Annotated in this window: 111 protein-coding genes (2 of these 111 only partly in view); 57 read left to right on the plus strand and 54 right to left on the minus strand. The window is 62.3% G+C overall.

The features are described 5' to 3' along the window. The 4 genes from J2045_RS01640 to J2045_RS01655 all read right to left on the minus strand — a co-directional run. Nucleotides 1-1,143, minus strand: the 5' portion of a protein-coding gene (locus J2045_RS01640; RefSeq protein ID WP_307369229.1) for a sensor histidine kinase. Its footprint begins 630 nt before the window's first position; the window shows 1,143 of its 1,773 coding nt (coding positions 1-1,143); it begins with the start codon at nt 1,141-1,143; its stop codon lies off the left edge, out of view. A gap of 190 nt (nt 1,144-1,333) precedes the next feature. Beyond that, nucleotides 1,334-3,874 carry a methyl-accepting chemotaxis protein gene (locus J2045_RS01645; RefSeq protein WP_307368557.1) on the minus strand — a complete coding sequence of 847 codons (2,541 nt, stop codon included), beginning with the start codon at nt 3,872-3,874 and terminating at the stop codon, nt 1,334-1,336. Between the two features lie 266 nt (nt 3,875-4,140). Further along, nucleotides 4,141-4,983, minus strand: a complete 843-nt coding sequence (gene kduI, locus J2045_RS01650) for a 5-dehydro-4-deoxy-D-glucuronate isomerase (protein WP_307368560.1) — start codon at nt 4,981-4,983, stop codon at nt 4,141-4,143. A 132-nt stretch (nt 4,984-5,115) separates the two neighbouring features. Next, nucleotides 5,116-6,027 carry an AraC family transcriptional regulator gene (locus J2045_RS01655; RefSeq protein ID WP_370872966.1) on the minus strand — a complete coding sequence of 304 codons (912 nt, stop codon included), beginning with the start codon at nt 6,025-6,027 and terminating at the stop codon, nt 5,116-5,118. Nucleotides 6,028-6,193: 166 nt separating this feature from the next. Between J2045_RS01655 and J2045_RS01660 the strand changes: the two genes are divergently transcribed. The 7 genes from J2045_RS01660 to J2045_RS01690 are packed head-to-tail and all read left to right on the plus strand — an operon-like array spanning nt 6,194 to nt 14,465. Continuing rightward, entirely contained in the window at nt 6,194-7,600 is a 1,407-nt protein-coding gene (locus J2045_RS01660; RefSeq protein ID WP_307368565.1) for a family 4 glycosyl hydrolase, read from the plus strand. Then, a complete protein-coding gene (locus J2045_RS01665) occupies nt 7,597-8,481 on the plus strand; it encodes a carbohydrate ABC transporter permease (protein ID WP_166598860.1) in 885 nt (294 codons plus the stop codon). The genes J2045_RS01660 and J2045_RS01665 overlap by 4 nt, the downstream gene beginning before the upstream one ends. Nucleotides 8,482-8,483: 2 nt before the next feature. Beyond that, nucleotides 8,484-9,392: a carbohydrate ABC transporter permease gene (locus tag J2045_RS01670; protein ID WP_307368570.1), complete on the plus strand. Its 909-nt coding sequence runs from the start codon at nt 8,484-8,486 to the stop codon at nt 9,390-9,392. A gap of 4 nt (nt 9,393-9,396) precedes the next feature. Then, the gene (locus tag J2045_RS01675; RefSeq protein ID WP_307368573.1) at nt 9,397-10,509 is read left to right on the plus strand and encodes an ABC transporter ATP-binding protein; all 1,113 of its coding nucleotides are present in this window, start codon (nt 9,397-9,399) and stop codon (nt 10,507-10,509) included. Between the two features lie 33 nt (nt 10,510-10,542). Next, nucleotides 10,543-11,799 carry an ABC transporter substrate-binding protein gene (locus tag J2045_RS01680; RefSeq protein ID WP_307368576.1) on the plus strand — a complete coding sequence of 419 codons (1,257 nt, stop codon included), beginning with the start codon at nt 10,543-10,545 and terminating at the stop codon, nt 11,797-11,799. An 11-nt stretch (nt 11,800-11,810) separates the two neighbouring features. Further along, nucleotides 11,811-13,322 carry a polygalacturonase PglA gene (gene pglA, locus J2045_RS01685; protein WP_307368579.1) on the plus strand — a complete coding sequence of 504 codons (1,512 nt, stop codon included), beginning with the start codon at nt 11,811-11,813 and terminating at the stop codon, nt 13,320-13,322. Between the two features lie 6 nt (nt 13,323-13,328). Further along, nucleotides 13,329-14,465, plus strand: a complete 1,137-nt coding sequence (locus J2045_RS01690; protein WP_307368582.1) for a glycoside hydrolase family 88/105 protein — start codon at nt 13,329-13,331, stop codon at nt 14,463-14,465. Nucleotides 14,466-14,515: 50 nt separating this feature from the next. Here the strand turns inward: J2045_RS01690 and J2045_RS01695 are convergent, their stop codons facing one another. Continuing rightward, nucleotides 14,516-16,930, minus strand: coding sequence for a YbcC family protein (locus J2045_RS01695; RefSeq protein ID WP_307368586.1), 2,415 nt, complete (start codon nt 16,928-16,930; stop codon nt 14,516-14,518). A gap of 4 nt (nt 16,931-16,934) precedes the next feature. Next, nucleotides 16,935-18,509: a proton-conducting transporter transmembrane domain-containing protein gene (locus J2045_RS01700; protein ID WP_307369231.1), complete on the minus strand. Its 1,575-nt coding sequence runs from the start codon at nt 18,507-18,509 to the stop codon at nt 16,935-16,937. Nucleotides 18,510-18,642: 133 nt separating this feature from the next. On the opposite strand from J2045_RS01700, the gene J2045_RS01705 reads away from it, so the two are divergent. The 5 genes from J2045_RS01705 to J2045_RS01725 all read left to right on the plus strand — a co-directional run bounded on the left by J2045_RS01705 (nt 18,643) and on the right by J2045_RS01725 (nt 21,944). Beyond that, a complete protein-coding gene (locus J2045_RS01705; RefSeq protein WP_307368589.1) occupies nt 18,643-19,539 on the plus strand; it encodes a LysR family transcriptional regulator in 897 nt (298 codons plus the stop codon). A 45-nt stretch (nt 19,540-19,584) separates the two neighbouring features. Next, on the plus strand, nt 19,585-20,574 hold the full coding sequence (locus J2045_RS01710; RefSeq protein ID WP_307368592.1) for an NAD(P)/FAD-dependent oxidoreductase: 990 nt from the start codon (nt 19,585-19,587) through the stop codon (nt 20,572-20,574). A 4-nt stretch (nt 20,575-20,578) separates the two neighbouring features. Beyond that, entirely contained in the window at nt 20,579-21,010 is a 432-nt protein-coding gene (locus tag J2045_RS01715) for a DUF3429 domain-containing protein (protein ID WP_307368595.1), read from the plus strand. Nucleotides 21,011-21,117: 107 nt separating this feature from the next. Beyond that, nucleotides 21,118-21,753: a sigma-70 family RNA polymerase sigma factor gene (locus J2045_RS01720; RefSeq protein WP_307368598.1), complete on the plus strand. Its 636-nt coding sequence runs from the start codon at nt 21,118-21,120 to the stop codon at nt 21,751-21,753. Then, nucleotides 21,750-21,944 (plus strand): zf-HC2 domain-containing protein, encoded by a 195-nt coding sequence (locus J2045_RS01725; protein ID WP_307368602.1) that lies wholly within the window; start codon nt 21,750-21,752, stop codon nt 21,942-21,944. The genes J2045_RS01720 and J2045_RS01725 overlap by 4 nt, the downstream gene beginning before the upstream one ends. On the opposite strand, the gene J2045_RS01730 is transcribed toward J2045_RS01725, so the two are convergent. From J2045_RS01730 to pcaD, 5 genes are read right to left on the minus strand one after another with little or no spacing between them, the layout of a single operon-like run. Then, nucleotides 21,945-22,994 carry a 3-carboxy-cis,cis-muconate cycloisomerase gene (locus J2045_RS01730; RefSeq protein WP_307368605.1) on the minus strand — a complete coding sequence of 350 codons (1,050 nt, stop codon included), beginning with the start codon at nt 22,992-22,994 and terminating at the stop codon, nt 21,945-21,947. Nucleotides 22,995-23,013: 19 nt separating this feature from the next. After that, nucleotides 23,014-23,628 (minus strand): protocatechuate 3,4-dioxygenase subunit alpha, encoded by a 615-nt coding sequence (gene pcaG / locus J2045_RS01735; RefSeq protein WP_307368608.1) that lies wholly within the window; start codon nt 23,626-23,628, stop codon nt 23,014-23,016. Further along, nucleotides 23,628-24,377: a protocatechuate 3,4-dioxygenase subunit beta gene (gene pcaH / locus J2045_RS01740; RefSeq protein WP_307368611.1), complete on the minus strand. Its 750-nt coding sequence runs from the start codon at nt 24,375-24,377 to the stop codon at nt 23,628-23,630. Before pcaH ends, pcaG begins: the two co-directional genes overlap by 1 nt. Continuing rightward, entirely contained in the window at nt 24,370-24,789 is a 420-nt protein-coding gene (gene pcaC, locus J2045_RS01745) for a 4-carboxymuconolactone decarboxylase (protein ID WP_307368613.1), read from the minus strand. The genes pcaH and pcaC overlap by 8 nt, the downstream gene beginning before the upstream one ends. Continuing rightward, entirely contained in the window at nt 24,782-25,594 is an 813-nt protein-coding gene (gene pcaD / locus J2045_RS01750; RefSeq protein WP_307368616.1) for a 3-oxoadipate enol-lactonase, read from the minus strand. The genes pcaC and pcaD overlap by 8 nt, the downstream gene beginning before the upstream one ends. A 95-nt stretch (nt 25,595-25,689) precedes the next feature. On the opposite strand from pcaD, the gene pcaQ reads away from it, so the two are divergent. After that, nucleotides 25,690-26,613, plus strand: coding sequence for a pca operon transcription factor PcaQ (gene pcaQ, locus J2045_RS01755; RefSeq protein ID WP_166598878.1), 924 nt, complete (start codon nt 25,690-25,692; stop codon nt 26,611-26,613). A gap of 3 nt (nt 26,614-26,616) precedes the next feature. Here pcaQ and J2045_RS01760 read toward each other — a convergent pair whose 3' ends face one another. Continuing rightward, nucleotides 26,617-27,378, minus strand: a complete 762-nt coding sequence (locus J2045_RS01760; protein WP_307368620.1) for an IclR family transcriptional regulator — start codon at nt 27,376-27,378, stop codon at nt 26,617-26,619. Nucleotides 27,379-27,510: 132 nt separating this feature from the next. On the opposite strand from J2045_RS01760, the gene J2045_RS01765 reads away from it, so the two are divergent. Genes J2045_RS01765 through pcaF form a run of 3 tightly spaced genes read left to right on the plus strand, consistent with a single transcriptional unit; the run spans nt 27,511 to nt 30,132 of the window. Further along, nucleotides 27,511-28,218 carry a 3-oxoacid CoA-transferase subunit A gene (locus J2045_RS01765; protein WP_307368623.1) on the plus strand — a complete coding sequence of 236 codons (708 nt, stop codon included), beginning with the start codon at nt 27,511-27,513 and terminating at the stop codon, nt 28,216-28,218. Then, nucleotides 28,215-28,916: a 3-oxoacid CoA-transferase subunit B gene (locus tag J2045_RS01770; RefSeq protein WP_307368626.1), complete on the plus strand. Its 702-nt coding sequence runs from the start codon at nt 28,215-28,217 to the stop codon at nt 28,914-28,916. Before J2045_RS01765 ends, J2045_RS01770 begins: the two co-directional genes overlap by 4 nt. Before the next feature lie 10 nt (nt 28,917-28,926). Further along, on the plus strand, nt 28,927-30,132 hold the full coding sequence (gene pcaF, locus J2045_RS01775; RefSeq protein WP_307368629.1) for a 3-oxoadipyl-CoA thiolase: 1,206 nt from the start codon (nt 28,927-28,929) through the stop codon (nt 30,130-30,132). Nucleotides 30,133-30,171: 39 nt separating this feature from the next. Here the strand turns inward: pcaF and J2045_RS01780 are convergent, their stop codons facing one another. Continuing rightward, nucleotides 30,172-30,768 carry a DUF922 domain-containing Zn-dependent protease gene (locus J2045_RS01780; RefSeq protein ID WP_370872953.1) on the minus strand — a complete coding sequence of 199 codons (597 nt, stop codon included), beginning with the start codon at nt 30,766-30,768 and terminating at the stop codon, nt 30,172-30,174. A 179-nt stretch (nt 30,769-30,947) separates the two neighbouring features. Between J2045_RS01780 and J2045_RS01785 the strand changes: the two genes are divergently transcribed. Then, the gene (locus J2045_RS01785) at nt 30,948-32,960 is read left to right on the plus strand and encodes a putative bifunctional diguanylate cyclase/phosphodiesterase (RefSeq protein WP_307368632.1); all 2,013 of its coding nucleotides are present in this window, start codon (nt 30,948-30,950) and stop codon (nt 32,958-32,960) included. 3 nt (nt 32,961-32,963) lie between these two features. On the opposite strand, the gene J2045_RS01790 is transcribed toward J2045_RS01785, so the two are convergent. The 7 genes from J2045_RS01790 to J2045_RS01820 are packed head-to-tail and all read right to left on the minus strand — an operon-like array spanning nt 32,964 to nt 40,482. Then, a complete protein-coding gene (locus tag J2045_RS01790; protein ID WP_307368636.1) occupies nt 32,964-33,713 on the minus strand; it encodes a copper homeostasis protein CutC in 750 nt (249 codons plus the stop codon). A gap of 10 nt (nt 33,714-33,723) precedes the next feature. Beyond that, complete coding sequence (locus J2045_RS01795; protein ID WP_307369234.1) at nt 33,724-34,935, minus strand: MFS transporter; 1,212 nt, start codon at nt 34,933-34,935, stop codon at nt 33,724-33,726. A 59-nt stretch (nt 34,936-34,994) separates the two neighbouring features. Continuing rightward, entirely contained in the window at nt 34,995-36,434 is a 1,440-nt protein-coding gene (locus tag J2045_RS01800; RefSeq protein WP_307368639.1) for a M81 family metallopeptidase, read from the minus strand. Between the two features lie 13 nt (nt 36,435-36,447). Continuing rightward, nucleotides 36,448-38,379, minus strand: coding sequence for a beta-N-acetylhexosaminidase (locus J2045_RS01805; RefSeq protein ID WP_307368643.1), 1,932 nt, complete (start codon nt 38,377-38,379; stop codon nt 36,448-36,450). A 25-nt stretch (nt 38,380-38,404) separates the two neighbouring features. Then, nucleotides 38,405-39,181 (minus strand): SDR family oxidoreductase, encoded by a 777-nt coding sequence (locus tag J2045_RS01810; protein ID WP_307368646.1) that lies wholly within the window; start codon nt 39,179-39,181, stop codon nt 38,405-38,407. Nucleotides 39,182-39,212: 31 nt separating this feature from the next. Next, the gene (locus J2045_RS01815) at nt 39,213-40,079 is read right to left on the minus strand and encodes a MurR/RpiR family transcriptional regulator (protein WP_307368649.1); all 867 of its coding nucleotides are present in this window, start codon (nt 40,077-40,079) and stop codon (nt 39,213-39,215) included. A gap of 16 nt (nt 40,080-40,095) precedes the next feature. After that, nucleotides 40,096-40,482, minus strand: a complete 387-nt coding sequence (locus J2045_RS01820; RefSeq protein WP_102018623.1) for a RidA family protein — start codon at nt 40,480-40,482, stop codon at nt 40,096-40,098. A gap of 112 nt (nt 40,483-40,594) precedes the next feature. Between J2045_RS01820 and J2045_RS01825 the strand changes: the two genes are divergently transcribed. From J2045_RS01825 to J2045_RS01850, 6 genes are all read left to right on the plus strand, one after another. Next, nucleotides 40,595-41,086 carry a hypothetical protein gene (locus J2045_RS01825; RefSeq protein WP_307368655.1) on the plus strand — a complete coding sequence of 164 codons (492 nt, stop codon included), beginning with the start codon at nt 40,595-40,597 and terminating at the stop codon, nt 41,084-41,086. 36 nt (nt 41,087-41,122) lie between these two features. Next, a complete protein-coding gene (locus J2045_RS01830) occupies nt 41,123-42,604 on the plus strand; it encodes a M81 family metallopeptidase (protein WP_307368658.1) in 1,482 nt (493 codons plus the stop codon). Further along, entirely contained in the window at nt 42,601-43,692 is a 1,092-nt protein-coding gene (locus J2045_RS01835) for a D-TA family PLP-dependent enzyme (protein WP_307368661.1), read from the plus strand. Before J2045_RS01830 ends, J2045_RS01835 begins: the two co-directional genes overlap by 4 nt. Before the next feature lie 165 nt (nt 43,693-43,857). Then, nucleotides 43,858-44,106: a type II toxin-antitoxin system VapB family antitoxin gene (locus tag J2045_RS01840; protein ID WP_298463443.1), complete on the plus strand. Its 249-nt coding sequence runs from the start codon at nt 43,858-43,860 to the stop codon at nt 44,104-44,106. After that, nucleotides 44,103-44,492 (plus strand): type II toxin-antitoxin system VapC family toxin, encoded by a 390-nt coding sequence (locus J2045_RS01845; RefSeq protein ID WP_307368664.1) that lies wholly within the window; start codon nt 44,103-44,105, stop codon nt 44,490-44,492. Before J2045_RS01840 ends, J2045_RS01845 begins: the two co-directional genes overlap by 4 nt. 44 nt (nt 44,493-44,536) lie before the next feature. Next, complete coding sequence (locus J2045_RS01850) at nt 44,537-44,971, plus strand: GFA family protein (RefSeq protein ID WP_307368667.1); 435 nt, start codon at nt 44,537-44,539, stop codon at nt 44,969-44,971. Nucleotides 44,972-45,054: 83 nt separating this feature from the next. Here the strand turns inward: J2045_RS01850 and J2045_RS01855 are convergent, their stop codons facing one another. From J2045_RS01855 to J2045_RS01875, 5 genes are all read right to left on the minus strand, one after another. Further along, the gene (locus tag J2045_RS01855) at nt 45,055-46,185 is read right to left on the minus strand and encodes an ABC transporter ATP-binding protein (RefSeq protein ID WP_307368670.1); all 1,131 of its coding nucleotides are present in this window, start codon (nt 46,183-46,185) and stop codon (nt 45,055-45,057) included. Nucleotides 46,186-46,284: 99 nt separating this feature from the next. Next, nucleotides 46,285-47,505 carry an extracellular solute-binding protein gene (locus J2045_RS01860; protein WP_307368672.1) on the minus strand — a complete coding sequence of 407 codons (1,221 nt, stop codon included), beginning with the start codon at nt 47,503-47,505 and terminating at the stop codon, nt 46,285-46,287. Between the two features lie 65 nt (nt 47,506-47,570). Then, nucleotides 47,571-48,431 (minus strand): carbohydrate ABC transporter permease, encoded by an 861-nt coding sequence (locus tag J2045_RS01865; protein ID WP_307368675.1) that lies wholly within the window; start codon nt 48,429-48,431, stop codon nt 47,571-47,573. After that, entirely contained in the window at nt 48,428-49,312 is an 885-nt protein-coding gene (locus tag J2045_RS01870) for a carbohydrate ABC transporter permease (RefSeq protein WP_307368678.1), read from the minus strand. Before J2045_RS01870 ends, J2045_RS01865 begins: the two co-directional genes overlap by 4 nt. Before the next feature lie 12 nt (nt 49,313-49,324). Continuing rightward, complete coding sequence (locus J2045_RS01875) at nt 49,325-50,509, minus strand: Gfo/Idh/MocA family protein (RefSeq protein WP_307368682.1); 1,185 nt, start codon at nt 50,507-50,509, stop codon at nt 49,325-49,327. A 483-nt stretch (nt 50,510-50,992) separates the two neighbouring features. On the opposite strand from J2045_RS01875, the gene J2045_RS01880 reads away from it, so the two are divergent. Genes J2045_RS01880 through J2045_RS01900 form a run of 5 tightly spaced genes read left to right on the plus strand, consistent with a single transcriptional unit; the run spans nt 50,993 to nt 55,406 of the window. Further along, nucleotides 50,993-51,760 carry a GntR family transcriptional regulator gene (locus J2045_RS01880; protein ID WP_307368684.1) on the plus strand — a complete coding sequence of 256 codons (768 nt, stop codon included), beginning with the start codon at nt 50,993-50,995 and terminating at the stop codon, nt 51,758-51,760. 11 nt (nt 51,761-51,771) lie between these two features. After that, nucleotides 51,772-52,794, plus strand: a complete 1,023-nt coding sequence (locus J2045_RS01885) for an SIS domain-containing protein (protein ID WP_307369236.1) — start codon at nt 51,772-51,774, stop codon at nt 52,792-52,794. Further along, the gene (gene nagA / locus J2045_RS01890) at nt 52,791-53,975 is read left to right on the plus strand and encodes an N-acetylglucosamine-6-phosphate deacetylase (protein WP_307368687.1); all 1,185 of its coding nucleotides are present in this window, start codon (nt 52,791-52,793) and stop codon (nt 53,973-53,975) included. The genes J2045_RS01885 and nagA overlap by 4 nt, the downstream gene beginning before the upstream one ends. Beyond that, nucleotides 53,972-54,904 (plus strand): ROK family protein, encoded by a 933-nt coding sequence (locus J2045_RS01895; RefSeq protein WP_307368690.1) that lies wholly within the window; start codon nt 53,972-53,974, stop codon nt 54,902-54,904. Before nagA ends, J2045_RS01895 begins: the two co-directional genes overlap by 4 nt. A gap of 1 nt (nt 54,905) precedes the next feature. Beyond that, complete coding sequence (locus J2045_RS01900) at nt 54,906-55,406, plus strand: GNAT family N-acetyltransferase (RefSeq protein WP_307368693.1); 501 nt, start codon at nt 54,906-54,908, stop codon at nt 55,404-55,406. Nucleotides 55,407-55,412: 6 nt separating this feature from the next. Here J2045_RS01900 and J2045_RS01905 read toward each other — a convergent pair whose 3' ends face one another. The 6 genes from J2045_RS01905 to J2045_RS01930 all read right to left on the minus strand — a co-directional run bounded on the left by J2045_RS01905 (nt 55,413) and on the right by J2045_RS01930 (nt 61,369). Continuing rightward, nucleotides 55,413-56,264, minus strand: coding sequence for a GNAT family N-acetyltransferase (locus J2045_RS01905; protein ID WP_307368696.1), 852 nt, complete (start codon nt 56,262-56,264; stop codon nt 55,413-55,415). Then, entirely contained in the window at nt 56,261-57,004 is a 744-nt protein-coding gene (locus J2045_RS01910; RefSeq protein ID WP_307368699.1) for an aspartate/glutamate racemase family protein, read from the minus strand. The genes J2045_RS01905 and J2045_RS01910 overlap by 4 nt, the downstream gene beginning before the upstream one ends. Nucleotides 57,005-57,008: 4 nt before the next feature. After that, the gene (locus tag J2045_RS01915) at nt 57,009-57,827 is read right to left on the minus strand and encodes an ABC transporter permease (RefSeq protein ID WP_102018640.1); all 819 of its coding nucleotides are present in this window, start codon (nt 57,825-57,827) and stop codon (nt 57,009-57,011) included. Nucleotides 57,828-57,829: 2 nt separating this feature from the next. Further along, entirely contained in the window at nt 57,830-58,735 is a 906-nt protein-coding gene (locus tag J2045_RS01920) for an ABC transporter permease (RefSeq protein WP_307368702.1), read from the minus strand. Between the two features lie 223 nt (nt 58,736-58,958). Continuing rightward, complete coding sequence (locus J2045_RS01925) at nt 58,959-60,248, minus strand: ABC transporter substrate-binding protein (protein WP_307368705.1); 1,290 nt, start codon at nt 60,246-60,248, stop codon at nt 58,959-58,961. A gap of 32 nt (nt 60,249-60,280) precedes the next feature. After that, complete coding sequence (locus tag J2045_RS01930) at nt 60,281-61,369, minus strand: ABC transporter ATP-binding protein (protein WP_307368708.1); 1,089 nt, start codon at nt 61,367-61,369, stop codon at nt 60,281-60,283. Between the two features lie 261 nt (nt 61,370-61,630). Here J2045_RS01930 and J2045_RS01935 point away from each other — a divergent pair, with 261 nt between their 5' ends. Continuing rightward, nucleotides 61,631-62,344, plus strand: coding sequence for a GntR family transcriptional regulator (locus J2045_RS01935; protein ID WP_307368710.1), 714 nt, complete (start codon nt 61,631-61,633; stop codon nt 62,342-62,344). Nucleotides 62,345-62,390: 46 nt separating this feature from the next. On the opposite strand, the gene J2045_RS01940 is transcribed toward J2045_RS01935, so the two are convergent. The 5 genes from J2045_RS01940 to ytfQ all read right to left on the minus strand — a co-directional run bounded on the left by J2045_RS01940 (nt 62,391) and on the right by ytfQ (nt 67,734). Continuing rightward, nucleotides 62,391-63,128, minus strand: a complete 738-nt coding sequence (locus J2045_RS01940; protein WP_307368713.1) for a FadR/GntR family transcriptional regulator — start codon at nt 63,126-63,128, stop codon at nt 62,391-62,393. Then, nucleotides 63,125-64,105 carry a galactofuranose ABC transporter, permease protein YjfF gene (gene yjfF, locus J2045_RS01945; RefSeq protein ID WP_307368716.1) on the minus strand — a complete coding sequence of 327 codons (981 nt, stop codon included), beginning with the start codon at nt 64,103-64,105 and terminating at the stop codon, nt 63,125-63,127. The genes J2045_RS01940 and yjfF overlap by 4 nt, the downstream gene beginning before the upstream one ends. Continuing rightward, on the minus strand, nt 64,102-65,145 hold the full coding sequence (locus J2045_RS01950; protein ID WP_307368719.1) for an ABC transporter permease: 1,044 nt from the start codon (nt 65,143-65,145) through the stop codon (nt 64,102-64,104). Before J2045_RS01950 ends, yjfF begins: the two co-directional genes overlap by 4 nt. Continuing rightward, nucleotides 65,142-66,665: a sugar ABC transporter ATP-binding protein gene (locus J2045_RS01955; protein WP_307368722.1), complete on the minus strand. Its 1,524-nt coding sequence runs from the start codon at nt 66,663-66,665 to the stop codon at nt 65,142-65,144. The genes J2045_RS01950 and J2045_RS01955 overlap by 4 nt, the downstream gene beginning before the upstream one ends. A 106-nt stretch (nt 66,666-66,771) precedes the next feature. Then, nucleotides 66,772-67,734, minus strand: coding sequence for a galactofuranose ABC transporter, galactofuranose-binding protein YtfQ (ytfQ, locus tag J2045_RS01960; RefSeq protein ID WP_307368724.1), 963 nt, complete (start codon nt 67,732-67,734; stop codon nt 66,772-66,774). Nucleotides 67,735-68,094: 360 nt separating this feature from the next. Between ytfQ and J2045_RS01965 the strand changes: the two genes are divergently transcribed. Continuing rightward, nucleotides 68,095-68,820, plus strand: coding sequence for an AAA family ATPase (locus tag J2045_RS01965; RefSeq protein ID WP_166598915.1), 726 nt, complete (start codon nt 68,095-68,097; stop codon nt 68,818-68,820). 1,213 nt (nt 68,821-70,033) lie between these two features. Beyond that, nucleotides 70,034-70,774 carry a hypothetical protein gene (locus J2045_RS01970; RefSeq protein WP_307368729.1) on the plus strand — a complete coding sequence of 247 codons (741 nt, stop codon included), beginning with the start codon at nt 70,034-70,036 and terminating at the stop codon, nt 70,772-70,774. Between the two features lie 70 nt (nt 70,775-70,844). Here the strand turns inward: J2045_RS01970 and J2045_RS01975 are convergent, their stop codons facing one another. The 6 genes from J2045_RS01975 to J2045_RS02000 form a co-directional block, all read right to left on the minus strand. Then, nucleotides 70,845-70,970 (minus strand): hypothetical protein, encoded by a 126-nt coding sequence (locus J2045_RS01975; protein ID WP_307368733.1) that lies wholly within the window; start codon nt 70,968-70,970, stop codon nt 70,845-70,847. A gap of 121 nt (nt 70,971-71,091) precedes the next feature. Then, nucleotides 71,092-71,562 (minus strand): chemotaxis protein CheW, encoded by a 471-nt coding sequence (locus J2045_RS01980; protein WP_113378604.1) that lies wholly within the window; start codon nt 71,560-71,562, stop codon nt 71,092-71,094. A gap of 401 nt (nt 71,563-71,963) precedes the next feature. Next, nucleotides 71,964-72,944, minus strand: coding sequence for a PDR/VanB family oxidoreductase (locus J2045_RS01985; RefSeq protein ID WP_307368740.1), 981 nt, complete (start codon nt 72,942-72,944; stop codon nt 71,964-71,966). Nucleotides 72,945-72,987: 43 nt separating this feature from the next. Next, nucleotides 72,988-73,731 (minus strand): GntR family transcriptional regulator, encoded by a 744-nt coding sequence (locus J2045_RS01990; RefSeq protein WP_166598917.1) that lies wholly within the window; start codon nt 73,729-73,731, stop codon nt 72,988-72,990. Between the two features lie 2 nt (nt 73,732-73,733). Continuing rightward, nucleotides 73,734-74,795 carry an aromatic ring-hydroxylating dioxygenase subunit alpha gene (locus J2045_RS01995; RefSeq protein ID WP_307368744.1) on the minus strand — a complete coding sequence of 354 codons (1,062 nt, stop codon included), beginning with the start codon at nt 74,793-74,795 and terminating at the stop codon, nt 73,734-73,736. A 120-nt stretch (nt 74,796-74,915) separates the two neighbouring features. Then, nucleotides 74,916-76,721, minus strand: coding sequence for a sigma-54-dependent Fis family transcriptional regulator (locus J2045_RS02000; protein WP_307368747.1), 1,806 nt, complete (start codon nt 76,719-76,721; stop codon nt 74,916-74,918). 314 nt (nt 76,722-77,035) lie between these two features. Between J2045_RS02000 and J2045_RS02005 the strand changes: the two genes are divergently transcribed. From J2045_RS02005 to J2045_RS02020, 4 genes are all read left to right on the plus strand, one after another. Further along, complete coding sequence (locus tag J2045_RS02005) at nt 77,036-78,508, plus strand: benzaldehyde dehydrogenase (RefSeq protein ID WP_307368750.1); 1,473 nt, start codon at nt 77,036-77,038, stop codon at nt 78,506-78,508. Nucleotides 78,509-78,584: 76 nt separating this feature from the next. Next, on the plus strand, nt 78,585-79,352 hold the full coding sequence (locus tag J2045_RS02010; protein ID WP_166598921.1) for a coniferyl-alcohol dehydrogenase: 768 nt from the start codon (nt 78,585-78,587) through the stop codon (nt 79,350-79,352). 74 nt (nt 79,353-79,426) lie between these two features. Beyond that, entirely contained in the window at nt 79,427-80,299 is an 873-nt protein-coding gene (locus tag J2045_RS02015) for an alpha/beta fold hydrolase (protein ID WP_166598922.1), read from the plus strand. A gap of 147 nt (nt 80,300-80,446) precedes the next feature. After that, entirely contained in the window at nt 80,447-81,340 is an 894-nt protein-coding gene (locus J2045_RS02020; RefSeq protein WP_307368755.1) for a SphA family protein, read from the plus strand. A gap of 48 nt (nt 81,341-81,388) precedes the next feature. On the opposite strand, the gene J2045_RS02025 is transcribed toward J2045_RS02020, so the two are convergent. Then, nucleotides 81,389-81,721, minus strand: a complete 333-nt coding sequence (locus tag J2045_RS02025; RefSeq protein WP_307368758.1) for a protein tyrosine phosphatase family protein — start codon at nt 81,719-81,721, stop codon at nt 81,389-81,391. Between the two features lie 139 nt (nt 81,722-81,860). On the opposite strand from J2045_RS02025, the gene J2045_RS02030 reads away from it, so the two are divergent. The 10 genes from J2045_RS02030 (at nt 81,861) to J2045_RS02075 (ending at nt 93,517) form a co-directional block, all read left to right on the plus strand. After that, the gene (locus J2045_RS02030) at nt 81,861-82,178 is read left to right on the plus strand and encodes an ArsR/SmtB family transcription factor (protein ID WP_205910934.1); all 318 of its coding nucleotides are present in this window, start codon (nt 81,861-81,863) and stop codon (nt 82,176-82,178) included. 108 nt (nt 82,179-82,286) lie between these two features. After that, on the plus strand, nt 82,287-82,487 hold the full coding sequence (locus tag J2045_RS02035; RefSeq protein ID WP_166598925.1) for a YgaP family membrane protein: 201 nt from the start codon (nt 82,287-82,289) through the stop codon (nt 82,485-82,487). Between the two features lie 8 nt (nt 82,488-82,495). Beyond that, nucleotides 82,496-83,482: an efflux RND transporter periplasmic adaptor subunit gene (locus J2045_RS02040; RefSeq protein ID WP_307368765.1), complete on the plus strand. Its 987-nt coding sequence runs from the start codon at nt 82,496-82,498 to the stop codon at nt 83,480-83,482. Nucleotides 83,483-83,535: 53 nt separating this feature from the next. After that, nucleotides 83,536-86,724: an efflux RND transporter permease subunit gene (locus tag J2045_RS02045; protein WP_307369238.1), complete on the plus strand. Its 3,189-nt coding sequence runs from the start codon at nt 83,536-83,538 to the stop codon at nt 86,722-86,724. 140 nt (nt 86,725-86,864) lie between these two features. Next, on the plus strand, nt 86,865-87,902 hold the full coding sequence (bchI, locus tag J2045_RS02050) for a magnesium chelatase ATPase subunit I (RefSeq protein ID WP_307368768.1): 1,038 nt from the start codon (nt 86,865-86,867) through the stop codon (nt 87,900-87,902). Continuing rightward, nucleotides 87,895-89,727 (plus strand): VWA domain-containing protein, encoded by a 1,833-nt coding sequence (locus tag J2045_RS02055; protein WP_307368771.1) that lies wholly within the window; start codon nt 87,895-87,897, stop codon nt 89,725-89,727. Before bchI ends, J2045_RS02055 begins: the two co-directional genes overlap by 8 nt. Next, nucleotides 89,724-90,632, plus strand: a complete 909-nt coding sequence (bchO, locus tag J2045_RS02060) for an alpha/beta fold hydrolase BchO (protein WP_307368774.1) — start codon at nt 89,724-89,726, stop codon at nt 90,630-90,632. Before J2045_RS02055 ends, bchO begins: the two co-directional genes overlap by 4 nt. After that, the gene (locus tag J2045_RS02065) at nt 90,629-92,200 is read left to right on the plus strand and encodes a phytoene desaturase (protein WP_307368777.1); all 1,572 of its coding nucleotides are present in this window, start codon (nt 90,629-90,631) and stop codon (nt 92,198-92,200) included. Before bchO ends, J2045_RS02065 begins: the two co-directional genes overlap by 4 nt. Beyond that, on the plus strand, nt 92,197-93,366 hold the full coding sequence (locus tag J2045_RS02070) for a phytoene/squalene synthase family protein (protein WP_307368781.1): 1,170 nt from the start codon (nt 92,197-92,199) through the stop codon (nt 93,364-93,366). Before J2045_RS02065 ends, J2045_RS02070 begins: the two co-directional genes overlap by 4 nt. Next, nucleotides 93,359-93,517, plus strand: a complete 159-nt coding sequence (locus tag J2045_RS02075; RefSeq protein WP_307368782.1) for a hypothetical protein — start codon at nt 93,359-93,361, stop codon at nt 93,515-93,517. Before J2045_RS02070 ends, J2045_RS02075 begins: the two co-directional genes overlap by 8 nt. Nucleotides 93,518-93,537: 20 nt before the next feature. On the opposite strand, the gene J2045_RS02080 is transcribed toward J2045_RS02075, so the two are convergent. Together J2045_RS02080 and crtD are read right to left on the minus strand one after the other, a co-directional pair. Further along, nucleotides 93,538-94,377, minus strand: coding sequence for a carotenoid 1,2-hydratase family protein (locus tag J2045_RS02080; RefSeq protein WP_307368784.1), 840 nt, complete (start codon nt 94,375-94,377; stop codon nt 93,538-93,540). An 8-nt stretch (nt 94,378-94,385) separates the two neighbouring features. Next, nucleotides 94,386-95,966, minus strand: a complete 1,581-nt coding sequence (gene crtD / locus J2045_RS02085) for a 1-hydroxycarotenoid 3,4-desaturase CrtD (RefSeq protein WP_307368787.1) — start codon at nt 95,964-95,966, stop codon at nt 94,386-94,388. A gap of 106 nt (nt 95,967-96,072) precedes the next feature. Here crtD and J2045_RS02090 point away from each other — a divergent pair, with 106 nt between their 5' ends. The 12 genes from J2045_RS02090 to pufC all read left to right on the plus strand — a co-directional run bounded on the left by J2045_RS02090 (nt 96,073) and on the right by pufC (nt 107,178). Next, nucleotides 96,073-96,945, plus strand: coding sequence for a polyprenyl synthetase family protein (locus tag J2045_RS02090; protein WP_307368789.1), 873 nt, complete (start codon nt 96,073-96,075; stop codon nt 96,943-96,945). A gap of 3 nt (nt 96,946-96,948) precedes the next feature. After that, entirely contained in the window at nt 96,949-98,145 is a 1,197-nt protein-coding gene (locus tag J2045_RS02095) for a methyltransferase (protein ID WP_307368792.1), read from the plus strand. Between the two features lie 112 nt (nt 98,146-98,257). After that, entirely contained in the window at nt 98,258-99,196 is a 939-nt protein-coding gene (bchC, locus tag J2045_RS02100; RefSeq protein WP_307368794.1) for a chlorophyll synthesis pathway protein BchC, read from the plus strand. Further along, the gene (locus tag J2045_RS02105) at nt 99,193-100,200 is read left to right on the plus strand and encodes a chlorophyllide a reductase iron protein subunit X (protein WP_307368797.1); all 1,008 of its coding nucleotides are present in this window, start codon (nt 99,193-99,195) and stop codon (nt 100,198-100,200) included. The genes bchC and J2045_RS02105 overlap by 4 nt, the downstream gene beginning before the upstream one ends. Nucleotides 100,201-100,215: 15 nt before the next feature. Further along, entirely contained in the window at nt 100,216-101,799 is a 1,584-nt protein-coding gene (bchY, locus tag J2045_RS02110) for a chlorophyllide a reductase subunit Y (RefSeq protein ID WP_307368799.1), read from the plus strand. After that, nucleotides 101,793-103,244, plus strand: a complete 1,452-nt coding sequence (bchZ, locus tag J2045_RS02115; RefSeq protein WP_307368801.1) for a chlorophyllide a reductase subunit Z — start codon at nt 101,793-101,795, stop codon at nt 103,242-103,244. Before bchY ends, bchZ begins: the two co-directional genes overlap by 7 nt. Nucleotides 103,245-103,288: 44 nt before the next feature. Next, complete coding sequence (locus J2045_RS02120) at nt 103,289-103,522, plus strand: hypothetical protein (protein ID WP_102018681.1); 234 nt, start codon at nt 103,289-103,291, stop codon at nt 103,520-103,522. Between the two features lie 115 nt (nt 103,523-103,637). Next, nucleotides 103,638-103,859 (plus strand): light-harvesting antenna LH1, beta subunit, encoded by a 222-nt coding sequence (pufB, locus tag J2045_RS02125; protein WP_136537885.1) that lies wholly within the window; start codon nt 103,638-103,640, stop codon nt 103,857-103,859. A 12-nt stretch (nt 103,860-103,871) separates the two neighbouring features. Further along, complete coding sequence (gene pufA / locus J2045_RS02130) at nt 103,872-104,069, plus strand: light-harvesting antenna LH1, alpha subunit (protein ID WP_307368807.1); 198 nt, start codon at nt 103,872-103,874, stop codon at nt 104,067-104,069. Between the two features lie 103 nt (nt 104,070-104,172). Further along, on the plus strand, nt 104,173-105,018 hold the full coding sequence (gene pufL / locus J2045_RS02135) for a photosynthetic reaction center subunit L (RefSeq protein ID WP_307368811.1): 846 nt from the start codon (nt 104,173-104,175) through the stop codon (nt 105,016-105,018). A gap of 13 nt (nt 105,019-105,031) precedes the next feature. Continuing rightward, a complete protein-coding gene (gene pufM / locus J2045_RS02140; RefSeq protein ID WP_307368815.1) occupies nt 105,032-105,997 on the plus strand; it encodes a photosynthetic reaction center subunit M in 966 nt (321 codons plus the stop codon). 11 nt (nt 105,998-106,008) lie between these two features. Next, nucleotides 106,009-107,178 (plus strand): photosynthetic reaction center cytochrome PufC, encoded by a 1,170-nt coding sequence (gene pufC, locus J2045_RS02145; protein WP_307368818.1) that lies wholly within the window; start codon nt 106,009-106,011, stop codon nt 107,176-107,178. 194 nt (nt 107,179-107,372) lie between these two features. Here pufC and J2045_RS02150 read toward each other — a convergent pair whose 3' ends face one another. The 9 genes in view from J2045_RS02150 to J2045_RS02190 are tightly spaced (at most 56 nt apart) and all read right to left on the minus strand, a layout consistent with a single transcriptional unit that may run on beyond the window. After that, nucleotides 107,373-107,906, minus strand: a complete 534-nt coding sequence (locus J2045_RS02150; protein WP_307368820.1) for an isopentenyl-diphosphate Delta-isomerase — start codon at nt 107,904-107,906, stop codon at nt 107,373-107,375. Between the two features lie 54 nt (nt 107,907-107,960). After that, entirely contained in the window at nt 107,961-109,178 is a 1,218-nt protein-coding gene (gene hemA / locus J2045_RS02155; protein WP_307368822.1) for a 5-aminolevulinate synthase, read from the minus strand. Further along, on the minus strand, nt 109,178-110,077 hold the full coding sequence (gene puhE / locus J2045_RS02160) for a putative photosynthetic complex assembly protein PuhE (protein ID WP_307368826.1): 900 nt from the start codon (nt 110,075-110,077) through the stop codon (nt 109,178-109,180). The genes hemA and puhE overlap by 1 nt, the downstream gene beginning before the upstream one ends. 10 nt (nt 110,078-110,087) lie before the next feature. Further along, a complete protein-coding gene (gene acsF, locus J2045_RS02165) occupies nt 110,088-111,137 on the minus strand; it encodes a magnesium-protoporphyrin IX monomethyl ester (oxidative) cyclase (RefSeq protein ID WP_307369240.1) in 1,050 nt (349 codons plus the stop codon). 56 nt (nt 111,138-111,193) lie between these two features. Beyond that, on the minus strand, nt 111,194-111,499 hold the full coding sequence (locus J2045_RS02170) for an O2-dependent cyclase accessory protein (protein ID WP_102018689.1): 306 nt from the start codon (nt 111,497-111,499) through the stop codon (nt 111,194-111,196). Continuing rightward, nucleotides 111,496-111,990: a photosynthetic complex assembly protein PuhC gene (gene puhC, locus J2045_RS02175; protein WP_307368830.1), complete on the minus strand. Its 495-nt coding sequence runs from the start codon at nt 111,988-111,990 to the stop codon at nt 111,496-111,498. Before puhC ends, J2045_RS02170 begins: the two co-directional genes overlap by 4 nt. 9 nt (nt 111,991-111,999) lie before the next feature. Continuing rightward, complete coding sequence (gene puhB, locus J2045_RS02180; RefSeq protein ID WP_307368832.1) at nt 112,000-112,674, minus strand: photosynthetic complex putative assembly protein PuhB; 675 nt, start codon at nt 112,672-112,674, stop codon at nt 112,000-112,002. After that, the gene (gene puhA, locus J2045_RS02185) at nt 112,671-113,450 is read right to left on the minus strand and encodes a photosynthetic reaction center subunit H (RefSeq protein ID WP_307368835.1); all 780 of its coding nucleotides are present in this window, start codon (nt 113,448-113,450) and stop codon (nt 112,671-112,673) included. Before puhA ends, puhB begins: the two co-directional genes overlap by 4 nt. A 37-nt stretch (nt 113,451-113,487) precedes the next feature. Continuing rightward, on the minus strand, nt 113,488-114,581 hold the 3' portion of the coding sequence (locus J2045_RS02190; RefSeq protein ID WP_307368837.1) for a BCD family MFS transporter. 346 nt of this gene lie beyond the right edge of the window; only the last 1,094 of its 1,440 coding nucleotides appear in the window; the start codon falls outside the window, past its right edge; the stop codon is at nt 113,488-113,490.

Raw genomic sequence — 114,581 nt, forward strand, 5'->3', positions numbered from 1 at the left:
AGCGGCCAGCGGCTGGTTGAACTCGTGCGAGAGGGCGGCAGACATCTGTCCCAGCCCGGCGAGCTTGCCGGCTTGGATGAGATCGGCCTGCGTCTGGCGGAGCTGCAGGTTGACACGCGCGAGATCCGCCGTGCGCTCCTCGACCCGCCGTTCCAGCTCGGCCTGGGCCTCGATCTGCATATGCATGCGCTCCTGCAACCGGGCGCGACGCTGGATGACGACCGCAAGCCCCAGTCCGAACAGGCAAAGGAACAGCAGGATGGCAACCAGCATGGTCCGCGCCTGGGCGTGGATGGTGCCGGTATCGAAGAGCACCTTCACCGTCCAGTCAGCGTCGGGCATGTATTGTTCGAGCACGAGATATTCCCGAGATCCCGGCCCCTGGTTGACGGTCATCAGCACGTGATCATTGAGTGCGCTGCGCTTGATGGGAAGCTCCCGCAACACCGCATCCGAGTAACGCCGCGAGGTCGTGGTTCGCTCAAGCCGCTCGGGCGTCAGCGGCAGCACCGAGGCATAAAGCCATTCGGGGTTCCCGGTCATGAAGATGATACCTTCGGGATCATGCACAAGGATCTTGTATTCACCGCCGCGCCAGGAGGTTTCGATCCCCTCGATATCGACCTTGAAGGCGATGACGCCCATGACGGTGCCATCGACCTCGATGGGCGAAGAGAAATAGTAGCCGCGCTTGGCCGATGTCGTGCCAAGCGCGTAGAAGCGCGCCTGCTTGCCCGCAGCTGCCTCGTAGAAATAGGGACGATAGCTGAAATTCTCGCCGACGAAGCTCGCCTCACCGTCGAAATTGCTGGCCGCGATCGTGTTGCCGTCCATGGTCATCACATAGATGTCCGAGGATTCCAGCAGCGTATTGATTTCCTTCAGATAGACATTGGCCGCCTGTCGAAGCGCGGGATTGTCAGGTTGAAGTATGAGTTCCTTCATGTCGTCGTGGTCGGCGATCAGCGCCGGAAGCGTCTCGTAGCGGCTGAGATGGCCTGATAGTGCCGAGGTCGCCAGGCGCAGCGCGCTGTTTGCCTGCAGCGAGGCTTCTTCCATGACGTTGCGGGTGAGGAGCCTGTTGCCAAGCGTCAGCAAAGCGAGGCTCGCCACAACGAGTGTGATGACAAGCGCGATGATCATGCGCCGTGCCACAGCCAGTCTTCGTGCGGGTTGTATGGTTGCTGTGATCACGGCCTATCTCCTCACCGCGAGGATAGCGGCCTGTCCGCCGCTTTCCAAGCCGGCTTGCGCAGAGGACAATCGGCCAAAGGAAAAGCCGCCAGGCTTGAAAGGGCCCGGCGGCTCGAAACATGGCAGGGCTCTGCGGCAATCAGGCCGCGCGGCTGTGGGAATGCTGAGCCGGACGACGACCTTCCGGCGCGAGCTTGAACTGGTTGACAAGCTGCATCAGCGCATCCGCCTCGTCCGCCAGCTGACGGGTCGCGGCATTGGTCTCCTCGACCATGGCAGCGTTGCGCTGGGTCATCTGATCCATCTCGTTGACGGAGGAATTGACCTCTGCCAGGGCATTCGACTGGTCACGGCTCGCCATGGCGATAACCGAGACGCGGTCGGCGACCGTGATGATATTGGCTGAGATCTCGGCAAGCACCGAGCCTGTCTGCTGCACGAGCTTGGATCCGGCAGAGACTTCTGTGCTCGACTTGTGGATGAGCTCCTTGATCTGCTGGGCAGCACCGGCCGAACGCTGGGCGAGCTCACGGACTTCCTGGGCAACGACGGCGAAGCCCTTGCCGGCTTCGCCAGCACGTGCCGCCTCAATGCCGGCATTGAGTGCCAGAAGGTTCGTCTGGAAGGCGATCTCGTCGATGACGTCGATGATCTGAACGATCTGGCCCGACGCATCTTCGATCCGGCCCATCGCATCAATGGCGTTTCCAACAACCGTCGACGAGGTGTCGGCGCGGCCCTTGGTGTCGGCAACGATGGTGTTCACGTCCTCGGCCTGCTCGGCTGACGACTTGACGGTCACGGTGATCTCATCGACGGCAGCAGCCGTTTCCTCAAGCGACGCCGCCTGCTGTTCGGTGCGCTTGGCGAGTTGGTCGGCTGCACTGCTCATCTCGGCCGCATTGCGCTGGATCATGTAGGTGTTCGAGCGGATCTGCGTCATCGTATCCTGCAGATGTTCCAGCGACTGGTTGAAGTCGTTGCGCAACTGCTCCAGACGACCGTGGAACGGCGTATTGATGGTCTCTGAAATGTCGCCCTTGGCGAGACGTCCGAGGCCGGACGCAAGCGCCGTGACCGCAAAGTCGATCTGCCGGTCGATCTCCTGCTTTTCAAGATCGTTGCGACGACGTTCTTCTTCAGCTTCGGCACGCTCGGCCTCGCTGCGGCTTTCGATCTCGATCTTGGAGAGCGCGTTTTGCTTGAAGACGCCCAGCGCGCGCGCCATTTCGCCGATTTCGTCGACGCGGGCTTCGCCGTTGATCTTGGTGTCGAGCACCCCTTCCGCGAGGCGGCGCATGGCGCCGGTGATCTGGCCGATCGGACCCTTGAAGGTGAGCACGAGGCCAATGCCGGCGAAGATGGAGATCAGAATGCCGAGGCCGGTCGCACCGATCGAGATGGAGTTCGCGTCCTGGCGCTCCTGGCCCGCCGAGACCTTCTGCATTTCGGCAAACGTGGTCAGCTGTTTCCAGATGACATTCAGGTCAGCACCTGCCTCGTCGAAGCTCGATTTGCGCTCCTGGCTGACCTTCACCAGTTCCGCGCTTGCACCGATCATGGAATCCACGGCCGGGCCGAGTTCCTTCTTCACCTGCATCAGGATCGGCTGGTCGGCAGCGGTCTTGTCGAGGGCGCCAAGGAACTTCTTCACGGCATTGAACTGCTGCTCAAGCAGCATGCGGTTCTGTTCGGTAGGCTCAAGCAGGAAGCGCGCCATCATGATCTGCAGCGCGTAACCGGCGGCCATGACCTGGCGGCCGTCGGCGATGACGGCCTGGGCCTTGGCCACGGGCGCATCGAGCTCGCCGAACTTGATCGTCGCTTCCTTCATCTTCTGCTGGGCAGCAAGCCCGAGATAGGCATTGAGCTGGGTGAAATTGCGCAGCTTGCCGGCGAGATCGGTGATGACGACCTCGGACTTGTCGTTGGCAGCAACGGCAGCCTTCAGTTCGCCGCCGATCTTCTCAAGCGTCTTGGCAGCTGACTGGTTTGCCTTGGGCAAAACAGCGGCCAGAACCTGCTGGCGCGCGATGATTTCATCGACGCGGGCAGTAATGACGGCAAACTTCTCGTCCGGCGTCTTGGCCTTGGTGAAAGCGGAATTGGTTTCGGTCAGGAATGTCCCGGTGCTGCGGATACTCTCGGCGTCTCGCAACATGGTCTTGGCGGCGGCATCGTCACCCTGCACCGCGCGCTCCATCGTTGCCATGGCGGCCGTCACGCGGCCCTGGGCGACAACAATCTGCTTGGTGCCCTGCTGCAGCGTCGCAACGAGATTCGACTCGGAAGCATGCAGTGTCCAGAGATCATTGATGTGCACGAAGACCTGGTCGATCAGCTTTCCCGCCTCTTCCAGCTCAACCCGGCCATCGGCATCGGGCGCGAGCTGCGCAAGCGTGCTTTCGAGATCGCGCTTCTGCTGTTCGAGGCGACCGGTCAGGTCTGCCCTGGTTTCGTCCGTGGTATTGGCCAGGAAGGATGTCATCGATGCCGACACGTCGCGGAACCCACTCAGCGACTGCAACACGCTGTTGGAGATCTCGATACGACCCTGAAGAAGACCGGACGCATAAAGGCCGGTGAAACCGACGGCCGAGATGCTGATCACGAAGGGAAGTATGAAAATCAAGACCTTCGTCTGAATGTTGAAGCGCGACAATATACGGTCGATGAACACGGTTGTGGTCTCCTCCGACGTCGCTGGCGGGAAGAAACCACGGCCACCGACATCTCTGCCTGAATCCCCTGGAGCATGGGCAAGGAAGACTAACATGAGCTTAATGGAGACAGTCGAATAGCCTGCGGACGCGATGTCCGAGGACAACAGAAGCCCGGGTACGCGCAGCAACCCAGGGTAAGCTTAAATTGACGAGAGAAGGCATGCGAGATGGATGATCTCGCATGCTCAAGCGGCAACGACTGTCTGAACCGCATCCGGGAGGCTTAACGCATGTCCTCGATCGCGACCGGATCGACGTCGGTATAGTCGACATTGTCGCCGGCCATAGCCCAGATGAACGAGTAATTCGCCGTGCCCGCACCCGAATGGATCGACCAGCCGGGCGACAAGACCGCCTCTTCGCTCTTCATGATGATGTGCCGGCTTTCGTCAGGCTCTCCGAGAAGATGGAAGACGCGCGTCTTCTCCGCCATGTCGAAATAGAGATAGACCTCCATGCGCCGGTCATGGATGTGGCACGGCATGGTGTTCCAGACGGAACCCTTGGCGAGGCTGGTCATGCCGACAACGAGCTGGCAGGTCTTGACACCTTCGGGGTGTACGAACTGGAAGATCGAACGCTCGTTGCTGGTTTCCTGGGCGCCGAGATCCAGCCGCTTTGCATCGCTGATGCCGATATGGCGTGCCGGGTGGCGGGTGTGAGCGGGCGCGCTGAGGAGGTAGAACTTGGCCGGCTGGTCTGCGGAGACCGAGGCGAAACGGACGGCCGAGCCCATGCCAGCATAGACCATGTCGCGGGTCCCTGCCTCGAAGCGTTCGCCATCAACCGTCACCACGCCTGCGCCACCGATATTGACCGCGATCAGTTCGCGTCGCGCAAGAAGCTCCGGCGTGCCCGCAGGCTTGATCGTCTCCAGCGTCAGCTCCGACGACACCGGCACCGCGCCGCCGACGATCATGCGGTCGTAATTGGTATAATGCAGCTGGATACGGCCTGGCACGAAGAGCGGTGGCAGCAGGAAATTCGCCCGCAATTCATCTGTGCCGAAGCCGGCGGCCGTCATCGGATCGATCGCGAAGCGATTGGTGAAATCAGTGTGCGACATCATTCCTCCCATACATGTTAGTTGAACTTATCATACATGTTGACCCGAGAGCGGCAAGCGTAAAATTCTTTTCATTTTGGAGAGGACAGCCTCGAATCCCGATTCAAGGTCACGGACTCATAAGACAGGTCGTCAGCTACGAGGCAACGGATAGACCACCTGTCCATCCTCCTCGCCGCGCGGAAACGCCCCTTCCCGGTTGCGCCGCTCCGCCTCACGGTAGCCCTGCGGGCTGATCCCGATATAGCGCTTGAACATCCGGGAGAAGTAATAGGCGTCAGCATAGCCGGAGAGTGCGGCCGCCCGCTTCACCGTGCAGCCCCCGGCAAGCAACCCCATGGCGCGCTCCATCCGCTTGAACTCCTGGAACTTGTCCAAAGTCCAGCCGACGCGTTTGCGGAATTCCCGCTTGAAATAATCGGGATTGTAGGGTGCCGCCGCGAGCACCTGCTGGGTGATCGCTTCGTTGAGCGGATCGGCTGCGATCTGGCTGGCGGCGACCATCACCGCGAGTGAGAGCTGATCCGGATTGGCGACGGTGCCGACCGACTGCTCCCGCCAACCGATGAAAGCCTGCTCGATGAACTCGATCAGCAGGAACATGAAGACGTGGTGTTGTTGCAGGGTCGTCGAATAGGGTGGCGCAGTCTCGCGAAAATGCCGCACCACTTTCTCCAGCATGTCCCAGCGGGCAAGCTTGACGGACAGCGCGAGATCCATCTGCGCAATCAGGTCGAGGCGACCAAAGAGGTCGAGCGTGAAGTGCTGGGCAATGCCGGTATAGGCCTCGACCGAAGCCGATTGCCCGACGAACCGCGTGCCCGCAGGCAGCAACATCGCCGAACCCGGTTCGATCTCCACCGTCCGCCCCTCGACTTCGTAGATGCCGCGCCCGCTCAGGCAGATCACAAGGTCATGCACCCGGTTCGACTTGTCGATCGACCAGGTCTGCGAATGCTGCATGCGGATGGTCGAGCGGGTGAGGTTGAGCGCCAGCGCCTGCATCGGGATGCCGGTCAACACGCTACCTTCAGTTTCGTCCATCATTTTTCCCCTCTTTGTCGATTTCCGCTTGATGCAACTGGCGGGATATTAGGCACAGGACCGGTCGTCTTGGGAAGGCCGGGGAGGATATCAGGAGGAGAAGGAACGACACGTGACAGGTCAAGCGATTGACCCGTCACGACGGGGTCGAACCTTGGATATTGCGATGCAGAAAACGGAATACACGCGCCCGGTCACCATCGCCTATGTCGGCGGCGGTTCGCTCAACTGGGCGACGAAACTGATGGGTGACCTCGCCCAGGACGGCACGGTCCCGGCGACCGTCCGACTCTACGATCTCGATCATGCGTCAGCCCAGCGCAATGCCCGGATTGGTGCCCGCTATGCCGCACGCAACGCGACTGGCGCGCCGGTCACCTACACGGCGGAAAAGACGCTCGATGCCGCCCTGACCGGCGCCGACATCGTCATCATCTCGATCCTGCCGGGCTCCTTCGAGGATATGGCGAACGACATTGCGATCCCGGAGCGCTACGGCATCCGCCAATCGGTCGGCGACACCGTCGGACCAGGCGGCTTTGTCCGCGCCATGCGGGCCATCCCGATGATCGCCGAGATCGGCCGCGCGATCGCGCGCCACTGCCCGGAGGCCTATGTCTGCAACCTGACCAACCCGATGTCGGTGCTGACGGGTACGCTCTACGCCGTCTTCCCGGAGATCAGGGCATGGGGCTCCTGCCACGAGGTCATCAAGACCCGCAAGATCATGGCCTATCTGGCCAACCGCCAGGCCGGCGAAGTGCTTTACGGCTATCGCGATGCCAAAGTGAATGTGCTCGGCATCAACCACTTCACCTTTGTTGACCGCGCCACCGTCGCCGGCCTCGACATGATGCCGGCCTATCTCGCTTTCGCCCGCGCGCAGCATGCGACAGGCTGGCGGGAATCCCCGCTGGATCCCGCCAATGAACATGACCGCTATTTCACCGACAGCTTCCGGGTGAAGTTCGACCTCTCGCTCCGCTTCGGCATCGCCGCTGCCGCCGGCGACCGCCATCTCGTCGAGTTCCTGCCTCAGAGCTGGTATCTCGATGACCATGCTGCCTGGAAATTCGGCCTCACTCCAGTCGAATTCCGTATGCGCGAGCGCAAGGAAAAGGTCGACTATGCTGACGCCCTCGACCAGGGCGCCGAGCTTCCGCCGGCAAGGGCATCTGACGAAGCGATCGTCGAGCAGATCAAAGCGCTCCTGGGTGGCCCCGAACATGTGAGCAACGTCAATCTGCCGAACCATGGCCAGCTTGCCGGGTTCTCGACCGGCACGATCGTCGAGACGAACGCCCGCTTCAGTGCACTCGGCATCCAGCCTGTCGTCGCTGGGCGCCTGCCGCGGGCCGTCGAACTGATCACCCGCCCCCATGCAGACCGGCAGGACGCCCTTGTGGCCGCCATCCTTTCTGATGATGTCGACGCACTGCTTCCGCTCTTCGTATCGGATCCGCTGGTCGCCGCACTGCCGCAGGAAAAGGCGGCCCGCCTCTTCCGGGACATGGTCTCCGCGACCCGGCATCGCCTGCCGGAAACGCTGATACGTGCGGGAGATGCCGCATGAGCGGGGACAGCCGTTTTCTCGGGCTCCTGTATCTGGCGCCATATATCGTCGGACTTCTGGTCTTCACGGCACTGCCATTCGTCGTGTCTCTCTATCTGAGTTTCACCGACTACAATCTGATGAGTGCGCCGATCTTCACCGGCTTCGACAACTATATCAGGCTGTTCACCTCGGACAGGACTTTCATACGGTCACTGAGCGTCACCCTGCTCTATGTCTTTGTCACGGTGCCGCTGGAACTGTGCTTCGCCCTCTTCATCGCCGTCATCCTGAATTACAAGCTGAAGTTCATCAATCTCTACCGCACGGCCTTCTACGTCCCCTCGATCCTGGGCGGCTCCATCGCGATTGCCGTGTTGTGGCGCTACATGTTCGCCGATGTCGGCCTGGTCAACATGGGCCTCGCGATGATCGGCCTCGAACCGGTCAACTGGTTCGGCGACCCGACCAATGCGATGTTCACGATCACGCTGCTGCGTGTCTGGCAGTTCGGTTCGGCCATGGTGATCTTCCTCGCGGCACTCCAGAGCATCGACAAGAGCCTTTACGAGGCCGCTTCGATCGACGGAGCGGGCAAGTGGAAGAGCTTCGTGCACATCACCCTGCCGCTGATCACACCGGTGATTTTCTTCAACCTGATCATGCAGATGGTCCAGGCCTTCCAGGAGTTCAACGGTCCCTACATCATCACGCAGGGCGGCCCGCTGAAGGCCACCTATTTCCTGCCGATTTACATCTATGACGAGGCCTTCCTGCGCTTCGACATGGGCTATGCCTCGGCCATCGCCTGGGTGCTGTTCCTCATCATCATGGCCCTCACCCTCATCGCCTTCTGGTCTTCGCGCCACTGGGTCTACTACGCCGGCGACAAGCGGAGCTGATCATGACAGACCACGCCCTCACCCCTTTCGCCGCTGGCCTCGACGAGGTCGACAAGGCCCATCGTCGCGACCGTCGCCGACAGAAGATGACGATCGTGTTCCGCTATGCGCTTCTCACGCTCGTCGGGCTCATCATGCTCTATCCGCTGATCTGGCTGATCGGCGCGTCGTTCAAGACCAATTCCGAGATCTTCGCCAATCCGGGCTTCTGGCCGGAAAACCCGACAGCCGACGGCTATATCCGCGGCTGGCAGACCTCGACGCCCTACACCTTCGGAACCTTCTTCCTGAACACGCTGTGGATCGTGCTGCCGAAGATCATCGGCACCGCGATCTCCTGCACGGCGGTCGCCTACGGCTTCGCCCGCTTCGACTTCCCGTTCAAGAAGCTGCTTTTCGCCACCCTGATCGCGACACTGCTGCTGCCCAACGTCGTGACCCGAATCCCGCAATACCTGCTGTTCCGCGATCTCGGCTGGCTCGACACCTATCTTCCGCTCTGGGTCCCCTCGGCATTCGCCGGCGACGCCTTCTTCGTCTTCATGCTGGTGCAGTTCCTGCGCGCCATTCCGCGCGACATGGAAGAGGCCGCCCGTGTGGATGGCGCCAATACCTGGCAGGTCCTGATCTTCATTGTCGTGCCCCTCCTGATGCCGGCCCTGATCTCCGTCTGCCTGTTCCAGTTCATGTGGACGATGAACGACTTCCTCGGGCCGCTGATCTACCTCTCCTCGGTCGACAAGTTCCCCGTCTCGCTGGCGCTGAAGCTGTCGATCGACACGACGGAGGCCTTCGAATGGAACCGGGTGCTCGCCATGTCGGTGCTAACACTCCTGCCGGCCCTGACGGTCTTCTTCCTCGCCCAGAAATACTTCATCGACGGCATCTCCGCCGGCGGCATCAAGGGATAAAACAATGGCCCGGTTGCAACTCAAAAACCTCGAAAAAGACTATGGCTCCTTCCGCGCCGTGCATGGCATCAATCTCGACGTCGAGGACGGGGAGTTCATGGTCCTGGTCGGCCCCTCCGGCTGCGCCAAGTCGACAACGCTGCGCATGATCGCAGGCCTGGAAAGGATCACCGGCGGCGAGATCCGCATCGGCGGGGAGCTGGTCAACGACCGAGCCCCAGGGGATCGCGGCATCTCCATGGTTTTCCAGAATTACGCACTCTATCCGCACATGAAGGTGAAGAAGAACCTCTCCTTCTCGATGCGCCTCAAGCGCCGCCCGCAGGCCGAGATCGACGAGGCGACCGACAAAGTGGCAGGCACGCTGGAGATCGGCGCCCTGCTCGACCGGCTGCCAAAGCAACTCTCCGGTGGCCAGGCCCAGCGCGTCGCCGTTGGCCGCGCCTTGATCAAGAAGCCGCAGGTCTTCCTCTTCGACGAGCCGCTCTCCAACCTTGACGCCAAGCTGCGTGCCTCGATGCGCGTGCGCATCACCGACCTACACAAGCAGTTGAAGGCCGACGGCATGGCCGCGACCGTCATCTATGTCACCCACGACCAGACGGAAGCCATGACCATGGGCGACCGGATCTGCGTCATGAAGGACGGGCACATCATGCAGGTGGCCGATCCGGTTACACTCTATAACCGCCCGGCCAATGCCTTCGTGGCCGGCTTCATCGGTAGTCCGGAAATGAACCTGATTGCGGCAGAGCTCACCGGAAACGGGGAACTCGTCACTGCCGGCCAGACGCTCTCGATCATGGATGGCCTCGCCCACCGGCTGCATCGCGATGCCGCGCGTGACGTCACAATCGGCATACGCCCGCAGCATCTGAAGATCGCGCCGCCCGAAACGCCGGGCACACTGTCGGGGCGCATCAGCCATGTCGAGTTCATGGGTCACGAAGTCTATCTCTATGTGGATATCGGCGGCGAGCGTCTCATCGCCGTCGTGCCGTCCAGCCAGTACGACCGGTCCGCGATCCGCGACAACCGCGTCTGGCTGAGCCCGGACATCCGGTCCACGCACATCTTCAACCGCATGACGGGCGAGAACATCTCGCTCGCCGACTGAAGCCGTCATCGTTCTAACTTGGGAGGAGCCAGAATGAGAACCTTGATCATGACCGCCGCACTTCTTGCGGCCACCAGCCTGAGCACTGCCTATGCCGCTGACCTTCGCATGTCCTGGTGGGGCAGCGACGACCGCCATATCGCCACGCAGGAAGCCTTGAAGCTCTGCGGTGGCAAGTTCGGCCATACTGTTTCGCCTGAGTTTACCGGCTGGACCGGTCATCAGGAAAAGATCACCACGCAGCTTGCCGGCCGCACCGAAGCCGACATCATGCAGATCAACTGGCCCTGGCTGCCGATCTTCTCCAAGAACGGCGACGGCTTCGTCGATCTCAACGAGTTCAAGGACGTGATCGACCTCAGCCAGTGGTCGGAGACGGACCTGAAGGGTGGCAGCGTCGAAGGCAAGCTGAACGGCCTGCCCGTGTCGACCACCGGTCGCGTCTTCATGTTCAACAAGACCACCTATGACAAGGCGGGCCTCGCAATCCCGACCACCTGGGACGAACTGCTCGCCGCAGCCCCGGTGATGAAGGAAAAGCTTGGCCAGGATTACTATCCCTTTGAAGGCACAGCTCTCGACGCCCGCCTCGTCGTGATCCTGCGCACCACGCAGAAGACCGGCAAGGACCTGATCGATCCGGCGACCAACCAGGTTGCCTGGACCGTAGAAGAACTGGCCGATGGCCTGAAGTTCTACCAGACCATGGTCGACAATGGCGTCATCAAGTCCTGGAAGGACGTTGCCGCCGGCGGCAATGCGCCGCTGCACGAAAACCCGGCCTGGGCCAGCGGCAAGATCGCCGGCACCTATCAGTGGGACAGCACCTACGGCAAGATCGCCGGTCCGATGGAAAAGGGCCAGGAACTCGTGCCCGTCAAGCTGCTGCAGGTCGACGCCGCCAAGACCGAAGGCGTCTACCGCAAGCCTTCGATGCTGTTTGCCATCTCGAAGAACAGCAAGGAGCCGAAGGCGGCAGCCGAAATCGTCAACTGCCTGCTGAACGATCCGGAAGCGATCAAGATCCTCGGCGCCACCCGTGGGGTGCCCTCCAGCAAGATCGCCCTCGACGAACTGACCAAGGCCGGATCGATCAAGCCGGTGCAGGTCGCCGCCAACAAGATCGTGCTTGATGGTGCGGGGGTCGGCGTCTCGCCGCTCAACGAGCATCCGCGCGTGACGGATGTCTTCGACAGCACGTTCGAAGCCTTCGCCTATGGCCAGGCTTCGGCAGAAGACGCTGCCGCCGAGATCATCGACGGCATCAACAGCGCGCTGACTGGCATCTGAGGAGGACGATCTTGACCGACGGCCCCATCCAGCTGCTGCACCTGTCATCAAGGACGGCAACACTGACGATCGAGGCGGACGCGCATCTGTTCGCCCTCGACCGGGCGTTGCCCTGGGTGCTGCAGCTGGGGGACGGCACGAAGGTCAAGACGGGCAGTGTGACCTCGGTCGTGCTGTCTCTCGACGGTCTTGAACCGGACAACGAGTACCGCTTCTCGACCGCGATCGGTGGCATCACCTTTCGTACAGCCGACGAAACGGCCCTGGTCGATATCCGCGACCACGGGGCGCGACCAGACAGCAAGGACAACACCACGGCGATCCAGTCTGCGATCGCCGCGGTGCCGGCGGGTGGAACACTCCGGCTGCCCGCCGGCTCCTGGTCTTCAGGCCCGCTTTTCCTGAAGAGTGACATGACGCTGCTGATCGAAGACGGCGCAGTTCTGCAGGACATCGGCACCCGCGAGGGGCGCCGGATTCTATCCGCCCGCCATCCGGACGGACGCGTGCTCGGCACCTGGGAAGGGGTCGCGGAAGCCTGCTTCGAAAGCCTGCTCAATGCGATCGATTGCGACAACCTGACGATCTGCGGCAAGGGTATCGTTGATGGCGGCGGCGACCGGGGCGATTGGTGGACCTGGCCAAAAGAAACCCGCGATGGCGCGCGGCGTCCACGCACGATCTTCCTGTCCGGCTGCCGCGATCTGACCATGGCCGGCATCACGGTGCAGAATTCCCCCTCCTGGACCATCCATCCCGTGCTTTGCGAGGACGTTCTCGCCGCTGACCTGACGATCCGCAACCACCCTGATACCCCCAACACCGACGGGTTGAACCCCGAATCCAGCCAGAACATTCGCCTGATCGGCCTCGATATTTCGGTCGGCGACGACTGCGTGGCGATCAAGGCCGGCAAGCGCGATCCGCGCGGCGGCCCGGATCGACCGACCCGAAATGTCGAGATCCGCAACTGCCTGATGCAGCGCGGCCATGGCGCCGTGGTCATGGGCAGCGAAATGAGCCAGGGGATCAGCGACGTCACCATCAGTCGCTGCCATTTCATCGGCACGGACCGGGGCCTGCGCATCAAGACCCGGCGCGGCCGTGGCGGTAGTGTCTCCAATATCAGCGTCCATGACTGCCGCATGGAGGATGTCGCGACCCCGATCGCCGTCAACGCCTTCTACTTCTGCGATGCTGATGGACGCTCCGATTATGTCCAGTCCCGCGCCGCCATGCCCGTCTCAGCCACCACGCCGAAGATTGCGAGGATCGACATTCGCAATCTCGAGATTTCAGGCGCCGAAACGGCGGCAGCCGTCTTCTACGGACTGCCGGAATCCGCAATCGATTCCGTCTCGATCGATGGCATGAGCATTGCCTATAGCGCCGATGCAAAACCCGCCGTGCCCGAGATGGCGTGCCACCTGCCGGAACTGCGCCATGCCGGCATCATCGCTGAAAACACGACATTCAGTCGTCTCACGCGCCTCTCACCCACTTCCATTCACCCGGACCCATGAAGACCGATGCTGATCTCCTATTTCGACGACTACGCTCGCGACTACGAACCCTACAAGGCAGGCGCCTGGTGTTATGAGGACGGCTGCCTGTATCGCGGCCTGATCACGCTGCATGAGGCGACAGGGGATCCGCGCTGGCTCGACCATCTGACCCGTCTGGTCGACGCCCAGCTGGATGCCGACGGCGGTCTCGCCGACTACCGGATCACCGAATTCAACATCGACAACATTCAGCCGGGACATGCGCTGCTTTATCTCCACCGTCTGACCAGCCAGGCCCGCTATCTGGATGCAGCACGACAACTCGGTCTCCAGTTGACCCACCACCCCCGTATCGGCACTGGTCCCTATTGGCACAAGCTGCGCTATCCCCATCAGGTATGGCTCGATGGCCTCTACATGGCCATGCCGTTCAAGATCGCACTCGGACTGAAGCTCGATGATCAGGCTCTGGTAGAGGAAGCCATCAGACAGTTGACGACGGCCCTCGACCTGACCTTTGACAAGGCATCCGGCCTCTACCGCCATGGTTACGACGAGTCGCGCCTGCAGGACTGGGCCGATCCGGATACGGGTCTCTCGCCAGCCCATTGGGCACGATCGATCGGCTGGCTGGCCATGGCCTTCGTCGACGTGATCGAGCATCTGCCGGAGGGTGAAAGCCGCCGCGATCTGTCGAAACGCCTGGCCTCTCTGAACGACCGGCTTGCCGCCCTTGTCACAAGCGACCATCGCTGGCTGCAGGTGATCGATGCGCCTGATGTGAAGGGTAACTATCCCGAAAGTTCGGCCACCGCGATGTTCGCCTACGCGCTGCAGAAATCGGAGCGGCTGGGTATCGACCGCCACGGCGATCTCGGGCGGTCGGCGCTCAAGGCTCTGACCGATCTCGAACTCCGGCCCGTCGAGGGAAGACGACCGCAGTTGCAGAATGTCTGTTGCGTCGCAGGCCTTGGCCCCTTCCAGGGCATCTATCGCGATGGCAGCATTGCCTACTACCTCACCGAAGCCATCCGCCCCGACGACATAAAGGGCGTTGCTCCACTGATGATGGCCGAGGCCGAACGTCTACTGGCAGAGGGCACCGCCCTCAACCGACAAGACGAAACCCGGAGACTGCTGCAGCCGGTGAACGCGGTCTGATGCGCAGCGGATGGACCGCCGGCGGGGAGCCGACGGTCCAGCCCTAAAGCTCAGCCCGCGGCCTTCTGCTCAACGTCAGATACCGCACCCTGGCGAACATCCGTCCAGCCGAGATTGCCGGCATAACGCCAGGCCATCTGCCCCTGGTCGTCGAGTGCAAAGAGGCTGAGCCAGCCATTGTCGAACAGCGCCCGCACCTGCGCATGCCGTTTCAGGATGTCGGCAATAGCCTCCTTCGGAGCCTCGACGGCAACCGTCAACCTGAGCGGTTCATGGACGAAATCTTCGCCATCATGGACGGACTGCCAGGGAAGACCAGCACGCAGATTACCGCCATTGCCCTCGACGACCCCGATGCCGCCGACGACATTGTGCAACAGTTTGTTGCCGGCACCGAACAGAGACGGTGCAACCGACGAGCCGAAATACTGCAGGCTGATCCAGCTCGCGACGACGACGGGGGCCGTCAGGATGAGTTCGAGGATCTTGTAGCCCTCATCCTTCTTCCAGACATAGTCGTGCAGGAAGGCCTGGCCTTCCAGTGAGCGACCAGCCGTCCGTGAGCGCGGTGCCGCGATGAAAGCACGGCAGCCCGCAAGCCCGAGCTCGGGCCGCACCTCCGACCAGTCACGGCTGCGCTCGATGACGCTCTCTGCCGTCGCCCGAGGCAACCGCCGCGCCCGCTCTGCCCGCGTCAGGCTGCCGGCCTGGGCAAGCCACTGGCGGATGCGAACGATGTCTTGAGGCAGAATGTCGTTCTCCAGATCGTCTTCGAACAGCGTGACCGTATCGGTCGTCGTATCGTGCAGGGCACCGAGGAAGACGGTATCCGCCGGAACATTGATCCCGTTGGCGACAAGCTTCTCCCGCACCGCGCGATCATTCAAGAGATCGGCCAGCAGGCGCGCATTCACATCCCCCGCATAGCCACCGCAGGCGCCGCAGTGGAGCGCGCTGGCATAGGGATTGTTGACCACATTGGCGCCATGGCCAGAGACCAGGATGAAACGCCCGAAGCCTTCGGTCAGCGACATGGCCTTGAGTACCGTTTCCGCCACCACCGCCCGCGTGTCGAGATCGAGGCTCGGCACAAAGCGCGGCTTGGCCGCATCCGGCCCCTTGCCCTTGCCGAAGCCGAGACCATCGCGCATCAGCTTGCCGGCATAGACGGGGCCCATCGCCTCGACGAAGGCGAAAGAGGAAACGGCAGCAAGCTTGAAGCGACCCCAGGCGCGGGTGGCACGGGCGCTGAACCGCGCCTGCTGATCGGCATCCTCATCGTGATCCACAGAGCTGCAGCTGAAGACAGAGGGCTTCAGGAGAACCGGCAGACGATGTTCGGAAACATCAGAGGCAAAGCCCTTGTGGCTGGCGCCGAGACCGAAGAAGCCGGCGAAGCCAAGCGTCCGGATAGACGGATCAATGCTCTCGAGCGAGCGGCGGAAGACCTCCGAGCGCACGTCGATGCAGAAGGCCGCCTGCAGGACTGGCCGCAACTCGGCAACCTTGATCGGCGAGGGTGCAGCAAGCGTGGCAGTGAGCTTCCGCTGCGCTGCGCGTTCAGCAGCGACCTGCAGCAAGCCGTCGATGACGGTATCGAAGTCAGGGCTGACCGGCTCGACATGGCTCCGCCGCACCTGCTGCCACTCACTCTCGATGGCGGTCTTGTGCCGGGCGTAAAGGGCCTCTTCGAAGACCAGCCGGATCGCCAGCAGCTCGAGCGCCGTCGTGTCCGTGCGTCCCTCGACCTCGGCCTTGAACTGGATGTGGCGCGCGAATTGCGCCCAGCCGCCGACGGTCAACAGGAGCTGATGGAAATAGGTGCCGGGCTCCGCACCAAGGCCGAGGGAGACAGCCGCCCGTTCGATCGCCGCATAGGGTGTCTCCGGCGTTTCGTCGACATGGATGCTGAAGCCCTTCAGCCCCAAGATTTCCGGCGTCAAATCATGGGTCGCAAAGGCACGCCAGGCGGCGTAGAGCCCGTTCCGCCGGGAAGCGGCCCAAAGGGCCTGCCCCTGATCGAAGAAACCGGCTGCAAAGGTGCCGATGCGTTCGGAGACCAGCCCCGGCCAGTCCTTGCCCGTGGCCCGTGCGGCAAGCTCCGCGATGGTCGGGAGTGCGGCAGCCGGCTGCGGCTCCTCGCCAACGGCAGCCTTCAGCGCCGGAAGATCGATGCGGTTGAAGAGCGCGCTCGACTGGAGCGCTGCGATCAGGTCTTCATCTGTGATCTCTCCCTTGGCGATCTTGTCGGCATAATGCTTGCGCGGCAATGCCAGCCGGACGCCGCCGATCCGGGCGAGCCGGGTCGCAGTCTGATCGAGCGTCTCGGTGATCTGGCCGAGGAAGGGATTGACGGCGACGGTCGCTGTCAGCGGCCAGGCCGGCGGGATCGCCCGCACGGCCTGATCCGCCGCCAGCGCGAGTGCTTCACCATGCAGGGTGTCGATCGTGTTCATCTCGGTCATCGGTTCACTCCTTGATGGAAGCAGGCGTTGCGGAAGCGGAGCGGGAAAGGTTCCAGCCACCGAGCAGTCGATCGAAGAGGGCATTGACGTAGAGACCGTTGGCGAGATGGACCCTTAGGCCCGCCGCTGCCGGATGATAGGCCCAGAGCGGGAAGAGCGACTGGGCAACCGCGACCACGCCGAAGGTGACGACGGCGAGCAGCATCAGCGTCCATTCGAGCGGCCCGGGCTGTGGGGTTGCGGGTAGCGTGCCGAGCATAAGCTTGTCGGAGATGCGCTGCAGGGCGAAATAGGCCGTGGCCGCCGAGATCGAGTAGAGCGAGGTCCGCCAGGTCAGCGCCCGGGGAGCCGCATCCGCCAACCCTTGAGCGATCAAGTAAGCGACGCCGAAGATCAGGATCGCCCCAAGCGCGAGCGCCTGCGGCGGCTTGTCGGCAAAGCCGAAGAGCAGACCGATCACGGCATAGATCGTCAACGCCAGCAGGAAGGCGCGGCCAACGGCCTTGGCATTGGGGATCGCGACCGGACCGGGGCGCCGCGTCGAGGCGACCGTCTCGATGGCCGAACCGGAGGCGAGGAAGGCATGCGCCTTGTAGAGCGAATGGGCGACGATGTGCAGCAGCGCGATCGGGAAGAGCGCCAGACCACATTGCAGGATCATGAAGCCCATCTGCGCGACAGTGGACCAGGCGAGCGAGGTCTTCACCGCCGACTGGGTGAGCATCACGAGACTGCCGAACAGCGCCGTGAAGCCGCCGACCATGACCAGCACCGCAAGCACCACCGGCGCCTGCAGCATGACATCGGCAAAGCGGATCAGCAGGAAACCACCGGCATTGACGACGCCGGCATGCAGCAGAGCCGAAACCGGGGTCGGCGTTTCCATCACTTCGGTCAGCCAGCCATGGGTCGGGAACTGCGCAGACTTCAGAAGCGCAGCAAGGGCGAACAGGGCGGCGGATGCGATCGTCAGCGGCAGCCCCTCGCCCTCGCGGGCCGCAGCGAGAATGGTCGCGATGTCACCGGTGCCGAACGAGATGGCGAGCAGGATGACGGCACCGATCAGGGCGGCATCACCGATGCGCGAGACGATGAACTTCTTGCGCGCCGCGCGCTGGGCGACGATCCGCTCGGGATAGAAGAGGAGCAGCTGATGCAGCAGCAGGCTGGTGGCGACCCAGCCGACGACGAGCTGCAGCAGAGTGCCGGACTGGACAAGCAGCAGGACGGCGCCAAGTGTTGCCGTCATCCAGCCGGTGAACGGTCCCTGCCGCTCTTCCCCGTCGAGGAAGGTGCCAGCATAACGCAGCACCACCCAGCCGATAAAGGACACGAGCAGCAGCATGACAAGGCTGACAAGGTCAAGCCGCGAGGCGAGCGCGAAGTAACCATAGCCGATCGCCGGGCTGGTTCCCGGCCCCTGGAGCACCAGAACGACAGCGGAAAGGATGGCGACGAGGATGGAGCCGAGCGCGGCGAATTCGGCAACGCGGATCGCCTGACGCGGGCGAAGGCCGGGCGCCTGGAAGGCATAAAGCGAGGCACCGGCAAGCAGGAGCGGTGCGAGAAGCGGCAACATATGGATCACTTGATGTCTCCGGTCTGGGCCGCTGCTTGGGAGGAGGCCGCGGCGATCTCACGGACCTGTTATCAGTCACGTGATCACAAGAAAAATTCATTGTTTCTCTAAATTCGTTCTATAAAATAGAAGAATGTCCGAGCTGAACTATCATCACCTCCGCTATTTTCGCGCCGTCGCCCATGACGGGAACCTGACGCGCACGGCCGAGCGGCTGAACCTGTCGCAATCGGCACTCTCCATCCAGATCAAGCAGCTTGAGGAGCGGCTGGGCCACGCACTCTTCGAGCGCCGGGGTCGGCAGCTTTATCTCACCGAAGCGGGCCGGATCGCGCTCGACCATGCCGACACGATCTTTTCGGCCGGCGAGGAACTGGTCGAGACGCTGAAGGAAACCGGAAGAACCCGCCGCGCCATCCGTATCGGCGCGCTCGCCACGCTGTCTCGCAACTTCCAGATGGAGTTCCTGCGTCCGATCCTCGGGCGCACGGATGTCGACATGATCCTGCGCTCGGGCAGCACCAGCGAATTGCTCGGTGCGCTCGAAGCGCTGAACCTAGACATTGTCCTCCTGAACCAGGCGCCGATGGCCGATGCGGTCACGCCCTTCATCGCCCAGCACGTCTATCAGCAGCGCGTCAGCCTCATCGGCAGGCCGTCTTATGGCAAACCGGGCGCGACGCTCGCCGACCTGCTGGGTGAGCATCCCGTCATCCTTCCCACGCTCGAAAGCGGCGTGCGCTCGCAGTTCGAAGCACTCGTCGCGCGGATTGGCATAACGCCGCAGATCGCGGCTGAAGTCGACGACATGGCGATGATGCGTCTTCTGGCCCGAGAGGGCGCCGGTCTCGCCGTTCTGCCACCGATCGTCGTCAAGGGCGAGCTCGAGGCCGGCACACTTGTGGAGTTCGATGCGCTCCCCGGCATGATCGAATCCTTCTTTGCCGTCACCGTGAAGCGGCGTTTTCCGAACCCGCTCATACGCCCGCTGCTCGAAGCAAGCGAAGACGGCAAATCCACCACGGGCTGATCCGCGTAGCGCATAGGCGCGCCAAGCGCTTGAGAGAGGAACAGCGTGAAGACATCCATTGCCATCATCGGAGCAGGGATCGCCGGCATCACGATTGCGCGTGAACTCGCGCCCGTGGCCGACGTTACCGTCTTCGAGAAGCGCAGAGGGCTCGGCGGTCGCATGGCGAACCGACGCCGCGAAGGTTTTTCCTTCGATCACGGGGCTCAATACTTCACGACGCGTGGGCCGGCGTTCCGATCGGTCGCGGACGAGGCCGTGAAATCAGGCCATGCCGCGAACTGGCCCAACGGCGTTCACACACTGTCTTCGAACGGGCTGGCGCCGGACAACCGCCCACCGGAACCGCGATTTATCGGCGTGCCAGGCATGAATGGCCTCGCAAACGGGCTGGCCGAAGGGCTGACCATTCACAGGCAAGCGACCGTTGCATCCCTCGTCCGTGCCGCCAAAGGCTGGTCGCTCATCGACAGTGAGGGCGCTGATCTCGGTCGCTTCGACATGGTCATGTCCACCGCACCGGCACCGCAAACGATCCGCCTGATGCCGGAGGATTTCTCCGGACGAGAGGCACTCACAAACGTTCGCATGAGCGGTTGCTTCACCTTGATGCTCGGGTTTGCCGAGCCGCTGGACCTCGGCTTCGACGCTGCCCGGATCGAGGATGACATCCTGAGCTGGATCGCAACCGAGAAGAGCAAACCCGGCCGCACGGACAAATCCGCGCTCACCATCCACAGCCGCAACGACTGGGCAGAGTCCAACCTCGAACGCGACCGTGGCGAAGTACAGACCGCAATGCTCGCAGCCCTGCAGCGATTGATCGGCAAAGATTTCTCCAAAGCTCCCTGGATCGACCTGCATCGCTGGCGCTATGCCAATGTCGACAAAGCTGCGGGTCAACCCTTCCTCTTCGACACGGCGCTTGGCCTCGGCGCCTGTGGCGACTGGTGTCTCGGCAATCGTGTCGAGGCCGCCGTCGAAAGTGCAGCTGCCCTATCGACAATGCTGATGTCCCGCCTGCAAGGAGACTGAATAGATGTATCGCGCCCCTTCGCTGTCGAAACTGCTCACCTATGCGGGAGCCCTGCCCTTCTGGCTACTGGCACTGGCCATCCTCGCCGGCCATCTTCCGGCTCTGGCTGCCCAGGCCTTTATCGCTTACGGCACCGGAATTGCCTGCTTCATGGCCGGCACGGTCTGGAGCCAGGCGCAAGCCCGCACCCAGGACCCGAGGCCAATGCTTGTCCTGAGCAATGTCGCAGCACTCGTCAGCATTGGTGCTCTTCTACTCTATCCCCATGCGCCAGGTATCGCTCTGGCCTTGCACATTGCTGTTTACCTGATCCTTCTCGCCGCCGATCTGCGCCTTCATAGCAGCGGCAGCCAGCCGGCCTGGTACATGACGCTCAGACGCAACGTGACCCTGCTGGTAATCACCGCCTATGCCCTTGTTCTGATCCTGACATGAGATTTTTTTGTTCCGTCCTGTAAGATGGCTACGAAATCTTCGACTAAGCAGGTGCGAGCTGTGTGGCACGCGCGGTCTTGGCAAAGACGGACGATGTCCGGGGGATCATGATGAGGAATGCGGGTGAGCAGGAAACAACCGGCGGAAACGGTGCAGCAGCTCCGTTCCTCGCCGACGCGATGTACATGTCCGAACTGCGGGAGCGGATGCTGAAATTCGCCCGCCTTCAGCTTGCCGATCCCGGCCTTGCCGAAGATGCCGTACAGGAAGCCCTGGCGGGAGCGTTGCGCAATGCTAAGGCTTTCGCCGGCAGAGCAGCATTTCGCACCTGGGTTTTCGCCATTCTGCGCAACAAGATCGCCGACCAGATTCGTCACAAGCGCCGGCAGTCGCAATTGATCGCGATGCCACTCGGCAATTTTCCCGATGAAGACGAGCAACGTTACTTCGACGCCAGGGGGCATTGGGCGCCAGAAAACCGACCAAGCGACTGGGGCAACCCGGAAGTCGAACTCCTCGGCAAGGACTTCTGGCGGGTCTTCGAGGCCTGCCTCGACCATCTGCCCCCGGACCAGGGACGCGTCTTCATGATGCGCGAATTCGTCGAGATGGAGACGGCAGAAATCTGCTCCGAGATCGGCATCACCACCACCAACATGCATGTCCTGATGCACCGCGCCCGCCTTCGCCTGCGCACCTGCCTCGAAGGGCACTGGTTTGCACCGAAGGAGAGCCTGTCATGATGTGTGAAAACGCCACAAAGCTGGCCTCTGACGAACTGGACAGGCGCCTCTCGCTCGGCGAGAACGTCGGGCTGCGCCTGCATCTCCTGAAGTGTGGCGCCTGCTCGGGCTTTGTTCGCCAGATCGGAATGATGCGAAAGGTGACACGCCGCTACGTCGCGACCGATGCATCCGATCCGGGTGAGAGATGATCAGCGGTCCCCGAGATCCTCGATCGCCTGAAGGACTTCCGTTGCAAGCCGCGTGGCAGCCCCCGTGGCGATCGCCATCTGCGGCAGGATCATCCATTCGAGGGTCCAGGCGGCACCCGAGCGCTCCTGCTCATGCACCAGGGACTGATACAGGCCCGAGATCTGCACGGCATTGTACCGCGCCAAGGTGACAAGGACTTCCGCCTTCACCGGATTGCGCTTATGCGGCATGGCGGATGAGGCACCGCCGCCGCCAATGTCAGCCGTGCCATTGTCCGCCATAAGTGCGAGGTCCTGACCGATCTTGCCGAGGCTGCCGGTGATCTGGGAGAAGAGACCGCCGATTTCGGCGATCACCGCCCGCTGGCTGTGCCATTGCGGCCGATCGGACAGCTGAAGGAATTCGGCGAGACGGGCACGCACGGCGCCCCCCTTGTCGCCCAGCTTCTCAAGTGTGCCGGCAGCACCGCCGAATTGCAGCGGAAGACGGAGCCTGAGCATGTGCTGGACTGCGGCCTGATGGACGATGATCGGCGCCTTCCACGCCGCGACACGATCGGCAACCGTGATCGGGATCGCCGCCTGCATGCGCGTGCGCCCCATCAAAGGCTTGGCGCCGAAGCCTGCTTCGAGACCATCAAGGGCTGCCTGGACGGTCGCGAGCCGCTGATCAAAGATTGACAGTACGCTCGCAAGCCGCAGCATGAGGCCGGTATCGATGGCATCCTGGCTGGTCGCACCGACATGCAGATGTTTGCCGTGTTCGCCGAGGGTCGCCCGCCATTGGCGAACAAGATCCGGGATCACCACGCCGTCACGCCCGATCGACCGCCTGAGTGCGTCGACATCGGCGACGAACAGTTCCTGCAGAGCCGCAATAGCCTCAGCGGCTTCGCCAGGTATCAGGCCTTCCGCGGCTTCCGCCCCGGCAAGCCCCACCTCAAAGCGCTGCATGGCCGAAAGCTCGGCTGCCGCCGAGAAATGGGCGCCAATTTCCTCGTCACCCAGAAGGCCAGACAGGATCGGATGGTCGAAGACGGATGCGGTCATGCTGATCTCAAGGCCCTTCTCAGATGTCGAAGAAGACCGTCTCCTTCTCCCCCTGCAGGTGAATGTCGAAGTGATAGGTCGAACCGTCACGCTGCGCAATCAGCGTCGGCACACGCACGCGATGCTCGATGCGCGCGAGGATAGGATCCTCGGCATTGGCCGCCTCTTCGTCAGCGAAATACAGACGCGTGTTGAGGCCGAGATTGATGCCACGCGCGACGATCCAGAAGGAGATATGCGGCGCCATTAGACGACCATCCCGGAAGGGCACCCGGCCCGGCTTGATAGTCTCGAACCGATATTCGCCCGTCGTGAGATCGCAAGGGCAACGTCCCCAGCCGGTGAAGTTGGGATCGGCGCTGCCACGCGTCTCGGACGGACTGTTGTAAATCCCGTCGGCATCCGCCTGCCAGATTTCGATCAGCGCATCCCTGAGCGGCGTGCCCGAGCCATCGATGACCCGGCCGGTCACGGTGATGCGCTCGCCGCGCGTCTTGTCGTTGACCATAACAGTGCCGAGATCGACAGGATAGACGCCCTTGATTTCGGCGAAGTTCGGCGTGAGGCCGATGTGGACGTAAGGGCCCGCCGTCTGCGAGGCGCTTTCCTTGAGGTAACCGAGATCCTGGACCATCAATTTCCCTCCATCCGGTTTTCAAACAGGGTGGAACGCCGTCCACGCAAGACGATGTCGAACTTGTAGGCGCGGGCATCCATCGGGATGGTTGCCGACCAGTCGAGAGCTGCCACAAGCTGCTCAATAGCCTGGCGATCCGGAATGGTCAGCACGATGGGACACTTCCAGATCATCGGATCGCCCTCGAAATACATCTGGGTGATCAGCCGCTGCGAGAAGCCATGGCCGAAGATCGAGAAATGGATATGCGCCGGCCGCCAGTCGTTGACGCCGTTCGGCCAGGGATAAGGACCCGGCTTGATCGTGCGGAAGGCATAATAGCCGTTCTCGTCGGTGATCGTGCGCCCGCAGCCGCCGAAATTAGGGTCGAGCGGTGCGAGATAGGCTTCCTTCTTGTGGCGATAGCGACCGCCGGCGTTGGCCTGCCAGAACTCGATGAGCGCACCCGGCACCGGTCGACCGCGCTCGTCGAGCACGCGCCCATGCACGATGATGCGCTCGCCGATCGCGCTCTCGCCGGGCCGGGCAAAGTTGTGGATCAGGTCGTTGTCCAGCTCGCCGAGCATCGAGTGGCCGAAGACCGGGCCGGTGATTTCCGACTTGGTGCCATCGAGAGACAACAGTGCTTTCTGCGGCGAGCGCAGGACCGAGGTTTTGTAGGGCGGCGTGTAGGCCGGCGGATGCCAGCTGCGGTCGCGAGCGAAGAAAGCTCCGGTCTCCGGTTTCTTGTTCGAAAGGTCAGTCATGGCTCCCTCCACCGGTGTCTCCGGCGTCCATCTGTTCAAACACCTGCTTGGCAATCTTGAAAGCCCTGTTGGCGGCGGGCACGCCGGCATAGATGGCGACATGCATGAGCGCCTCGCAGACGTCCTCGCGGCTGGCGCCGGTATTGGCCGTCGCACGCACATGCATCGCCACCTCCTCGTCGTGCCCCAGTGCTGCCAGCAACGCAATGGTGATCATCGAGCGCTCGCGCTTGCTGATGCCGGAGCGCGACCAGACTGTTCCCCAGGCCCCCTCTGTGATCATCTCCTGGAAGGGCTGATCGAAAGGCGTTGACGCTGCCGAGGCACGATCGACATGGGCATCGCCCAGCACCTTTCGCCGGGTGGACATGCCCTGTCGATAACGGTCTGAAGGACTGCGGGCATCAGCCATGGGATGCGTCTCCTGAAATGACGGGCGCGAGAAAGGCCTCGATAACGGCGGTGAGCGCTTCCGGCTGCTCCACGCATGGAATATGTCCGGCGCCGCTGATCACCTCGTAGCGCGAAGACGGAACAAGCCTGGCTAGCGACAGGACGAGATCCGGCGGCGTCGCCCCGTCCTGGTCTCCGACGACGCACAGCGTGGGCACGGCGATCCTGGCGGCAGCTGCGGTATAATCGGCATCGCGAATGGCAGCGCATGTGCCGGTGTAGCCCTCGACAGGCTGTCGCAGCATCATGTTGCGATAACCCGGATAGGCCGGATTGTCAGCGCTGCGGAAAGCGGGCGTGAACCAGCGCTCCATCACGGCATCGGCAATGCTTTCGATACCGGTCGCCTCGATCGCCGCAATCCGGGCTGCCCACATCTCGGCCGTTCCGATCTTGTGAGCCGTATCGCAAAGGATCAGCGCCTTTACCAGATCCGGACGCCGGGCATAAAGTCCCTGTGCGATCAGTCCGCCAACGGAGAGGCCGCAGATGACGGCATCGCTGACCTTGAGATACTCCAGCAGCCCAATCAGATCGTCGACATGATCATCGATCGAGTAAGGCGCCTGCCCAACATCAGAGAGCCCATGGCCGCGCTTGTCATAGGCGAGGAGCGGATAGTCCCCGGCAAGGCGCACGAGAACGTCGCGCCAGATGCGGAAATCGGTACCGAGTGAATTGATAAAGACGATGACGGGGCGATTTGCCGGCCCACCGATGATCTGGTGATGCAGGCTCACGCCGTTGACCTGAACGAACTGCACGGCTTCCTCCTCCGTTGAGGCCATATTGCTCATACGTTTTGGTTAGGTAAAATGATGTTTTAGACGGCATACCTAACCATAGGGTTATGATTCATATGATCGACAACCGCGTCAAGTTCCGCCATCTGCAGACATTCGTCGAAGTCGCGCGACAGAAGAGCGTGATGAAGGCAGCGGAGCTCCTGCATGTGAGCCAGCCGGCGGTGACCAAGACGATCCGGGAACTCGAAGAGGTGCTGGGGGTAGCCGTATTCGAGAAGGATGGTCGCGGCATTCGCATCACCCGCTATGGCGAGGCCTTCCTGAAGCATGCAGGCGCCGCTCTGACGGCGCTGCGCCAGGGCTTCGATTCGGTCTCTCATGCCCTGCACGCCGATGCCCCGCCGATCCGGGTGGGGGCACTGCCGACCGTTTCCACCCGCATCATGCCGCAGGCGATGACGCTCTTCCTGCAAGAGGACATCCCAGCCCGGATCAAGATCGTCACCGGCGAGAACGCCGTTCTGCTCGAACAGCTGCGCGTCGGCGATCTCGACCTCGTCGTCGGACGTCTTGCCGCCCCGGAACAGATGACCGGCTTTTCCTTCGAGCATCTCTATTCCGAGCAGGTGATCTTCTGCGTACGCGCAGGCCATCCGCTGCTGAAACAGGGAGCGGGATTATTCGGCGAGCTGGAAAGGTATCCGGTGCTGATGCCGACGCGCGCCTCGATCATTCGTCCCTTTGTTGAGCGCTACCTGATTGCCAACGGCATATCCGGTCTGCCAACCCAGATCGAAACTGTCTCGGACAGTTTCGGTCGGGCCTTCGTGCGCCAGACGGACGCGGTCTGGATCATTTCGGCCGGAGTCGTGGCAACCGATCTCGCCGACGGCACCCTTTGCGCTCTGCCGATCGACACCAGTGAGACGAAAGGCCCCGTTGGTCTGACGGTCAGGGCAGACTCGGTTCCTTCCATGCCGCTCGCTCTTCTGATGCGAACCATCCGGGAAGCAGCGCTCGACATCACCACGGCCTGAGGCTCAGGGCAGCAGCGGCTTCAGCCTCGCCTGCATCTCCAGCATGGCCGGAAGGCAATGTCCCGGCAGTCCGGACGCCGGCAGAATGGCGGCCGGCGCACCCACATTGATCGCCGCCACCACTCGTCCGCGATCATTGCGAACAGGGACGGCGATCGAACACAGCCCGATTTCAAGTTCCTGGTCGATGACGGCATAGCCTTGCTCCCGCACACGGCCGATTTCGGCCTTGAGCGCGGGCACATCGGTCAGCGTATGGGGCGTATGTGCCTTCAATCGGGACCCAAGAAGGATCGCATCAACCTCGGCTTCGGGAAGTGCGGCAAGCAAGACGCGCCCCATCGAAGCGCTGTAGGCCGGCAGGCGAGATCCCGGCATCAGGTTGATCGACATCACCCGCTTCTGCGCGGCGCGGGCAATATAGACGATCTCGGTATTGTCGAGGATGGAGGCCGAGGCGCTGTGGCCGACGCGCTCCGACAACTGATCGAGATGTGGCTGCAGCAACACCGGCAGCGGCGTGGCCGAGAGCCAGGAATGGCCAATCCTCAGGATCTTCGGCGTCAGCGAAAAGAACTTCCCGTCATAATCGGCATAGCCCAGTTCAGCGAGCGTGAGCAGACAGCGTCGGGCGGTCGCCCGATCGAGCCCGCTGAGCTCGGCCGCATCGGTGATGCTCAGCCGCTGGTGCTCTGGTCCAAAGGCTTCGAGCACCTTCAGCCCCTTGGCGAAACCACCCATCAGATCGCGCTCACCGACTGCCATGCTCCACTCCACTTTTGTGCGAATATCGAACAAATATCAATTATCGCACAAACCACTTGCTGTCGACAGGTTTACGGACCTATTTGTTCCGCGAGGAAGCGGGCATCCGCTCTGAAGGAAACGGGAGTTCCCATGGACAAGAGAATTGCAAGCCTGGCGGATGCCGTGGCCGAGATCGGCGATGGCGCAACCGTCATGATCGGAGGCTTCGGTGGCTCCGGCGCACCGATCGAGCTCATTCACGCGCTCATCGACAAGGGCCCGAAGAACCTGACGGTCATCAACAACAATGCCGGCAATGGTCGCATCGGCATTGCCGCGATGATCGACGCCGGCATGGTCAAGAAGATGATCTGCTCCTTCCCGCGCTCCTCCGACCCCCGCGCCTTCACCGACCGCTACCTCGCCGGTGAGATCGAGCTGGAACTTGTGCCGCAGGGCACGCTCGCCGAGCGCATCCGTGCCGGCGGCGCCGGCATCCCGGCCTTCTACACGCCCACCAGCTTCGGCACGGAACTGGCGAACGGCAAGGTGATTGCCGAGTTCGATGGCCGCAAATATGTGCAGGAGCGCTGGCTGAAGGCCGACTTCGCCATGGTCAAGGCGCATCTCGGCGACACCATGGGCAACCTGACCTACCGAATGGCCGGGCGTAATTTCAATCCCCTGATGTGCATGGCCGCCGCCAAGACCATCGCCCAGGTCTCGAAGATCGTCGCCCCCGGCGAGATCGATCCCGAGCAGGTGATCACCCCCGGCATCTTTGTCGATGGCGTCGTTGAAGTCGCCAACCCGCAACAGGAAGAAGAGCTCATCCGAGCCGGAGTGGCCTACGCATGACCGACGCAGCTGCAATCGACACCCGCGAAGACATCAAGCTCTCCAACGCCCAGATCGCCTGGCGCGCGGCTCAGGACATCGCTGACGGCGCCTATGTGAACCTCGGCATTGGCTTCCCGGAAATGGTGGCAAAGTTCCAGCCTGAGGGACGCGAAGCGATCTTCCATACCGAGAATGGCGTGCTGAACTTCGGTGAAGCCCCAGCTGCCGGCGAGGAAGACTGGGACCTGATCAATGCCGGCAAGAAGGCGGTGACGCTGAAGCCGGGTGCGGCCTTCTTCCATCACGCCGACAGCTTCGCCATGGTCCGTGGCGGCCATCTCGACGTCGCAATCCTCGGCGCCTATCAGGTGGCGGAAAACGGCGACCTCGCCAACTGGCGCGTTGGCTCCAAGGGCGTTCCGGCCGTCGGCGGTGCCATGGATCTGGTACACGGCGCCAAGCAGGTCGTCGTCATCACCGAGCACGTCACCAAGGACGGCAAGCCGAAGCTCGTCGAGCGCTGCTCCTTCCCGCTGACCGGCGTCGGCTGCATCACCCGCGTCTATACGAGCCATGCCGTGATCGACATTGTCGACGGCAAGTTCGTCGTGCGCGAGAAGCTCGCCGCCATGACCATGGACGAGCTGCAGGCCATGACCGGCGCCAAGCTGCATACCGACGGCCCGGTTGCCGACCTCGTTGTTCCGGCTCTGTGAGGATATCGATATGACCGAAGCCTTTATCTGCGATTACATCCGCACGCCCATCGGCCGTTTCGGCGGATCGCTCTCCTCCGTCCGCGCCGATGATATCGGTGCCGTGCCGCTGAAGGCGCTGATGGAGCGCCATGCAGGCGTCGACTGGGAGGCCGTCGAGGACGTGATCTTCGGCTGCGCCAACCAGGCCGGCGAAGACAACCGCAATGTCGCGCGCATGTCGCTTCTGCTCGCGGGCCTGCCCGTCTCCGTCACCGGTACTACGATCAACCGCCTCTGCGGCTCCGGCATGGATGCCGTGATCACGGCCGCTCGTGCTATCAAGTCGGGCGAGGCCGAGCTGATGATCGCAGGCGGCGTCGAAAGCATGAGCCGGGCCCCCTTCGTTATGCCGAAAGCTGACACGGCTTTTTCGCGCAATGCCGAGATCTATGACACCACCATCGGCTGGCGTTTCGTCAATCCGCTGATGAAGAAGCAATACGGCGTCGATTCCATGCCGGAGACCGGGGACAACGTGGCGATAGACTTCAAGGTCTCCCGCGAGGACCAGGATGCCTTTGCCGTGCGCAGCCAGGCCAAGGCGGCGGAAGCGCAAGCCAATGGCCGGCTGGCGAAGGAAATCACCGCCGTCACCGTACCCCAGCGCAAGGGCGACCCCGTGATCGTCGACCGTGACGAGCATCCGCGCGCGACCTCGGTCGAGGCACTCGCCAAGCTGAAGCCGGTCAACAAGATGGACGGGGCTACCGTCACCGCGGGCAATGCGTCCGGCGTCAATGACGGGGCCGCTGCCCTGATCATCGCTTCGGAAGCCGCTGTGAAGAAGTATGGCCTCACCCCCATCGCTCGTATTTTGGGTGGTGCGACGGCAGGCGTTCCGCCGCGCATCATGGGCTTCGGCCCGGCCCCGGCCTCGAAGAAGCTGCTCGCCCGTCTCGGCCTGACGCAACAGCAGATCGACGTCATCGAACTGAATGAGGCCTTTGCAAGCCAAGGCATCGCCACGCTCCGCGACCTCGGCATCGCGGACGACGACCCGCGCGTCAACCGCAATGGCGGCGCGATCGCGCTCGGCCACCCGCTCGGCATGTCGGGCGCCCGCATCGCGGGCACGGCAGCGCTGGAACTGAAGGAAACGGGCGGGCGCTACGCGCTCTCCACCATGTGCATCGGCGTCGGCCAAGGCATCGCGATTGCCCTGGAACGGGTCTGATAGAGAATTGAAGGCGCTCCATGTGGGCGCCTTTTCATTTCAAGGGTTGAGGAAGCTCAGGATCAGCTGATGCACAGCACCTCCCGGTGACATCTCCACCTGGTCGTATTCACTGTGGCGCGCCACATGCGCATCCGAAATCGGCTTCAACTGCGCCTGCAGCGCCGCGCGGACCTTCTTGCAACCCGGATCGTTTTCATCGCGCAGGCCGATCGACACATCCTGGATCGCCTGCGTGAGGTCCTTCATGAACTGCCCGTGCAGCTTTTCGTGGGTGACGATACCGTCGTAAAAGGCCTGCCACTTCGCCGCCACCTCAGGTGCAAGCTTCTGCGCAGGCTTCGGCAATGTGTAGGTGATGATCAGCTTCGGCTTGGCCGTCGCCAGCACGCAGGCGGCCCCCTGCTGCTGATAGTCGCGCTGCCAGGTGAGCTTGAAGGTCGTATGGGCGATGACGCGCCCGAGGCTGAGCTTCGGGCCCCGTTCGCCGATCGACTTGTAGAGTTCCATCGGTGAACTGCCGCTGACATTGTAGTGCTCGACCCGCTCGGTGGCCTGCCAATCCGCTGCGGCCGCCTCGGCAACAGGCATGAGAAGCACAACGCTGGTGAGAAGGCGGGGGATGAGGAATTTCACGCGGGTCTCGACTCCAGATGGCGACCGCTCTCATTAGCCTTGGGAACGCGGTCGTTCAATGACGGATTCGCGTCCCTCGACACACGCTGACCGGGAATTAGCAACAGTGATTTTGCTCAATTTTAACGGTTTCTGAAATACCATTGCCCTTCGATCCATGATTTCGAAGGCGTAGAGTTTTGACAAATTCAGCTGAAAAAAGCGGTTCTGCGGCATGGATCCGGAAGGCCGTCACCCTGTTGCAGGTCCCGGCCGACAATCCCGCATTGACGGCCGCGCAGTTCGAGGCCTTTTCGAAGCAGGTTCCACTGCTCTATTTCATCCTGGCAACCAACATGGTTTCTCTGTCGGTGACCCATCAAGGGGCCGCTCCTGACTATCTGGTTGTTTACCTTCCGGCCGTTCTGACCTTTCTGTTTGCCTTGCGCTCGTTGATCTGGCTGCGCGGTCGCAACCGGCCTCGGACACCGGCCCAGGCCTTCCGGCAATTGCGCGCCACCAATATCCTGTCGTTCCCGATTGCCGTCGTCTGCACCGCCTGGTCCGTATCGCTGCTGCCCTATGGCGACGCCTATCAGAACGCCCATGTCGCCTTCTTCATGGCGATCACCGTCATCGGCTGCATTTTCTGCCTGATGCATCTGCGCTCAGCGGCCATGATCGTCACGGTGACGGTCAACCTGCCTTTCTTCGTGGTCATGTGCCTGTCGGGCGAGCCGACCTTCATTGCCACGGGCGTGAACGTCATCCTGGTGACGATCGCGATGATCATGATCCTCCTCTCCCACTACCGCGACTTTCGCCAGCTGCATGAATCCCGCAACGTGCTGATGCTTCAGCAGCAGGCCCTGCAGGAACAGAACAAGGCGATGCAGGTACTCTCAGACGAAAACCTGCGCCTCGCCAATCTCGACAGCCTGACGCTTCTCGCCAACCGCCGCAGCTTCTTCCAGATGCTGGAGACCACCTTCGCCAGAACCCGCGAAGGTGGCGGCATGCTCGCAGTCGGCGTCATCGACCTCGATGGCTTCAAGCCGGTCAACGACCTCTACGGACATTCCGCCGGCGACAAGGTGCTGATCGAGATCGGGGCGAGGCTCTCGGCAATCACGGACGCTGGCCTGTCGGTCTACCGGCTGGGCGGCGACGAATTCGGACTGCTGCTTGACGGAAACTGTGCCGAGAGCGACGTGATGGCGCTGGGCCAGAAGGTTTGCGAACTGATCGCCGAACGCATCAACATCGGCAGCGGCATGGTCCAGGTAACCGGCTCCGTCGGCTTTGCCATCTACCCCGATGTCGGCGTGACAGGGCAGGAGATCTACGAACTCGCCGACTACGCGCTCTACACTGCCAAGCGCCATCATCGAGCCGGCACGGTCATCTTCAATGCCGTGCAGGCCAACGAACTCAATCGCCAGAAGGTGGTCGAGGAAGCTCTCGTCTCTGCCGACCTAGAAAAGGAACTCTCGCTGGTCTTCCAGCCGATCACCTGTGTCGACCGGCGCATCTGCATCGGCTTCGAGGCCCTCGCCCGCTGGGAGAGCCCTCGCATCGGACAGGTATCACCAGCCGAGTTCATCCCAGTTGCCGAACACAACGGTCGCATTACGCTGATGACCCGCATGCTTCTGGAGCGGGCATTGCAGACGGCCAGCCTGTGGCCGGATGACATCTACCTCTCCTTCAACCTCTCGCCGCATGACCTGACCTCGCCGGAAAACACGCTGAAAATCGTCGCCATCGTGCTGAAGAGCGGCTTTGATCCACGCCGGATCAATTTCGAAATCACCGAAACCGCCGTCATGCATGATTTCGAGCAGGCGAGTGCCTCGATCCAGATGCTCCGTGAGCTGGGCGCCGGTATCTCGCTCGACGACTTCGGCACCGGCTATTCCAGCTTGAACCACGTCCACAAGCTGCCGCTCACCAAAATCAAGATCGACGGCAGCTTCGTGCGCAACATCCATACGCGCAAGACAAGCTTCAACATCGTGAAATCTGTGCTCGCGCTCTGTGCCGAGATGGAACTTGAGGCAATCGTCGAAGGCGTCGAGACCGAAGAAGAGCTTCGCATCCTGGAAAATCTCGGTGTCCGAGCCGTCCAGGGCTATTACTTTGGCAAGCCGATGTCGGGCGAGGAAACGCTGAAGCAGCTGGCATTGCAGAAAACCCAGGCGCTCGCCTCCTGAAGATCAGGCCGATCCGTCGAGCATCCGCGCCTTCAGGGCACGGACGGTATCCGCATCCGTACGCCGTGTGGTTTCGGTCGAAAACCCGAGTTCGGCGAGCCTCGGCTCACTGACACGCGCCTCGCTGCACGACGCATGCAGCTCTCGAATTCCTGGTAACGCCAGCAGGCGCGCCGCATTCTGCGGCCGGACCCCGCCACCGGGCATGATCGAGATGCGCCCGGCGCTGTGGCCCGCCAGCCGCGCCAGCGTCTCGATTCCCTCTTCCGCATGTCGCGCGCCGCCCGATGTCAGGACACGGGAAAAGCCAAGCTCGATCGCAAGATCGAGCGCAGCATTCATGTCGGTCACCACATCGATCGCTCGATGCAGGGTGAGGTCGAGGCCCTGTGCCGCATCCATGAGCCGCCGGATCACGACCGCATCGAGTGCGCCATCAGCCGTGGTGGCACCGATCACGACACCGGCCAACCCGGCCTCGCGAGCAGCAGCGATATCCGCCTGCATGAGCGCGATCTCGACCTCGCAATAGGTGAAGCCACCGGCGCGCGGACGGATCAGAGCATTGACGGGGATCGGTGCATTGGCAGCGACGCTCATGAAGCCGCGAGAGGGCGTGAGCCCGCCCGAACCGAGCGCCGAGCAGAGCTCGATGCGATCGGCGCCACCAGCGACGGCCGCGTCCAGCCCCGCGACATCATCGACGCAGATTTCGAGAAAAGGTCCGGCGGTTTCCGCCTGCACTGTCACCATGAGTGATCCCTTACCCTTGTGCCTTCACCCGTGGCGCCCGATCCAGCAGCCAGAGCAGGCAGACGCCGATGAAGCCCGCAATCGAGGCAATGATCGCCGTGCCTGCATAGTCGCTGATGCTGGTGCCAAGGGCAAACATCAGCGACGCCATTCCACCGCTCAAGAAAATGTTGACCGCAATCAGCGAGCTGCCAAGACCGGCACGATCAGCAATCAGGTTCTGCAGATAGGTGATCGGGATCGCGATGATGCCTGCCGCTCCGAGACCGGCCACTACAGTCAGCAGATAGACGTCCATGGGCCGGTCGGCGAGGCCGAGGAAGACGAGATAGCTGCAATAGATGAGGGATGCCGTGACCATGGCGAAGAGAATGGAGGTTCTGGCCTCCACCCATCCCCAGAACAGGATGAAGATGATCTCGAGAAAGGCGACGATCCCGACGATCACGCCGACATCAGCCGGTGTGCCGCCGGCCTTGCCGGTGACGATCAGCGGCAGGACAGTGCCATTGGCATGCAGCATGGCCGAGATCAGCGAAATCGCCAGAAGCCTTGGCAACACGCTCGCCGAGCCGATCTGGCGGATGGAGCGGAAGAAGGAATAGTGCTGCCGTTCCCCCTCCTGCACCGGCGGCAGGCGATCAAGCCCGAAGACGAAGAGCAGGAGGCAGACGAGGCAGGCAAGGCTCGCCAGCAGAAAGGCCGGCAGCATGCTGGGCTGCCCGATGAGCAGCGCCCCGACGATCCCGGGCACTAGGACCCAGGAGGCGGAGAGGATGGCCCGGACGGCGGAATTCACCGCCATCAGCTCGCGCACGGCCATGCCGGAGGAAACCGCGCGGATATTGGCGAAGATCAGCGAGTTGATCGTGCCGAATATCGGGATGAAGACAAGACCGGCAATGGCAAACATGAGTGACGTCGGGATGACATAGACGAGCCCGAAGCCGACAATGCCGAAGATCGCGGCCAGGATCATCGGCGACCGGAAATGCCCTAAGCGATCCGCAATAATGCCGGCAGTCACGCTGGCGCTGACATTCACCACCGCCGAGAGAAAGATCAAAACCGAATAGACGGCGTCCGACAGTCCGAGTTCACGGATGCCGATCAGCGACATGTAGGGCGACGTCGCGGCACCGGAGAAGCCGAAGAAGAAGATCGCGGCCGCACTGACCCGGATCGGCTTGTGGCGATAGACCACCGAAAAGGAGGACAACATCAAGGGTACAATCGGGTTGGGGATCGTGCCGCCGGAAGGGCGGCACCGACATCAATATCTCAGGGGAATCGCGTCGAGAAGAACACCTTTGCCGTATAGCTGAAATCCTTGACAAAGGGATAGCTGGGCTGATGGCGGCGGTGGCTGGGCAGGTTCTCGATGTCCTGATTGATCACGCCATCCGTCAGCGCCATCAGGTTCGGATTGGCGATCGGCGCAAGCTCCGGCGAGAGATAGCCGGACTTGACGACCAGCAGCCGCACCGTTGTCGGATCGAGCCCGAGCCGCGTGAAATCCGCAATGTTGTGATAGGGCCGACGCCGCGCAGCCAGCACCAGTGTGATACCGCCGATCCTGACGACGGCTTGGCTGTCGGCGGCTGAGCCCGGATTGTCGAGGAAGACGACATCCGCCTCCACCTCGACAGAAGGGCTTGCCGGATCGAGCGAACCGCCGACCTTCAGCGAAACCCGCGCACCGGCGCCGGCTGCGAAACACCGTTCAACGGCCGGGCGGTCGGTAATGCCGGCAATCAGGACATCATCGATCGACCGCGCCAGAAGGGCCTTCAACACATCTGCCCGGTCGCCCACGCCACCCCCGGTCGGGTTGTCGCCTGAGTCCGCGAGGATAATAGGCCGTGTCTCGGTGCGTTCGGCGATATCCAGCATCTCAGCCAACGGACCCGTAACCGGTCCAAAGCGGAAGTCCTCACGCGCATCCCAATAGGACTGGGCAATGGTAGCAGTGACCTTTTCGGCCGCAGCCTTGTCGACGGCCGTGACGACGGCGCAGGCCGTGCCACGCGGCTCGTCGGCCCAGACATAGCCCACCATCAGGTTGGCGTCCCAGACACCGGGAACGGCGTCGTGTTCCGGAAGCTTCAGATAAAGGCCCTTCGCCGGCTCGTCCTCGGTCGAGGTCCGCTCGCCGGGCAGGAGAACCGGCACCGGCGCCCACGCAACGCCCGGCTTCTCACCAGTCTTCAGCGCCCGGATCAACATCGACCAGGCACGCACCATGGTCTCCCGCACATCGATATGAGGCGCCGTGCGATAACCGGCGAAGATATCCAGCTGATCGATAATCTTCTGCGTGACATTGCCATGCAGGTCATAGCTCGCCGCAACAGGCACGTCCGGACCGACAACGGCGCGAGCCGCCGAAATCCAGTCCCCCTCGGCATCATCCATGCCCTCGACATTCATCGCACCATGCATGGCAAGATAGAGCCCGTCGATCGGCAGTGCAGCCTTCAGCCGCTCACGGAACTCCGCCTTGAACCCCTCATAGGTGGCGCGCGCCAAGGGACCGCCGGGAACGGCACGGGCATGCAGCAGCGGAAGATGCTCAACGTCGTCTGCATCGAGGAAGTCGAAGTATTCGTGTGCCAGCAAATCCGGCCCGCGCAGCACGCGAAAATCCTCAGGCTGCATCAAGACGGGAGACGAGGTCGAGCATTCGGTATGGATACCGCCGACGGCGATGCGGAAACTCATGGGCCTCAGATCCTCAGTAGCGGGGGCTCAAACGGACGATGGCCGCAAAGCGCAGCCAGTCCTTGTTGTCCTTCGGCGTCCAGGCGGCCTCGGCAATGGCCGGAAGGCGCGGGAAGACGAGGTGGTTGAAGTAATCGCGGGTGAGAAAATGTTCGCACCAGATGCATGCCTGAACACCCCGCATGCGGGCAGCAAGCTCTGCCGGAAACTCGGCGACCGCCTCGTAAGTATAGGTATGCTTGGGTGGCACGGTCCCGGCCCAGCTGGCACCCGGCTCCTGGAAGGCCTCGTCCTGCACCATGTCGAGATAATAGGCCTGACCCGGCGTCATGACGACGTCATAGCCTGCCTTGGCGAGTTCCAGCCCGACCTCCGGCTTCTGCCAGGCCATCAGCAGCGTGCCATCGGGATCGACACCGCCGCCATGGCTGACCTCGTCCCAGCCGGCGAGCTTGCGGCCGCGCTCGGCAAGCATCTTCTGGATGCGCTTCATGAAATAGCTCTGCAGCCCGAAGGTGCCTTCGATGCTTTCCTGCTCCATCAGCTTCCGCGCCAGCGGCGAAGCCATCCAGGTATTGGCCGCCACTTCGTCACCACCGATATGGATAAGCTTCGACGGGAAGAGTTCGACCATCTCATCGAAGACCTTGCCCAGCACCTCATAGGTATATTCGATCGCCGGGTTCAGCGCATTGTTCGGATAGCCCTGGACCGAGCGGTAGCTATCAGGCGCCTCCTGGCCATCGACCAGTTCCGGCAGTGCCACCAGCATGGCCGTGCTGTGGCCAGGCACGTCAATCTCCGGCACCACCTCGACCTGAAGGGCGGACGCATGGGCGACGATGTCGCGCACCTCGTCCTGAGCGTAGAAACCGCCGACCGGCTCGGCCCCATTGCCAAGCTGCGGCAGCAGCGGTTCGTCCGGTCCACGCAAGACGCCAAGCGTCGTCAGCTGCGGGAAGGCCTTGATTTCCAGCCGCCAGGCCTCGTCGTCGGAGAGATGCCAGTGGAAGGTGTTCATCCGGAACCAGGCGAGGATGTCGATCAGCCGCTTGACGTCGGCAACGGGGAAGAACTGGCGGGAGACATCGAGATGGCAACCGCGCCAGTCGTAGCGCGGCCTGTCGGAGATCGTGCCTGATAGCGGGAAGCGGAAGGTTTCGGGCTGCGTGCGCGCACCATGCAGCATCTGGGCAAGCAGGGTCAACGCATATTGCAGGCCCGCGACATCGCCATAGCGGAGCGTAATGCCGTCAGCAGCAAAGTCCAGCCGATAGGCGGAAGCACCAAGCGCCTCGTCGGACTTGAGGGCGATCGCCCGCCCCTGATGCACCGGTGCCAGCGACAAGGGCGCATGGCCAACCGCGAAGAGGCGGCAGAAGAGACGCAAAACGTTCTCGATGGCCCGGATCTCGACCAGCGAGGCGCCTTCAGCCGGATAAAGCGCGACGGGGAACCCTTCTCCCGCCACCAGCTCGGCCGATACCGGCCAGGGCAGCATCGCGAAAGGCTGGGAAACCTTGCCCTCAGGCAGCAAGGCCGGAGGTGGTGCACTATCACCACCGCCGAGCATCAGGTCGGCGACCGCAACGGCGGCATGCTGACCGGTGGAGAGGGTGATGTAGGCGGATTTCGCCCCATCCGTGCGGTGTTTTGCCGGGCGCCAGAGACCACCGACCCGGAAGGTCCAGGAGGCACCCGGTTGCAGCACGAAACCCGCCGGCGGCGCAAACTGGTGGAAATTGGCGTTGCGCTTCAGGAAGATCGCATTCTCGAGGATCGGCTCTTCCAGATCCTTAACGCGCGTGAGCGACGTATAGGCAAGCTTGAAATCGGAAAGCGCCGCGTCGGAGAGATTGACCAGCGTAAAGACGAAGGCGCCGCAGGCGTCGCCCTCCACCGGATGCCAGGCGTTTTCGAGGCGGAACTGGACTTCTGTTGCCATGGGGAATGCTCCGGGCTTGTCGGTATCAATAATTGTCGGATTGCGAGAAGGTTCGCGCGAGCTCGGCCTGTCCTGCCGTCAGCCCGCAATCGACGGGCAGGCACACACCGGTGATGGCAGCCGCCTGATCGCCGGAAAGGAAGAAGACCGCATTGGCGATGTCCTCAGCCGTCGCGATCCGGCGCAGCGCATACCAGCGCTTGGCCTCTTCGAAGACTTGCGGATTGGCGGCAGCGCGCGCCTCCCAGGCCTGGGTGCGCACGGTGCCGGGCGCGACCGCATTTGAGCGGATGCCGTATTTTCCGTATTCGACGGCAATCAGTTTGGTCAGGTGGATAAGTCCCGCCTTGGCGGCGCTATAGGCCGGGTGGCCGAAGACGGCCATGCCATTGACCGAGGAGATATTGACGAGCGCGCCCTTCGACGCCTTCAGCGCCTCTTCAAACGCGCGGAAGCAGAGGAACGGCGCTTCGAGATTGAGGGCATTGTCCTTGCGCCAGATATCGCCATCCGTGTCGCCAAGGCTGACGGCCCGTGCGGCACCGGCATTGTTGACCAGCGTCTGCACCAGCCCATGGCCGGCCACGCGCGCGGCCGTCTCCGCCAGATCCGTCTCATCTGTGACGTCGCAGGTAAGCGGCACGAAACGCGGATCACTTCCGAGCTCCACGATTGCCCGATCCAGAGCATCCGCATCGAGGTCGAGCAACACGACCACGTCATGGCTGTCCGCCAGACGCTTTGCGATCGCCCGCCCGATATCGCCGGCAGCACCGGTTACGACGGCAACCTTAGGCGTCACGGCGGATCTCCGACATCGATGCGGGCATGGCTCAGTCTCCGAGAAGTTGCCGGTCGTCCCCGCCATCGCGGTGTTCGACCAGTTGTTGCTTGATATGGCGCAGCGTCACCTGCGACTGCTTGCGATTGCGATAGGCAACCAGGCTTGCGATCACATCGACGACGGCGAGATAGGCAAAACGCGTCGAGGTCGGCCGGAAGATGTTCTCGCCCTCCGGCAGGTCGATACCGACGACAAGTTCGGAGGCCTCCGCCACGGGGCTATGGCTCTGGGTCAGCGCAATCGTGGTAATCCCGTTCTCGCGGGCGAGCTTGAAACATTTCACCAGCTCGGCATTGCGCCCCGAAAACGAAGAGCCGATCAGTACGTCATTCGAGCGCGCAGCGGCCGTCAGCATCAGTTGCATATTGTGATCGGCAGAGGCAGTCACCCGCGACCCCAGACGAAAGAGCCGGTTCTGGATCTCGCCCGCGATCATCGAAGAATTGCCGCCCGCGCCGAAGGCATAGACCATCTCCGCCCGCGCCAGCCTGTCAGCGATCTTGTCCAGGACGGCGGGATCGAGCGCCCGATGCACCATGAACATGGCATTCTGCGCCTTGGTGATCACATCGGTCGCGACGTCGGCAGGCTCGGTGCTCTGGGCCTCGGGGTTGAGATAACGAACCCCGACATAGGCCGTGCGGGCGAGATTGACCTTGAAGTCGGCAAAGCTCTGGCAGCCGAGACGGCGGCAGAAGCGCGTCACCGTCGGCGGCGAGACCTCTGCCTTCTCGGCGAGCTCGATGATCGAGGCATTGACCGCGAAGTCGAAGGAATTGAGCAGGATATCCGCGATGCGTTGCTCGGAGGCCGAAAACTGCCCTGCCTCTTCCTGAATGCGCGCGAAGATATCCAATGCCCTGCCCTCTCTCTTATTTCGAAGGCTTGAAGGCTACGCAGTCGATCTCGACCTTGCAATCGACCATCATCGAGGCCTGAACGCAGGCCCGCGCCGGCGGGTGCTCGCCGAAATACTGCTGGTAGATCTTGTTGAAGGTCCAGAAATCGCGGGGATCATCCAGCCACACGCCGCAGCGCACGACATGCTCGAGGCCGTATCCGGCTTCGTCCAGAATGGCTATGACATTGGCAATCGTCTTGTGGGTCTGCTCGATGATACCGCCTGGGATGATCTCGCCATCTTCCATGGCTACCTGGCCGGAGACATAGAGCCAGCCATCGGCCTCGACAGCGCGAGCAAACGGCAAACGCTGACCACCGGCACCCGCCTTCTCGGCCCCGTAACGCTTGATCGTCATGGACACCTCTCATGCAAATTATTTTCTTCGATCATTGACAAGCGACCACAAAAAACGGATTTTGACCAGACAAAATCGACATTCATGAAAAGAATTTAAAAGTGGGGAAGAAATGCGCGACCCATTCCACAATCCGTTTCCGGCAACGGACGCAGCCCGCCACGCCATCTGGGAGATGCTCGTCCCCCGCGACATCGATGCCTTCCTCGCCGCCGACTGGAGCATGGTCGCCGGTGACTTCGTCGAAGACGGCTTTATCGGCATCAGCGGCAATCGCGAGGACAATCCGGACAAATGGACGCTGGCCTTCCCCAATCTGCCCGCCTATCGCGACGAGTGGCTGAAGCAGGCCAAGGACTTCGCCGCCCAGACCTATGGCGAGAATCCGCGCATCGCGATCTTCACGACGACGACGCTGGAAGAGATCGAGATCTCAGGCGAGACGGCGCTCGTACGCAAGAAGTTCGACGGCGGCATCAAGAAGGCGGATGGCAGCCTCGACGTCATGCGCTGGCAGACGCTCTATTATTGCCGCCTGCATGAAGGCCGCTGGAAAATCTCCGGCTTTACCGGTTATCTGCCCAACCCCATGGGCCAGCGCTGAACCGCCCTCAACCCTTTGAAACCTGGAGGTCGGCCCTTGCGCATCTTCACCGCCGCGCTCGCAACGGAAACCAACACCTTCTCCCCGATCTGCATCGACCGGCGCGCCTTCGAGGATTCGCTCTATGCACCTCCGGGACAACACCCCGCGACGCCGACGCTCTGCACCGCGCCGATCACGGTCGGTCGCAAGGTCTGCACTGACAAGGGCTGGACGCTGATCGAGGGCACCGCGACCTGGGCGGACCCGGCGGGTCTCGTAAACCGACAGACATTCGAGAGCCTGCGCGACGAGATCCTGGATCAGCTGGGCGCAGCCATGCCCGTCGATGCCGTGGTGCTCGGCCTGCATGGCGCCATGGTCGCCGACGGCTATCTCGACCCGGAAGGCGATCTGCTCACCCGCATCCGCGAAATCATCGGCCCTGATATCCTTCTTTGCGCTGAGCTCGATCCGCACAGCCACCTGACGGCAAAACGCGTCGCAGCCGCCGATTTCTTCGTCGTATTCAAGGAATTCCCGCACACCGATTTCGTCGATCGCGCTGAAGATCTCTGGCGGATCGCAGTCGACACGCTGGAAGGTCGGGTCAAGCCGGCCATGTCGGTCTTCGACTGCCGGATGATCGACATCTTCCCGACCTCGCGCGAGCCGATGCGCAGCTTTGTTGACAGGCTTATGGCCATTGAACAGGTCGATCCGGAAGTTCTGTCGCTCTCGGTCATCCATGGCTTCATGGCCGGCGACGTGCCGGAGATGGGCACCAAGACGATCGCTGTGACCAACGGCAATGCCGACAAGGGCGCGATGCTCGCCCGCGACCTCGGCCTTGAGCTTTTCGCCAAGCGCGGCACCTTCATGATGCCGCAGATCGACGAGAAGTCCGCCCTCGACCAGGCGCTCGCCTACCCGCAAGGCCCCGTCGTCATTGCCGACATGTGGGACAATCCGGGCGGCGGAACGGCGGGCGACGCGACCGTCATCCTGGCAGAAATGCTCGCGCGGGGCGTAACGGATGCCGCGGTCGGCATGATCTGGGATCCGATTGCCGTGCAGATCTGCATGGCCGCTGGCGAAGGTGCCGAGATACCGCTGCGTTTCGGCGCCAAATCGGCCCCCGGCACCGGTCATCCGGTCGACGGTCTGGTGACGGTGGTCAAGGTCGTGCCCAATGCCGAGATGCGTTTCGGCGATAGCATAGCGCCCTTCGGCGATGCCGCCCATATCCGGCTTGAGGGCATCGACATCATCCTCAGTTCGGTCCGGGTCCAGAGCTACGACCCCTCGCTCTTCACCGCGCTCGGTATCGACCCGACAGCCAAGCATCTGCTCGTCATCAAGTCGACCAACCACTTCTATGCGGCCTTCTCGCAGATCGCCGCGGAAATTCTCTACTGCGCCGCCGGAACGCCCTATCCGAACAATCCGGCCAAAACAGCCTATCGCCATGTGCGCCGCGATATCTGGCCGATCATGGCCAATCCGCATGACACACCCGAAGGCAGCGAGGCCGCATGATGGAACTCCCCCGCCCCAAGCCCGGCCAGCCGATTGCCGAACTCTCCACGCCGCTGCCCCTCATCGACGAAGACAAGCTCGCCGCCAACATCGCCCGTGTGCAGACCTATATGGATAGCCACGGCCTCGCCTTCCGCCCACACATCAAGACCCACAAGATCCCGGCCATCGCCAGCCAACAGGTCAAGGCCGGCGCGCAGGGCATCAATTGCCAGAAGATCACCGAGGCCGGAATCTTCGCCGATGCCGGCTTCGAGGACCTGTTGATCACCTTCAACATTCTGGGTTCGGAGAAGCTTGAGCGGCTCGCGGCGCTGAACGCCCGCATCTCCGGCCTGAAGGTCGTTGCCGACAGCGAAATGACGGTGCGCGGTCTCTCCTGCGCTTTCTCACAGACGCGCCCGCTCACGGTTCTCGTTGAATGCGACACGGGTGGCGGACGCTGCGGCGTCCAGAGCCCGGAGGCGGCGATTGCACTGGCCGAGACGATCACTGCTGCCCCCGGCCTTACCTTCGGCGGCATCCTGACCTATCCCAAGGCCGATACCGAAGAGGCGGTGGAAGCCTTCTTCGCCGCTGCACTCGCCGGCCTCTCTGCCCGCGGTATCCCCTGCCCCATCGTCTCCACCGGCGGCACGCCCAGCCTCTTCTCCGCGCACAAGGTGACCTCGGCAACCGAGCACCGGGCCGGCACCTATGTCTATAATGACCGCGCCATGGCAAGATCGGGCCATTGCAGCCTCGACGACTGCGCCATGCACATCCTGGCGACCGTCGTCTCCCGCCCGACCGCAGATCGCGCCATCCTCGACGCCGGCTCCAAAGCCCTGACCTCGGACCTCCTCGGCTTCTCCGACTACGGCATGATCGTCGAGTACCCGGACGCGGTCATCACAGCTCTTTCCGAGGAGCATGGCACGGTCGATCTGTCGGAGGTTCAGGGACGACGCCCCGAGATCGGCGAGAAGGTCAGGATCGTCCCCAACCACACCTGCGTGGTCTCGAACCTCTTCGACATCATGACCTTCCACAAGGACGGCATCGTCACCCGTGTGGAAGAGGTCGCGGCGCGTGGGCTGGTCTGGTAATCAGTCCTAGGCGACAGGCCGCCTATCGAGGGTAGGCCCACGATGCGCACTCTAAAGGTACTTCCGCCAGGGAGTTTGAGCCGTGACGGCTACGCTTTGAAACGGCTCTGAAGTCGGCTAGAATGGTAGAATTCTGGCTACCTTGGTAGAATGGAGCAATGCGTCATGAGCCTCAACATCAAGGACCCCGAAGCGCATCGCCTCGCTCAGGCGATCGCCCTTGCCACGGGGCAGAGCATGAGCCGTGTTGTCACCGAGGCTCTGCGCGAGCGCTATGCGCAGATTGAAAAGCAGAAAGGCAAGGCTTCGGTCGATGAACTTCTGACGATCGCGAGCCGGGCCGCAGCGCATCTGACGCAGCCTTACGCCGATCACGCGGAGCTTCTCTACGACGAGGATGGCCTGCCGAAATGATCGTCGACACATCAGCCATGGTGGCGATCTTCTATGGCGAACCGGAAGCTGCCGATTTCACGCGACTGATCCACGGCGCGGCGATAACGCGGATCAGCGTGGCGAACTATGTCGAGTTATCCATGGTGATTGAAAAGCAGCTCGGGCCCGAGGGGATGCGGCAGGTCGAAGCCTTCTTCCGCCGCGCAGCGATCACCATTGAGCCCGTTACAGTCGAACAGGGCGATCTCGCCCGACAAGCTTTCCTTGATTTCGGCAAAGGCAGGCACAAGGCCGGCTTGAACTTTGGCGACTGCTTTGCCTACGCTCTCTCCAAGGATCTTGATGAACCGCTGTTGTTCAAGGGTAAAGACTTCGCGGAGACGGACATTCGCCCGGCGGCTTAGTGCTGCCATTGCCAAATCCTTTGCCTCAAGGCGGAAGGGCCATCATGACGGAGCACAAACAGTTGCAGGGTCTGCACCGGCTGCGCGGCGGCTGCATGTGCGGGGCCGTGACCTATGAGGTCGCCGATCGCTTTCTCTACGCGATCAACTGCCACTGTTCGAAATGCCGCCGCACCACGGGCTCGGCCTTCAAGCCGATCGCTGGTGTCGCGGTAGAGGACTTTGCCATCACCGCAGGCGCAGACGCCATGTTCCGCCATGGAGACCCTGAAGACATCCATGACATGCACTGCCGCACCTGCGGTTCCCTCGTCTATTCCTGGATTGCCGAGAATGGCAGCGTGAAAGTCCATCTTCCCATGGGAACGCTCATCGACTCGCCCTCAATGAAACCCTCCATGCATATCTTCGTCGGCTCCAAGGCCTCGTGGTACGAGATCCTCGACGACCTGCCGCAGTTTGACGGCTTTCCGGACTGACAGCGCGCCGCAAGCCCCCAAACGAAAAAAGGTCCGCCCGAAGGCGGACCAGGGGATTGGCCTTTGGCATGGCCGGGAGGAGCTTATTCAGCCGCCGTGACGGAGGCGGGCAAGTCGAGGGTGCGCCAGTCGATGCGGCGCTCCAGCGCCTGACCGTTGCCGTCGAAGAGATGGCAGTCTGCAGCCATGATGCCGGTTACCATCGGCTGCTCGACGCGGATGGGCGCCGAGCCCGGCAGAAGCGCGCAATAGGGCTCGCCGTTTGGCAGCGAAGCATAGGCAATCGTGTTGATGCCGAGACGCTCGATGACGCTGGGCGTGACCATGATGTTGATATCGCCTTCGCTGAGACGCGTATGCTCAGGCCGGATCCCGAGCGTCAGCGTCTGGCCAACAAGATCCGGACGCGCATCGACCGGGATCAGCGCCGTCTGCCCTTCATAGGAAATCGTCACGCCGATCGCATCGACGCCGACACAGGTGACCGGCACGAAGTTCATCTTCGGATTGCCGATGAAGCCGGCGACGAAGGTGTTCTGCGGCTTGTGATAGAGCTCGAGCGGTGCACCCACCTGGGCGATATGCCCGGCATTCAGCACCACGATGCGGTCGGCCATGGTCATGGCCTCGATCTGGTCGTGGGTCACGTAGATCATCGTCGCTTCAAGGTCGCGATGCAGCTTGGTCAGCTCGATGCGCATGTCGGCGCGCAGCGCCGCGTCGAGGTTGGACAACGGCTCGTCGAACAGGAAGATCTTCGGTTCGCGCACGATCGCGCGGCCGATGGCGACTCGCTGCCGCTGGCCGCCGGAAAGCTGGCCGGGTCGCTGCTGCAGGCGTTGATCGAGTTGCAGGATCTTCGCGACGGCACCCACCTTCTCCCGGATCTGCTCTTCGGAGAGCTTCTCGACGCGCAGCGGAAAGGCGATATTCTCAAAGACCGACATATGCGGATAGAGCGCATAGGACTGGAAGACCATGGCGATGCCGCGTTCGACCGGCGGCTTGTCGTTGACCCGCTCGCCATCGATGACGATGTCACCGTCGGTCGTGTCATCGAGGCCTGCGATCATGCGCAGCAGCGTGGACTTGCCGCAGCCCGAGGGACCGACGAAAACGACGAACTCGCCGTCCTTCACCTCGAGATCGACACCCTTGATGACCTCGAAATGTCCGTACGACTTGCGCACCTTTTTCAGAAATAGCTGACCCACGACCATTAGTCTCCACTGCCGATCCGTCGTAGACCGGCCAAATAAGCCTGATGAAATCCGCGGGCCGGATACGGCCCGCGGAGCCTCGGTTGCGCGAGATTACTTGTACTGCTCGAGTTCGCCAGCTGCCTTCTTCAGGGCGTCGGCGGGTTCTGCCTTGCCGGTGACGACCGACTGGACCATCTCGATCATGACGTTCTGGAAGCCCTTGTAGTCGGTGAAGAGCGGCTCCGGACCACCGTAAGCGATGCCGTCGATGAATGGCTTCCAGAAGGGCTCGTTGGCAACGAACTGGTCAACGACTGCGCCCGGACGCAGCGGGGTGAGGCCGGCACCGCCCTGCAGCTCGTATTCATGCTGGATGTCGGTCGAGGTGATGTACTTGGCGAATTCCGTCGCCTTCTCCTCGACGCCCGAGCCCTTGAAGATGGCAAGGCTGTCGGTGATCAGCAGCGTGCCTTCACCCTTGGCTGCAGGGCCGAGCGGCAGCGGGGCAACACCCCAGTTGATCTTGGTATCCTTGAGGCGATAGGCGGCGCCCGAACCGGCCTGGATCATGCCGACCTTGCCGTCGAGGAAGATGGCGCGGATTTCGTTCTGCTCGTAGGCGGTCGCACCTTCGACGGAGTAAGGCGTGATGTCCTTGTAAGCCTGCAGGGCGGCCAGAACTTCCGGGCTGTCCATGACGATCTTGTCGCCGTCGATCACCTTGCCATTGTTGGTGTAAACCCAGTGCATGAACTGGTGCATGGTGTTGTCGAAGGTCTTGGCCGGCAGACCGTAACCGGCAGTGCTGGTCTTCTCCTTGATCTGCTTGGCAGCAGCGATCGTGTCAGCCCAGGTCTTCGGCGGGCTTTCCGGGTCCAGACCGGCGGCCTTGAACAGGTCCTTGTTCCAGTAGAGCGCCTTGGTCGAAAACGCGATCGGAACGCCCCACTGCGTGCCCTCGAAGGTCACGGTGTCGACGATGTTCGGATAGTAGGACGCCTTTTCCTCGTCCGTCATCGGGACTTCGACGATGAGGTCGTTCTGGGCGAATTCCTTCAGCGTGCGCGAGCCGACATAGGCCATGGCAACGGGCGTGCCGGCAACAGCGAGCGTGGTGGCCTTGTCCTGGCACTGTTCCCAGCCGACGACTTCGGGCTTCACCTTCCAGCCGGCGTTCTTGCCTTCCCATTCGGCGATGTACTTTTCGTGGATCGGGTCGATCTTGTCGCCGCAATAGATCCAGCTGATCTCCTGGTCAGCCGCCAGCGTGGTGAGCGCCGAGCTTGCGAGCAGGGCGAATGAGCCCGCGAGCATGGTCAATTTTCTTGTCATCGGTAGTTCCCCTTTGTTGACAGGTTGAAAGCGTCCGGTTGGCCCGAATTTTTGGTTGGCAGCCCTTACTTCACCGCACCGGCGGTCAGTCCGCTGACGAGGTAACGCTGCAGGAAGAAGATCACGATCATCGCCGGCGTGATCCCGACGAAGCTTGCCGCCATCAGCTCGTTCCAGATGACCTCCTGGCGGCCGAAATAGGCAAACAGCCCGATCGGAAGCGGCATGTATTCGGTCTTGGAATTGAAGGTGAGGGCAAAGATGAACTGCTGGGCATAGGCGCCGATGAAGGTCGTGATGGCGACGACGGCGATGCCAGGCGTGGCAAGAGGCAGGATGACCCGGCGGAAGGTGTAGAAGTAACCGGCGCCATCGACATAGGCCGCCTCTTCCAGTTCGCGCGGGATGCGCATCATGTAGGTGCGCAAGAGCCAGATGGCCGACGGGATGAGGAAGGCGACACCCGGCACGATCATCGCAAAGTAAGTGTTCAGCACGCCGAGCGACCGCATCAGCCGGAAGAGCGGGATGAGCAACACGGCACCCGAGAACATGTTGACCGCCAGGAAGGCGGCCAGCAACTGGCCACGCCCTCGGAACTCGAAACGGGCAAAGGCATAGGATGCCGGCACCACCAGGATCAGCACGACGACGGTCGCAATGGTCGAGATCAAGAAGGAGTTGAAGATGTAGCGCGCAAAGCCCGGAACGCTGTCCCACATGGTGATGTAGGCGTCGAATGAGCCGTTTTCCGGCCAGAAGCGATAGGGCGAGGAGAAGAGCTGGCTGAGCGGCTTGAGCGACACCAGGAAGCCTTCGACGAAGGGTGCCAGAACGAAGGTCAGGAAGACCGCGATCCCGCTATAGATGCCGACCAGCTCATACCACTTGTAGCGATTGATCAGGGCTGTCTTGTCGTAGCTCATCGGGCAGGCTCCTGCGAGAGACGGCTGGTCACGCGGAAATAGGCAACACAGAAGATCGAGAGGAAGATGCAGATCAGCACCGCACGGGCAGCGCCCTCGCCGTATTTCTTCGAGCCGATCGCCGTGTGATAGGTGTCGATGATCATCGTCGTGGTCTCGCCGCTCGGACCACCGCGCGTCAGGATCCAGATGATGTCGAAGGAATTGAAGGTCGCGATCAGAGACAGCATCGACATGGTGATCATGGCGGGCAGGATCAGCGGCAGGGTGATGCGGCGGAAGCGATAGAAGCGACCGGCGCCATCCGTCCAGGCGGCCTCGTAGAGATCCTGCGGGATCGCCTGCATGGCAGCGAGCATGTATAGCGTCACCATCGGCACGCCGATCCACACATCGGTGAAAACAGTCGCCCAGAACGCCGTCGAACCATAGGCCAGGAAGGCGACGGGGCCATCGACCACGCCCATGCGCTGCAGGACGCCGGAGATCATGCCGAACTGGCCGTTATACATCCAGCCCCACATGAAGATACCGATCGCCATGGGCACGATCCATGGGGGCATGGTCAGCACGCGAAACAGCGTACGGCCAGGAACGGCGGCGTTCAGCATGGCTGCGCCGAAGGTACCGATGATCATCTTGATGGACACCGAGAAGAAGGTCCAGACAAAGGTCCGGACGATGACTTCGCCGAAGGTGTCGTTGAAGATCTTCTCGTAGTTGGCCCAGCCGACCCAGTTCGTCGTCTTCCTGAGCGACGCATCGGTGAAGGACAGGATGAAGGTATCGACCAGCGGATAGGCGACGATGACGGCGATATAGACAAGGGCCGGCGCGATCAGCAGCCAGGCAAACAGGATAGCGCTTCGGCGAGCTTGCATCCGACCGCTCCCTTACGCCGACCGGGCGCGAGCGGGCGCACCGGCGCTGCCATGCAGGCAGGCATCGAATTTTTCCCAGACCGGCTTCAGATCAACAACCTTGCGGGCAAGCCGCGCCTCGTCCATGGCAAGCGCCAGGATGCCGGCTTCGAGTGCATCGATGGCAGAGACCGGCTGCTTGGCACCCGTCTGAACGAAGGCGATCACGTCTTCGGCCATCTGCTCGTCCGCACCGTAATGCTGCGAAAGCGCTGACGGCGCCTTATAGGTATTGGCGATGACCTTCTCATTGGTGCGGGCGTCATGCACATCCATGAAGCCGCGCACGAAGTCGCCTTCCGCCATGCCCTTGGATCCGATCACGCAGAAGCGGCGGAACTCGTCCGGGACGTTGAGATTGGTGTGGAAGGTCATCGACACGCCGTTCTCGTATTCGACGATCGCGGTCTGGTAGTCGATGATATCGCCATCGCTGTCGAACACCTTGTCGGAGCCCTGCCAGCCGCTCGGCTTGCGGTGGTAGACGTTGAGATCGTTGATGCCTTCGGCTTCCGGCGCATTTTCCGGCACGAAGCTCTTGCGACCGCCGAAGCTCGCGACAAAGCGCGGACGGGCGCCGACCACGCCGTTATAGAGGTCGAGATCGTGGCAGCACTTTTCCAGCATGAAACCACCGGCATAACGGCCGTAGCGGCGCCAGTCGCGCATGAAGAAGGCACCGTGATAGGGCTGGATGTGCTCGGAGGCCTCGATCGAGACGACATTACCAAGCCGCCCTTCTTCCTGCGCCTTGCGCAGGTCGCGATAGAGCGGGGAATAACGCAGCACCAGCCCGACGAGCAGGCGGTCATGGCCGTAGGTATTGAGCAGGGAGGCGAGCGCATAGCTTTCCTCAATGCTGGTGACGATCGGCTTTTCGGTAAAGACGGTCAGACCGGCCTCGAGACCGATGCGGATATGATCGAGATGCAGATGGTTGGGCGACCCGATCATCAGAAGGTCGAAAGCCTCACCTGCGATCAGGGCTTCAGGCGTCTCATAGACCTTGCCCGGGGAGATGCCATGCTCATTGAGTGTCGCCATGCCGGCCGGAGCCGGATCGACATAGCCGACGATCTCGAAACGCGGGTCGATCTCCTTGAACACCCGACCCAGATATCCGAGACGGAATCCGAGCCCGATAATCGCGACCTTCATGATGCATTCCCCTGCTTTCGTAATTATTTTTCGCAGACTGCGTCAAATTTCCGAGATCGTCAACACGGGAAGCGAAATTCCCCGCATTGATGAAAATGGTTTTCACGATCCATCCGCAAGATTGAAAAATGAGCGCCCCACCCACCAAACCCGGCACCACCAGTCTCGACACAAGCCTTGGCGACGGGGATGTAAATTGGGCTTCTTTCCAATCGTTAATTTAAGATACCAAAACTAGTCCAATCGTAAAGCTGGTTATGTCCAAATTGGGCAAAAAACGCGCAGAATCCTGTTTTCATGATGAAATTTCTTAATCTGCACAGGATTAGAAGAGCCCACATCAAAACCATTTGCGAAATAGGTTTCTGGTTGGTATTGTTTTCGCAAAGACCACCAAGGGGATGGATCCATGCGGAGAGAGAGAACGGAAAGCGCCACCGCGATCCGCTTGCGATGCGCCCGACACTGGGGCAGAGGAAGCGCATGAGCACATCTCTTCCCCTCGAACAGCTGCAGTCCGTCCGCGGCGGACCGCTTTACGTCAAACTCCGAAAGATGATCGAGGATGCCGTGGCGTCCGGGCGCCTCAAGCATGGAGAGGCATTGCCGGCCGAGCGCGACATCGCCGATGCGGCCGACATCAGCCGGGTCACCGTGCGCAAGGCGATCGACGAACTGGTGGCAGAAGGGCTTCTCGTCCGTCGGCGTGGATCTGGCACCTTCGTTGTCAAACCCGTTCAGCGCATGCAGCAGCCGCTGAGCCAGCTCACCTCCTTCACCGAGGACATGCGCCGTCGTGGAATGGTCGCCGGCTCCCGCTGGTTGGGACGCGGCCTGTTTTATCCGACGGCCGAAGAAACCATGATGCTCGGCCTCGTCAGCGGCGCACGCGTCGCCCGCATCGATCGCCTGAGAACCGCAAACGACATGCCGATTGCGCTGGAGCGCACCAGCCTGCCGGATGACCTGCTGCCGGCCCCGGACAGAATAGAGGACTCTCTCTACCTTTGCCTTCTGGATGCCGGCATCCGGCCTGTGCGCGCCAACCAGCGCATCTCCGCCGTCCTCTTGAAGGACGAGGAAACCAAGTTGCTCGGCGTTCCGCCTGGATCGGCAGCGCTCTCGGTGCAGCGGATTGCCTATCTCGAAACCGGCCGCGTGATGGAAATGTCGCGCGCGCTCTATCGCAGCGACGCCTATGACCTGGTCGCCGAACTCGGCATCGGCTCGCCCATGAAGCCCCAAGACTGAAAGCACGTATGATGACCACCAAGATGCGTGAGGAGATCAACGAGATCCCCGCAGCCGCCGCCCGATTGCTGGACACCTCCAGAACCGTTATCGCCGAGGCTGCAAACGCCTTGCGTGACAAGGATCCAGGTGTCGTGGTCACAATCGCCCGAGGCTCGTCCGACCATGCGGCGCACTTCCTGAAATATGCAATCGAGCTGCAGATGGGCCTGCCAGTCGCCTCGCTCGGCCCCTCGCTCGCGTCGATCTACGAGACGCCGATGAAGCTCGGCAAGGCCGCAGCCTTCGCCGTCTCCCAATCCGGCGCAAGCCCCGACATCGTCGCGATGGCCAGAGGTGCCCGCGACGGCGGCGCAACCACGGTGAGCCTCGTCAACACGCTGCCCTCCCCGCTCGGCGACGCAGCCACCTTCGCCGTCGATATCAAGGCCGGCCCGGAAATTGCGGTTGCCGCCACCAAGTCCTTCGTCAATTCTGTTGTAGCGGGCCTAGCCATCCTCGCAAGCTGGAGCCGTGACGAGGCGCTAACCCGCGCCGTGGACACGCTGCCTGAGCATTTCGACAAGGCACTTGCGCTGGACTGGAGCGCATTGCTCGAACCGCTGAAATCGGCAGACTCTCTCTACATGCTGGGTCGTGGCCCGGCACTTGCCATCGCCGCCGAGGCAGCCCTCAAATGCAAGGAAACCTGCGAACTGCATGCGGAGGCCTATTCCTCCGCTGAAGTCCTGCATGGTCCGGTCTCGATCGTCGGTCGTGACTTCCCCGTCGTCGCCTTTGCCGCCCGCGACAAGGCGGAAGCCTCGATCGCGGGCACCGTCTCGAAGCTCGCGGCGGGCAACGCGACCTGCTTCATCACCTCGGATCAGGCGACCGCCGGCCACAAGCTGCCTTTCATCGCAACAGGACATCCGATCACGGATGCGCTGGCGCTGATCGTTCCCTATTATGGGTTCATCGAATCCCTCTCCCGTGCCCGTGGCTTCAATCCCGACAAGCCGGTCGCACTGAAGAAAGTCACCGAGACCCAATGACACAAGCCTTCGCCATCACCGCACGCCGCATCTTCGATGGGCACCAGTTCCACGAGGACGCGGCGCTCCTAGTCGAGAGCGGCCGGGTCAAGGCCATCCTGCGCAAGGCAGACCTGCCCGCCGGCATCCGCCGGCAGGATGCCGGCGATGCGCTTATTGCCCCTGGTTTCATCGACCTGCAGGTGAATGGCGGCGGCGGCGTGCTGTTCAACAACAACCCGACCGTCTCAGGCATCCGCACGATCTGCGAGGCCCATGCGCGTTACGGCACGACAGCCCTGATGGTCACGCTGATCACCGATGCGCCCGAGATCAAGCGCGAGGCGATCACCGCTGGCGAGGTCGCAGCCAGGGGCGGCGAGCCGGGCTATCTCGGCCTGCATCTCGAAGGACCGCATCTCTCGATCGCCCGCAAGGGCACCCATGATCCGGCCCTGATCCGCCCGATGACGGAGGCCGATCTCGACTATCTCGTCGCGCAGGCACAGCGCTTTGGCATCCCGATGATCACAGTGGCGCCGGAAAGCGTCACCCCGGAACAGGTCAAGCACCTGGTGGAGGCCGGCTACCGCGTCAGCCTTGGCCACACGGATACGAGTTGCGTCGGCGTCGAACCCTATGTCGCAGCGGGTGCCACACTCGTCACCCATCTCTTCAACGCCATGAGCCCGCTCGGCAACCGGGAGCCCGGTCTCGTCGGCGCGGCCCTCGCCTCGCCCACCCTGCATTGCGGTCTGATCGCCGACGGCTTCCATGTCGATCCGGTGACCATGAAGATCGCGCTCGCCGCCAAGACCGGCCCGGCCCATATCTTCCTCGTGACCGATGCCATGTCGACCATTGGCTCTGATGAGACAAGCTTCGACCTGAACGGTCGAACCGTATACCGCCGCGACGGCCGCCTGACGCTTGCCGATGGAACGCTGGCCGGCGCCGACATCGACATGCTCTCCTGTGTTCGCTACGTGCACGAAAAACTGGGACAGCCCCTGGAAGAAGCGCTGCGCATGGCATCGCTCTATCCCGCCGAAGCCATCGGCGCTCCGAGCAAGGGAAGCCTTGCCGCTGGCAAGGATGCCGACTTCGTCGTGCTGAGCAATGATCTCGACATCCACTCGACCTGGATCGCAGGCACTTGCGTCTTCGCCGAGGGCACAGAAGCCAGCAGGGCCATCGCATGATCGTCTGCTTCGACATTGGCGGCACCGCAATCAAGGGGGCCCTCGCAACCAGCCCGGAAGACATCCGTCCCTTCCCGCGTCAGCCGACCCCGATCCACGATTTCGACGCCTTCGTCGCAACGCTGGCATCCGTCATAACCGAGGCCGAAGCGCTGGCTGGAGAGCGCCCCGCCTGTATCGCGATCTCGATTGCCGGTGTCATCGATCCCGATACGGCGAATGCCGTCGTCGCCAACATTCCCTGCATCCACGGCCGCCCGCTGCAGGCCGAACTCGAAGCTGCCCTCGGCCTGCCGGTTATCGTCGCCAACGATGCCGACTGCTTCGTGCTGGCCGAAGCCGGCATTGGCGCGGCGCGCGGGCACCGCGTCGTCTTCGGCGTCATCCTCGGCACCGGCGTCGGCGGCGGCCTCGTCATCGACGGCAAGCTGATCAACGAGAGCGGTTTCGCCGGCGAATGGGGCCATGGGCCGATCCAGCCGACGCAAGCCGGCACGCCTCCGATGCACGTGCCGCGCTTCCACTGCGGCTGCGGCCAGGTCGGCTGCATCGACGCGATCTGCAGCGCACGGGGCCTGGAAAAGCTGCACAAGCATATTCACGCCGAACAGCTGACGAGCGAGGAGATCATCGCTGATTGGCTTAAGGGCGACGCCAAGGCCGAACGCACCATCGACGTCTATGTCGACATCCTCACCGATGCGCTGTCGATGGTGGTCAACGTCACCGGCACGACTATTCTACCCGTCGGCGGCGGTCTCTCCAACGTCCCGGAACTGTTGACGCGGATCGACAAGGCCTTGCGGTCACGCATCCTGCGCAAGTTCGCCCATCCTATCGTCGTGCCAGCCGCCTGCCGTGTCGAGCCCGGCCTGGTGGGCGCTGCGATCCTCGGCCTCGACTTCGCCAAAGACCACAAGGAAGACTGACATGGCCGCAGACATGCTGGTGAAACTGTATGAGCTCCAGGCCGATTCAGATCTCGACCGGCGGATGATGGCCGAAGGCGTCACGATCCGCCGCGCGCTTGTGCCCGAACTTTCCGGGATTGCAGCCTGGATTGAGCCGCGTTTCGGCGCCGGCTGGGCATCCGAAGCGACGGCAGCGATCATGCGCCAGCCGGTGACCTGCTGGATTGCCCATGAAGGCGAAACGCTGCTTGGCTTTGCCTGCCACGAGGCGACCATGAAGGGTTTCTTCGGCCCGACCGGCGTCGACGAAAGCGCCCGTGGCCGCGGCATCGGTCATGCTCTGCTGATCCGCACACTCATCGACATGCGCGACCAAGGCTATGGCTATGCCATCATCGGCGGTGCTGGCCCCATGGGCTTTTACGAAAAGAGCGTCGGTGCCATCGCCATCCCCGGCTCATCACCCGGCATCTACAAAGGCATGCTGCCGCTTGCCGCCCCGGCAGGCATGGCGGACTGAGACACCTCAGCCGAGCTCCAGTGTGGTGATCGCATAGACTCCTGCCCTCTGCACCTCGGGCGGTTCGCCTCGATACATGCGCGACGTCTGGAAACCTTGGCTGAAGCCGAGACGGTCGAGCAGGTAGCGAAAGCCTTCCTGGTATTCCGGCACATCCAGATGCACTTCCTCGCCCCTGAGGTTTGCAAGGCAGATCTTCAGCAGATCCTCGGCCGTCCGCCCATCCATGGCAAACAGCGGACCGATCTTGTAGCCGCTGAGGCAAGGTCGCATCACGGCATAGCCGGCCACCACACCCTGCCGACGGCAGAGGAAGGCACGACGCGGCGGCTTGAGCCAGTCGGAGAGGAAGTCTTCTCTCGGCGCGGGAAAGAAAGCCCGATCGAGCGCAAGGATCTCGGCGAGATCGCCCTCCGTGATCGCCTCACACCGGGCGAAGCTCGCAGGCAGAGCCGGCATGCGATCGATGCTCCAGCGCACGGTGTCATAGGCGGGCGCGAAACCCATGCGGCCATAATTCGCCTGCTGCTCGACAACCCCGTCGAGGCCGATCACGCGATCCCCGAGATGCGCCATTCCGGCTTCCCACACCTGCCGTCCCACGCCCCTGCCCCGAAAGTCCGCATGGCAGATGTAAAGCCCGATGAAGCCGAAGCCGTCTCCATAGCGCACGGCCGAAATGCCGGCAGCCAGCCGCCCTTCAACAAAGCAGCCGATGAAGCCCTCGGGATCTGCCGCGCGAAAGGCTGCGGCATCGCCATGCCCCGGGTTCCAGCCTTCGAGCGCCGCCCAGCCGACGAGCTCCTCGACTTCGCCAGCCGTGAGAACCCTGATCTCGAGATCCTCCGCCACGCTCACACGCCCATAGCAGCGGGAGAGAAACGGGCGAGGTCACCGTGATAGGTCTTGGAGACGGGCGTCGCGTAGGCGCCGCGCTTGGCGGTCGACAAGCCCTGCGCAATCAGGCTCTCCGCCTGCTTCACGGCCGCCGCCACGCCGTCGATCACGGGTACACCGAACTCCTGCCGAAGCGACGCCGTCAGATCCGCCATGCCGGCACAGCCGAGTACGATCGCCTCGGCCCTGTCGTCCTTGAGCGCCGCAGAAATTTCGCTGCGCAGCCGGTCACGCGCGTTCGAATTCGGGTCTTCCAGCGAAAGCACTGGTACATCCGCCGCTCGCACCTTGCAGCGGCTGCCCATGCCGTAGCGATGCACGAGATGTTCGACCGGAAGCCGCGAGCGCTCCATGGTGGTCACAACGGAAAACCGTTGCGCGATAAAGGAAGTCGCCGAAAGCGCCGCCTCGCAGATACCGATGACGGGGATGCCCGCCAGCGCGCGTGCGGCATCCAGCCCGGTATCGTCGAAACAGGCAATCACGATCGCATCTGCCCCTTCGCGCTCCGCCTTGGCGATTTCCACCAACAGGCCGGGCACCGCGAAGACCTCGTCGTAATAGCCCTCGATCGAAACTGGACCCATCGACGAGGTGATCGCCAGGATTTCTGTCTCGGTATGGGCGACCCGCCGTGCAGCATCGGCAATGGTCGCAGTCATGCTCGCAGTCGTATTCGGATTGATGACGGCAATTTTCATGCGATCACGCCCGCCCCCGACGGCGGTTCATGGCCATGATGATACCGAGCGTTCCGGCAATCACGAGGAAGGAGAAGAGCGTCGTCACCGTGCCGAGCGCATAAAGCACCGGCGTCGTGACATTGGTCGTCATGCCGTAGATCTCGAGCGGCAGCGTATTGTAGGTGCCCGAGGTCATCAGCGTGCGCGCGAACTCGTCATAGGAGAGCGTGAAGCCGAAAAGCCCGACGCCGATCAAAGGCGGCGCGATCATCGGCAGAACGACATGCCGGAAGGTCTGCCACGACGTGGCGCCAAGGTCGCGTGCGGCTTCCTCGTAGGCCGGCGAGAAGCGGTTGAAGATCGCAAACATGATCAGCACGCCGAAGGGCAGTGTCCAGGTAAGATGTGCTCCAAAGCCCGAGGAATACCAGGCCGGCTGCAGCCCGAGCTGGCTGAACAAAACGCCGATACCAAGCGAGATGATGATTGACGGTACGACGAGGCTAGCGACTGAGAGGTAGAAAAGCGCAGTCGAGCCAACAAACTTGCGACGGAAAGCAAGGCCCGCCAGCAGCGAAACGACCACCGTCACCACCATGACCATGAAGCCGAGCGCGAAGGAGCGCCGGAACGAGCCGCCGAAATCGCCCACCGCCTGCTGCTCGAAGAGATTGCCGAACCAGTGCAGCGAGACCCCGTTGAGCGGGAACGTCAGGCCACCGTTCGGCCCCTGGAAGGAGAGGATCAGGATCGCCGAGAGCGGGCCATAGAGAAACAGTACGAACAGGGCGAAGAAGGCTGCAAGCACATAGAATTCGCGCGGGCGCTTGTCGGAATTCATCTTTAGAGCTCCTTCCGGATATCGACGACGCGGAGAATGGCGGCGACCATGAGGAGAACCAGGGCCAGTAGCACCACGGCATTGGCCGCAGCCGCCGGATATTGCAGCAGCGACATCTGGTTCTTCATCATCAGCGCAACGGACGCGCTCTGCCCGCCGGACATGACCTGCACGGTGGAGAAATCGGCCATCACCAGCGTCACTACAAAGATCGTGCCGATCGCCATGCCCGGTTTCGACAGGGGGATGATGACATTGGTCAGGATCTGCCAGCCGCTGGCACCTGCATCGCGCGCGGCTTCGAGCAGCGATCGGTCGATGCGCATCATCGTGTTGAAGATCGGCGTGACCATGAACAGCGTGTAGAGATGCACCATGGCGAGCACGACGGCGAACTCAGAATAGAGCAGCCATTCGATCGGCTGCGGCACGATGCCGGCATTGACCAGCGCCGTATTGATCAACCCGTTGCGGCCGAGCACCGGGATCCAGGAGATCATGCGGATGATGTTGGAGGTGAGAAACGGCACGGTGCAGACGAGGAAGAGGACGCTCTGCATGGCGGAGGTCCGCACATGAAAGGCCAGGAAATAGGCGACCCAGAAGCCGACGAAAAGCGTGATCGCCCAGACGATGAAGGCGAATTTCAACGTGTTGAAATAGATCTTCCAGGTGACCCAGGAGCCGAGCGTCTCGGTATAGTTGAAGGTGACGAAATCAGGATACATCTGGGCAAAGTCGTAGTCCCAGAAGGACACCGTCCCGATCATCAGGATCGGCAGCAGCAGGAACGCGCCGAGAATGAGCATCAGCGGCGTTGCCTGCAGATAGGAGACAAGCCCGAGCGGCACACGGATGACGCGTTTCGGCTTCGGCTCACCGACACCCAGAAATCGCACTTCCACCATGATGTTAGATCTCCTGTCGCTTCGAAAAGAGCGGACCGGGAAGGTTGCCCCTCATCCGGCTGCCGCCCCTTCTCCCCGCAAGGGGGGAGAAGACACGTGTGGTTCACCTCCCCCTTGAGGGGGGAGGTCGCGGCGAAGCCGCGGGTGGGGGTGATCCATTGCAGACGTTCACCCCACCCCGGAGCTTCGCTCCGACCCTCCCCCTCAAGGGGAGGGTAAGACATCAAGCCGCGATGAACTCGTTCCAGCGGCGGACCATGTAGCGATCCTCGTCCATGACGGAGTTCCAGCAGGCGACCTTGCCCATGCGCTCTTCGAAGGAGCCGCCGTCGCGGATAGCACCGGCCTTTTCCATGACAGCACCTTCCGGAGACATGATGTCACCGGTCGCGGCCTTGCCTTCGATCCAGTAGCCCCACTCGTCGGCAGACATGAATTCCTTCGCGGTTTCCATGCAGGCGGAGTAGTAGCCTTGGCGGTTGAGATAGCCGCCGACCCAGCCGGACGTGTACCAGTTGATGTATTCATAGGCCGCATCGAGCTGCGCGCCGGTGAGGTGTGCGGCAAGACCGAGACCGCCGCCCCACGAGCGATAGCCTTCCTTGAGCGGCTGATACTTGCAGGCGATGCCCTTGGAGCGAACGGCAGCAACAGCCGGCGACCACATCGACTGGATGACGACTTCGCCTGAGGCCATCAGGTTGACCGACTCGTCGAACGACTTCCAGAAAGCGCGGAACTGGCCGTCCTGCTTGGCCTTGATGAGGAAGTCGATCGTCGTGTCGATCTCGGCCTTCGTCATGTTGCCCTTGTCGGCATATTTGATGATGCCCATGGCTTCGCAGATCATCGCCGCATCCATGATGCCGATCGACGGGATATTGAGGATCGAGGTCTTGCCCTTGAAGGCCGGGTCCATGATGTCGGCCCAGGAGGAGATCTCGCGGCCGACGAGGTCGGGACGAATGCCAAGCGTGTCGGCATTGTAGATGGTCGGCATCATCGTGAAGAGTTCGGTCTCACCCGATGCAAAGGTCTTGGCATCCTTGCTTTCAACATAGCCGACGGTATGCGGCGCAGTCCCCTGAGCAATCACGCTGTCGGGCAGAAGCTTGCCGTTTTTGAACAGCGGCACGACCTTGTCGTAGAACTTAAGCTTCGAGGTTTCCATCGGCTGGATGACGCCGGTCGGATAGACCTTCTTCAGGATCCAGTATTCGATGTCCGCAATGTCGTAGGACATCGGCTGGGTCACGGCGCGCTGAGCTGCTGCGTCAGAATCGGTTGCCGTCATCTCAAGCGTGATGCCGAGGTCGGCCTTGCACTTCTCGGCAATCGCATTGATGTTCGACACGCCGGTGCCGAACTGGCGAAGTGTGATCGGGTTCTGCGCCCAGATCGTCGGGAAGCCGGTGATCGCGCCCGAACCGGCGGCGAGGCCGGCAGCGGCCGATGCGGTCTTCAGGAATGTGCGGCGGGATACGCCCTTCTTCGTCTTGCTGCTGTCTGACATTGCGCTGTTCTCCTGGTTTTATTGGTTTGGCTTCACTTCACGATGCGTCCGAGGACGATCGAATCCGGCTGATCCCATGACAGGGTGACGCCTTCCCCGACGCGAACCGGGGAGGCAAAGAAGGCCGCGTCCGAGAGCACGGCGGTGAATTCATCGGTAAAGGCGGTGGTGACAGTCAGCTTCACCTTGGCGCCGAGATATTCGACATTCGAGACGATGCCGTCGAAGCCGAGACCATCGGCCGGCACGGCGCCGATGCGCACATGGTCCGTGCGGATGGCGATATCGGCGGTATCGTCGGCAACCGGGGCCGCACCGAGCGCGAAGAAGCGGCCACCGCCGACGACTTCGATGAACAGACCGTTGGTGGTTCGCTCGACGATCCGCCCCGACAACACGTTGTGGTCGCCCATGAAGCGGGCGACAAAGGCGGTCGCCGGACGCTCGAAGACGGCGCGCGGCGTATCCGCCTGCTCGATCCGCCCCTCGTTCATCACAACGATCAAATCGGCAAGCGCCATCGCCTCTTCCTGGCTGTGGGTCACATGCACGAAAGTGATGCCGAGCGAAGTCTGCAGCTTCTTTAGCTCAGCGCGCATGCGGATTTTCAGAAACGGGTCGAGTGCCGAAAGCGGCTCGTCGAGAAGCAGGGCTTCCGGCTTGGTGATCAGCGCGCGGGCGAGTGCCACACGCTGCTGCTGGCCACCCGAAAGCTGGGCCGGACGGCGGCTCGCATAGGGCTCGAGCTGCATCAGCTTCAACATCTCCAGCGCCTCGCGCCGACGCGTCTCCTTGTCGACGCCCTTCATCTTCAGGCTGAAGGCAACATTGTCGACAAGATCGAGATGCGGAAACAGCGCATAGGACTGGAACATCATCGCCGTGCCGCGCTGTGCCGGCGGCAGCGTGGTCACATTGGTATTGCCGAACACCACATCGCCGGAGGAGACGCTTTCATGGCCTGCGACCATTCTGAGCGTCGATGTTTTGCCACAACCGGAGGGTCCGAGCAGGCAGCAATAGGTGCCGGCCGGGATCTTCAGGCTGATGGCATGAACCGCAGTCGACGTCCCGTAAGTCTTGGTGACGGCGGCAAGTTCGATGTCGGCGGCTTTCGTCATGGCGGCTCCTTCGTCTCGCCAATGACGATGCATAAGCCGTGCCAACTTCGCGCCAGCGTGGCTAACTGATTGAATCCGAACGAGGCAGATGCTGCGCCGCAAAAACAATGGGCAGCCGGCACAACTGCATGCACACGAATTAATCGATTGGCGCCAATGATGGCGCCAGATTGTATGCAATCAGAAGTGCGTTTGGTCTTCCTTGCATCTTTCGCGAATGCCTTCTCCACGCTAAAAGAGGTTGAGACACCGGATGGACCCATGAACGCCAAGAGCTCGCTCCGCAGCCAACTCGACCCGAACCTCGAAGACCGCGCCCGCGCGATCCGGGACGCATTGCGCGACGCCATCGTTGACCGGCGCCTTGCCCCCGGCACCAAACTTTCAGAAGCGGAAGTCGGGACGCTGTTCGACGTCAGCCGCACGGTTGTCCGGGACGCCTTGCAGATGCTGGCCTTCGAGGGATTGGTCAAAACGGAACGCAACCGCGGCGCCTTCGTCTCCAATCCGAGCACGGAAGAAGCCCGCCAGGTTTTCGCCTCGCGCCGCCTGATCGAGACCGGCATCATCGCCGCCGCCGCCGAACGGATCACGCCCGAAGAGATCGCCGCATTCCGGGAGCATCTGAAGGAAGAGGCACGCTACCGCGCCGAGCGTGGCGCATCGGCGCGGCGGGCCGAAATCAAGGCCTCGGGTGATTTTCACCTGATGCTGGCCAAGGTCGCCGGCAACCAGGTGCTGGAAAAATTCATGGACGAGCTCGTCGCCCGCTCCTCACTCGTCATTGCCCTTTACGGACGGACCGGCATTTCCAGCTGCGGCCATGACGAACACGACGAAATCCTGAATGCGCTGGAAAAGGGCGACGTGAAAAAGGCGACCCATCTCATGCTGCATCACATCGACCACATCGAAGCCGACCTCGACCTGTCGGTGGCAGAAGCCCGCACCCTGAAGGACGCGCTCGCCCTTTGATGGACCGAGGCACGAGGGCACCAGAGCACCTTGTGAACTGAAGCTCTCAGCTGGATCGAAGGGCAACCTTGCGATCATGCTCGATGGTGTCGAGCATCGCTTCGCGCGCGCCCGCCTCATCGCCATATTCGATCCGGTTCACCAGCAGCTTGTGCTTCTCGAGCACCGTATCGAGAACGCAAGGGTCGGGAGCCGCCATCAGGCTCTTATAGGCAAGCGCATGCGCCAGCTCGATGACACCATAGAGCGCCCGAACGAAGGGATTATGCGCCGCGTCCGAGATGATCCGGTGCAGTTCGAAGTCAGCCAGCGCGAAGTTCTGCAGCGAACCGAGCGATGTCTCCATCTGGTGAATCCAGTAGAGCATCAGACGGATCTGATCGGCGGTGCGGCGCTTGGCGACTTCAGCTGCAGCCTGCGGCTCAAGCGACCGGCGGACTTCGTGCAGGCCCGTCAGAAACTCAGGATCGAGCGGCGCGTCCAGATGCCAGGCCAGCACCTGCGGGTCATAGAGGTTCCAGCGGCTCTTCTTGGCGACCTTGGTGCCGACCTTCGGCCGGGCCTCGAGCAACCCCTTCGCTTCCAGCGTCTTCAGCGCTTCACGCAAGACTGTGCGCGACACCTCGAATTCTTCGATCAACTCGGCGTCATTCGGGAGCGTCGTCCCAATCGCATAACGACCGGAGATGACCCCGGCCCCGATCTCGTTGATCACATGCGAATGGTAGTTGCGCGCCGTCGACCGCCCGGACAGGGAGCGAAGAAGGCTCCCCGGCTCACTCATGCAGGGGCCTTCTTCAGGCGAGTGCGCCCGGTCTGCGCGGTAAACACCAGCTTCTGAAGCAAGATGAACATGAACAGCAGGAACCCGATGGCAATTTTAGTCCACCAGCTGGAGAGCGTCCCATCGAAGACGATGTAAGTCTGGACAAGGCCCTGCAGCATGACCCCGATCAGGGTTCCGAAGATGAAACCGTAACCGCCCGTCAATAGCGTCCCGCCTATCACCACGGCTGCAATCGAGTCAAGTTCGATGCCAACAGCCGCCAGCGGGTAGCCCGCCGAGGTATAGAGCGAATAGACGATGCCCGCGAGGCCGCCGAGAAAAGAGGAAAGCGCATAGATCCCGATTGTGACCCTTCCCGTGGGCACGCCCATCAGCGAGGCCGAGGTAGGGTTACCACCGATCGCGTAGACATAGGAGCCGAAGCGCGTCTTGTGGGCGATGAAACCGCAGACCAGAAAGGTCGAGAGCATCAGAAGGCCGATCGCACTTAGACGCCCGCCACCCGGAAGCTTGTAGTAGAGGCTGGAGATCGTCCGGTAGAACTCGTGGTCGATCGGGATCGAATCCTGACTGAGAACCGAAGCGAGGCCGCGCGCCAGGAACATGCCGGCCAGAGTCACAATGAAGGGTGGCACCGCAAGGAAATGAATGACAGCGCCCATCGACGCCCCGAAAGTGGCCGCGAGCGCCAGCACGATTGCAAACACCGCAAGCGGATGGATGCCGACCCAGGAGATCAGGATGGCCGTGATCACACCGGTGAGCCCGATCACCGCGCCGACGGAGAGATCGATGCCACCCGAGAGGATCACAAAGGTGGCACCGACGGCGGCAATCCCGAGAAAGGCGTTGTCGGTCAGGAAGTTGCCGAAGACGCGCGTCGACCACATGCCCGGATACTGGAAGATGCAGATGGCATAGGCGATCACGAAGATGAGGGTGGTCGCGGCGAGAGGGCGATAACGCGGATTCATCGTGCCTGTCCCGAAGTTTGGGTCTTGGTCTGGGGCGGAGTCGTGGCCGGGATCTGGCGTGGTCCGAACTTGCGACCGAGCACCTGGGCAATCCGGGCCGACTGCAGGACCAGAATGATGATGATCATGCCGGCCTTGACGATCAGGTTGAATTCAGGCGGGAAGCCCGAAACCAGCACGCCGGTGTTCATCGCCTGGATGATGATGGCGCCGAGCACTGACATCGGGATCGAGAAGCGCCCGCCGAGCAGCGATGTACCGCCGATCACGACTGCAAGGATGGCGTCGAGTTCGAGCCAAAGGCCGGCATTGTTGGCATCGGCCCCACGAATGTCGGCAGCGGCGATGATGCCCGCTGTGGCAGCGCAGAACCCGCCAAAGGCATAGATGCACAAGATCACGAGCTTACTGCGCAGGCCCGTATAATTGGCTGCCGACAGGTTGGTACCGATCGCCTCGATGAACAGACCGATCGCGGTGCGGCGCATGACGAAATGCGCGGCGATCATCAGCACGATCGCGATGACAGCCGGCATCGGCATGCCAAAGACATTGCCCGTGCCGACGAATATCAGCGCCTGATCGGAGAAGGTCACGATCGACCCCTCGGTGATCAGCTGTGCCACCCCTCGCCCCGCCACCATCAGCACCAGCGTCGCAACGAAGGGCTGGATGCCGAGATAGGCGACCAGAATGCCGTTCCACAGACCACAGAGGATGCCGATGGCAAGGGCAGCGACCAGCGTCACGACCAGCGGCTGGCCGGCCACCGCACAGGTCGCGGCAACCGCACCCGCGACTGCCATCACCGCACCAACGGAAAGATCAACACCCTTGGTCGCGATGATCGCCGTCATACCGATCGCGAGGATCGCGACAGGCGCGCCGCGATTGATGACGTCGATCAGGCTGCCGAACAACCGGCCATCCTGCCAGGTGATGTTGAAGAAGCCGGGAAAGACCAGCCAGTTGAAGAACAGCACGCCGGCAAGCGCCAGGATCTGCGGGGAAATGATGCGGGACATGGAAAGCCTTTTCATGCCTCGACCTCCGCCGGCTGGGCGGCAATGGTCTGGACGATGACGCCGGGGGTGATGTCGGCGCCATGCAGTTCGGCGACCATCTTGCGATCGCGCATGACGACGACACGCGAGGAATAGCTGACGATTTCGTCGAGTTCGGACGAGATGACGACGAGCGCCAGCCCATCCTCACGCAACCGGCTGATCATGCGCACGATTTCGGCATGGGCGCCGACATCGATGCCGCGAGTCGGCTCGTCGAGGATGAGGAAACGCGGATCGGTCGCAAGCCAGCGGGCGAGGATCACCTTCTGCTGGTTGCCGCCGGACAAGAGCTTGACCGGCAGTTCGGCCGAGGCCGTGCGAATGTCGAGCGCCTCGATGAAATTGCCGGCGATCTCCAGCTGTTCGTCGCGGTTGAGCGCCTTGAACCAACCGAGCCGCGCCTGCATGGCAATCACGATATTCTCGCGCACCGAGAGGTCGCCGAAAATGCCATCGATCTTGCGATCCTCCGGGCAGAAGCCGAAGCCGAGTTCGACCGCTTCACGCGGATTGCGGACCTGACGCGTTGCACCGTCAATCTTCAAGGCGCCGCTGTCGGCCTGATCGATGCCGAACATCAGCCGCGCCATCTCGGTTCGCCCGGAGCCAAGCAGCCCGGCGACACCGACGACTTCGCCGCGATGGATCTTGAGATCGAAGGGCTGCACGCTGTTTGAAAGCCCGAAACCTTCGAACTCCATCAGCGTCTCACCCACTTCTCCCTCTTCGCCGAGAACATCGGGGTGATGGAAGGCGAGATCCTTGCCGAGCATCATGCGCACCAGACTGGTGCGGTCGAGCGAGGCAATCGCCTGAGTGCCGACAAGGCGTCCGTTGCGCAAAACCGTCACGCGGTCCGACAACTCGAACACCTGATCGAGGAAGTGGGTAATGAAGACGATGGCGAGACCGCGATCACGCAGCTGCCGGACAATGCCAAACAGCTTCTCGACCTCGGACCGGTCAAGGCTTGCCGTCGGTTCGTCGAGGATCAGCACCTTGCCGGAGAGCTCGACGGCGCGGGCGATCGCAATGATCTGCTGGACGGCGACCGAGAAGGTGGAGAGTTCGGCCTTCACGTCGATATCGAGGCCATATGTATTGAGAATCTCGCGGGATTCGCGCTCCATCCGGCGCTTGTCGACCAGACCGAAGCGGTTTGTGGGCTGCCGCCCGATGAAGAGATTGTCGATGACGGTCATGTTCGGCAGGAGGTTGACCTCCTGATAGACCGTGCCGATGCCCAAGGTCTGCGCCTGCTGCGGCGTGGTGAAATTCACGACCTCGCCGTCAAGGGTGATTGTTCCGCCATCCGGAATATAGGCGCCCGTCAGGATCTTGATCAGCGTGGATTTGCCGGCACCGTTTTCGCCGAGAAGTGCATGTACTTCGCCCCGGTGAAACGCGATATCGACGCCGTCGAGCGCCGTATGATTGCCGAATGTCTTGGTGATGCCCGCCGCCGCAAGCACGATCGATGGATGCTCGGTCATGTGCCTCTTCCCCCTCTCCCATGAAGCTATCCCCTGATTAAGCCGGGGAAAAGCGACAGAGACCCCGCCACCAGGGTATGGCGGGGTCTCGGCCGGGAGGGTTACCTTAGTAACCGAGGCCCTTGCGGTTGTCATACTCGCCCTGCGGGTTGTCCGCAGGCGTGTAGAGCTTGGATTCCGTGATGATGAACTTCTCCGGCTGCTTGCCGTCCTTCAGGAAGGCATCGAGCGCGTCGAAGGCCGGACCCGCCATGTTCGGGGTCAGTTCCACGGTCGCATTGGCTTCGCCGGCAACCATGGCGGCGAAGATATCCGGAACAGCGTCGATCGAAACAACCAGGATGTCGGTGCCCGGCTTCAGGCCGGCATCCTTGATCGCCTGGATGGCACCGACGGCCATGTCGTCATTGTGGGCATACATCGCGCAGATGTCCTTGCCGCCATTTTCGGCCTTCAGGAAGCCTTCCATGACTTCCTTGCCCTTTGCGCGGGTGAAGTCGCCGGTCTGGCTCCGGGCAATGGTGATGTTCGCCTTGCCGGCAATGGCTTCTTCAAAGCCCTTCTTGCGGTTGATCGCAGGCGTCGAACCGACGGTGCCTTGCAGTTCAACGACCTTGCACGGCTTGTCGCCGACAGTGGTAGCCAGCCATTCGCCGGCAACGCGGCCTTCCTTAACCTGGTCGGACGCGACCGAGGTCAGGTAGAGATCCTGCGGAGCGTCAACGCCGCGGTCGAGCAGGATGACCGGGATTTCGGCTTCCTTGGCTTCCGTCAGAACGTCTTCCCAGCCGGTTGCGACGACGGGAGCAACGAGAATGGCGTCGACGCCCTGGGCGATGAAGCCTCTGATAGCCTTGATCTGGTTTTCCTGCTTCTGCTGTGCGTCGGCGAACTTCAGTTCGATGCCGCGCTTTTCAGCTTCCAGCTTGGTGACGGATGTTTCAGCTGCACGCCAGCCCGATTCCGAACCGATCTGCGAAAAGCCGACGGTGAGATCTGAAGCGAGAGCCGAAGAGCAGCCGAGTGCGATCACGCTTGCGCTGAGCGCAAGCTTGCGAAGAAATGTCATGATGTCCTCCCTTGAAAAGACACCGCCTCCACGGTGTCTGGCATTATGCATAGGCAAACGATTTCGACCTGTAAAGTCCAAAAGTACTATTATATGTTGTGCAATGCAGCATAGAGCTTGGAAGCTACTTGGCTCTGCTTTCTGTTGCCGTGATCGGCAAAGGTTAACGCCAAACTTGCCTCGCTGCAGCAAGCCAGATGCGTGAACGGGAGAAAAAGCCAGCAGTTGCCGGCTATCGAGCCTGCCTCCCCAAATCTCGTAATATCCCGTTAACCATTTTTATTTATATTTGGCGACGCACGATGCCTGTGCCTCCGCATGAGCGATTCCGGCTCCCGCTATCCGAGACAGGAATACCCAATGGCAGTGATCACCTTCGCGAATACGAAGGGTGGCGCAGGTAAGACGACTGCGGCCCTTCTGTTGACCACCGAACTCCTCCATCGCAACTACCGCGTCTGCGTCATCGACGCCGATCCCCAGCGCTGGTTCTCCAAGTGGTATGAAGGCGCATCATTGATGCCGAGGCTGACAGTCGAGACCTATGTTTCGGCGCCCACGATCCAGAAGATCGTGCACGAACGCCGCAGCCAGTGGGACTTCGTCATCATTGACCTTCCCGGGATACAATCCCCCCTCCTCGCTTCGGCCGTTGGCCTGTCGGACCATGTCCTGGTGCCGATCCAGGGCAGCAGCATGGACGCCCAGGGAGGAGCGCAAGTACTCGACCTTCTGCGCTACCTCGACCGCAAGGCCGGCATCAGCATTCCGCACTCCGTCGTGCTGTCACGGGTAAACCCCGCGATTACCACTCGCTCAATGCAGGCTGTGCAGCGCCTCCTGAGCGAACAGCAGATCCACGTGCTCGACACACCGATTGCAGAGCGCGGCGCATTCCGCGAGATGTTCGATCTGCATCGCCCCTTGCGAAAGCTCGACGGCGCCCTGACGGCAAGTGGCGAAAAGGCCGTCCTCAATGCGGAAGCCTTCGTCCAAGAGGTTCTGACGCTCGTCAAGACCGGCGTGAAGCAGCCTCCGGCCTACGCCCAGACACGCATCATGCCCGAACTTGAGACCGCCGCCTGAACGGCGCGGGACCACAACCAAGAGAAGCAAACGAAAACGCGGGGGATCAAGCGGAATTGACGTGCGCTCATGCATGGCGCTCTGCTATTTGGGATGCAGCAGCTCTTCCAGCGACAACGGAACGGTGACGCGGGCTTCGACAAGCGAGTTGTGGCCACGCACGTGGTCGTACTGCATTTCGCCGCCCAGGCGCAGTTAACGGTCAGCCTGCAGCTCTACGCGGGCGCGGGTGCCCTTGATGGTGGGAGCATCTCCGTACTCGAGCCAGTAGCCACCGCCGTAGACGCGCACAGGTATGGCTGCAAAGGTTTGTAACCAAACTCGATCCCGCACCGTCGAGAGACGGTTCGTAGCTGAATCCGTTGGTCATGTAGACGCGGGTACCCGCCGGGTTAACCGTGCTGGTGGTACCGTCAACGAATTTGGCGCGCGGGTCAGGGGTACATAGGTGTTGACACGTGCATCCCAGCGCTCGGCGAGCAATTCGGCTCCAGCCGTAAGCTGGTTGAACTTGTTGCCGTTCGTCGGGTTGCGGCGGCCGTAGAAGCCGTAAACGCCTCCGATGAGGTCGCTCTCAGGAAATAGCGGTAGCCCAAGCCCACGTTGTACTCTTGTGAAGTGGGAATGGAGATCACCGACCGCAGGTCAGCAAACAGAAGTGAGCGGTCATCGCTGGCCAGCTGCATAAAGACTCCGGGCTTTAGATCGTACGGTTGTTCCCCAGCTCGTAGCGCATAGATGCGGTTGGGGCGTAGTGGCAGCCAGGAGCGAGCCTACGGGGCCAGAAGGGTCAGGACAAGAAAGGCGAGTTTTCCCCCGGGATCATACTACATATAGTTTGAGCGAATGGGGATGTATTCATATTTTTAAGTTCCGATGAATGTGGCAGACTAGTCACAACTTGCGCAAAGCTACACAGCTAAAATCGGTAGAATCTGATGAGGCAAGGGGTTGATGATGCCTGCGAACAAGACGAGAGATACGTGCTGGAGTTCAGGTCCGTATTCTTTTGGGGAGGTAAGGAATGGCCGGGAGAGGACGCCCGTGTCGCTGTGGGAGTGGCAAGAAAGCCAAATACTGCTGTCTCAACCCGGAGAGCAGCCTCTTCAACAAACCGACCGTCATAAAGCGCAGAGATCACGCCTACGCCCACCCCAAATGTTATCTGCGAGGGCTGGGCGACTGCTCCGAAAAGATATCAGGCGAGCACCACATGAGTGAAAGCATACTCAACTTGATGAACAATGGCAGACCGACACGAGTACGCGGTTATCCATTTGGACCCGGCCCGATATATCTCAGCCCTGCCGCACAGGTATCGAAAGTGCTCTGCACTTTCCACAACTCGGATTTGTCGCCGCTGGATGAGGTAGGCAAGGCTGTTTACCAGGCGATCAACGACGCTTGGCACAGACAAGGACCTCAGAAGGTACGGGTAAGCGGACATGATCTCGAAAGATTCTTTTTGCAGAGACTGTGCGCGCAGCACTTCGGAGGGGTGACTGCGCTGAATGGCGTACATCCCCATCATACCCTCGATACGGGTATGATGGAGAATATGATCATCCATAACCGTTGGCCTGCAAAAGCCGGTCTCTACATCGCAAGGCCTCATGTAATCCCTGATTTCGAGGCACAGTACCCAGGTTATGAATTTGCACCGTTATTCGGGCAATCAGCAACTGGTGAGGATATTGTGGTTGGCTGCCGCTATGTGTTCAATGGACTGTTCTTTTTTCTGCTCCTCGATCCGCACTATGCGCCACCGCATCCCACTCTTGCCGATAAAATTCTCTGTTTCAGGCCTAGTTTAATTGCTGCCGTCGAAGGTTACTTCGGTAGCAGTGTTGAAATTCAGCTCGACTGGATGCCAGGCAGCCAACACGGCGGTGACATCGTTTTCCCAAGCGTTTTTCTTGAGGAGTTAGTCAGTCGTCCGGGCGCTCCCGTGTAAATTTTTGTCCCATAGCGCATCTCTCCATTCTTGGTTGAACAATGCACCACCAATTGCCGGGACTAAACACCTAGACTTCGATGCCGACAAGCGACTTTACGGCGTCGAGGCACAGCGGACGCCCATGGGCGCCTGCAAGCGCATCGCCCAGACGTGCCAGAAGGTCTTCGGTCAGGTTGTTTGGGGACTGCGTCACCTCGATGAGCGGCGCCGGTGCGGCACAACTCTTTCGCGAGCCATGGAAAACAAAGTGTGACGAAGGGTGACGACGCCGAGCCGGGCAGAGGTGCTTGCCTCCGCCCGGTCACGCGTGATCGTCAGGCGGCCATGCCCCAGGAAGACGGATCATCCTCGCCGAACATGCGCTCGAGGCTGAGGAAGCAGATCATGCTCTTGTCATGTGCAATGATGCCGTCGGAGAAGGCGGCGCTTGGGCCCGTTGCGGCGGGCAACGGCTGCAGCGTGCTGCCAGCAACGGTCAGGATATCAGAGACACCATCGACGAGAAGACCGACCGTCATGCCGTTGACTTCGGTCACCACGACGGCGCTGCGCTCCGTTGCCTGGGCCGCCGGCATGCCGAGCTTGACGGCGAGGTCGACGATCGGGATAACGGTGCCGCGCAGGTTCATGACGCCGAGCACTTCGTACGGGGAATGCGGGATCGGCGTCACAGGCGCCCAGCCGCGGATCTCCCGGATCGACGTGGTCTTGACGCAGAATTCCTGCTGGTGAAGCCGAAAGGCGATGATCTCCAGGGCATCGGCGGCATTCGACGTCGTATTCATCTGCAAATCCTCCTGCGGCGAGCCTGCGCCGGCTCCCGCCTTGTCACGATGATGATCGGCCGGTCACGACCGGCATTCAGACTCTGGTCCTGCTACTCGACATGACGTTAAACCACCAGCAATTAACGAATTTCTAAATCACGCCGGAGAATTCGCGTTTTGTGCGACATTGGTCCGCAATGCGGCGGACACTTACACCAGTTCCTGCAGGTGCTCGGAAATACCGTGATCAACCTCTGGCAAGGGAACGTGATCGCCTGCGGTATGCATGGCGGCCATCAATTGCTCCTGACGAGTGTCCCTCAGGAAGAGAAATCGCGGGCGGCGTCGATTGCAAACGTTTGAAACCGGCGCCGCCCGGGCCTGACATCGGAGCGGCGCCAGCATTTGACCCGAGGGGGTCAGGCTGCGGCTTCCTCACGGTAGCCCGTGTCGATCAGCACCCGTCCTCCACAAAGCCGTGACACGCAAGCGCACATCTTCTGCGCTTCGTGACGCTCCTCCGCGGAGAAGAAGACATCCCGGTGATCGACCACCGCGCTTGCGTCGACGATGCTAACGGCACAGAGGCCACACTCCCCCCGGCGACAGTCATATATCATGTCGACGCCGGCCTCCAGCAACGCGTCGAGCATGGTCTGGTCGGCCCGGACCGTGACGCTGCGCCCGGTGTGCGCCACCTCCACATCGAAGGGCTGCTCGATGAACCGGCCGCTGTCGCCGAAAACCTCAAACCGCAGCCGGCTCATCGGACGACCGCTCTTCTGCCACAGGTTTCTCGCCGCTTCGAGCAAGCCGTGCGGCCCGCAGATATAGGCCTCTGCATTGGCAGGAAGTACCGCGAATTCCTGCTCCAGGTCGAAACTCTCGCCGTCGTCCTGGGAATAGGTCTGAAGTCCCGCCCCGAGACTATCGGAAAGCTCGCCGGCAAAGGCCATCTGTCCCCTGCTCTTCGCACCGTAGATCAGCCGCATAGACTGGCCCCGCGCAGCAAGAGCCTTCGCCATGCCATAGATCGGTGTGATCCCGATCCCGCCGGCGATCAGCAGGTAGTGAGATGCGCGCCAGGAAAGTTCGAACCGGTTTTCAGGTTCGGTCATCTCCGTCTCGTCACCGGGCTGCAGCTGCCAGACGAAGGCCGATCCGCCTCGGCTGTTGGGATGCAGCTTGACCGCGATCTTCAAGGTCCCGGCAGCACTTGGCAGCACCGTATAGGTCCGGATCGCCGGCTCCCCCTTGATCGTGACCTTGATATTCGTATGTGACCCCGGATCGAAGGTGGACCGCAGACCGTCGACGGCAAAGGTCATCGCCCGGACATCCTCCGCCGGGTAGGCGACATCGATCAGCCTCGCCTTTCGCCATTCAAGTTTTGAACGCATGGTTCCTCCCCATGTTGTCAGTTGTCTTAGAGCTCAAGCCAGGTCACCCCGACATCAGGGCAAGAGCGACCACCTTGCGCCGCAGATCCGGCTGCTCCTCCAGCACGAATTCCAGGTTCTGACGGGCCAGCCGCGCATGTTCCCGTGCCAGAGCCTCTGCCCGCGCGCCCTCGCGGGCCTCGATGGCCGAGAAAATCGCCTTGTGCTGCGCTTGCGCCACGATAAGGCTGCGGTGGAAGGCCGGGACGTCCATCTCGATGTTCACGAAAGCATTTGGGCTGGCGAAGGGAAGGCGCGTCATGCGTTCGATCTCCGCCTTCAGGACTCCACTGCCGCACAGCTCCCACAAATGCCGGTGAAAGATCCCGTTGAGGGTCTCGTAGCGACCGAAATCCATCACCGAGGCATCCATGACAACGGTTTCGTCGAGCTCGGCGATAACGCTGCGTAGCTCCGCCAACTTCGCAGGCGTCACACCCCTTTCGGCCGCAAGACGCGCCACAGTGCCCTCCAGCACACCACGCAGTTCAATCGCATCGATCATGTCCTGGCGTGTAAAGGATCGGACAGAATAGCCGCCGGAAGGAATGAGCGTCACCAGCCCTTCCTGTTCCAGTTTCTGCAGGGCAGCCCGCAACGGCGTGCGCGACACCGAGAGCCGGGCTGCCAGCGCCACTTCCGACAGCCGCTCCCCGGGCTCGATCTCCCCCTTCAGCACCAGATCCCTGAGGCCGGAAAGAGCCTTCAGGGTCTGCTGCTTCGGAGCACCGTCACGTTCGTCCACCATCGTCACTCCGCCGCCGCCATGCGTGGTCGGCTCTCCGGATTCGTCTCCGCATCGATCATGCGATCGATCAGCTTGCGCGCCCACATGGACCCGGCATCGATGTTGAGGTTGTAGAACTGATGGTCAGGATTGGCCTCGATGGCACGCTGCTGCGCTTCGAGCACTTCCTCGTCCTCGCGGAAGACCCCAGCCACGCCCTCGCGCAATTCGTGGGTCCGCGCCTGGTTACCCAGATCGTAATTGCGGGCAAAGGCCCAGAAATAGAGACAGGTCTTGTCGGTCGACGGCGTGATCGTGTTCAGAACATAGCCATTGACGCCCTTCGACCGATCCCCCTGCTGCGCGCCGGTCCCGGTTTCGGCAACACCAACATCGATGGTCACGGTGCAGGGCGCCTCGAAGCGGATGATCTGCCAACGATCGACCTTGCCCGGCCGACCATATTGTTTGCGCCAGAACGGCGGCGGATCGATGTTCTCCATCCATCGGGTGATATAGGCGAAACGGTCGGAGTGGCTGGCCTCGAACGGCGCTTCGGCAACAGCCCGGTTGCCGATCGACGAACCATGCACGAAGGTTTCGTGCGTCAGGTCCATCAGGTTGTCGACAACCAGACGGTAGTCGCACTTCACCTCGATCAGCTTGCCGTCCGCCGCCCAGTCCGGATCCTGGTTCCAGTGCAGGTCGGGAATGAGAGCCGGATCGGCGAGCGCCGGGTCACCTGGCCAGATCCAGATGAAGCGGTGCTTCTCGGCGATTGGATAGGACTTCACGCAGGCCGAAGGATTGATCGTGTCTTGCGACGGCATGTATACACACCGTCCCGTATCATCATATTCCAGACCGTGATAGCCACAGATCACATTGTCGCCGTCGAGCCGCCCCAGAGACAGCGGAACAAGGCGATGCCAACAGGCATCGGCCAGCGCCACAGGTGTGCCGTTTTCCTTGCGATACAGGACGACCGGCTTGTTGCAGATCGTTCTGGGCAACAATGCGCGCTTCAGCTCGACGTCATATGCAGCTGCGTACCAGGCATTCAGCGGGAAAGTTGGCTTTGACATATCGGCTCCTCCTCAAGAGGCCTCATTCAGCCATAATGTATACATTTGGTCAAGCAGCAGCTCGGTTTTTCCGCCGCGCAAGCATGCGGGAGAACAAGATCAGGCCCTCGGTATACAGCTTCAGATGAGGAGACCGTGCTTGCGCAGCCGGTATTCGAGCTTGGCGCGGCTCAGGCCGAGCGCACGCGCCGCAGCAGAAACATTGTCACCATTGGCAGACAGTGCCGAACGATAGAGCGCAAGCTCGGCCTCCAACACGTCCTCCGTGGAACGGAACCCTTCCGACGCCGGCACAGCATGGCCACCCCCGGACGATCCGGCGGAAAATCCGGACATGACAATCCGCCCCTCCTGCGTGAGCGCATGGGCTGAGACGGACGCGGCCTCACCACCCGTGAAGAGATGCTGCACATCGATACGCCCGCCGGCATCGGCGAAGATCACCCCCCGCTCGATGAGGTTCTGCAGCTCGCGGATGTTGCCGGGAAAATCATAGGCCAGAAGGGCATCCATCGCACGACGGGAGAGGCCGACCACAGTCCGTCGGTGCCGCTCGCAGAACAGCCTGAGGAAATGATCCACCAGCAGGGGGATGTCGTCACGCCGATCCCGAAGCGGAGGGATGGCCACAGGGAAGACGCAAAGCCGAAAATAAAGGTCCTGCCGGAAACGCCCGGCCCCGACCTCCTGCGCCAGATCCACATTCGAAGCCGCCACCACACGAACATTGACCGGGATGGTTCGACTTCCGCCGACCCGCTCGATCTGGCGCTCCTGCAGGGCGCGCAACAGCTTGCCCTGGGCCGCATAGGCAAGCGAGGCGACCTCGTCGAGAAAGAGCGTGCCCCCGCTCGCCCGCTCGAAATAACCCGGCCTGGACGCTGTCGCGCCGGTGAAGGCACCCTTCTCCACCCCGAAAAGCTCTGATTCGACCAGATTCTCGGGGATCGCCGCGCAGTTGATCGGCACGAAAGGACCGTCGGAGCGGGCACTCAGTCTGTGCAGCTGTTGGGAAAAGAGCTCCTTGCCGGCACCGGACTCACCGACCAGCAATACGGTTGCTTCCGTGTCGGCAACCTTCTCGATCATCAGCCGTGCCCGAAGGAAGCTCGCCGAAACCCCGACGACCGGATCAGTCGCAGCGAGCTCCGCGGGCCGCAACTCCGCCCCGGCGCCCGCGTCGCCGGGCGCGGGGTCACGACGCATCCCGGGGCGGCGGGGCTCACCTTTCCATTCAAGCCCGAGATAGCCGCGCTCGGGCACATCCCTCCCCCACTCTTCGGCATTCTGGCCAACGACGAAGCAGCGGGGCGCACCCATAGCCGCACACTCGACCTCGCGAAAAATGACCGGCCGCCCGAAGAGCGTGCTGGTATAGCCGCTCGGATAGCCCGTCTGCATCCAGCAGACAGGCTCGGTCGCGAGCCCGTGATGGGCAATATGCTCCGCAGCCTCCGACGAATCGTCCCAGTAGAACTCGCCGAAATAGGTGCCCTTCTGGCTGTCGAATTCGAACTGCTTCGTCACCACCTTGACGAAGCCTTCGAGCGTATGGACCCGTGGACCGGCCGCCAGGGCATGGGTCAGATCCTGGGTCGGAAAGCGTTTGCGTATGAGCTCGGCGTCGCGCACCCCCTGCATATAACCGACCCTCATGAAGATGCCCTTGGCAACCTCGGTGCCGAAGGCATCGATGATCTCCTGCCTGAGGCGCCCGAGAACCTTCGACTGCATCAGCACCATGCGCTGGTCATTCAGCCAGATACGCCCATCGCCGAGCGCGAAATGCAGCGCCTCGGTCAGCTCTTGCAGCGTCGGCGAGGCGCCGGTGTCGAGTTCGCTATAGGCACCCCGCGACAGCATTCGGCCTGTTGCCTTCGATGCATCAGCCAGAGAGATCAGGGTTTCCGGCAGCAGTCGCTTCATTCCCGCCTCACGTTTTATGAAATTACTCAAATCATTTCATCAAATAGTGAAAGCGGCAAGAGGTCCGGCTCGACCAGCGTGGCGGCTGAGAAATTGCGTTTTTGCAAATTGGAGCAAGGGGATGCCGGTTGGCCCCTATGAACATCGCTCGCATTCGATGACTTGGCATGCCGCTTGCGAGATGGGGAATGAGCCGCAGGAGGACGCGGCAGGAGGCCTGCAGAGACGTTGACCCCACACCCGACGAACAAATCTCGTTCGGCGCGGGACGGCGAAGCTTTGCCCCTCATAAACCGGGAAGAGGAAATCGCGACATGAACATGCACACAGCCAACTTCATCGACGTCGGTCGCTGGAACGGACAGGCCTATATCTCGGACTGGCAGCGGACCTCGGCGGGCACGCTCGAGGTGGTCGATCCCGCAAACGGCACGGTCCTGTGCTCCGTCGGCCTCGGCGGGCCTTCCGACATTGCAAGGGCCGCCCTGACAGCCAGGGCCGCCCAGCCGGCCTGGGCAAAGATGCTCCCGGCCGAGCGCGCCAGTATCCTGAACCGCGCCGCAGATCTGCTCGAGCAGCACGGCACCGAGCTTGCAGGCTGGATCATGCGGGAATCCGGATCAATCCATGCCAAGGCGATGATCGAGATCGAGCACGGCGCCCTCTTCATCCGCCACGCGGCCTCCCTGGCCATGCAGCCGAGCGGCATGTTCCTACCCGGCATGGACGGCCGCACGAACTATGCCCGGCGCGTACCCCACGGCGTGGTCGGCGTCATTTCCCCCTTCAATTTCCCGCTGGTCCTGTCGGTGCGCTCCATCGCGGCCGCACTAGCGCTCGGCAACACCGTGGTCCACAAGCCGGATCCGCGCACGCCGGTGTCCGGTGGCGTGATCATCGCCCGCATCTTCGAGGAAGCCGGACTGCCGAAAGGCGTCCTGCACATCGTCCCCGGCGGGGCCGATGCCGGCGAAGCCCTCTGCAGCGACCCGAACGTCGCGATGATCTCTTTCACCGGCTCAGCCAAGGGTGGCGCCAAGGTCGGCGAGATCTGCGGTCGCAATCTCAAGCGCGTGCAACTGGAACTCGGCGGCAAGAACGCCCTGATCATTCTCGACGACGCAGACCCTGATATCGCCGCATCGAATGCCGCCTGGGGCGCCTTCCTGCACCAGGGCCAGATCTGCATGGCGACGGGCCTGGTGCTCGTCGACCGCAAGATCGAGGCGGCCATCACCGAGCGACTGGTGACCAAGGCAAAGCATCTGCCTGCCGGCGATCCCTCCACCAATCAGGTGGCACTTGGCCCAATCATCTCGGACGCGCAGGTATCGTCGATCCAGAAGATCGTCGACGACGCCGTCGCCAAGGGCGCGAAGCTTATGGCCGGCGGCACCCATGACGGCCGCTTCTACGCGGCAACGGTCCTTTCCGGTGTGAAGCCGGGCATGCTGGCCTTCGAGGAAGAAATTTTCGGTCCCGTTGCCTGCATCGTCGGTTTCGAGACAGATTCGGAGGCCGTGGAACTCGCCAACCGCTCGGATTACGGCCTCGCCGCCGGCGTCATCTCCGGCAATGTCGGACGGGCCATGGCCGTCGGCGACCAGTTGAATGTCGGGCAGCTCCACATCAACGACCAGACCGTCAATGGCGGCCCCTACGCCCCCTTCGGCGGGCGCGGCAAGTCCGGCAACGGCACCCGTGTCGGCGGCCCGGCCGACATCGAGGAATTCACCCAGTGGCAGTGGGTCTCCGTAAAGGACGCCGCCACCGCTTACCCGTTCTGAGCTCAAACACACACGCTCTCGCCGCCGCTTGCGGGCAACCGCAGCGGTCGGCGCGGACACTAGCAGGAGAAACACCATGACCCTCTCTGGTAAGACAATCGTCATCACGGGATCTTCGTCAGGCATTGGCGCTGAAGTTGCCCGCCTCGCCCGCTTCCATGGCGCAACGATCATCGGCGTCGACCGCAACGACCCGATGGTCACCGTCGATGGTTTCGTGAAGGCCGATCTCAGCGACCCCTCCGCGATCGACGCGGCCATTGCGCAGCTCCCCCAGCAGATTGACGGCCTCGTCAACACCGCAGGCGTGCCGGGCACAGCCGACCGTGACCTCGTTGCCAAGGTCAACTATCTCGGCCTGCGCCATCTGACCGAAGGCCTCGTCAGCCGCATGCCGAAGGGCGCCTCGATCGTCAACTTCGCCTCGATCCTCGGGGCGGAATGGCCCAAGCGCCTCGACCAGCATAAGACCCTGGCAGCAACCGAGAGCTTTGCCGACGGACTTGCCTGGCTTGCGAATAACCCCGTGCCGCAGGAAACCTGCTACCAGTATTTCAAGGAAGCCCTGATCGTCTGGACGGCCAAGCGAAGCTTCAGCCTGTTCATGCAGAACGATATCCGCATGAACTCTGTCGCCCCGGGACCTGTCTTCACCCCAATCCTCGGCGATTTCGTCACCATGCTCGGCGAAGAGCGTGTCAAGCGCGATGCAGGCCTTATGAAGCGCCCGGCACTGGCCGACGAGATTGCCGGTCCGACCGTGTTTCTCCTGTCCGACGCGGCCCGCTGGGTCACAGGCGTCAATCTCCCGATCGATGGCGGCCTCAACGCCGTCTTCATCTGACACCCCCACCACACCGGAGCCGGGTGTGACGATGACGCGTCACACCCGACCAGCCACCGAAAGCGAGAGTTGCGATGGACCAGACGACGACAAGGAAGACCCCGGACGACCGCTACCTGAGCCTCGACGGCATATCGATCCGATATCGCGACACCGGCGGCGACGGACCGGTTGTGCTGCTCACTCATGGCATCGCGGCCTCCCTGGAAATGTGGTATCCGCAATTATCGGCCCTCGGCATGTCCTTCCGCATTATCGCCTGGGATCTGCCGGGCCATGGCCTGTCGGCACTGGGGCATCAGCCGTATGACCCGGACAAGTTTGCCACCGTCGGCATCCAGTTTCTCGACGCCCTGAAGATTGATGCGGTCGTGCTCGTGGGCAATTCCATGGGCGGCGGCATTTCCCTGCGGATGGCAGGGCTACAACCCCATCGGGTGAAAGGCCTGCTTCTGGCGGATGCGGCCACGCTCGCCAGAAGCGTCTTCATTGGCTTCCGGTTGATGACGCTGCCAGTGCTCGGCGAAATCATGAACAAGCCCGGCCCTATGGCTGTCGATCAGCAGTTGAAAGGGATCTTTCACGACCCCTCCGTCATCACCGACGATTTCCGCGCCATCGTGACCCGCAACGTGATGCAGGCCGACCGCGTGAAACCATTCCTCGCCACCATGCGCCTGATGTCAAACATTACCGGCCAGAGAGCAGCGATGGTCAAGAAGTCCCATGCCCTACTGGCAGAGGTGAGCATGCCCACCGTCATCCTGCATGGGCGCCAAGACACCGTGCTGCCACTTGAGGGATCGCTTGCCGCTCACAGGCTCGCGCCACAGACCGAAATGATCGTGCTCGAAGACTGCGGCCACACCCCACAGATCGAGCAGCACGACCAGTTCAACCAGGTCATTCGAAACCTCGTCGCGAGAGCGATGAAGCCAACTGAGTAAAGGAGAAAACGCGCCGATGAATTGACGATCCGCCATTGGGAGACCGGCCGGTGGCCGGTGGAGGATTTCAAGACCTTTCAATTGTGAATGAACACGGACTTGCCTCGCGACGAACAACGGATTTCGTCCTGGGCAATGGGGAGAGAGATGAGAAAGATATTGTTTTCGGTCGCCACCGCGACCGCATTGCTGAACGTTGTTTCGGCGCATGCCCACGAACCTGGCACACCGACAATCATGCCGACAGGCGCCTCTATTGGCGTTCCCGTCGGCGCCAATCCGCCACCGGGCCTCTATTACTCGAACCGAAACGAGTATTTCACCGGCGAAGTTTACAATGGCGACGTCGCCTTGCCGATCGATATCGATGTGAGGGCCTCTGCCCAGCAGTTTCATTGGGTGCCGGGCAACACCATCCTGGGCGGAACCTACCGCGCCATGGTCCTGCTGCCGATCGTCTGGGCCGATCAGAACTCCTCAGGCGTCGAATCCGACGAATTCGCCCTGGGCGACACGACGATTTCGCCACTCAACCTGTCCTGGATGGTGGCACCCGGTGTCTTCGTCCAATCCGGCATCAGCTTTGGCCTGCCGACGGGCGAATTCAGCACGGCGACCGGATCGCTGAACACCGGCACCAATGCCTTTTCGACAGGCTTTGACGTCGGCTTCAGCTATCTCAACGACGGCTGGAACCTCTCCGCCCACGCCAACTATTTCATCTATGGCGAAAACCCCGACACCGACTATCGGTCGGGCCAGGAATTGCTGGTCAACTGGACGGCGATGAAGGACATCGGCGGCCTCAAGATCGGCCCGGTTGGCTACTGGCGCAAGCAGATGACCGATGACAAGAATGACGGGTACTTCTACGGCGGAACGATCAGCGGTCGCGCCGAACAGGTTGGCCTCGGCATCGGCGTGTCGAAACAGTTCGGACCGGTCGAAGTCAACCTCAACTATGTCCACGACTTCAAGGTCGAGAACACACTCGGCGGCGACAAGGTGCTGCTGAACCTGACCATGCCTCTGCAATTCTGACCAAAGAACGCGAGCCGAGATCCTGCACAGGTCTCGGCTCTTCGGCTGTCACGCGCGTTTCGCCATTTCGTAGGCCGTGGCGCAGCGCTGTCCGGATGCGCAATAGGCGAGAACCGGCCCCGACTGCAACTTCAGCAAGTCCTTTAACCGCAGCGCCTGGTCGAAGGAAAACGAGCCCGGAACGACCGGCAGATAATGGGCCTCGATCCCCGCCTCCTGGGCTGCCTTGGCAACCTCCTCAAAGGACGGCTGCCGGAACCCTTCGCGGTCCGGTCGCATGCAGATAACGGTCTTGAAGCCGAGATCGGCGATCTCCTTGAGATGGGAGGGCTGGATTTGCCCGGCCACATGAAAACTGGGGTCGATACTGCGTATGCTCATCACGTCACTCCTGTTCGCACCTTCCGCCAGACGGGCAGCAAGCACAGTCAATCACATATGATTTGTGTTATGTATTTTGGATGCCCCACCAGGCATGTCAACACTTGCCAGACAAAGATTATCAGTTATATTCGTATCTATGAAGATTGACCCTGAGCAAATGAAGGCTGGCGCCGACATGGCAAGCGAACTCCTGAAGTCGCTGTCCAACCGATATCGGTTGCTGATCCTGTGCCGCCTTGCCGACGGCGAGCATTCAGTCGGCCAGCTCGCCGAATTCCTCGGCATTCGAGACAGCACCGTGTCACAGCATCTCGCCCTCCTGCGACGCGAAAAGATCATATCAGGCCGCCGGGACGGGCAGACAATCTGGTACCGAATCGAGAGCGAACCCGCACGTGCCGTGATCGGCACTCTCTACAGCAGCTTCTGCAAGACCTCCGACTGCGCCGCCTGAGAGCCTCGCGCACATCCCGCTGAGGCGGTTGAGGGCGAAACTCACCCTTGACTTCTGTCTGCCTAATATATACGTAACATCGTAGGTATGAATGTTAAGGGGAAAAACATGTCGATCGATCGTGCAGTTCTCGTCTTCGCCGGCATCATGGTTCTGGCGTCGCTCCTATTGACCCACTTTGTCCATCCCGGCTTCGTCTGGTTCACCGCATTCATCGGGGTGAATATGATTCAATCGGCATTTACGGGCTTCTGCCCGGCTGCCATGATCTTCCGGAAGCTGGGGCTTCGTCCCGGCACCGCGTTCTGAGGGATCCGATGAAGATGCGCACTGCCTTGATCTGCCTGACCACCGGCCTCGTCGCAGCCGCAGCTGGCCTGACGGCCGCGCAGGCCGCAGACCTCACACTCGAACCTGTCTCGATACCGGAGATGAAGGCCGTTTACGGTCAGATCCAGCCACGCAACAGCGTGCTTGCCCGGGCAAGACTGGGCGGCACCCTTGCCAGCCTGACGGTCACCGAGGGTGACGTCGTGAAGGCTGGCGATGTCATCGCGGAGGTGAAGGACGACAAGATCGACTTCCAGATCAAGGCGGTGGATGCGCAGCTTCTCGGTCTCCAGGCCTCAAAGAAGGATGCGGAGGTCGAACTCGAGCGTGCCGAGCGCCTCGTGCGCAGTGGCGCAACCAGCACGCAACGTCTCGACCAGCTGAGCACCCAGCTCGACGTGATCACCAATCAGGTGCGGCAGGCGGAAGCGCAGCGGTCGCTTCTGGTCCAGCAGATGTCGGAAGGCGCGGTCCTCGCGCCATCCGACGGACGTGTGATCTCGGTCCCCGTGACCCGCGATGCGGTCGTCATGGCCGGCGAAACAATTGCCAATATCGCCGGTGGCGGTTTCTTCCTGCGCCTGGCCATTCCCGAACGCCATGCCCCGCAGCTGACCGAAGGCGCCTCCATCCGGATCGACGCGGGTGGCGAGCGGCTTGAAGGCGAGCTGGTGAAGATCTACCCCCAGATCGAAGGGGGCCGCGTGACGGCAGACGTGGAGGTCGAGAATCTCGACACCGATTTCGTCGCAGCACGGGTGCTTGTCGAACTCCCCGTCGGGGAGCGGCAGGCACTTCTGGTTCCAGCGACCGCCATGTCCAACCGCGCGGGTGTCGATTTCGTCCCCGTTCGCGAGGGCGACAAGATCGTCGAACGGGCAGTCGTTGCCGGTGAGACCCTGGAAATCGAAGGAAGCCGGCAGGTCGAGATCCTCTCGGGCCTCGTCGCTGGTGATGTCGTGGTGACCGAATGAGCGATCCTGTGCGCGCACCCTCGAACGGCCAGCAACCGGACGACGACACCCCCATGACCAATCTCGGCATCGCCGGCAACCTGACTCGCGCCTTCATCAAGTCGCCGCTCACCCCCCTATTCCTGATCGCCGCCTTCGCCTTTGGCCTCGTCGCGCTGATGAGCCTGCCGCGCGAGGAAGAGCCGCAGATCTCCGTCCCAATGGTCGACATCATTGTTCAGGCACCGGGCCTGCGCGCCGACGATGCGGAGAAGCTGATCACCGAGCCGCTGGAGACGATCGTCAAGAGCATCAACGGTGTCGAGCACATCTACTCCCAATCCTACGACAACATGGTCCTGGTGACCGCCCGCTTCCTGGTCGGCACTTCATCGGATGCGGCCGTTTTGCGCGTGCATGACAAGGTGCGGGCCAACCTCGATCGAATTCCCGTCGGCATTGCCGAGCCCAAGGTCGTCGGGCGTGGCATCGACGACGTGGCAATTGTCACGCTAACCTTCTCCCCGACGAAGGAGGCGGCCGGCCATGTCGGCGCCAACGACCTCACCCGCATCGTCCGCGAAGTGCGCAACGAGATCGCCAAGGTCGAGGATGTCGGCCTGACCTATGTGGTCGGAGAAACCAACGAGATCATCCGCGTCTCGCCACAGCCGGAGAAGCTCGCGCTCTACGGCATCACCCTACAGCAACTCGCCGGAAAGGTCGCCGGCGCCAACACGGCGATGCCTGCCGCGCAGGTGCGCGAGGGCGGACGACAGATCGACGTCATCGCCGGTGAAACGCTGTCCACACCCGCCGAGATCGGCAACCTGCTGCTAACCGCCCGCGACGGACGTCCGGTCTATGTGCGTGACGTCGCGACGATCGAATTCGCTACCGACACCAGCGAGGCATTGGTCTCAACGCTGCGCATGGACGGCGAGACGATCGACCGCACGCCCTCCGTGACGCTGGCCATTGCCAAGCGTGCCGGCTCGAACGCCGTGGTCGTGGCCGAGCACATCCTTGAGCGGGTCGAGGCCATGGAAGGCAAGCTGATCCCGGAAGACATCAGGGTCGATGTCACCCGGGACTATGGCGAGACCGCCAACGAGAAGGCCAACGAGCTCCTCTACCACCTTGGCCTTGCGACGGTCTCGATCATCGCGCTCGTGTGGCTGTCGATCGGGCGCCGGGAAGCACTTGTCGTTGCGATCGTCATCCCCGTAACCATCCTGCTCACCCTCTTCGCTTCGTGGCTGATGGGCTATACGCTGAACCGCGTCTCGCTCTTCGCGCTGATCTTCTCTATCGGCATTCTCGTCGACGATGCGATCGTCGTCATCGAGAACATCGCCAGGCATTGGGGCATGGGCGACAATCGCTCGCGCCGGCGCAGCGCCATCGAGGCCGTCGCCGAGGTCGGCAATCCGACGATCGTCGCGACGCTGACGGTTGTCGCCGCACTGCTGCCCATGCTCTTCGTTTCCGGCATGATGGGCCCCTATATGAGCCCGATTCCGGCCAATGCCTCAGCCGCGATGATCTTCTCCTTCTTCGTCGCAGTCATGGTCACACCCTGGCTGATGCTGAAGGTCGCCGGCAATGCGCCCGTTCACGCCCATGGCGATCACGAGACCGGCGGCGCGCTGGGGCGGATGTATGCAGCGACTGCGCGTCCGATCCTGGCGACCAAGACCAGAAGCTGGATCTTCCTGGGCCTGGTCGGCCTGCTGACCCTCGGCTCGCTCAGCCTGTTCTACACCAAGCACGTGACGGTGAAGCTCCTGCCCTTCGACAACAAGTCGGAGCTACAGGTGACGATTGATCTTCCCGAAGGCTCGTCGGTCGAAGCGACCGACGCGCTGGCCCAGTCGATCGGTCGTACGGTACTCCAGATGCCGGAGGTGCTTTCGGTACAGACCCATGCCGGCACGGCAGCCCCCTTCAACTTCAATGGGCTGGTGCGGCACTCCTACGTGCGAGCCTCATCCAACTTGGGCGATGTGGCGGTCAACCTCGCGCCGAAAGCCGAACGCGACCGGACGAGCCACGATATCGCGCTCGACATCCGCCAGCGCATCGCATCTCTGCCGATGCCGGAAGGCACCAGCCTCAAGGTTGTCGAGCCCCCGCCGGGACCGCCGGTCATGGCAACCCTGCTCGCAGAAATCTATGGCCCGACACCGGAGATCCGCCGCGCAGTCGCCGCCAAGGTGGAAGATGCCTTCCGCTCGGTCCCCTTCATCGTCGACGTCGACAACTCTTACGGTCTGGAAGCCCCGCGCAAGCGGCTGGTGATCTCGACCGACGATGCGGAATTCTACCGCGTCGAGGAAGGCGACGTCTTCGACACCATCGCGATCCTGTCGAATGGCAAGACCATCGGCTATTCACATCGCGGCGAAGGCCGTCCGCCGATCCCGATCCGACTGGAACGGGCCAAGGGCGAAAAAGTCATCGACGAGCGCTTCCTCTCCACCCCGATGCCGGCGAATGTCCTGCCGGGCGACAAGGGCGTGGTCGAACTTGGCGACGTCGTGCGCGTGGTCGACGAGAAGACCACGCTGCCGATCTTCCGCCACAACGGCATCAGCGCCGAGATGGTGACAGCCGAGCTCGCCGGCGACTTCGAGGCCCCGCTCTACGGCATGCTTGCCGTGCAGGAAGCCATCGATGCGCAGGACTGGACCGGCCTGCCCAAGCCGGTGATCTCGCTCAATGGTCAGCCGACCAACGAGGACGAGGCCACGCTGCTCTGGGATGGCGAGTGGGAGGTAACCTGGGTGACCTTCCGCGACATGGGCGCCGCCTTCATGATCGCGCTCCTCGGCATCTACATTCTCGTCGTCGCCCAGTTCGGCTCGTTCAAGGTGCCGCTGGTGATCCTGACGCCCGTGCCGCTGACCTTCATCGGCATCCTCGGCGGTCACTGGCTGTTCGGCGCGCCCTTCTCGGCCACATCGATGATCGGCTTCATCGCGCTCGCAGGCATCATCGTGCGCAACTCGATCCTGCTGGTGGACTTTATCCGCCACGCCGATCACACCGGCAAGACGCTGACGGATGTCTTGATCGAGGCAGGTTCGATCCGCTTCAAGCCGATCCTGCTGACAGCACTTGCAGCCATTATCGGGGCTGCTGTCATCTTGACCGACCCTATTTTCCAGGGGCTCGCCATCTCGCTGCTCTTCGGTCTGGTGTCCTCCACGCTGCTCACGGTGCTCGTCATCCCGGCAATCTACAGGGTGCTCAGAACCTGAGGACGAAGCAATCCCGGCAAGAGTGGCCGCGCCCCCAGCGCGGCCACTTTGCGTTCATGCGCAAGATTCTCCACGAACCCCCTTCAAAGCGACATCAAAAAGTGTAAACTAAATTTTACACTCAAGCTGAGACGGGACCCATGGCCCTACCATTCCCATTCGCCGCCATCGTCGCGCAGGAGGACATGAAGAAGGCCCTCCTGATGGCAGCGGTCGAACCGCTGTTGGGCGGCGTGCTGATCTTCGGCGATCGCGGCACGGGCAAATCGACGGCGGTACGGGCTTTGACCGAACTCCTGCCACCGATCGAAACACGCAGCGGCTGCCGCTACAATTGCCTGCCGGCGGCCCCTCAGCCAGCCTGCACCGTCTGCAATCAGCCGGACAGCCTGAAGCGGCCACCGATCGTCAGGCATCGAGCACCGATGATCGATCTTCCGCTTGGCGCCACCGAAGACCGCGTCTGCGGCTCCCTCGACATCGAGAAGGCGCTGGTCGCCGGCGAGAAACATTTCGAACCGGGATTGCTGGCCGCCGCCAACCGCGGCTTCCTGTATATTGATGAGATCAACCTGCTTGAGGATCACCTCGTTGACCTTCTGCTCGATGCCGCAGCATCCGGTGTCAATGTCGTTGAACGCGAGGGCCTCAGCATCCGTCATGCGGCCCGCTTCGTTCTCGTCGGCAGCGGCAATCCGGAAGAAGGCGACCTCAGGCCCCAGCTTCTCGACCGATTTGGCCTGTCCGTCGAGGTCCGCACCATCGAGGATCTCGATCAACGCATCGACGTCATCAGGCGCAGGGATGCCTACGAGACAGATCCGTCCGCCTTTTCCAAGCTCTGGGCCAAGCGCGACGCTGCGATCGGCCGGCGCGTCGTTGCGGCCCGCAAGATCCTCCGCCAGGTCGAGATCCCGGATCAGGTGGTGATGCGCATGTCGCAGCTCTGTCTGCGGCTCGGCATCGATGGCATGCGCGGCGAACTGACCCTCATGCGTGCGTGCCGCGCGGCAGCCGCCCTTGCCGGACGCACCCTCGTCACCTGGGACGATGTCGCCGACATCGCACCCATGGTGCTCTGCCATCGCCTGCGCCGCGACCCCCTCGATGACGCAGGCACCACGCCGAGGGTCGAACGGGCCCTCGCCACGATCAGCGGCGGTCACGCGCATGGCTAAGCTCGGCCCGCACGAAGCCTTTGAGCAGGCTCTCGACGACCGCGGGGCGGAGCTCTGGGCGGATGCGCGGCTGGCAGCAGACCTCATCGCCTCGGGCAGGTCGGCGATCGGCGGATTGTGGCTCAAGGCGCGCGCTGGTGGCGTGCGAGACCTCTTTCTCTCGCGGCTCCAGGAGCGGATGGGGACCACGACACCGTGGACACGCCTGCCACCGGGTACATCGATCGCCAATCTGACAGGCGGCATCGATCTCGCCGCGACAGCAAAACAGGGCAGGCTGGTGCGCCAGCAGGGCCTCTTGTCCCGGGCGGCCGGAGGCGTCCTGTTGATCCCGATGGCTGAATGCCTGGACTCCGCGCTCGCGGCACTGGTTGCCAGCGCCATGGATGCGCCATCGGCAACCGGCCTCCTGGTGATCGCCCTCGATGAATCCCTGGATGAGGAAGCGCCGCTCTGCGCCACCATCGGCGACCGCCTTTCGCTCCGCGTCGATCTCGACGGCATTGGCTGGCACCATCTGGACGACCAATCGAAAGACACACCGACCAACCTTGAACAGCAAGACGCCTGGCGCGAGGTCACGATTGACGGCCTTCTGCTGAAGGCACTGGCGAGCCTATCCCTGAGCGCCGGCCATGGCTCCTCCCGGATCCTCTCCCATCTCGTCCGCACTGCACGCCTGCTCGCCTGCCGTGACGATCGCACCACGGTGGACGAGGGGGATGTGCTGACAGCCCTTCGTCTCTGCCTCGGGATCCGCCTTGCGCCTGCGAGCAACCAGGCTCCGGCACCGACGGAGGCCACCGCGCCGGAGGATGACAAGGCAGCACAAACGAAGCAGAGCCAGGTCTCAAACGACCCGGAGCCACAGCCCGAAGCCGAAACGGCAAGTCCGACACAGCTGGATACCTTGACGGAAATGCTGTCAGCGGTTCAGGCCGGGGCTCTCGCAGCCGATCCCTGGCTTTCCGTCTCGCAGCGTCCGACGCGCAACTCGGGCCTTGCGGGAAAATCGGGTGGCTTGCGCAAGAATGCCCGGCGCGGCCGGCCTTTCGGTATTGGCCTTGCGCCACCATACCCGGAAGCGAAGCCCGACATTGTCGCAACCTTGCGGGCGGCGGCACCTTTTCAGAGGATCAGGGCCGCCCAGCGCCTTGCCATGAGCAAATCCGCAGCCACACCGACAGCTGAAGCCTTCAGCCCTCGCGCCTTCGTGGTCAGGGACGATTTCCGCTATGTCCGGCTTCGCCACGCAGCCCCCTCGACCGCGATCTTCGTCGTCGACGCCTCGGGTTCCACAGCTCTCGAACGGCTCGGCGAAACTAAGGGCGCCATCGAACAGCTGCTCGCCCGCTGCTATGTCCGCCGCGACGAAGTGGCTCTCATTGCTTTTCGCGGCACCCAGGCAGAGCTTCTGCTTCCGCCCACGCGTTCACTGACAGCTGCAAAGCGCAAGCTTTCCGGCCTGCCGGGTGGCGGCCCGACCCCGCTCGCCGCCGGCCTGAAGGCGGGTCTGGAGCTAGCCCTCACGGTCGAGCGGCGCGGCAGCAGTCCCGTGCTTGTCCTCCTGACAGACGGAAGCGGCAATATTGCTCTCGACGGCACCCCGGATCGCGCGCGCGCGGCCGAAGAGCTTTCGCGGCTCGCGCAAAACTGCAAGGCCAGAGACCTGCGCACGATCTGCATCGACATTGCGCGACGCCCGCGCGAAAGCGTGGCGACCCTCGCCGGAATGCTGGGCGCCGACCTGCATATTCTCCGCCAGGCGGATGCCCGGCGTGTGTCGCACCTCGTCGATCTCTCCATGCAGGAGGCACGGTCATGATGACCGGTCAAGATCGACTGGACTGGGAAACCGATGGCCGATCCTGGCCGCATCGCAGCGCGAGCCGGTTCCTGCAGACCGCCTCCTGCGACTGGCATGTACAGATCGCGGGGCCGGACAATGGTCCCGTGGTCTTGTTGCTGCACGGCACCGGCGCCGCCTCCCACTCCTGGCGCCATCTGCTTCCGCTTCTGTCCACGCGCTTTCGTATCGTCGTGCCTGACCTGCCATGCCATGGCTTCACCCGTCCGCGCGAGCCTGCCGACCTCTCGCTGCCCGGGATGGTTCGCGCCCTGACCGAACTGCTGGCGCTGCTGGACCGCTGCCCTGCGGTCATTCTCGGCCATTCGGCCGGCGCGGCGATCGCGGTCACGCTGGCCGCCAGCCATGCCGCAGCCGTTCCACGCCACGTCATCGGCATCAACGGTGCATTTCTGCCCATCAGGGGCAATGCCCTGTTTTCGCCGCTCGCCAAGGCGCTGTTCGCCAATCCGTTCTCCGCCTCGATGTTCTCGCTTTTGTCGCGCGTGACACCCCTCGGCGGCAATCTGCTGACAGCGACCGGCTCGACGATCGACGAGGAGGGCAAGGCGATCTATCGCATGCTGCTCGCCTCGCCGGCCCATGTCCGTGGCGCGCTCGGCATGATGGCAGCCTGGGATCTGACGCGTTTTGACGCGACGTTGCGGCGCCTCCCCTTTCCCATGACGCTGATCGCTGCGCGGGACGACCCGATGGTGCCGATCGAGAACTCAAGCCATGCGGCGCTGCAAGCGCCTGGCAGCCGGCTCATCCTCACCGACCGAGGTGGACATCTGCTGCATGAATGCCGCGCTGGTGAAGTGGCCCGCTGGCTCGATGAGGCAATGGGCGATCAGAGACCGAACGGAGCGGACGCAGCATGAACATCGTCGGACGCTTTCCTCGATCGAACCGGCAACCCGCCGACAACCGACCCCATGCCGTCATCATCGGCGCCGGAGTGGGCGGACTGACGACAGGTGCGCTGCTGGGCGCCAAGGGGTATCGGGTGACGATCGTCGATCCGCTCGACGAACCCGGCGGCCGCGCCTACGCACATCGGCAGGATGGTTTCACCTTCGATGCAGGGCCCACCATCATCACGGCCCCCTGGCTTTTCGAGAACCTCTGGAGCGACTGCGGGGGACGCCTGAGCGACGACGTGGAGCTGCAGCCCAACACGCCCTTCTACCGCGTCCGCTTCGACGACGGCACGGTCTTCGACTATTCCGGGGATCGCGCGGCCATGGAGGACCAGATCGCGCGGATCGAACCCCGAGATGTTGCAGGTTACAGAAGCTTCCTCGATGAGAGCCGCCGCATCTACGAGGTCGCCTTCGAGCAACTCGCGCACAAGCCCTTCCACAGCCTGCTCTTCACGGCGAAAACGCTCGCGCGCCTCGTCCGCCTCGGCGGCTACCGCTCCGTCTATTCGGTCGTGTCGAAACACTTCCGCAGCGACAAGCTGCGGACCCTCTTCTCGTTCCATCCGCTGCTGATCGGCGGCAATCCCTTCTCGGCCACCTCCTTCTACTGCCTGATTGCGCATCTCGAGGGAAAATACGGCGTCCATCACGCCATCGGCGGCACCAATGCGCTGGTGCGCGGGATCGCCTCTCTGGTCACCCGCAATGGTGGCCGCATCAGGCTCAATGAAACGGTCACGGAGATCGAGACGGAGGGCCGAAAGGCTTCGGGCGTCAAACTGTCGTCAGGCGAGCGCATTGCAGCAGACATCGTCATTTCCAATGCCGATCCCGCCACCACCTACGGCCATCTTCTGAAAACCTATCCCCGCAAGCGCTGGACGGATTCGAAGCTCGCCCTAGGCGATTATTCGATGAGCCTCTTCGTCTGGTATTTCGGCACGAACCGGCGATATGACGACGTGCTCCACCACACGATGCTCTTCGGCCCCCGCTACAAGGGGCTGCTCGACGACATCTTCCGCCGTCATCGCCTGGCAGCAGATTTCAGCCTCTACCTGCACCGCCCGACGGCAAGCGACCCCTCGCTCGCGCCACCCGGCTGTGATGCCTTTTACGTACTGAGCCCTGTCCCCAACCTGACGGCCGACACCGACTGGGAGACAGAGGCCGAACGCTATCGGACCAAAATCCAGGCTCGGCTGGAGGACACGATCCTGCCCGGGCTATCGCAGCACATCGTCAGTTCGCGGATCGCGACGCCGGTGGACTTTCGCGATCGTCTTCTTTCCTGGCAGGGGGCGGCCTTCGCCCTGGAGCCGAAACTCTTTCAGAGCGCCTGGTTCCGTCCGCACAACAAGAGCGAGGAACTCGAAAACCTCTTCCTCTGTGGCGCAGGCACGCATCCTGGCGCCGGACTGCCGGGCGTCGTTTCCTCGGCACGCATCGTCGCCGATCTCGTACCGGATCCAGCAGACTTTCTGGCCGAAAGCCGCCAAAGGCTCGGGGGGCCGGCCCATTCATGACTTCCACCGAATTCCATCCCACCGACATGCTCGTCGCACGCCCCCTGGCCCGCAGGCCCATACTCGTCAACTACGGCTTTTCCGGCGAATTCGAGGACGAGAAAGCGTGCTCGGCAGCCATCCGTCAGGGCTCCAAGTCCTTTCATCTCGCCTCACTGCTGCTGCCCTCACCCACCCGTCAGGCGGCAAGGGCACTCTATGCCTTCTGTCGCCACTCCGATGACTTGATCGACGACCCGAGAAGCGGCATGCCGGCCTTGCTAAAGTTGCGGCAGAGGCTCGACCTGATCTATGCGGGCGACCCCGCCCCCTTCGCCTGCGATCGAGCCTTTGCCCGCACTGTTCGTGACCATCAGGTGCCGAAACCCATCGTGGAGGCCTTGCTCGACGGTTTTGCCATGGATCTCGGAGGCCAGCGCTATCGCAGCCTTGCGGATCTCAAGGCCTATGCGACATGCGTCGCTGCAAGCGTCGGCGTGATGATGGCTGCAGTCATGGGCGTGCGGGACAGCGAGGCCCTAGCCCGTGCGGCCGATCTCGGCATCGCCATGCAACTCACCAACATCGCCCGCGACATTGGTGAGGACGCGCGAAACGGCAGGCTCTATCTGCCACTCGACTGGTTGGACGAACACGGCCTGGATGCGGAGGCATTTCTCGCAGCACCGCGCTTCACGCCCGAACTCGGCAAGATCGTTCGAAGGCTGCTTCGCGAGGCGGACCACCACTACCGGCTCGGCCATGCGGGCATTGAAAGCCTCCCTCCCGCATGCCGCCATGCCATCAGGACCGCAGCCCTGATCTACGAGGCAATTGGCACGCAGATCGCCCGCAATGGCTTTGACAGCGTGAGTACGCGCGCAAGCACCGGCCTTCTTCAAAAGACAGGCCTTTTGCTGAAGGGCCGGCACCAGGATCGCCGTTGGTCTGCGACGGCGATGCTTGACAGCAAGGCCCCGCCGGACCCAGCAGCCGCGATGCTGGTAGAGACGCTATCGCTCGCGGGCCATGCGATTGGCAGCGTGCATGATCGCCAGACAGACGAAGGCAAAGAGAACGCCGTCGGACGTCTCACAGAGATCCTGTTGCAACTCCATGCACGAACCCAGCTGGAACAGCAGGAGCGCCGTCTCCTCGCACGAAAGAAGGTGGCCAGCCTTGCTTGAAAACCACTTCGGGCTGATCGAAGCCGTCTTCGTCTTTGGATTGGCCGTCGCATTCTACATCTGGCAGATGCGTGATCTCAGGAAAGAGAACGAGAAGGCAGCGGCGCGCGCCCGACAACAGAAGGACGAAGCGGACGGTCCGACCGACTGACACTTCTTCTCGTCACACCTTCAGCCCCGTCGCGGCATGCGGAACGGCAGCATCAACCGCACGAATGGCATCGACAGACGGCGACAGTCGAGGGTTTCGTGCATCATCACGATATCATCGCCGGCGAGATGGGTGGTAACGAGTGATCGTCGGTAAAAGGGACTGTCCTCCAGCTTCCGGATCACACGCGGAACGGTCCCCATGTCGCAGGCGACGCCCCCTTCCACGCCCCAGAAGCCCCGTGCGAGCGGCTGCCTTGGTGGAGGCGCGAAGGTCCCCATCCGTCCATCCGCATCGAAACGCAGCCCGAAACTCCGGCGTGCTCCATCCGCCAAGACAGAGTCGTAGAGGATGATGGACTGTCCGTCGGATCCATGCCCCTGCCCCCAGTCCCAGCCACGGAAGTCGGCTTCGAGAGGCCTGCTGCCCCAGTTCATGTCGTGATAGCCCTCCCCAGACCAGCCACCATCGAGCAGGTCCGGGCAGCGTAGCGTGATCCGGGACGACGGCGCGACTGGCAGCCACTGGTGATCTCCTGCTTCATCGAGATCGAAACTGACGCTGTTGACGAAGCGCGGCTCGACCACGATGGACCCGCTCATGCGCTTCGGCAGCAGGCGATGGCCCGGCCAGGGAAGGAAGACCTCGTCGAAATCGATCTCGAACCCTTCGCCTCGGGCACGGAACTCACTGGCGGCGATTGCCAGCCTGGCAGGTTCCCGGCGCAGATCCCGCCGCCCGCGCTCCGTCATCGCCCATGCATTCGATGGGGGACCATAAAGGGCAACGTTGAAGGCCACGTGCCGTTCGGGATCACGGCGGCCGGCAAAGTGATAATAGGGTGAGAAGACCGAACCCACGAAGGCAATCACAGTGAAGGCGAACTGCCCGCAGTCGCTCGTCCCGTCTGCATACCACCAGTGGTAACCACCCGGTGGGACCGGGGCGTCGAAGCCAGGTCGGCCATCAGTTGTTCGGCCGCAAGTTTGCCCGAAAGCGCCGCCATCGGCACCCCGGGCCCCGGATGCACGCTGCCTCCCGCCAGATAGAGCCCCGGTATGGGTCCCAGAGATCCCGGGCGGGCGAAGGACGCCATCCATCCATGCGAGGCCATCCCGTAGAGGGCTCCCCCGCTTTCGGGATACAGGGCCGCGAATGTCTCGGGTGTCGTCACGCTCGGCGGATCCTCCGTCGATACGAGGTTCAGGCCATTGAGGGCCATGCGTCGCTCCATGCTCTTCAGACATGTGCTGATCTCGCTTTCCTCGAAACGGCGCCGGTCGCCTTGGGCTGGCATGTTCATCAATGCGTAGATGCGCTCGGGGTGATCGACGCCGGCGCCAAGCCGCCCATCGGCATCCCGGTCCTGGGCACAGACATAGACCGTCGGGTCTTGCGGTGCGACGCCGCCCGAGAAGATCGCCTCGAACTCGGCCTTGTAGTCATCGGAGAAAAACACCGTGTGATGCGCGAGCGCGACCCCCGAGGACCGGGCAAGGCCGCAAGAGACCAGAGCCGAAAGGGATCGGCACGGCGTTCGTGACGTCGCCGCCGCTTTCGCGCCCAGCAGACGCGGCAGCGCGGCGACGTCTCCGTTGTAGACGATATGGCTTGCGGCGATATGCCGACCCTGCCGGGTGACCACGCCCGCGACGCTGCGACGGGATGGATCGATCAGGATCTCTGCAACGCTTTCTCCATAGCAGAACTCGACGCCGAGCGAGGTCGCGAGGGCGGCCAGTCTCGCGGCCAGCGCATGCATGCCGCCCTGCACGGTCCAGACACCCTCCTGCTCCACATGCGCGACCAGCATGAGCGTGGCCGGAGACAGAAACGGGGAGGAACCACAATAGGTGGCGTAACGCCCGAAGAGCTGTCGCAAGCGCGGGTCGGAAAAATATCCTCCAAGCGCGGACCAAAGGCTCGCGAACGGTTTAATGGCCAGAAGGTCGCCGGGACGGGACAGGCCGATCCGTCGAGTGAGAGACAGCGGATTGGGGCGTGGCGCCGCAATGAAACTGTCTTTCAACAACCCGTAAACCCGTCGACTGTCATCGGTGAAGCGGCGAAAGCCCTCCGCTTCGCGGTGGCCTGCAAAGTCCGCGACCGCCCTGCAGCTCTCGTCTGGATCGGCATGCAGGTCGAGACACTCGCCACCTCGCCAGACATGGCGGGCCAGGATGTTTGCCCGGACGAGTGTGAGCTCGTCCTCGACCGTGATGCCGCAACAGGCAAACAGATCGTCGAAGACCCATTTCATGGTCAGAACCGTTGGCCCCGCATCAAAGGAACGCCCCCCGACTTCGACCCGCCGGAGCTTTCCGCCAGGTTCCGACCGTGCCTCGATGACCGTGACGTTGTGGCCGGCAGCGGCAAGGCGCAGGGCAGCCGCCAGGCCCGCCATGCCGGCACCAACGATGGCAATTGCCTCCTCCCTTCGCTCCGCCAAATTCGTCTCCCGCAATGCGTTGACTTCCACACCACTTGTGTCAATCTTAATTGACACAATAGTGAGTAACTTGATTTTTACAAGCCATTCACGGGAGGCAGGCGTCATGGATATACCCGAACGCATTGAAACCGGCATGCAGCGCGCTCTTCGCTACGCCACCGCGAACGGATGCCCGCCGATACTGGCCAGGGCTCTTCGCCACGCCGTCTTTCCCGGTGGCGCCCGGATCAGGCCGCGTCTGTGCCTGGCGGTGGCAGCAGCCTGTGGCGACCGCGAGCCGGGAGCAGCAGATTGCGCCGCCATCGCCATCGAACTCCTGCACTGTGCCTCGCTGGTGCATGACGATATGCCTTGCTTCGACAACGCCCTTCAGCGCCGTGGCGCACCCAGCGTGCATGCACAATTCGGCGAAGAGATCGCGCTGCTGGTCGGTGACGGCCTGATCGTCGCGGCATTCGAGACCGTGGCACGGGAAACACAGCAGACACCGCTTCTCACGGCACCGTTGATCGCGACCATCGCCAATGCGGTGGGCACACCCTACGGACTGGTTGCCGGCCAGGCATGGGAAAGCGAACCGGAGATCAACATCACAGCTTACCACCGCGCCAAGACAGCCTCCCTGTTCAGCGGCGCCGTCTCGACAGGTGCGATTGCCGCGGGCGGCAATCCGAGAGACTGGCTCGGCCTCGCCGATGCGCTCGGCGCGGCCTACCAGGTAGCCGACGACCTCTATGACGCGGCCGGCGGGCAGAACGACGGTGCAGGCAAACCGGCCGGCCAGGACAGCCGCAACGGCAAGCCCAACATCGTCACCAGCATCGGCCTGGAAGCCGCCCTCGATCGCCTGAAGCGACTCGTGGCTGAAGCCGTCGACAACGTCCCCGATTGCCCCGGCGCTGATACGTTCCGTGCGATGATCCGCAACGAGGCGACACGGCTAATGCCGAAGACACTCGCCACCACTGCGGCCTAGGCCATGAGCGAGGGAAGCGGAAGCGGCTTCAAGGCCCGGTCGATCGCTGCCCCTGTGACTGCCGGAGATCCTGTCGCGGCGACGACCATGCAGGGACTTGCGGTTCGCTGGCGGCTCTGGCGTAGTCGCCAGATCGCCTCGCCGGCCTTTCGCAACCTGATGTCCCGGCTGCCACTGACCCGTTGGATCGCCAACAGGAAAGCCAACCATCTCTTCCGTTTGACCACGGGCTTCGTCCACTCGCAGATCCTTTGGCTCTGCAATGAGACGGGGCTGTTCCAGATGCTTTCGGACAAGGCGCTGACGACGGCCGAACTTGCCGTCCAATGCGACTTTCCCCAGGACCGAATGCAGCTTCTTCTCGAGCAGGCGGAACGACTCGATCTTGTTTGTCGCGCAGGGCCTGACCTCTGGATGCTGGCCGATGCTGGCGCCGTGCTGGCTGCGGACCGCGGGTTGCGGGAGATGATCCGGCACCATGACATCCTCTACCGAGACCTCGGCGATCCCCGCCCTCTCTGGCGGGAAGCGGCGAGCGAGACGGAACTCCGACACTATTGGGCCTATGTGCGCGGCAATCGGCCCGAAGACATGCCTGATGTCTCCGTCGCGCCCTACTCTGCCTTGATGCGGGAAAGCCAGGCGATGCTCGCCGATTGCCTTCTCGCCTCCCATGATTTCGGCCGCTACACCTCCTTGCTCGACCTGGGGGGCGGTGAAGGCGCCTTTCTGCGGGCCGTGGGCGAAAGACACCCTGCCCTGAAGCTGCAACTCTTCGATCTGCCCGCCGTCGCGGACCGGGCGCGACAGCACCTTGCCCTGTCAGGGCTTGCGGACCGCAGCCGGGTCCATGCGGGCAACTTTGTCGCCGATCCTGTGCCCGGCGATGCCGATTGTGTCACCCTGGTGCGGATACTCTGCGACCACGACGACGATCGGGTGCGCCAGATCCTGACCAATCTCAGGGGTCAACTGGCGCCCGGCACCACGGTCGTGGTTGCCGAGGCCATGGCCGGACCGACGGAAGGCGCGCGCCTGGCCGCCGTCTATTTCAGCGCCTATTTCCGCGCGATGGGATCAGGCCGTTGCCGGTCCGTCGCGGAAATCCGGGATCTGCTGCATGACGCGGGCTTCCGCAACAGCCGTCACGAGATCACGACAAACCCGCTGTTGGCCACCATCGTGGTCGCGGAAGCGTGAATAAGCACCGCCTCGCCCACATTATGTGTAAATATTGATTGACACTTTATATCGTAAATCTAAGATGACAATTGGGAGCAGCAGGCATCCCGTGTCCGGGGAGGGCACGATCATGCAGACCGCAGCTATCGTCTTCGAACAACCAGGATCGCTCGCCGTCAGGCGGCTCGCGTTGACGGCACCGGATGCCGGCGACGTTGTGATCGAGACGCAGTACAGCGGTATTTCCAGCGGAACGGAAAAGATGCTCTTCGAGGGGACCATGCCGGCCTTTCCCGGCATGCGTTATCCACTCGTTCCTGGTTATGAAAGTGTCGGCACGATCGTCGAGGCTGGCCCGGACTCGGGCCGCCATCCGGGCGAACAGGTCTTCGTTCCCGGCGCCAACTGTTTCGCCGACGCAGCCGGTTTGTTCGGTGCGACTGCGGCCATGCTCGTCGTGCCCGGCAATCGGACCGTACGCACCAGCTTTGAAAGACCGGCGGAGGCCGCACTTCTCGCTCTGGCAGCCACGGCCCATCACGCCGTCTTCCGCTCCCGCCGGGTCGCCTCGCTGGTGATCGGGCATGGTGTCCTCGGTCGGCTCATCGCCAGGATCATCATCGCGACAGGGCATGCTCCTCCGACAGTCTGGGAAACAGCCGAAAGACGGCGCCTTGGGCAGCATGGCTATTCGGTTGTCGATCCGTGTCAGGATGATCGGGCTGGTCATGCAGCCGTAATCGATGCCAGCGGCGATGCCCGCGTTCTTGACCGGGCGGTCTCCAGGCTGGAACGCCAGGGCGAGCTCGTTCTGGCCGGCTTCTATGGCAGCCGCGTCGACTTCAGTTTTCCTGCGGCCTTCATGCGGGAGACATCCTTCGTTATCGCCGCCGAATTCACCAGCCGCGACACGGAGGCGGTGCTCGATCTCGTCGCCTCCGGCGCGCTTTCTCTCGCCGGTCTGATCACGCATCACGCCGCGCCCTCCGAGGCGCAGGCTGCATACCGGACCGCCTTCACAGACCCCGACTGCCTGAAAATGATCATCGACTGGAGGAAAGCCGCATGAGCCTCGATCTCGCACCGGACGGCCTGGAGCGCCTGCAGGAAAACCTTCGCGAAGAAGCCGCCATCGAACCCGATGCGCCTGTCACCGGCAAGGTCACCAAGGAAACCCAGATCATCGCGATCTACGGCAAGGGCGGCATCGGCAAGAGCTTCACGCTCGCCAATCTCTCCTACATGCTGGCCCAGCTCGGCAAGAAGGTCCTGCTAATCGGCTGCGACCCCAAGAGCGACACGACCTCGCTGCTTTTCGGCGGCCGCGCCTGCCCGACCATCATCCAGACGGCCTCGCGCCGCAAGGAAGCCGGCCAGGAAGTGTCGATCTCCGACGTCTGCTTCAAGCGTGACGGTGTCTTTGCCATGGAACTCGGCGGACCGGAAGTCGGTCGCGGCTGTGGCGGGCGCGGCATCATCCACGGCTTCGAAACCCTGGAAAAGCTCGGCTTCCATGAATGGGACTTCGACTTCATCCTGCTCGACTTCCTCGGCGACGTAGTCTGCGGCGGCTTCGGCCTGCCGATCGCCCGCGACATGTGCCAGAAGGTCGTCGTCGTCGGCTCGAACGACCTGCAGTCGCTCTATGTCGCCAACAATGTCTGCTCGGCGGTCAAATACTTCCGCAATCTCGGCGGCAATGTCGGTGTCGCCGGCCTCGTCATCAACAAGGACGACGGCACGGGCGAGGCCCAGGCCTTTGCCGAAGCTGTCGGTATCCCGGTGCTCGCATCCATCCCGCAGCACGAGGACATCCGCCGCAAGAGTGCGAACTACCAGATCATCGGCACGCATGACAGCCAATGGGGTCCGCTGTTCGAAGCGCTGTCGATCAACCTGGCCGAGGCGCCGCCGATCCTCCCCAAACCGCTCGATCAGGATGGCCTGCTTGGTCTCTTCGACGCCAGCGAGACGGGCGCCGACTACAAACTCCAGCCAGCCCTGCCGGAAGACATGTGCGCCACCGGCGCACTGAAACGGCCGTCGCTGGAAGTCGTCTACGACAACGTGTGAGATCGGGTGAAGACAATGGATGACCTGCGCAAGGAATTCGAGCTGGACGATGCCGGCGGGACTGCTCCCGTCGGTAACGATGCCGCCGTCCTTGGCGACGCGGCGGTCGCAGACACAAACGGCATCGGCTGCCATGGCGGCGTCGAGCTCTCCAAGGCTGCGGCCCGCGCCGCCGGCCAGGGCGAATTGATGGACCGCTTCGAGGCGGACTATCCCAAGGGCCCGCATGATCAGCCGCAATCCATGTGCCCGGCCTTCGGCTCGTTGCGCGTCGGGCTTCGCATGCGCCGCGTCGGCACGATCCTTTCGGGTTCGGCCTGCTGCGTCTACGGCCTGACCTTCACCTCGCATTTCTACGGCGCCAAGCGCTCGGTCGGCTATGTGCCCTTCAGCTCGGAGACTTTGGTCACCGGCAAACTCTATGAGGACATCGTCGAGGCCGTGCATCAGATGGCGGACCCGGAAAAGTTCGATGCCGTCGTGGTCACCAACCTCTGTGTCCCCACCGCATCGGGCGTACCGCTCAAGATGCTGCCGCGCGAGATCGACGGCGTACGCATAGTTGGCATCGATGTTCCCGGCTTCGGGGTCCCGACCCACGCAGAAGCCAAGGATGTGCTTTCGGGCGCCATGCTTGCCTATGCCCGCCAGGAGATCGGCGAAGGCCCGGTCCAGCGTCCGCGTGGTGGTCTGAAGGACAGGCCGACGGTCACCCTGCTCGGCGAAATGTTCCCCGTCGACCCGGTCGTCATCGGCGGCATGATTGAGCCCATGGGGCTGGCAGCCGGGCCGACCGTGCCTGTCCGCGAATGGCGCGAACTCTATTCCGCCCTCGACTGCGCCGCAGTTGCCGCAATCCACCCCTTCTATACGGCCAGCATCCGGGAGTTCCAGGCCGCAGGTCGGCCGATCGTTGGCTCAGCACCTGTGGGCGTCGACGGAACGGATGCCTGGCTCAAGGCGATCGGCGACAGTTGCGGCATCGCCGCAGACAAAACCAATATCAGCCGCAACGCCATGCGCGGCGCAATCAAGGCTGCCCTTGCCGAACACCGCATCAATGGCCGGATCACGCTCTCAGGCTATGAGGGCTCGGAACTCCTCGTCGCCCGCCTTCTGGTCGAACTCGGCGCAGACCTGCGCTATGTCGGGACAGCCTGTCCGAAGACGCCCTACAACAGCGAGGATGCCGACTGGCTGGCGGCCCATGGCGTCGAACTGCGCTTCCGGGCCTCGCTGGAGCAGGACCTCGCCGCCTTCCAGGAATTCAAGCCGGATCTCGCCATAGGCACGACCCCTGTCGTGCAGAAGGCGAAGGAGAGCGCCACACCCGCCCTCTATTTCACCAATCTGATCTCTGCCCGTCCCCTGATGGGCCCGGCCGGTGTTGCCTCGCTTCCGGCGGTCATCAATGCCGCCATCGGCAACAAGGACCGCTTCCTGGCCATGAACGCCTTCTTCGAGGGTGTGGGCTCGGGCGATGGCGCCGGAATCTGGGAGAACGTGCCGGAAGACCGCAGCGCCTATCGCAAGAAGTTCGCCGCCAAGGTCAAGCAGTCCCGCAACGCCGTCGACAATGGGGAGAGTGTCGGATGCTGATCCTCGACCACGATAGAGCCGGCGGTTACTGGGGCAGCGTCTATGCCTTTACCGCGATCAAGGGCCTGCAGGTGATCATCGACGGCCCGGTGGGCTGCGAAAACCTGCCGGTCACCTCGGTCCTCCATTACACCGACGCGCTGCCGCCGCACGAACTGCCGATCGTCGTATCCGGCCTCTCGGAAGACGAACTGGGCCAACACGGCACGGAAGGTGCCATGAAGCGGGCGCGTCTCGCGCTCGACCCCGACCTGCCGGCTGTCGTCGTCACCGGCTCGATCGCCGAGATGATCGGCGGTGGCGTGACACCGGAAGGTTCCAACATCGTCCGCTTCCTCCCGCGTACCATCGACGAAGATCAGTGGCAGAGCGCTGATCGCGCGCTGAAATGGCTCTGGACCGAATTCGGCCCGAAGGGCGGCAAGGTGCCGGCACCGCGTCGACGCCCCGAGGGTGCCAAGCCCCGCGTCAACATCATCGGCCCGATCTACGGCACCTACAACATGCCCTCGGATCTCGCTGAGATCCGTCGTCTCGTCGAGGGACTGGGCGCCGAGATCAACATGGTCTTCCCGCTGGGCAGCCATCTCGAAGACGTGCGCAAGCTCGCCGATGCGGATGCCAATATCTGCCTTTATCGCGAATTCGGCCGTCTCCTCTGCGAAACGCTCGACCGTCCCTATCTGCAGGCCCCGATCGGCATTCATTCGACGACGGCCTTCCTGCGCGAATTGGGCGATATGCTCGGGCTCGACCCCGAACCCTTCATCCTGAAGGAAAAGCACACAACGCTGAAGCCGCTCTGGGATCTCTGGCGCTCGGTCACCCAGGACTTCTTCGCCACCGCAAGCTTCGCGATCGTTGCCAACGAGACCTATGTGCGCGGCATCCGCAACTTCCTCGAGGAGGAAATGGGCCTGCCCTGCAACTTCGCGATCCCGCGCAAGGCAGGCGCGAAGACGGACAATATCGAAGTTGCGGAACTCACCGCCAAGAAGCCACCGATGATCATGTTCGGCTCGTTCAACGAGCGCATGTACATGGCCGAGCGCGGCGCCCGCGGCAAGTTCGTGCAGCTCTCCTATCCCGGCGCCATCGTCCGCCGCCATCCCGGCACGCCCGTCATGGGCTATTCCGGTGCTGCCTGGCTGATCCAGGAGGTCTGCAACGCCCTCTTCGACATGCTGTTCGACATCCTGCCGCGCGCCGGAGAACTCGACGCAATCGAAGCGACGACAGCCCGCCCGCGCAGCGAGATGGCCTGGCAATCCGATGCCCAGGCGTCGCTTGAAAAATTCATCGGCAACGAGCCCGTGCTCGTGCGCATCTCGGCCGCCAAGCGGTTGAGGGAAGCGGCAGAGCGCGAGGCGCGCCGGGCCGAAGACCACGAAGTTACCCGCCATCATGTCGAGACGGCCGCCCGCCTTCAGGGAGCCTATGCATGAGCGAAGGAACAACACCCATCAACGGGACAACTGGAGGTGAAGCCATGATCACTGCAACCCGATCCGATCAGGACCTGCGTCGACATCGCGACCGCCAGTCCGAGCGCCAGAACATGCGGCGTCTCTACCTACTCCTTTATCCGCTGTGCCTTTGCGCCGCCTTGACGTCGAGGCTTGCCGGGCATGCCGAGGACGCGGCCGAGCGCCCCGACCAATCGATTTTCGCCGAGGCTCGTTCCTCGGCCTACGCAGCTGCCGGTTACGCCTTCCACGCGTAACCCGATCCCTTTGCCGGTGTTCTCGACACCGGCAGAACCCGGCAGGTCCGTGAAAAGACCTTCCGAAACCCCGCCGCGGGGGCGCCGCGGTGTTCGAGACTAGGAGGTGAATTTGATGGCTGAGACATCAAATGTTTCACTTTCGGGTCTGACCGAAAGCGAAGCGCGCGAGGTCCATGGATTCTTCATCCAAGGCTTCATGATATTCACGGCGATTGCCATCGTCGCGCATATCTTGGTCTGGATGTGGCGTCCCTGGATCCCGGGTCCGGAAGGTTACAGCTCTCTCGAGGGCATCAACCAGACGGCTCTCACGCTTCTGCCGATGTTGGCCTGAGGAGGACGCGATATGTGGAGAGTCTGGCTTATGTTCGACCCGCGCAAAGTGCTGGTCGCATTGTCTGTATTCCTGTTCACGCTTGCGATCCTGATCCACTTCATCCTGCTGAGCACGGACCGCTACAACTGGTTCGAGGGCAAACCCCTCACGACCAGCTCCCTGGAGCAGTCCCTCTCTGAAGGCGTGGATTTCCGGCTGATCGGCTGAAAACCTGAGACGGCAGCGGGCGTAACACTCGCGGTTTCGCCCGCCGCCAATCCTGCATGACCCGACAACGCCGCCTGGCTGATCACCTCTGGAGGAAACGAACATGGCGCTGCTGAGTTTTGAACGCAAATATCGCGTACGAGGCGGGACGCTGCTCGGAGGCGATCTCTTTGATTTCTGGGTAGGGCCCTTCTATGTGGGCTTCTTCGGCGTCACGACGGCTTTCTTCGCGATCCTCGGAACAGCACTTCTGATCTATGGCGCGGCCATTGGTCCGACATGGAATATCTGGCGCATTTCGATCGCACCGCCGGACCTCTCCTATGGGCTGGCGCTCGCGCCGCTAAAGGAAGGCGGTCTCTGGCAGATCGTGACGGTCTGCGCGCTCGGCGCCTTCATTTCCTGGGCGCTGCGCGAAGTCGAGATCTGCCGCAAGCTCGGCATCGGTTACCACGTGCCCTTCGCCTTTTCCTTCGCGATCTTCGCCTATGCGACGCTCGTCGTCTTCCGCCCGCTCTTGCTTGGCGCCTGGGGTCACGGTTTTCCCTACGGCATCTTCAGCCATCTGGATTGGGTGTCGAACGTCGGCTACCAATATCTGCATTTCCACTACAATCCAGCGCATATGATCGCGGTGACCTTCTTCTTCACCACGACGCTGGCGCTCTCCCTGCATGGTGGCCTCATCCTGTCGGCCGCCAATCCGGGCGCATCGAACACCGAAGCTGGCAAGCAGGCCGAGGTCAAGACGCCGGAATACGAAGACACATTCTTCCGCGACATCATCGGCTACTCGATCGGCACGCTGGGCATCCACCGCCTCGGCCTGATCCTGGCGCTGAACGCGGGCTTCTGGAGCGCCGTCTGCATCGTCATCAGCGGACCGTTCTGGAATCAGGGCTGGCCGCAATGGTGGAACTGGTGGCTGACGCTGCCGATCTGGAACTGAGGGGGACCGGACCATGTTCTTAGCGCAGTATCAAAACATCATCACACCCATACAGGTGACGGGCCCGCTCGAAGAAGGCATGCCGCTTCCCGCTGGCGACAGCCCGCGCACCGGCAAACCTTTCCTGGTCCGCCTGTTCGGCATGATCGGCAATGCTCAAATCGGACCGATCTATCTCGGTTATCTCGGCACGCTGTCGCTTGTCTGCGGCTTCATCGCCTTCGAGATCATCGGTCTCAACATGCTGGCCTCTGTCGGCTGGGATCCGATCCAGTTCGTCCGCCAGCTCTTCTGGCTGGGGCTGGAACCGCCGTCGGCGCAATATGGCCTCAAGGTGCTGCCGCCGCTTGCGGAAGGTGGCTGGTGGCTCATAGCCGGCTTCTTCCTGACGACCTCCATTCTCCTCTGGTGGGTGCGAGTATATCGCCGCGCACGCCAGCTGGAGATGGGTACCCATGTCGCATGGGCCTTTGCCGCCGCGATCTGGCTGTTCCTCGTGCTCGGTTTCATCCGCCCGCTGCTGATGGGCAATTTCTCGGAAGCCGTGCCCTTCGGCATCTTCCCGCATCTCGACTGGACGGCCGCCTTCTCGATCCGTTACGGCAATCTCTACTACAATCCCTTCCACTGCCTCTCGATCGTTTTCCTCTACGGCTCCGTGCTGCTGTTCGCCATGCATGGAGCGACGATCCTCGCCGTCGGCAAATACGGCGGTGAACGCGAGCTGGAACAGATCACCGATCGCGGTACGGCCTCCGAACGCGCAGCCCTCTTCTGGCGCTGGACCATGGGCTTCAACGCCACCATGGAATCCGTCCACCGCTGGGCCTGGTGGTTTGCCATTCTGACCCCGATTACCGGCGGCATCGGCATCCTGCTGACAGGCACGGTCGTCGACAACTGGTACCTCTGGGGCATCAACCACGGGATCGTGTCCCCGCTGCCGGGCTATCCCGGCGTCGTTGACCCGGCGCTTTGAGGAGAACGACGATGAAACTCTGGATCCCCTTCGCCGTCTCCGCCGGCTCACTCCTGACGATTGCAAGCTTCGTCGGCGCTGGCTGGGACGCACCACCCGTCGACACCACTCAGATCGGTTTCCGCGGGACCGGCATGTACATACACCGCGACGTCGAAAACCAGGAAGCGCTCAAGGCCGCGAATGTCCCGCCTCCCGCTCCCTGGGAAGCCGATCCCGCAGGTGACAAGGCACGCGATCTCTATGAAAACGTCCAGATCCTCGGCGATCTCTCCGACGACCAGTTCAACCAGTTCATGGCTTCGATCACCGAATGGATCGCGCCGGAAGCGGGTTGCAACTATTGCCACAACCCCGAAAACCTCGCCTCCGACGAGGTGTATCAGAAAGTTGTCGCCCGCCGCATGATCCAGATGACCCAGGCGATCAATGTCGACTGGAGCGCCCATGTGGGCCAGGTCGGCGCCACCTGCTACACCTGTCACCGTGGCCAGGCGATCCCGGTCAACTACTGGTACGAAGATCTGGAACCCAAGCCGGCCGGCAACATGACCCAGAACCGCGCTGGCCAGAATGTGGTGGCCAAGTTCGGTGGCAATTCCTCGCTTCCGCAGAATGTGCTGAAGGACTACCTGCTGGAAGCCAAGCAGATCCGCGTCCATTCGACGGCGGCTCTGCCCACCGGCACCAATCCGGCAGGCACCAAGGAAACGGAAGCGACCTGGTCACTGATGATGCACATGTCCGAGTCACTCGGCGTAAACTGCACCACCTGCCACAATTCCAGAGCCTTCAATGCCTGGGATGAAAGCCCGCCACAGCGCGTAACCGCCTGGCACGGCATTCGGATGACCCGGGACATCAACGCAAATTACATGGTGGGTCTCACCCCCGTGTTCCCGGCATCCCGTAAGGGTCCGGAAGGCGATGTCTTCAAGGTCGGCTGCGCGACCTGCCATGCCGGAGTGCAGAAGCCGCTCTATGGCGCCTCGATGTTGCAGGACTATGTCGACTCGCTGGCGAAGAAGGGCCCGACCGAGGTGCCTGATTTCACGACCTACCAGCCGGGTACGACACAGAAAATGGCACCGGCAGGGCAAAGCAGCGCCCTGTCGCTCAAGCCGACGTCTGAGACTGCAGCTGTCGTTCTGCCTGAGGCAACTCAGATCGCGAACGACTGACGGCCTCCCAAGGCAGGCCGCAATAGAAGGGGAGCTGTCAGCTCCCCTTCTTTTTTGTCTGCAAGAAGACACTTCCACGGAGTGACCGGACACGTCGACAGATGCTCGCCACAGCGCGTCGCCCAGGTGAGATGAGCGGCGACCGCAGATAACCATCGGATTGAAATTGAAGGAAGAGATGGCATTGAACCGGTTCAGGCCGCTTCGGCGAAGCTCAGGCCCGGGAAGCGTTGCAGGTAGATCCGGAACCAGGGTGTGAAATCCTGAGGCCGCTCGCGCACCTCCCGCATCAGCTGATGGGGTGCAATCCAGCGCACCTCCTCCACCTCGCCCTCAACGAGCGCTACCTGCAGCGTCCGGCTGTCGACCTGGGCGCTGAAAAGCGTGACGCGCTCGTGTTCCCTCAGGCCATCACCAACATCAGCCGCATATTCGACCGTCTGATGGCGCGTGAGCGGCACCGTGAATCCGAGCTCCTCGGTCAGGCGCCGCCCGGCGCAATCCTCGATGGTTTCATCCCAATGCGGATGCGTGCAGCAGGTATTGGCCCAGAGGCCTGCGCAATGATACTTGGTCAAAGCGCGTTTCTGGATCAGCAGGAGATCACCGTCGAAGACGAAAACGGAGACGGCAAGATGCAGCTGTCCCTCGAGATGCGCCTGCATCTTTTCGATCGGATAGAGCGACCCGTCACCGGCGATCGCCGGGATGTATATGCTGTCCGTCATCCTGTGCGTGTCCTGAGTGATCCTTGCTGCAGGCCGATACGGCCTTTCCCTCGCTTAAGCAACCGCCCTTGCAAGGGCGCATTTCGACCAGAGCGACGAGAGCGCCTCGGCCAGATGATCGATATCCGCATCGCTATGCAGCGGCGTCGGGGTGATCCGCAGCCGCTCCTTGCCGACGGCAACCGTCGGATAGTTGATGGGCTGCACATAGATGCCGAAATCATCGAGCAGCACATCCGAGATCCATTTGCACTTGGCCGCATTGCCGACCATGACCGGCACGATGTGGCTGGGATTGTGCATATGCGGGATCCCGCGAACATCAAGCGCCCGCCTTACCTTGGCGACCGTTGCCTGATGCATATGGCGCTCGAACGGGCTTTCCTTGAGATGGCGGATCGACGCAGTGGCGCCTGCCGCCAGCGCCGGCGGGATCGCCGTCGTAAAGATGAAGCCCGAGGCGAAGGACCGGACAAAATCGATCAGCACGGCAGGACCGGTGATGTAGCCACCCATGACGCCGAAGGCCTTGCCCAGCGTGCCCTCGATGACGGTCAAGCGGTCCATCAGGCCCTCGCGTTCGGCAACCCCGCCGCCGCGCGGACCGTACATGCCGACCGCATGAACCTCGTCGAGATAGGTCATCGCGCCGAACTGGTCGGCGACATCGCAGATCTCCTTGATCGGCGAGATGTCACCATCCATCGAATAGACGCTCTCGAAGGCAACGAGCTTCGGCGCTGCCGGATCGTCGGCCGCCATCAGCTCGCGCAGATGCTTGTAGTCGTTGTGGCGGAACTGCCGCTTGATGCAGCGCGAATGCCGGATGCCTTCGATCATGGACGCATGATTGAGTGAGTCCGAATAACAGATGATGCCGGGGATCTTGGCCAGCAGCGTTCCGAGGGCTGCCCAGTTCGACACGTAACCTGATGTGAAGATCAGCGCGCCTTCCTTGCCATGCAAGTCCGCCAGCTCCTGCTCGAGCAGGACATGATAATGATTGGTACCGGAGATGTTGCGCGTGCCGCCGGCACCGGCGCCGCACTTGCGCACAACCTCGATCATCCGCTCGGTCACGAGCGGGTTCTGGCCCATGCCGAGATAATCGTTCGAGCACCAGACGGTGACATCGCGCGCTGTCCCGTCACCATGGTGAAACGCGGCTTTCGGAAAGGCCGAGCAGTGACGCTCAAGATCCGCGAACACGCGATAATTACCGGCGGTATGCAGGCCGGCGAGCGCCTCTTCCATGTGCTGGAAAACAGTCATCAGTCTTTCCTCTTCCCGATCGTGTCTTGTGCAATTGCTGTCCAGGAGGCGTGCGGCACGGACACAGGCCCAGCCTCCTTGAGTGCGGAAACGCCGTCCGCCGCAGGGCGGATGGCAAGGTCGGCCCGTTCCTGTCGTGCCATCGCCCAACGCCAGAGCGCCGTATCGGAAACGGGAAGCACGAGAACGAGATGTTCGATGATGGCGAGCGCCATGAAGGTCGCGAGCAATGTATGGCCGACGACGGAATGCGCCTGGGTCGCGCGGTTTGCCCCCACGACGAGGACAGCGAACAGGCCTGCAGCGATCGCGAGGAATACCGGAAACAGCGGCGTCATCCGGTCTGTCTTGAAATAGCTTTTCAGGTGCCGGATGCCCTTCGGCATCAGCTCGCTGATCGCATGTGGCGCACCCAGAAAAATCACCAGTTTGGCGGAGATCCGCATGCCCCAAAGCAGGCCGAAGGCGGCGAGCCCAAACAGGTTGGCGGATCCGTCGAGCGCAAGCCATAGCGCGATCGCCGTCACCAGAATGGCGATCTCGTGATCGCTCACGGCCTCCCAGGCAGCCCGGAAACGGCGGAAGCCGGTCAGCCCCGGAGGGCATTCGCCCGTGCGTCGGCCTGTCAGTATGCCTGTCAGGAAGGCGGCCTCATGCCAGGCCCAGACGAGCAGCGCACCGAAGAAGCCGACATAGGAACCAAGCACTGTCGGTTCCTGCGCGCCCCACAGCATCAGGATGAAGCCGAAGGCGCCGACCAGCGTCATCAGCGCCATCAATGCCAGCCCCCTGCCCCGAGGCCCGTCGGAGCGGTTGACCATGGCCAGCACCAACCCGGTCGAAAGCCACCATACGGAGATGGCAACGAGAACGACGGCGAGCGGGTGCGTAAAGGTCATGGCGATCTCCTCACCAGACCGGTTGCAGGCGCGACGTGGCAGGGATGGCGTTGGACTTCGTCGGGATCGCATACATCCGGACAAAATTCACAGCTGCCGCCGCCGACCAGAAGCCCTTGGCGATCCGACCGGAAATCCCGCCCTTCGCATCGGCCGCCATGACCCGGCGGTTGATCCGCTCCATCCGGCGGAAGCCCTCATGCAGGACCGGGTTGTCGAGATCGAGGACGAGCGGGAAGCACTGGCGCGAGATCTCGCTCGTCAGCCGGAAGACCTTCATGTCGTAATCGTCGATATCGACGCCGAGCCCCTTGTGAAAGGCCGGCCGCATGTGGTCGCGCACATACATGGTGGCGAAGACGGCGAGCAGGAAGAACTTGATCCAGTACTTGTTCATCCCCTCCATCAGCCGCTTGTCGGAGCGGATGATCAGCGAAAAAGCCTCGCCATGGGAGAATTCGTCATTGCACCATTCACGGAACCACTTGAAGATCGGGTGGAAGCGCTGTTCGGGGTGCTTTTCGAGATGCCGGAAGATGGTGATGTAGCGGGCATAGCCGATCTTCTCGGAGAGATAGGTCGCGTAGTAGATGAACTTCGGCTTGAAGAAGGTGTACTTCTTCGCCTTGGCCAGGAAGCCCATGTTCACGCCGATGCCGAATTCCTTCAGCGCATCGTTGATGAAACCGGCATGGCGAGATTCGTCGCGGCTCATATAGCCGAAGAGCTCGCAGATCTCCTGGTTCTTGCCACGCCGCTTCATCTCCTTGTAGAGCACGCAACCCGAAAATTCGGAGGTCAGCGACGAGACGAGGAAGTCGATGAACTCCTCGCGCAGGTCGTCCGGCAGGGCATCGATATCGATATCGTCCCACTGTTCATTGCGCTTGAAGTGGCCGCGGTTCGGGTCGCTCTTCATCTGCGCGATCAGGACATCCCATTCGGCGCGGACAGGCTCGACATTGATCTTGTCCATCTCGTCGAAATCGGTGGTGTAGAAACGCGGTGTCAGCATGGTCGAGACAAGCGCGCTGCGGGTCGTGTCGTTGACCCCGGCCATGCGCTCCTCGACGGTCGGCTCGTGATCGGAAAGATCGACAGGCGAAACGTGGTTGTTCATGACAGTGCCCTCTCGGTGAAGCTGAATTCGCACAATTCCATCATGTCGAGATCGCCCGTTGCGCGGATCCAGGCGCGTTCGAGCGCACCGGCACGGGTGATCGTCGCCTTGCGGCGGAAGTTCTGGCTGGAGCCATAGGGGATCTGGACAGGCGCGCCGTGCACGAGCACCTCGTCACCGGGATGGACCACCACCCCGTTGTCAAACCTCAAGTGCGCACCAAGCGCCTCGAACGTGTTGTTGATCTCGACGGTGCAATCGACCGTCTCCTTCCGTCGCATCAAGGCAAAGACCGGGTTCATTGGCTTTCTCCTCCCTGTGAGCCCAGAAGGGCTTCGAATGCGGCCACGTTGTCGGGGCCAAAGGCATCCAGATAAATGCGTTCGCCGGTGCCCGTATCGGACAGACTGACGGCACCGGCCTCCCACTTGATCAGGCGGTAGGGCGCATCGAAGGGCACCTTGGCCACCTGGCGCATGCGCTCAAAGGCTCGGAGCGATCCGCGCACGAAGCCGCCCGAGTGGGGGCCGTAGTTGGCGAGCTCGCGACCCGTCGCAACGTCGGTGACGACGACAAAGTCAGACGTGCTGCGTGTAATCATTAGGTCGCGGATGGCGACCGGCGCACCGAGCTGCTGCTTGACCAGACCAAGGCCCGTGGTCTGGCCAAAGATGATAGCCCCCGCCGTGAAGGCGAGCAGGCCGATGAGGCCGAAGAACAGGCCGCGCGGCAGACGGCTTGGCGCCTTGCCCTTGCGGTCCGCCCAATAGCCGAGATGCGAGGCCGATCCCATCTTGCGCTCCTATTCCGCCGCGGCGACGGACCGCGGCATAACGCCTCCGCCCACGTCCTGAACGATGATGCGCGGCTGTTCGGCACGGGCGCCACGATACTGGCCGATTGCAGCCGAGAGCACGCTCGCGACCTTGTCTGCGTCAGGCAGGTAGATCAGGCTCGGCTCCGGCTTGGAAAAACGGAAACCACGCACATGCGGCCACTGGATCAGCCAGGAGATCCGCTGTTCCGGCAGGAGGCCGATCGCGATCAACCCGCTCTTCTCACCGATCCGGGCAAGCGCCACACCGTCAATCCGGCGGAAGGGCAGGTTCAAGGTCATCGAGATCGCGATGCCAAAGCGCATCACGATGCGCTCTGTGGTGATCGTGTAGAGCGTGGTCTTCTCGACCGCCCAGGCAAACAGCTCGATCATACCGATGAGCACACCGGCAAGAGCCGTGAGCACGGCGACCGAAAAGAGGATGCCACCTGCCGGCTGACCGTCATTAAGCCCGGCGACAACCGCCCAGCTGGCGAGGATCAGGAAATAGCCGACGATCCAGCGGATCTTCAGGAGATGACGGGCGACAAGGGCAGACGAGGGCCGCCCCTGCCACAGGACGACCTCGCCAGCCGGCGGCACGCCGGGAAGCCCCGGCAGCGGCTCGATTTCGTGTTCGCGGATGACAAATTGGCTCACAGCAGTGGCTCCTGACGGAAGCGATCCGCATAGAGGAGGCCGGCGCCGAAATAGGCGGCGATCTTGTCTTCCTCAAGCAGGGTCACGAGTTCGGGGCGGGCGGTGGCAGGCACATCGGCAAACTGTGCGGATGTGACCGCATGCACATAGAGATGCCGGACATTGCCACGACCCGTCTGGAAGACGACGAAGTTGTTCGGCAGAAGCACGGTGCGTCCACCGCCAGCAAGTTCGACCTCGTAGTAGCGGATCAGGTGTTCGGCCCGGTCGACCCAGAGGTCCTTGACGGTGCCGGCAACCTGCCGATCGCAGCCGAGCACCGCAAGACCGCACGGATCGGCAGAACCTTCGGCAAGACCGAAACCTTCTGCCACACGCAGCGGCACGATGCGGGCATCCCCATGGGCGGTCACGTCAGGCTTGTCGGAACGTTCCGCCCAGGAACCGGGGCCGATACCGGCGAGCAGCGGATTGCCGACGGGCTCAGACGGATAGCCGGGGGCCGGTGCAATGCGACGGCTCGAAAACGTGCGTGTGTCGCGCTTCAGATCCGGAACCTGCTTGATCCCCTGGCCATGTGGCAAGAGAAAGGTCTTCTTCGGCGGCACGAAGAGCCAGGGGCTCTTGTTGTAGCGGCCTGTCACATCCTCTTCGAGCGGATAGCCCTCGCGACGGTCTTCCTGACGCAGATACCAGATCAGCCCCGCGAAGAAGAGCCAGAACGCATAAAGCACCACTTGTGCAACATCGATATTCCCAACCAACGACCCGGTCATATCCAGACCCTCCCGTGTAAAGCGCATCTGCCGGCCATCAGCCGGGCAATTCCGCCAATCCAAAACGCATGTCCTGCAGATAGTCCCTCTGATAGCGCCGGCCGGTGAGCGGACCGAGAACCGCCAGGCACAGGAAGAGGAGAATGATTTCAAAGGTGTAGACGACGAGATAGCCGGCAGCCGGCGTCAACATGGCCTCGCCCAGCGAGCCGTTCAGCGCCAAAGCATTGATCGTGTTCTTGATCACGCCGCCCGCAAGCATGGCCGCCCCGATGCCAGTCGCCTGCACGGCACCCCAGGCACCGACGACGAGGCCACTGTCGGAGCGCTCGGCAATGCCCATCGCCGCCAGCATGGTGCCGACGGCAAACAGTCCGCCCCCGAGGCCGATGCCGAAAGCGCCCAGATGGAAGAGCGCGTTGACGCCAAGCGGCGAGGCGAAGATCACGGCGGAGAACGCGCAGATCCCGATCAACAATCCGCGCGCGGCGACCCGGTACATCTGCGCGCCATGCTGCAGGCTATGGGCCGCCCAGGCGAAGCCGGCCATGGTGCCAAGAGCCCAGATCCCCGTCAGGCGCGTGGTCTCACCGACCGAAAGCCCCAGGATCTCGCCACCATACGGCTCAAGCAGGATGTCCTGCATCGAAAAGGCGGCAGAACCGATCGCAACAGCCACCAGCAGCCGCATCACACCAGGAGCGCTGCGGTAATCGTCAAGAGCGTCGAAGAAGCTCGAAAGGTCCCGGTCGACAGCCGTCCGGCGCACGTCGCGCGGCTCTTGCTTCCAGATCGCGATAACGTTGATGACGATGGTCAGTACTGCCGTTCCCTGGATGACCTGGATCAGCAGCTTCGGCGAGAAATCGACGAGGAAGACGCTGTAGAAGCTGGAAGCGCCGATCATGCCCGTCAGCAGCATGAAATAGAGAAGCGCCACGACCCGCGGACGTTTTTCGTCGGGCACGAGGTCGCTTGCCAGCGCCAGCCCTGCCGTCTGCGACATATGCATGCCGAAGCCGGTCAGGATGAAGGCAAGGCTTGCGCCGGCAGCACCCGCCCATTCCGGGCCGGTCGTCTGCGATTGGAGAAGAAGGAGCGCAAACGGCATGATGGCGAGGCCACCGAACT

It is taken from the genome of Peteryoungia aggregata LMG 23059, assembly GCF_030814435.1.
GTDB lineage: Bacteria > Pseudomonadota > Alphaproteobacteria > Rhizobiales > Rhizobiaceae > Allorhizobium > Allorhizobium aggregatum.

Bases quoted from the DNA above. Each gene is read 5' to 3' on its own strand.
- J2045_RS01990 (WP_166598917.1), bottom strand. From the start codon at position 73,731: ATGGTGGACGAACGTGACGGTGCTCCGAAGCAGCAGACCCTGAAGGCT.
- pcaQ (WP_166598878.1), top strand. From the start codon at position 25,690: ATGATCGACAACCGCGTCAAGTTCCGCCATCTGCAGACATTCGTCGAA.
- J2045_RS01900 (WP_307368693.1), top strand. From the start codon at position 54,906: ATGGCCGCAGACATGCTGGTGAAACTGTATGAGCTCCAGGCCGATTCA.
- J2045_RS01835 (WP_307368661.1), top strand. From the start codon at position 42,601: ATGATGGAACTCCCCCGCCCCAAGCCCGGCCAGCCGATTGCCGAACTC.
- J2045_RS01850 (WP_307368667.1), top strand. From the start codon at position 44,537: ATGACGGAGCACAAACAGTTGCAGGGTCTGCACCGGCTGCGCGGCGGC.
- pufL (WP_307368811.1), top strand. From the start codon at position 104,173: ATGGCGCTGCTGAGTTTTGAACGCAAATATCGCGTACGAGGCGGGACG.
- J2045_RS01925 (WP_307368705.1), bottom strand. From the start codon at position 60,248: ATGTCAGACAGCAGCAAGACGAAGAAGGGCGTATCCCGCCGCACATTC.
- J2045_RS01885 (WP_307369236.1), top strand. From the start codon at position 51,772: ATGACCACCAAGATGCGTGAGGAGATCAACGAGATCCCCGCAGCCGCC.
- J2045_RS01930 (WP_307368708.1), bottom strand. From the start codon at position 61,369: ATGACGAAAGCCGCCGACATCGAACTTGCCGCCGTCACCAAGACTTAC.
- puhC (WP_307368830.1), bottom strand. From the start codon at position 111,990: ATGGGATCGGCCTCGCATCTCGGCTATTGGGCGGACCGCAAGGGCAAG.
- J2045_RS01695 (WP_307368586.1), bottom strand. From the start codon at position 16,930: ATGACCGAGATGAACACGATCGACACCCTGCATGGTGAAGCACTCGCG.
- J2045_RS01915 (WP_102018640.1), bottom strand. From the start codon at position 57,827: ATGAATTCCGACAAGCGCCCGCGCGAATTCTATGTGCTTGCAGCCTTC.
- J2045_RS01935 (WP_307368710.1), top strand. From the start codon at position 61,631: ATGAACGCCAAGAGCTCGCTCCGCAGCCAACTCGACCCGAACCTCGAA.
- bchC (WP_307368794.1), top strand. From the start codon at position 98,258: ATGCAGACCGCAGCTATCGTCTTCGAACAACCAGGATCGCTCGCCGTC.
- J2045_RS02055 (WP_307368771.1), top strand. From the start codon at position 87,895: ATGGCTAAGCTCGGCCCGCACGAAGCCTTTGAGCAGGCTCTCGACGAC.
- J2045_RS01940 (WP_307368713.1), bottom strand. From the start codon at position 63,128: ATGAGTGAGCCGGGGAGCCTTCTTCGCTCCCTGTCCGGGCGGTCGACG.
- J2045_RS02030 (WP_205910934.1), top strand. From the start codon at position 81,861: ATGAAGATTGACCCTGAGCAAATGAAGGCTGGCGCCGACATGGCAAGC.
- J2045_RS01670 (WP_307368570.1), top strand. From the start codon at position 8,484: ATGACAGACCACGCCCTCACCCCTTTCGCCGCTGGCCTCGACGAGGTC.
- J2045_RS01995 (WP_307368744.1), bottom strand. From the start codon at position 74,795: ATGTCAAAGCCAACTTTCCCGCTGAATGCCTGGTACGCAGCTGCATAT.
- J2045_RS01920 (WP_307368702.1), bottom strand. From the start codon at position 58,735: ATGGTGGAAGTGCGATTTCTGGGTGTCGGTGAGCCGAAGCCGAAACGC.
- J2045_RS02120 (WP_102018681.1), top strand. From the start codon at position 103,289: ATGATCACTGCAACCCGATCCGATCAGGACCTGCGTCGACATCGCGAC.
- J2045_RS01950 (WP_307368719.1), bottom strand. From the start codon at position 65,145: ATGAAAAGGCTTTCCATGTCCCGCATCATTTCCCCGCAGATCCTGGCG.
- J2045_RS01825 (WP_307368655.1), top strand. From the start codon at position 40,595: ATGCGCGACCCATTCCACAATCCGTTTCCGGCAACGGACGCAGCCCGC.
- hemA (WP_307368822.1), bottom strand. From the start codon at position 109,178: ATGACTGTTTTCCAGCACATGGAAGAGGCGCTCGCCGGCCTGCATACC.
- J2045_RS01805 (WP_307368643.1), bottom strand. From the start codon at position 38,379: ATGGCAACAGAAGTCCAGTTCCGCCTCGAAAACGCCTGGCATCCGGTG.
- pufA (WP_307368807.1), top strand. From the start codon at position 103,872: ATGTGGAGAGTCTGGCTTATGTTCGACCCGCGCAAAGTGCTGGTCGCA.
- J2045_RS02090 (WP_307368789.1), top strand. From the start codon at position 96,073: ATGGATATACCCGAACGCATTGAAACCGGCATGCAGCGCGCTCTTCGC.
- yjfF (WP_307368716.1), bottom strand. From the start codon at position 64,105: ATGAATCCGCGTTATCGCCCTCTCGCCGCGACCACCCTCATCTTCGTG.
- J2045_RS01725 (WP_307368602.1), top strand. From the start codon at position 21,750: ATGATGTGTGAAAACGCCACAAAGCTGGCCTCTGACGAACTGGACAGG.
- J2045_RS01765 (WP_307368623.1), top strand. From the start codon at position 27,511: ATGGACAAGAGAATTGCAAGCCTGGCGGATGCCGTGGCCGAGATCGGC.
- ytfQ (WP_307368724.1), bottom strand. From the start codon at position 67,734: ATGACATTTCTTCGCAAGCTTGCGCTCAGCGCAAGCGTGATCGCACTC.
- J2045_RS02150 (WP_307368820.1), bottom strand. From the start codon at position 107,906: ATGACGGACAGCATATACATCCCGGCGATCGCCGGTGACGGGTCGCTC.
- pcaG (WP_307368608.1), bottom strand. From the start codon at position 23,628: ATGGTCCAGGATCTCGGTTACCTCAAGGAAAGCGCCTCGCAGACGGCG.
- puhE (WP_307368826.1), bottom strand. From the start codon at position 110,077: ATGACCTTTACGCACCCGCTCGCCGTCGTTCTCGTTGCCATCTCCGTA.
- J2045_RS01860 (WP_307368672.1), bottom strand. From the start codon at position 47,505: ATGACAAGAAAATTGACCATGCTCGCGGGCTCATTCGCCCTGCTCGCA.
- pufM (WP_307368815.1), top strand. From the start codon at position 105,032: ATGTTCTTAGCGCAGTATCAAAACATCATCACACCCATACAGGTGACG.
- J2045_RS02040 (WP_307368765.1), top strand. From the start codon at position 82,496: ATGAAGATGCGCACTGCCTTGATCTGCCTGACCACCGGCCTCGTCGCA.
- J2045_RS01760 (WP_307368620.1), bottom strand. From the start codon at position 27,378: ATGGCAGTCGGTGAGCGCGATCTGATGGGTGGTTTCGCCAAGGGGCTG.
- J2045_RS01800 (WP_307368639.1), bottom strand. From the start codon at position 36,434: ATGAGTTTCCGCATCGCCGTCGGCGGTATCCATACCGAATGCTCGACC.
- pcaC (WP_307368613.1), bottom strand. From the start codon at position 24,789: ATGGCTGATGCCCGCAGTCCTTCAGACCGTTATCGACAGGGCATGTCC.
- J2045_RS01955 (WP_307368722.1), bottom strand. From the start codon at position 66,665: ATGACCGAGCATCCATCGATCGTGCTTGCGGCGGCGGGCATCACCAAG.
- J2045_RS02105 (WP_307368797.1), top strand. From the start codon at position 99,193: ATGAGCCTCGATCTCGCACCGGACGGCCTGGAGCGCCTGCAGGAAAAC.
- J2045_RS01875 (WP_307368682.1), bottom strand. From the start codon at position 50,509: ATGAAGGTCGCGATTATCGGGCTCGGATTCCGTCTCGGATATCTGGGT.
- J2045_RS01665 (WP_166598860.1), top strand. From the start codon at position 7,597: ATGAGCGGGGACAGCCGTTTTCTCGGGCTCCTGTATCTGGCGCCATAT.
- J2045_RS01705 (WP_307368589.1), top strand. From the start codon at position 18,643: ATGTCCGAGCTGAACTATCATCACCTCCGCTATTTTCGCGCCGTCGCC.
- J2045_RS01870 (WP_307368678.1), bottom strand. From the start codon at position 49,312: ATGCAAGCTCGCCGAAGCGCTATCCTGTTTGCCTGGCTGCTGATCGCG.
- J2045_RS02170 (WP_102018689.1), bottom strand. From the start codon at position 111,499: ATGAACCCGGTCTTTGCCTTGATGCGACGGAAGGAGACGGTCGATTGC.
- J2045_RS02065 (WP_307368777.1), top strand. From the start codon at position 90,629: ATGAACATCGTCGGACGCTTTCCTCGATCGAACCGGCAACCCGCCGAC.
- pcaH (WP_307368611.1), bottom strand. From the start codon at position 24,377: ATGACTGACCTTTCGAACAAGAAACCGGAGACCGGAGCTTTCTTCGCT.
- bchZ (WP_307368801.1), top strand. From the start codon at position 101,793: ATGCTGATCCTCGACCACGATAGAGCCGGCGGTTACTGGGGCAGCGTC.
- J2045_RS01720 (WP_307368598.1), top strand. From the start codon at position 21,118: ATGATGAGGAATGCGGGTGAGCAGGAAACAACCGGCGGAAACGGTGCA.
- J2045_RS01985 (WP_307368740.1), bottom strand. From the start codon at position 72,944: ATGCGTTCAAAACTTGAATGGCGAAAGGCGAGGCTGATCGATGTCGCC.
- J2045_RS02025 (WP_307368758.1), bottom strand. From the start codon at position 81,721: ATGAGCATACGCAGTATCGACCCCAGTTTTCATGTGGCCGGGCAAATC.
- J2045_RS01715 (WP_307368595.1), top strand. From the start codon at position 20,579: ATGTATCGCGCCCCTTCGCTGTCGAAACTGCTCACCTATGCGGGAGCC.
- nagA (WP_307368687.1), top strand. From the start codon at position 52,791: ATGACACAAGCCTTCGCCATCACCGCACGCCGCATCTTCGATGGGCAC.
- J2045_RS01965 (WP_166598915.1), top strand. From the start codon at position 68,095: ATGGCAGTGATCACCTTCGCGAATACGAAGGGTGGCGCAGGTAAGACG.
- pufC (WP_307368818.1), top strand. From the start codon at position 106,009: ATGAAACTCTGGATCCCCTTCGCCGTCTCCGCCGGCTCACTCCTGACG.
- J2045_RS01880 (WP_307368684.1), top strand. From the start codon at position 50,993: ATGAGCACATCTCTTCCCCTCGAACAGCTGCAGTCCGTCCGCGGCGGA.
- pcaF (WP_307368629.1), top strand. From the start codon at position 28,927: ATGACCGAAGCCTTTATCTGCGATTACATCCGCACGCCCATCGGCCGT.
- J2045_RS01660 (WP_307368565.1), top strand. From the start codon at position 6,194: ATGCAGAAAACGGAATACACGCGCCCGGTCACCATCGCCTATGTCGGC.
- J2045_RS02005 (WP_307368750.1), top strand. From the start codon at position 77,036: ATGAACATGCACACAGCCAACTTCATCGACGTCGGTCGCTGGAACGGA.
- J2045_RS01690 (WP_307368582.1), top strand. From the start codon at position 13,329: ATGCTGATCTCCTATTTCGACGACTACGCTCGCGACTACGAACCCTAC.
- J2045_RS01655 (WP_370872966.1), bottom strand. From the start codon at position 6,027: ATGGACGAAACTGAAGGTAGCGTGTTGACCGGCATCCCGATGCAGGCG.
- bchI (WP_307368768.1), top strand. From the start codon at position 86,865: ATGGCCCTACCATTCCCATTCGCCGCCATCGTCGCGCAGGAGGACATG.
- acsF (WP_307369240.1), bottom strand. From the start codon at position 111,137: ATGGCCGGGGTCAACGACACGACCCGCAGCGCGCTTGTCTCGACCATG.
- puhA (WP_307368835.1), bottom strand. From the start codon at position 113,450: ATGACCGGGTCGTTGGTTGGGAATATCGATGTTGCACAAGTGGTGCTT.
- pufB (WP_136537885.1), top strand. From the start codon at position 103,638: ATGGCTGAGACATCAAATGTTTCACTTTCGGGTCTGACCGAAAGCGAA.
- J2045_RS01895 (WP_307368690.1), top strand. From the start codon at position 53,972: ATGATCGTCTGCTTCGACATTGGCGGCACCGCAATCAAGGGGGCCCTC.
- bchY (WP_307368799.1), top strand. From the start codon at position 100,216: ATGGATGACCTGCGCAAGGAATTCGAGCTGGACGATGCCGGCGGGACT.
- kduI (WP_307368560.1), bottom strand. From the start codon at position 4,983: ATGTCGCACACTGATTTCACCAATCGCTTCGCGATCGATCCGATGACG.
- J2045_RS01700 (WP_307369231.1), bottom strand. From the start codon at position 18,509: ATGTTGCCGCTTCTCGCACCGCTCCTGCTTGCCGGTGCCTCGCTTTAT.
- J2045_RS01820 (WP_102018623.1), bottom strand. From the start codon at position 40,482: ATGACGATCAAGCGTTACGGGGCCGAGAAGGCGGGTGCCGGTGGTCAG.
- J2045_RS01770 (WP_307368626.1), top strand. From the start codon at position 28,215: ATGACCGACGCAGCTGCAATCGACACCCGCGAAGACATCAAGCTCTCC.
- bchO (WP_307368774.1), top strand. From the start codon at position 89,724: ATGATGACCGGTCAAGATCGACTGGACTGGGAAACCGATGGCCGATCC.
- J2045_RS02095 (WP_307368792.1), top strand. From the start codon at position 96,949: ATGAGCGAGGGAAGCGGAAGCGGCTTCAAGGCCCGGTCGATCGCTGCC.
- J2045_RS01970 (WP_307368729.1), top strand. From the start codon at position 70,034: ATGAGTGAAAGCATACTCAACTTGATGAACAATGGCAGACCGACACGA.
- J2045_RS01980 (WP_113378604.1), bottom strand. From the start codon at position 71,562: ATGAATACGACGTCGAATGCCGCCGATGCCCTGGAGATCATCGCCTTT.
- J2045_RS02020 (WP_307368755.1), top strand. From the start codon at position 80,447: ATGAGAAAGATATTGTTTTCGGTCGCCACCGCGACCGCATTGCTGAAC.
- J2045_RS01680 (WP_307368576.1), top strand. From the start codon at position 10,543: ATGAGAACCTTGATCATGACCGCCGCACTTCTTGCGGCCACCAGCCTG.
- J2045_RS01675 (WP_307368573.1), top strand. From the start codon at position 9,397: ATGGCCCGGTTGCAACTCAAAAACCTCGAAAAAGACTATGGCTCCTTC.
- J2045_RS01840 (WP_298463443.1), top strand. From the start codon at position 43,858: ATGAGCCTCAACATCAAGGACCCCGAAGCGCATCGCCTCGCTCAGGCG.
- J2045_RS01910 (WP_307368699.1), bottom strand. From the start codon at position 57,004: ATGAAAATTGCCGTCATCAATCCGAATACGACTGCGAGCATGACTGCG.
- J2045_RS01795 (WP_307369234.1), bottom strand. From the start codon at position 34,935: ATGTTGTCCTCCTTTTCGGTGGTCTATCGCCACAAGCCGATCCGGGTC.
- J2045_RS02045 (WP_307369238.1), top strand. From the start codon at position 83,536: ATGACCAATCTCGGCATCGCCGGCAACCTGACTCGCGCCTTCATCAAG.
- J2045_RS01845 (WP_307368664.1), top strand. From the start codon at position 44,103: ATGATCGTCGACACATCAGCCATGGTGGCGATCTTCTATGGCGAACCG.
- J2045_RS02015 (WP_166598922.1), top strand. From the start codon at position 79,427: ATGGACCAGACGACGACAAGGAAGACCCCGGACGACCGCTACCTGAGC.
- J2045_RS02035 (WP_166598925.1), top strand. From the start codon at position 82,287: ATGTCGATCGATCGTGCAGTTCTCGTCTTCGCCGGCATCATGGTTCTG.
- J2045_RS02010 (WP_166598921.1), top strand. From the start codon at position 78,585: ATGACCCTCTCTGGTAAGACAATCGTCATCACGGGATCTTCGTCAGGC.
- J2045_RS02070 (WP_307368781.1), top strand. From the start codon at position 92,197: ATGACTTCCACCGAATTCCATCCCACCGACATGCTCGTCGCACGCCCC.
- J2045_RS01790 (WP_307368636.1), bottom strand. From the start codon at position 33,713: ATGGTGACAGTGCAGGCGGAAACCGCCGGACCTTTTCTCGAAATCTGC.
- J2045_RS01730 (WP_307368605.1), bottom strand. From the start codon at position 22,994: ATGACCGCATCCGTCTTCGACCATCCGATCCTGTCTGGCCTTCTGGGT.
- J2045_RS01865 (WP_307368675.1), bottom strand. From the start codon at position 48,431: ATGAGCTACGACAAGACAGCCCTGATCAATCGCTACAAGTGGTATGAG.
- J2045_RS02000 (WP_307368747.1), bottom strand. From the start codon at position 76,721: ATGAAGCGACTGCTGCCGGAAACCCTGATCTCTCTGGCTGATGCATCG.